The sequence below is a fragment of the Polaromonas sp. P1_F4 genome (assembly GCF_056405675.1).
Genome location: NZ_JBFUBP010000013.1, coordinates 1 through 111,265, shown reverse-complemented (window position 1 = coordinate 111,265; position 111,265 = coordinate 1). Strand labels below are relative to the sequence as shown.

The 111,265-nt window shown below is 62.3% G+C and carries 100 protein-coding genes, 1 tRNA gene and 3 pseudogenes (1 of these 104 cut by a window edge); 55 read left to right on the top strand and 49 right to left on the bottom strand.

Going from position 1 to position 111,265, the window contains the following annotated elements; translation table 11 throughout:
- From urtD to AC1DYQ_RS20905, 4 genes are all read left to right on the top strand, one after another.
- Positions 1-542: the 3' portion of an urea ABC transporter ATP-binding protein UrtD gene (gene urtD / locus AC1DYQ_RS20920; protein ID WP_477688406.1), read on the top strand. It extends 343 nt beyond the left edge of the window; only the last 542 of its 885 coding nucleotides appear in the window; its start codon lies off the left edge, out of view; its stop codon occupies positions 540-542.
- A gap of 9 nt (positions 543-551) precedes the next feature.
- Positions 552-1,244, top strand: a complete 693-nt coding sequence (urtE, locus tag AC1DYQ_RS20915) for an urea ABC transporter ATP-binding subunit UrtE (protein WP_477688405.1) — start codon at positions 552-554, stop codon at positions 1,242-1,244.
- A 156-nt stretch (positions 1,245-1,400) separates the two neighbouring features.
- Positions 1,401-2,246, top strand: coding sequence for a DUF817 domain-containing protein (locus tag AC1DYQ_RS20910; RefSeq protein WP_477688413.1), 846 nt, complete (start codon positions 1,401-1,403; stop codon positions 2,244-2,246).
- On the top strand, positions 2,233-2,682 hold the full coding sequence (locus AC1DYQ_RS20905; RefSeq protein ID WP_477688404.1) for a ribosomal maturation YjgA family protein: 450 nt from the start codon (positions 2,233-2,235) through the stop codon (positions 2,680-2,682). The genes AC1DYQ_RS20910 and AC1DYQ_RS20905 overlap by 14 nt, the downstream gene beginning before the upstream one ends.
- Here AC1DYQ_RS20905 and AC1DYQ_RS20900 read toward each other — a convergent pair.
- Positions 2,663-3,862, bottom strand: a complete 1,200-nt coding sequence (locus AC1DYQ_RS20900; protein ID WP_477688403.1) for a cation:proton antiporter — start codon at positions 3,860-3,862, stop codon at positions 2,663-2,665. The genes AC1DYQ_RS20905 and AC1DYQ_RS20900 overlap by 20 nt on opposite strands.
- Before the next feature lie 187 nt (positions 3,863-4,049).
- Between AC1DYQ_RS20900 and alaC the strand changes: the two genes are divergently transcribed.
- Complete coding sequence (gene alaC, locus AC1DYQ_RS20895) at positions 4,050-5,285, top strand: alanine transaminase (protein ID WP_477668167.1); 1,236 nt, start codon at positions 4,050-4,052, stop codon at positions 5,283-5,285.
- 72 nt (positions 5,286-5,357) lie between these two features.
- Here alaC and AC1DYQ_RS20890 read toward each other — a convergent pair whose 3' ends face one another.
- From AC1DYQ_RS20890 to AC1DYQ_RS20870, 5 genes are all read right to left on the bottom strand, one after another.
- Positions 5,358-5,705 carry a hypothetical protein gene (locus AC1DYQ_RS20890; RefSeq protein WP_457282099.1) on the bottom strand — a complete coding sequence of 116 codons (348 nt, stop codon included), beginning with the start codon at positions 5,703-5,705 and terminating at the stop codon, positions 5,358-5,360.
- Positions 5,706-6,007: 302 nt separating this feature from the next.
- Positions 6,008-6,493, bottom strand: a complete 486-nt coding sequence (locus AC1DYQ_RS20885) for a hypothetical protein (protein ID WP_477688402.1) — start codon at positions 6,491-6,493, stop codon at positions 6,008-6,010.
- A 257-nt stretch (positions 6,494-6,750) separates the two neighbouring features.
- Positions 6,751-7,581 (bottom strand): urease accessory protein UreD, encoded by an 831-nt coding sequence (locus AC1DYQ_RS20880; protein WP_477688401.1) that lies wholly within the window; start codon positions 7,579-7,581, stop codon positions 6,751-6,753.
- A gap of 196 nt (positions 7,582-7,777) precedes the next feature.
- Positions 7,778-10,393, bottom strand: coding sequence for a cyanophycin synthetase (gene cphA / locus AC1DYQ_RS20875; protein WP_477688400.1), 2,616 nt, complete (start codon positions 10,391-10,393; stop codon positions 7,778-7,780).
- On the bottom strand, positions 10,393-12,600 hold the full coding sequence (locus AC1DYQ_RS20870) for a cyanophycin synthetase (protein ID WP_477688399.1): 2,208 nt from the start codon (positions 12,598-12,600) through the stop codon (positions 10,393-10,395). The genes cphA and AC1DYQ_RS20870 overlap by 1 nt, the downstream gene beginning before the upstream one ends.
- A gap of 321 nt (positions 12,601-12,921) precedes the next feature.
- Between AC1DYQ_RS20870 and AC1DYQ_RS20865 the strand changes: the two genes are divergently transcribed.
- Both AC1DYQ_RS20865 and AC1DYQ_RS20860 read left to right on the top strand, forming a co-directional pair.
- A complete protein-coding gene (locus AC1DYQ_RS20865) occupies positions 12,922-15,264 on the top strand; it encodes a cyanophycin metabolism-associated ABC transporter (protein ID WP_477688412.1) in 2,343 nt (780 codons plus the stop codon).
- A 14-nt stretch (positions 15,265-15,278) separates the two neighbouring features.
- Positions 15,279-15,782, top strand: a complete 504-nt coding sequence (locus tag AC1DYQ_RS20860) for a cyanophycin metabolism-associated DUF1854 family protein (RefSeq protein ID WP_477688398.1) — start codon at positions 15,279-15,281, stop codon at positions 15,780-15,782.
- 638 nt (positions 15,783-16,420) lie between these two features.
- On the opposite strand, the gene AC1DYQ_RS20855 is transcribed toward AC1DYQ_RS20860, so the two are convergent.
- The 3 genes from AC1DYQ_RS20855 to AC1DYQ_RS20845 all read right to left on the bottom strand — a co-directional run bounded on the left by AC1DYQ_RS20855 (position 16,421) and on the right by AC1DYQ_RS20845 (position 19,125).
- On the bottom strand, positions 16,421-17,188 hold the full coding sequence (locus AC1DYQ_RS20855) for an ABC transporter permease (RefSeq protein WP_477688397.1): 768 nt from the start codon (positions 17,186-17,188) through the stop codon (positions 16,421-16,423).
- 2 nt (positions 17,189-17,190) lie between these two features.
- On the bottom strand, positions 17,191-18,012 hold the full coding sequence (locus AC1DYQ_RS20850; RefSeq protein ID WP_477668160.1) for an ABC transporter ATP-binding protein: 822 nt from the start codon (positions 18,010-18,012) through the stop codon (positions 17,191-17,193).
- Between the two features lie 111 nt (positions 18,013-18,123).
- Positions 18,124-19,125 carry an ABC transporter substrate-binding protein gene (locus AC1DYQ_RS20845; RefSeq protein WP_477668908.1) on the bottom strand — a complete coding sequence of 334 codons (1,002 nt, stop codon included), beginning with the start codon at positions 19,123-19,125 and terminating at the stop codon, positions 18,124-18,126.
- Between the two features lie 769 nt (positions 19,126-19,894).
- On the opposite strand from AC1DYQ_RS20845, the gene AC1DYQ_RS20840 reads away from it, so the two are divergent.
- From AC1DYQ_RS20840 to AC1DYQ_RS20830, 3 genes are read left to right on the top strand one after another with little or no spacing between them, the layout of a single operon-like run.
- Positions 19,895-20,782, top strand: coding sequence for a phosphate/phosphite/phosphonate ABC transporter substrate-binding protein (locus tag AC1DYQ_RS20840; protein WP_477688396.1), 888 nt, complete (start codon positions 19,895-19,897; stop codon positions 20,780-20,782).
- A 3-nt stretch (positions 20,783-20,785) separates the two neighbouring features.
- The gene (locus AC1DYQ_RS20835) at positions 20,786-21,871 is read left to right on the top strand and encodes a hypothetical protein (RefSeq protein ID WP_477688395.1); all 1,086 of its coding nucleotides are present in this window, start codon (positions 20,786-20,788) and stop codon (positions 21,869-21,871) included.
- Positions 21,868-22,746, top strand: coding sequence for a phosphate/phosphite/phosphonate ABC transporter substrate-binding protein (locus tag AC1DYQ_RS20830; RefSeq protein ID WP_477688394.1), 879 nt, complete (start codon positions 21,868-21,870; stop codon positions 22,744-22,746). The genes AC1DYQ_RS20835 and AC1DYQ_RS20830 overlap by 4 nt, the downstream gene beginning before the upstream one ends.
- 7 nt (positions 22,747-22,753) lie before the next feature.
- On the opposite strand, the gene AC1DYQ_RS20825 is transcribed toward AC1DYQ_RS20830, so the two are convergent.
- The 4 genes from AC1DYQ_RS20825 to AC1DYQ_RS20810 are packed head-to-tail and all read right to left on the bottom strand — an operon-like array spanning position 22,754 to position 27,415.
- Positions 22,754-24,019: a M20 family metallopeptidase gene (locus tag AC1DYQ_RS20825; protein WP_477688393.1), complete on the bottom strand. Its 1,266-nt coding sequence runs from the start codon at positions 24,017-24,019 to the stop codon at positions 22,754-22,756.
- Positions 24,016-25,791: a 2-oxo-4-hydroxy-4-carboxy-5-ureidoimidazoline decarboxylase gene (gene uraD / locus AC1DYQ_RS20820; RefSeq protein ID WP_477688392.1), complete on the bottom strand. Its 1,776-nt coding sequence runs from the start codon at positions 25,789-25,791 to the stop codon at positions 24,016-24,018. Before uraD ends, AC1DYQ_RS20825 begins: the two co-directional genes overlap by 4 nt.
- A gap of 2 nt (positions 25,792-25,793) precedes the next feature.
- Positions 25,794-26,753 (bottom strand): allantoinase PuuE, encoded by a 960-nt coding sequence (puuE, locus tag AC1DYQ_RS20815; RefSeq protein ID WP_477688391.1) that lies wholly within the window; start codon positions 26,751-26,753, stop codon positions 25,794-25,796.
- A complete protein-coding gene (locus AC1DYQ_RS20810; RefSeq protein WP_477688390.1) occupies positions 26,750-27,415 on the bottom strand; it encodes a GntR family transcriptional regulator in 666 nt (221 codons plus the stop codon). Before AC1DYQ_RS20810 ends, puuE begins: the two co-directional genes overlap by 4 nt.
- Positions 27,416-27,612: 197 nt before the next feature.
- Here AC1DYQ_RS20810 and uraH point away from each other — a divergent pair, with 197 nt between their 5' ends.
- Together uraH and AC1DYQ_RS20800 are read left to right on the top strand one after the other, a co-directional pair.
- Positions 27,613-27,966 (top strand): hydroxyisourate hydrolase, encoded by a 354-nt coding sequence (gene uraH, locus AC1DYQ_RS20805; RefSeq protein ID WP_457279822.1) that lies wholly within the window; start codon positions 27,613-27,615, stop codon positions 27,964-27,966.
- 83 nt (positions 27,967-28,049) lie between these two features.
- The gene (locus AC1DYQ_RS20800; RefSeq protein WP_477688389.1) at positions 28,050-29,099 is read left to right on the top strand and encodes a tripartite tricarboxylate transporter substrate binding protein; all 1,050 of its coding nucleotides are present in this window, start codon (positions 28,050-28,052) and stop codon (positions 29,097-29,099) included.
- Positions 29,100-29,265: 166 nt separating this feature from the next.
- Here the strand turns inward: AC1DYQ_RS20800 and AC1DYQ_RS20795 are convergent, their stop codons facing one another.
- Complete coding sequence (locus tag AC1DYQ_RS20795; protein WP_477688388.1) at positions 29,266-29,781, bottom strand: hypothetical protein; 516 nt, start codon at positions 29,779-29,781, stop codon at positions 29,266-29,268.
- A 170-nt stretch (positions 29,782-29,951) separates the two neighbouring features.
- On the opposite strand from AC1DYQ_RS20795, the gene xdhC reads away from it, so the two are divergent.
- Positions 29,952-30,788 carry a xanthine dehydrogenase accessory protein XdhC gene (xdhC, locus tag AC1DYQ_RS20790; protein WP_477688387.1) on the top strand — a complete coding sequence of 279 codons (837 nt, stop codon included), beginning with the start codon at positions 29,952-29,954 and terminating at the stop codon, positions 30,786-30,788.
- 202 nt (positions 30,789-30,990) lie between these two features.
- Positions 30,991-32,220: a urate hydroxylase PuuD gene (locus AC1DYQ_RS20785; RefSeq protein ID WP_477688386.1), complete on the top strand. Its 1,230-nt coding sequence runs from the start codon at positions 30,991-30,993 to the stop codon at positions 32,218-32,220.
- A 12-nt stretch (positions 32,221-32,232) separates the two neighbouring features.
- On the opposite strand, the gene AC1DYQ_RS20780 is transcribed toward AC1DYQ_RS20785, so the two are convergent.
- Entirely contained in the window at positions 32,233-33,168 is a 936-nt protein-coding gene (locus AC1DYQ_RS20780; RefSeq protein WP_477688385.1) for a LysR family transcriptional regulator, read from the bottom strand.
- A gap of 101 nt (positions 33,169-33,269) precedes the next feature.
- Here AC1DYQ_RS20780 and AC1DYQ_RS20775 point away from each other — a divergent pair, with 101 nt between their 5' ends.
- Together AC1DYQ_RS20775 and AC1DYQ_RS20770 are read left to right on the top strand one after the other, a co-directional pair.
- Entirely contained in the window at positions 33,270-34,358 is a 1,089-nt protein-coding gene (locus AC1DYQ_RS20775) for a tartrate dehydrogenase (protein ID WP_477688384.1), read from the top strand.
- 79 nt (positions 34,359-34,437) lie between these two features.
- A complete protein-coding gene (locus AC1DYQ_RS20770) occupies positions 34,438-35,418 on the top strand; it encodes a tripartite tricarboxylate transporter substrate binding protein (protein WP_477688383.1) in 981 nt (326 codons plus the stop codon).
- 25 nt (positions 35,419-35,443) lie between these two features.
- Here the strand turns inward: AC1DYQ_RS20770 and AC1DYQ_RS20765 are convergent, their stop codons facing one another.
- Entirely contained in the window at positions 35,444-35,779 is a 336-nt protein-coding gene (locus AC1DYQ_RS20765) for a DMT family transporter (RefSeq protein WP_457279830.1), read from the bottom strand.
- A gap of 133 nt (positions 35,780-35,912) precedes the next feature.
- Here AC1DYQ_RS20765 and AC1DYQ_RS20760 point away from each other — a divergent pair, with 133 nt between their 5' ends.
- On the top strand, positions 35,913-37,271 hold the full coding sequence (locus tag AC1DYQ_RS20760) for a glycerate kinase type-2 family protein (RefSeq protein ID WP_477688382.1): 1,359 nt from the start codon (positions 35,913-35,915) through the stop codon (positions 37,269-37,271).
- 65 nt (positions 37,272-37,336) lie between these two features.
- On the opposite strand, the gene AC1DYQ_RS20755 is transcribed toward AC1DYQ_RS20760, so the two are convergent.
- The 3 genes from AC1DYQ_RS20755 to AC1DYQ_RS20745 all read right to left on the bottom strand — a co-directional run bounded on the left by AC1DYQ_RS20755 (position 37,337) and on the right by AC1DYQ_RS20745 (position 41,256).
- A complete protein-coding gene (locus AC1DYQ_RS20755; protein ID WP_477688381.1) occupies positions 37,337-38,854 on the bottom strand; it encodes an amidase in 1,518 nt (505 codons plus the stop codon).
- A gap of 206 nt (positions 38,855-39,060) precedes the next feature.
- Positions 39,061-40,059 (bottom strand): Bug family tripartite tricarboxylate transporter substrate binding protein, encoded by a 999-nt coding sequence (locus AC1DYQ_RS20750; RefSeq protein WP_477688380.1) that lies wholly within the window; start codon positions 40,057-40,059, stop codon positions 39,061-39,063.
- A 63-nt stretch (positions 40,060-40,122) separates the two neighbouring features.
- Positions 40,123-41,256: an NAD(P)/FAD-dependent oxidoreductase gene (locus AC1DYQ_RS20745; RefSeq protein ID WP_477688379.1), complete on the bottom strand. Its 1,134-nt coding sequence runs from the start codon at positions 41,254-41,256 to the stop codon at positions 40,123-40,125.
- Between the two features lie 75 nt (positions 41,257-41,331).
- Between AC1DYQ_RS20745 and AC1DYQ_RS20740 the strand changes: the two genes are divergently transcribed.
- Positions 41,332-41,943 carry a helix-turn-helix domain-containing protein gene (locus AC1DYQ_RS20740; protein ID WP_477688378.1) on the top strand — a complete coding sequence of 204 codons (612 nt, stop codon included), beginning with the start codon at positions 41,332-41,334 and terminating at the stop codon, positions 41,941-41,943.
- Positions 41,944-42,049: 106 nt separating this feature from the next.
- On the opposite strand, the pseudogene rtcR reads toward AC1DYQ_RS20740, so the two are convergent.
- Positions 42,050-43,558: pseudogene (gene rtcR, locus AC1DYQ_RS20735) on the bottom strand (RNA repair transcriptional activator RtcR); the annotation flags it as partial.
- A 749-nt stretch (positions 43,559-44,307) separates the two neighbouring features.
- On the opposite strand from rtcR, the gene AC1DYQ_RS20730 reads away from it, so the two are divergent.
- The 7 genes from AC1DYQ_RS20730 to AC1DYQ_RS20700 all read left to right on the top strand — a co-directional run bounded on the left by AC1DYQ_RS20730 (position 44,308) and on the right by AC1DYQ_RS20700 (position 50,719).
- Entirely contained in the window at positions 44,308-45,459 is a 1,152-nt protein-coding gene (locus AC1DYQ_RS20730) for a slipin family protein (protein ID WP_477688377.1), read from the top strand.
- A gap of 8 nt (positions 45,460-45,467) precedes the next feature.
- The gene (locus tag AC1DYQ_RS20725) at positions 45,468-45,920 is read left to right on the top strand and encodes a hypothetical protein (protein ID WP_477688376.1); all 453 of its coding nucleotides are present in this window, start codon (positions 45,468-45,470) and stop codon (positions 45,918-45,920) included.
- The gene (locus tag AC1DYQ_RS20720) at positions 45,917-46,669 is read left to right on the top strand and encodes a hypothetical protein (RefSeq protein ID WP_477688375.1); all 753 of its coding nucleotides are present in this window, start codon (positions 45,917-45,919) and stop codon (positions 46,667-46,669) included. The genes AC1DYQ_RS20725 and AC1DYQ_RS20720 overlap by 4 nt, the downstream gene beginning before the upstream one ends.
- 40 nt (positions 46,670-46,709) lie before the next feature.
- Positions 46,710-47,942, top strand: coding sequence for an RtcB family protein (locus tag AC1DYQ_RS20715; RefSeq protein WP_477688374.1), 1,233 nt, complete (start codon positions 46,710-46,712; stop codon positions 47,940-47,942).
- Positions 47,929-48,570: a hypothetical protein gene (locus tag AC1DYQ_RS20710; protein ID WP_477688373.1), complete on the top strand. Its 642-nt coding sequence runs from the start codon at positions 47,929-47,931 to the stop codon at positions 48,568-48,570. Before AC1DYQ_RS20715 ends, AC1DYQ_RS20710 begins: the two co-directional genes overlap by 14 nt.
- 13 nt (positions 48,571-48,583) lie before the next feature.
- Positions 48,584-49,642 carry an RNA 3'-terminal phosphate cyclase gene (rtcA, locus tag AC1DYQ_RS20705; RefSeq protein WP_477688372.1) on the top strand — a complete coding sequence of 353 codons (1,059 nt, stop codon included), beginning with the start codon at positions 48,584-48,586 and terminating at the stop codon, positions 49,640-49,642.
- A 120-nt stretch (positions 49,643-49,762) separates the two neighbouring features.
- Positions 49,763-50,719, top strand: a complete 957-nt coding sequence (locus AC1DYQ_RS20700; RefSeq protein ID WP_477688371.1) for a hypothetical protein — start codon at positions 49,763-49,765, stop codon at positions 50,717-50,719.
- 26 nt (positions 50,720-50,745) lie between these two features.
- Here the strand turns inward: AC1DYQ_RS20700 and AC1DYQ_RS20695 are convergent, their stop codons facing one another.
- The 5 genes from AC1DYQ_RS20695 to AC1DYQ_RS20675 are packed head-to-tail and all read right to left on the bottom strand — an operon-like array spanning position 50,746 to position 54,911.
- A complete protein-coding gene (locus AC1DYQ_RS20695; RefSeq protein WP_477688370.1) occupies positions 50,746-51,372 on the bottom strand; it encodes a hypothetical protein in 627 nt (208 codons plus the stop codon).
- Positions 51,369-52,001, bottom strand: coding sequence for an SCO family protein (locus AC1DYQ_RS20690; protein WP_477688369.1), 633 nt, complete (start codon positions 51,999-52,001; stop codon positions 51,369-51,371). Before AC1DYQ_RS20690 ends, AC1DYQ_RS20695 begins: the two co-directional genes overlap by 4 nt.
- Positions 52,002-52,036: 35 nt before the next feature.
- Entirely contained in the window at positions 52,037-52,636 is a 600-nt protein-coding gene (locus AC1DYQ_RS20685) for a c-type cytochrome (RefSeq protein WP_457279843.1), read from the bottom strand.
- 18 nt (positions 52,637-52,654) lie between these two features.
- Positions 52,655-53,257, bottom strand: a complete 603-nt coding sequence (locus AC1DYQ_RS20680) for a cbb3-type cytochrome c oxidase subunit II (protein WP_457279844.1) — start codon at positions 53,255-53,257, stop codon at positions 52,655-52,657.
- Positions 53,247-54,911 (bottom strand): cbb3-type cytochrome c oxidase subunit I, encoded by a 1,665-nt coding sequence (locus AC1DYQ_RS20675; protein ID WP_477688368.1) that lies wholly within the window; start codon positions 54,909-54,911, stop codon positions 53,247-53,249. Before AC1DYQ_RS20675 ends, AC1DYQ_RS20680 begins: the two co-directional genes overlap by 11 nt.
- Before the next feature lie 385 nt (positions 54,912-55,296).
- On the opposite strand from AC1DYQ_RS20675, the gene AC1DYQ_RS20670 reads away from it, so the two are divergent.
- The gene (locus tag AC1DYQ_RS20670) at positions 55,297-56,559 is read left to right on the top strand and encodes an Nramp family divalent metal transporter (RefSeq protein WP_477688367.1); all 1,263 of its coding nucleotides are present in this window, start codon (positions 55,297-55,299) and stop codon (positions 56,557-56,559) included.
- Here AC1DYQ_RS20670 and soxR read toward each other — a convergent pair.
- A complete protein-coding gene (gene soxR / locus AC1DYQ_RS20665) occupies positions 56,556-57,032 on the bottom strand; it encodes a redox-sensitive transcriptional activator SoxR (protein WP_457279847.1) in 477 nt (158 codons plus the stop codon). The genes AC1DYQ_RS20670 and soxR overlap by 4 nt on opposite strands.
- Positions 57,033-57,134: 102 nt before the next feature.
- On the opposite strand from soxR, the gene AC1DYQ_RS20660 reads away from it, so the two are divergent.
- Positions 57,135-57,473 (top strand): antibiotic biosynthesis monooxygenase, encoded by a 339-nt coding sequence (locus AC1DYQ_RS20660; RefSeq protein WP_477688366.1) that lies wholly within the window; start codon positions 57,135-57,137, stop codon positions 57,471-57,473.
- A 172-nt stretch (positions 57,474-57,645) separates the two neighbouring features.
- Positions 57,646-57,987 (top strand): hypothetical protein, encoded by a 342-nt coding sequence (locus tag AC1DYQ_RS20655; protein WP_477668125.1) that lies wholly within the window; start codon positions 57,646-57,648, stop codon positions 57,985-57,987.
- Positions 57,988-58,049: 62 nt separating this feature from the next.
- On the opposite strand, the gene xdhB is transcribed toward AC1DYQ_RS20655, so the two are convergent.
- Positions 58,050-60,380 (bottom strand): xanthine dehydrogenase molybdopterin binding subunit, encoded by a 2,331-nt coding sequence (gene xdhB, locus AC1DYQ_RS20650; protein WP_477688411.1) that lies wholly within the window; start codon positions 60,378-60,380, stop codon positions 58,050-58,052.
- 80 nt (positions 60,381-60,460) lie between these two features.
- Positions 60,461-62,047, bottom strand: a complete 1,587-nt coding sequence (gene xdhA, locus AC1DYQ_RS20645) for a xanthine dehydrogenase small subunit (RefSeq protein ID WP_477688365.1) — start codon at positions 62,045-62,047, stop codon at positions 60,461-60,463.
- A gap of 70 nt (positions 62,048-62,117) precedes the next feature.
- Between xdhA and AC1DYQ_RS20640 the strand changes: the two genes are divergently transcribed.
- The 7 genes from AC1DYQ_RS20640 to AC1DYQ_RS20610 all read left to right on the top strand — a co-directional run bounded on the left by AC1DYQ_RS20640 (position 62,118) and on the right by AC1DYQ_RS20610 (position 70,491).
- Positions 62,118-63,050, top strand: a complete 933-nt coding sequence (locus tag AC1DYQ_RS20640; RefSeq protein WP_477688364.1) for a LysR family transcriptional regulator — start codon at positions 62,118-62,120, stop codon at positions 63,048-63,050.
- Between the two features lie 76 nt (positions 63,051-63,126).
- Entirely contained in the window at positions 63,127-64,710 is a 1,584-nt protein-coding gene (locus AC1DYQ_RS20635) for an ABC transporter ATP-binding protein (protein WP_477688363.1), read from the top strand.
- Positions 64,707-65,816 (top strand): ABC transporter permease, encoded by a 1,110-nt coding sequence (locus tag AC1DYQ_RS20630; protein ID WP_477688362.1) that lies wholly within the window; start codon positions 64,707-64,709, stop codon positions 65,814-65,816. Before AC1DYQ_RS20635 ends, AC1DYQ_RS20630 begins: the two co-directional genes overlap by 4 nt.
- Positions 65,816-66,736, top strand: coding sequence for an ABC transporter permease (locus AC1DYQ_RS20625; protein WP_477673529.1), 921 nt, complete (start codon positions 65,816-65,818; stop codon positions 66,734-66,736). The genes AC1DYQ_RS20630 and AC1DYQ_RS20625 overlap by 1 nt, the downstream gene beginning before the upstream one ends.
- A 100-nt stretch (positions 66,737-66,836) precedes the next feature.
- Positions 66,837-67,985 carry a BMP family ABC transporter substrate-binding protein gene (locus tag AC1DYQ_RS20620; RefSeq protein WP_457279855.1) on the top strand — a complete coding sequence of 383 codons (1,149 nt, stop codon included), beginning with the start codon at positions 66,837-66,839 and terminating at the stop codon, positions 67,983-67,985.
- 108 nt (positions 67,986-68,093) lie between these two features.
- Complete coding sequence (locus AC1DYQ_RS20615) at positions 68,094-69,146, top strand: adenosine deaminase (protein WP_477688361.1); 1,053 nt, start codon at positions 68,094-68,096, stop codon at positions 69,144-69,146.
- A gap of 58 nt (positions 69,147-69,204) precedes the next feature.
- Positions 69,205-70,491 (top strand): YbfB/YjiJ family MFS transporter, encoded by a 1,287-nt coding sequence (locus AC1DYQ_RS20610; protein ID WP_477688360.1) that lies wholly within the window; start codon positions 69,205-69,207, stop codon positions 70,489-70,491.
- A 12-nt stretch (positions 70,492-70,503) separates the two neighbouring features.
- On the opposite strand, the gene AC1DYQ_RS20605 is transcribed toward AC1DYQ_RS20610, so the two are convergent.
- Positions 70,504-70,908, bottom strand: a complete 405-nt coding sequence (locus tag AC1DYQ_RS20605) for a tautomerase family protein (RefSeq protein ID WP_477688359.1) — start codon at positions 70,906-70,908, stop codon at positions 70,504-70,506.
- A gap of 133 nt (positions 70,909-71,041) precedes the next feature.
- Here AC1DYQ_RS20605 and AC1DYQ_RS20600 point away from each other — a divergent pair, with 133 nt between their 5' ends.
- The 4 genes from AC1DYQ_RS20600 (at position 71,042) to guaD (ending at position 74,583) form a co-directional block, all read left to right on the top strand.
- Entirely contained in the window at positions 71,042-71,926 is an 885-nt protein-coding gene (locus AC1DYQ_RS20600; protein WP_477688358.1) for a LysR substrate-binding domain-containing protein, read from the top strand.
- A 260-nt stretch (positions 71,927-72,186) separates the two neighbouring features.
- Entirely contained in the window at positions 72,187-72,822 is a 636-nt protein-coding gene (queE, locus tag AC1DYQ_RS20595) for a 7-carboxy-7-deazaguanine synthase (RefSeq protein WP_477688410.1), read from the top strand.
- 26 nt (positions 72,823-72,848) lie between these two features.
- Entirely contained in the window at positions 72,849-73,211 is a 363-nt protein-coding gene (locus AC1DYQ_RS20590) for a 6-pyruvoyl trahydropterin synthase family protein (protein WP_477672763.1), read from the top strand.
- 88 nt (positions 73,212-73,299) lie between these two features.
- Complete coding sequence (gene guaD, locus AC1DYQ_RS20585; protein ID WP_477688357.1) at positions 73,300-74,583, top strand: guanine deaminase; 1,284 nt, start codon at positions 73,300-73,302, stop codon at positions 74,581-74,583.
- Between the two features lie 40 nt (positions 74,584-74,623).
- On the opposite strand, the gene AC1DYQ_RS20580 is transcribed toward guaD, so the two are convergent.
- Positions 74,624-76,840 (bottom strand): PAS domain-containing protein, encoded by a 2,217-nt coding sequence (locus AC1DYQ_RS20580; RefSeq protein WP_477688356.1) that lies wholly within the window; start codon positions 76,838-76,840, stop codon positions 74,624-74,626.
- A gap of 295 nt (positions 76,841-77,135) precedes the next feature.
- On the opposite strand from AC1DYQ_RS20580, the gene dcd reads away from it, so the two are divergent.
- Positions 77,136-77,708, top strand: coding sequence for a dCTP deaminase (dcd, locus tag AC1DYQ_RS20575; protein WP_457279872.1), 573 nt, complete (start codon positions 77,136-77,138; stop codon positions 77,706-77,708).
- Between the two features lie 74 nt (positions 77,709-77,782).
- Here dcd and AC1DYQ_RS20570 read toward each other — a convergent pair whose 3' ends face one another.
- Together AC1DYQ_RS20570 and AC1DYQ_RS20565 are read right to left on the bottom strand one after the other, a co-directional pair.
- Positions 77,783-78,679, bottom strand: a complete 897-nt coding sequence (locus tag AC1DYQ_RS20570; protein WP_477688355.1) for an alpha/beta hydrolase — start codon at positions 78,677-78,679, stop codon at positions 77,783-77,785.
- Positions 78,680-78,794: 115 nt separating this feature from the next.
- Positions 78,795-79,217: a universal stress protein gene (locus AC1DYQ_RS20565; protein WP_477688354.1), complete on the bottom strand. Its 423-nt coding sequence runs from the start codon at positions 79,215-79,217 to the stop codon at positions 78,795-78,797.
- Between the two features lie 193 nt (positions 79,218-79,410).
- On the opposite strand from AC1DYQ_RS20565, the gene AC1DYQ_RS20560 reads away from it, so the two are divergent.
- A complete protein-coding gene (locus tag AC1DYQ_RS20560) occupies positions 79,411-79,884 on the top strand; it encodes a hypothetical protein (RefSeq protein ID WP_477688353.1) in 474 nt (157 codons plus the stop codon).
- Between the two features lie 8 nt (positions 79,885-79,892).
- Here AC1DYQ_RS20560 and AC1DYQ_RS20555 read toward each other — a convergent pair whose 3' ends face one another.
- Positions 79,893-80,798: a delta(1)-pyrroline-2-carboxylate reductase family protein gene (locus tag AC1DYQ_RS20555; protein ID WP_477688352.1), complete on the bottom strand. Its 906-nt coding sequence runs from the start codon at positions 80,796-80,798 to the stop codon at positions 79,893-79,895.
- Between the two features lie 177 nt (positions 80,799-80,975).
- Between AC1DYQ_RS20555 and AC1DYQ_RS20550 the strand changes: the two genes are divergently transcribed.
- Positions 80,976-81,392 carry a hypothetical protein gene (locus tag AC1DYQ_RS20550; protein ID WP_477688351.1) on the top strand — a complete coding sequence of 139 codons (417 nt, stop codon included), beginning with the start codon at positions 80,976-80,978 and terminating at the stop codon, positions 81,390-81,392.
- 52 nt (positions 81,393-81,444) lie between these two features.
- Positions 81,445-81,708, top strand: coding sequence for a hypothetical protein (locus AC1DYQ_RS20545; protein ID WP_477688350.1), 264 nt, complete (start codon positions 81,445-81,447; stop codon positions 81,706-81,708).
- Here AC1DYQ_RS20545 and pcp read toward each other — a convergent pair.
- On the bottom strand, positions 81,701-82,381 hold the full coding sequence (gene pcp / locus AC1DYQ_RS20540) for a pyroglutamyl-peptidase I (RefSeq protein ID WP_477688349.1): 681 nt from the start codon (positions 82,379-82,381) through the stop codon (positions 81,701-81,703). The two genes, AC1DYQ_RS20545 and pcp, sit on opposite strands and share 8 nt — an antisense overlap.
- A gap of 148 nt (positions 82,382-82,529) precedes the next feature.
- Positions 82,530-83,252 (bottom strand): DUF4136 domain-containing protein, encoded by a 723-nt coding sequence (locus AC1DYQ_RS20535; RefSeq protein WP_477688348.1) that lies wholly within the window; start codon positions 83,250-83,252, stop codon positions 82,530-82,532.
- A 153-nt stretch (positions 83,253-83,405) separates the two neighbouring features.
- Here AC1DYQ_RS20535 and ypfJ point away from each other — a divergent pair, with 153 nt between their 5' ends.
- From ypfJ to AC1DYQ_RS20520, 3 genes are all read left to right on the top strand, one after another.
- On the top strand, positions 83,406-84,281 hold the full coding sequence (gene ypfJ / locus AC1DYQ_RS20530; RefSeq protein WP_477688347.1) for a KPN_02809 family neutral zinc metallopeptidase: 876 nt from the start codon (positions 83,406-83,408) through the stop codon (positions 84,279-84,281).
- Between the two features lie 359 nt (positions 84,282-84,640).
- On the top strand, positions 84,641-86,086 hold the full coding sequence (locus AC1DYQ_RS20525; RefSeq protein ID WP_477688346.1) for a DEAD/DEAH box helicase: 1,446 nt from the start codon (positions 84,641-84,643) through the stop codon (positions 86,084-86,086).
- 182 nt (positions 86,087-86,268) lie between these two features.
- Positions 86,269-87,189 carry a YihY/virulence factor BrkB family protein gene (locus AC1DYQ_RS20520; RefSeq protein ID WP_477688345.1) on the top strand — a complete coding sequence of 307 codons (921 nt, stop codon included), beginning with the start codon at positions 86,269-86,271 and terminating at the stop codon, positions 87,187-87,189.
- On the opposite strand, the gene AC1DYQ_RS20515 is transcribed toward AC1DYQ_RS20520, so the two are convergent.
- Positions 87,186-88,052, bottom strand: coding sequence for a symmetrical bis(5'-nucleosyl)-tetraphosphatase (locus AC1DYQ_RS20515; protein ID WP_477688344.1), 867 nt, complete (start codon positions 88,050-88,052; stop codon positions 87,186-87,188). The genes AC1DYQ_RS20520 and AC1DYQ_RS20515 overlap by 4 nt on opposite strands.
- A 23-nt stretch (positions 88,053-88,075) precedes the next feature.
- Here AC1DYQ_RS20515 and AC1DYQ_RS20510 point away from each other — a divergent pair, with 23 nt between their 5' ends.
- Both AC1DYQ_RS20510 and AC1DYQ_RS20505 read left to right on the top strand, forming a co-directional pair.
- On the top strand, positions 88,076-89,413 hold the full coding sequence (locus AC1DYQ_RS20510; protein WP_477688343.1) for a hemolysin family protein: 1,338 nt from the start codon (positions 88,076-88,078) through the stop codon (positions 89,411-89,413).
- A gap of 173 nt (positions 89,414-89,586) precedes the next feature.
- A complete protein-coding gene (locus AC1DYQ_RS20505; protein WP_477688342.1) occupies positions 89,587-90,429 on the top strand; it encodes a DUF2726 domain-containing protein in 843 nt (280 codons plus the stop codon).
- Positions 90,430-90,470: 41 nt separating this feature from the next.
- Here AC1DYQ_RS20505 and AC1DYQ_RS20500 read toward each other — a convergent pair whose 3' ends face one another.
- The gene (locus AC1DYQ_RS20500; protein WP_477688341.1) at positions 90,471-91,376 is read right to left on the bottom strand and encodes an amino acid ABC transporter substrate-binding protein; all 906 of its coding nucleotides are present in this window, start codon (positions 91,374-91,376) and stop codon (positions 90,471-90,473) included.
- 197 nt (positions 91,377-91,573) lie between these two features.
- Positions 91,574-93,664 (bottom strand): O-linked N-acetylglucosamine transferase family protein, encoded by a 2,091-nt coding sequence (locus AC1DYQ_RS20495; protein ID WP_477688340.1) that lies wholly within the window; start codon positions 93,662-93,664, stop codon positions 91,574-91,576.
- Between the two features lie 391 nt (positions 93,665-94,055).
- Here AC1DYQ_RS20495 and AC1DYQ_RS20490 point away from each other — a divergent pair, with 391 nt between their 5' ends.
- The gene (locus tag AC1DYQ_RS20490; protein WP_477688339.1) at positions 94,056-94,895 is read left to right on the top strand and encodes a lysozyme inhibitor LprI family protein; all 840 of its coding nucleotides are present in this window, start codon (positions 94,056-94,058) and stop codon (positions 94,893-94,895) included.
- Between the two features lie 173 nt (positions 94,896-95,068).
- On the opposite strand, the gene AC1DYQ_RS20485 is transcribed toward AC1DYQ_RS20490, so the two are convergent.
- From AC1DYQ_RS20485 to AC1DYQ_RS20460, 6 genes are all read right to left on the bottom strand, one after another.
- A tRNA-Thr gene (locus AC1DYQ_RS20485) sits at positions 95,069-95,144 on the bottom strand.
- A 23-nt stretch (positions 95,145-95,167) separates the two neighbouring features.
- The gene (locus tag AC1DYQ_RS20480; RefSeq protein WP_477688338.1) at positions 95,168-96,175 is read right to left on the bottom strand and encodes a class 1 fructose-bisphosphatase; all 1,008 of its coding nucleotides are present in this window, start codon (positions 96,173-96,175) and stop codon (positions 95,168-95,170) included.
- 60 nt (positions 96,176-96,235) lie between these two features.
- A complete protein-coding gene (locus AC1DYQ_RS20475) occupies positions 96,236-97,093 on the bottom strand; it encodes a tetratricopeptide repeat protein (RefSeq protein WP_477688337.1) in 858 nt (285 codons plus the stop codon).
- Positions 97,094-97,111: 18 nt separating this feature from the next.
- Positions 97,112-99,835 (bottom strand): aminopeptidase N, encoded by a 2,724-nt coding sequence (pepN, locus tag AC1DYQ_RS20470; RefSeq protein ID WP_477688336.1) that lies wholly within the window; start codon positions 99,833-99,835, stop codon positions 97,112-97,114.
- Positions 99,836-99,903: 68 nt separating this feature from the next.
- A protein-coding gene (prfB, locus tag AC1DYQ_RS20465) for a peptide chain release factor 2 (RefSeq protein ID WP_477647881.1) occupies positions 99,904-101,008 on the bottom strand; the annotation gives its coding sequence in 2 pieces (ribosomal slippage) (positions 99,904-100,926 and positions 100,928-101,008; 1,104 coding nt in all).
- Between the two features lie 74 nt (positions 101,009-101,082).
- Positions 101,083-102,018, bottom strand: coding sequence for an alpha/beta fold hydrolase (locus tag AC1DYQ_RS20460; RefSeq protein ID WP_477688335.1), 936 nt, complete (start codon positions 102,016-102,018; stop codon positions 101,083-101,085).
- 8 nt (positions 102,019-102,026) lie between these two features.
- On the opposite strand from AC1DYQ_RS20460, the gene AC1DYQ_RS20455 reads away from it, so the two are divergent.
- Entirely contained in the window at positions 102,027-103,832 is a 1,806-nt protein-coding gene (locus AC1DYQ_RS20455; protein ID WP_477688334.1) for an acetate--CoA ligase, read from the top strand.
- Positions 103,833-103,973: 141 nt separating this feature from the next.
- Here AC1DYQ_RS20455 and AC1DYQ_RS20450 read toward each other — a convergent pair whose 3' ends face one another.
- Positions 103,974-104,639: a YiaD family glycine zipper/OmpA-like lipoprotein gene (locus AC1DYQ_RS20450; RefSeq protein ID WP_477688333.1), complete on the bottom strand. Its 666-nt coding sequence runs from the start codon at positions 104,637-104,639 to the stop codon at positions 103,974-103,976.
- 272 nt (positions 104,640-104,911) lie between these two features.
- On the opposite strand from AC1DYQ_RS20450, the gene AC1DYQ_RS20445 reads away from it, so the two are divergent.
- The 3 genes from AC1DYQ_RS20445 to plsY all read left to right on the top strand — a co-directional run bounded on the left by AC1DYQ_RS20445 (position 104,912) and on the right by plsY (position 107,458).
- Positions 104,912-105,973, top strand: a complete 1,062-nt coding sequence (locus AC1DYQ_RS20445) for an aldo/keto reductase (protein ID WP_477688332.1) — start codon at positions 104,912-104,914, stop codon at positions 105,971-105,973.
- A 27-nt stretch (positions 105,974-106,000) separates the two neighbouring features.
- On the top strand, positions 106,001-106,495 hold the full coding sequence (locus tag AC1DYQ_RS20440; protein WP_477688331.1) for an aminoacyl-tRNA deacylase: 495 nt from the start codon (positions 106,001-106,003) through the stop codon (positions 106,493-106,495).
- Positions 106,496-106,819: 324 nt separating this feature from the next.
- Positions 106,820-107,458 (top strand): glycerol-3-phosphate 1-O-acyltransferase PlsY, encoded by a 639-nt coding sequence (plsY, locus tag AC1DYQ_RS20435; RefSeq protein WP_477688409.1) that lies wholly within the window; start codon positions 106,820-106,822, stop codon positions 107,456-107,458.
- Positions 107,459-107,485: 27 nt separating this feature from the next.
- On the opposite strand, the gene AC1DYQ_RS20430 is transcribed toward plsY, so the two are convergent.
- Positions 107,486-108,163, bottom strand: a complete 678-nt coding sequence (locus tag AC1DYQ_RS20430) for a retropepsin-like aspartic protease family protein (RefSeq protein WP_477688330.1) — start codon at positions 108,161-108,163, stop codon at positions 107,486-107,488.
- A gap of 7 nt (positions 108,164-108,170) precedes the next feature.
- Complete coding sequence (locus AC1DYQ_RS20425; RefSeq protein WP_477688329.1) at positions 108,171-108,656, bottom strand: YajQ family cyclic di-GMP-binding protein; 486 nt, start codon at positions 108,654-108,656, stop codon at positions 108,171-108,173.
- 45 nt (positions 108,657-108,701) lie between these two features.
- Between AC1DYQ_RS20425 and murB the strand changes: the two genes are divergently transcribed.
- Both murB and AC1DYQ_RS20415 read left to right on the top strand, forming a co-directional pair.
- Positions 108,702-109,766, top strand: coding sequence for a UDP-N-acetylmuramate dehydrogenase (murB, locus tag AC1DYQ_RS20420; protein WP_477688328.1), 1,065 nt, complete (start codon positions 108,702-108,704; stop codon positions 109,764-109,766).
- A complete protein-coding gene (locus tag AC1DYQ_RS20415; protein WP_477688327.1) occupies positions 109,766-110,623 on the top strand; it encodes a glycine-rich domain-containing protein in 858 nt (285 codons plus the stop codon). Before murB ends, AC1DYQ_RS20415 begins: the two co-directional genes overlap by 1 nt.
- Before the next feature lie 291 nt (positions 110,624-110,914).
- Here AC1DYQ_RS20415 and AC1DYQ_RS20410 read toward each other — a convergent pair.
- Together AC1DYQ_RS20410 and AC1DYQ_RS20405 are read right to left on the bottom strand one after the other, a co-directional pair.
- Positions 110,915-111,016 (bottom strand): annotated as a pseudogene (locus AC1DYQ_RS20410) (ATP-binding protein); the annotation flags it as partial.
- Between the two features lie 4 nt (positions 111,017-111,020).
- Positions 111,021-111,265 (bottom strand): annotated as a pseudogene (locus AC1DYQ_RS20405) (IS21 family transposase); the annotation flags it as partial.

Below are 111,265 nucleotides of genomic sequence, written 5' to 3'. Positions count from 1 at the left end.
CGATTGACCTGCTGCGCCACAAGGAAGCCGAAATCGCCCAGCTGGGGATAGGCCGCAAGTTCCAGAAGCCCACGGTGTTTGAGCAGCTCACCGTGTTTGAAAACCTGGAGCTCGCGCTCAAGACCAACAAGGGCGTGAAGCATTCGATGTTCTTCAAGCTCGATTCAACACAAAGCGACAGGCTGGCCGAGATCCTGGTGACGATTCACCTGGCAGACAGTGTGGGCCGTATGGCCGGCAACCTGAGCCATGGGCAAAAGCAGTGGCTGGAGATCGGCATGCTGTTGATGCAGGACCCGAAGCTGCTGCTGCTCGACGAGCCGGTGGCTGGCATGACCGATGAGGAAACGGCACGCACGGCGGAGCTGTTCTTGACGCTCAAGGGCAAGCATTCGCTGATGGTGGTGGAGCATGACATGAGCTTTATCAAGACGATTTCGGAGATCGTTACCGTGCTGTGTGATGGGTCTGTGTTGGCGCAGGGGACCTTGGACCAGGTGCAGGCGGATGAGCGGGTCATCGAAGTCTACTTGGGACGTTGAGGACACACCATGCTGAACGTCAAAAACATCAACCAGTACTACGGCGGCTCCCACATCCTGCGGGACGTGAGCCTGGACGCTCACCTGGGCAAGGTTACGGTGCTGCTGGGCCGCAACGGCGTGGGCAAGACCACGTTGCTCAAATCACTGATGGGCCTGATCCCCATCAAGACCGGCACGATTGAATTCGACGGCAAACCCATCCAGGGCAACACGCCGTATGAGCGCGCCCGCGCAGGCATCGGCTTTGTGCCGCAAGGCCGTGAAATCTTCGCGCGCCTGACGGTGGAAGAAAACCTGCGCATGGGCCTGGCCTACAAAAGCGCCAGCACGCCGATTCCTGCCGAGCTGTATGAGCTGTTTCCGGTGCTCAAGCAAATGCTGAACCGGCGCGGTGGTGACTTGTCGGGTGGGCAGCAGCAACAGCTGGCCATTGCGCGTGCACTGGCGGCCAAGCCCAAGCTGTTGATTCTTGACGAGCCCACCGAAGGCATTCAGCCCAGCATCATCAAGGACATCGGCCGCGTGATCCGCATGCTGGCCGATCGCGGTGACATGGCCATCTTGCTGGTGGAGCAGTACTACGACTTCGCGCAGGAACTGGCCGACGACTACCTGGTGATGGAGCGCGGCGAATTCATTGCGCGCGGCCAGGGCAAGGACATGGAAACCAACGGCGTGCGGCAGCTGGTGGCGATTTAAGCAGGGTACCTGTCGTCGCCTTGCGTCAAAGCCCGGTTTGTCCGGGCTTTTTTGTGCCTGCAGGCATGCCGATATTCGTATCAGTTCCGTGAACGTAGAATCGCAGCGGTCGCCGAAACAAACCGGCTAAAAACAATCAAAAAAAGGTAGATGCCGATGGCGTTGCTTGCGTTGGACAACTGGCTGATCCAGGCGAAATCTCATGCGGGTCTCTCGGGCTTTCGCCGATTTTTGGTGGAGTTTGGCTGCTTCGGCCTCAAGGAAGCCAGGGCCTGCCTCTTTGCCGGACTGTTCTTTGCAGCGGTGTTCCTTGTGCCGCGGGCAGGCGTGGCCGGTGTTCCGCGCTACGACCTCCTGCTTTTGATTGCGCTGCTGATTCAAGGCTGGATGGTGCTGGCCAAGCTGGAAACGCTGGATGAGCTGAAAGCCATCTGCCTCTTTCACGTGGTGGGGTTTGCGCTGGAGGTCTTCAAGACTTCCGGGTCCATCCAGTCCTGGAGCTACCCGGACTTTGCCTATACGAAAGTGTTTGGCGTGCCGCTGTTTTCCGGCTTCATGTATGCGGCGGTCGGCAGCTACATCATCCAGGCGTGGCAATTGTTTGACCTGCGCATCCGGCATCACCCGCCTTACTGGATGGGCGTGGTGATTGCATTGCTGATCTATGGCAACTTTTTCGCGCACCACTTTTGGGGCGACTACCGCTGGTACATCGCCGCCTGCCTGGGCGGTCTGTATGCCAGGTCCACGGTGATCTTCCGGCCCTATGACCGGGACCGGAGTATGCCCTTGCTGCTGGCCTTTTTGCTGATCGGCTTCTTTATCTGGGTGGCTGAAAACATCAGCACGTTCTTCAGCCTGTGGCACTACCCCAACCAGCTGGGCGCCTGGTCCCTTGTTCATGTGGGCAAATGGAGTTCCTGGTCACTGCTGGTGGTCATGACCTTCACCATCGTGGCCAACCTGAAGCATGTGAAGGCGCGCATCCATGTCCCCGACTGAAACGGGCGCTTCCCGCGTGAAGCTGCGCTTTGACCGCGAGGCGGCGCTCTGGGCAATCCTTGTCTTCATCATTGAAGTGCTGATCGCGACTGTGTGGTCACACCACCGCTGGCTGCGGGGTTTTGTCGGCGACGTGCTGGCTGTGGTGTGGGTGTACCTTTTGCTCAAGACCGTGATCAAGGCCAACACCCGCAACCTGGCGCTGGTGGCGTTTGCGGTGGGTTGCCTGGTGGAGCTGGCCCAGTATGTGGCCAGCGTCAACGGCTGGCACGTGCAGAACCGGGTGCTGAAGATTCTGCTGGGTTCGGTGGCTGACTGGATGGACGTGCTGGCCTATGCCTGCGGATTTCTGCTGGTTTTGGCGCTGGAGTTTCTGCTGGCCCGCTGGAAGGCTGCCAGAAGGCCGATTACGCCGGTTACTTCGAGCGAGAGATGATCTCTTTCATGCGCTGAAGCCGGGGTGCCGTCATCGGCACCGTCAGCATGGTGCTGGCAATGGCCATCAGCAGCAGGGCGGTGAAGGTCTCATTGGAGATGATTTTCTTGCTCAGCAGGATGTTGACAAAGATGATCATGATCAGGCCCTTGGTCTGCAGCAGCCAGCCGATGATGGAGCCTTCACCGGGCGCCCATTTCAGCACTTTGCCTGCGATGTAAGTGCCCATCAACTTGCCGCCGACTGAAGCCACAAGCAGCACCGCCGCGGCGATAAAAACGGCTTCTCCGCCGACGGACCAGTTGGTGCGCAGCCCCGCACTGAGGAAAAACACCGGCATCATCACCAGCAGCACGTGATGGCGCAGCAGGTCCATGTGTTCCTGGTCGAACCACTCACCGTCGATGACGGCGCCGGCCAGGAAAGCCCCGATCATGTAGTCCAGCCCGGCCCATTCCGCGCTGAAGGCGCAGATGATCAGCCAGATCAAGCCGACGTACCAGCGGTCACGCTCGGGCAGCCACACCATGAGCTTGCGGAAGGCGTAGCTCACAACGCCGAACGCCACGAGGAAACCGACCTGGGTGCCCACCCGTTTCCAGTCCATCAGGATCAGCGCCAGCACGCCCCAGATCGCGATGTCGTCGAGGCTGGCGTAGCGGATCAGCCGCTGGCCAACCGGCTGGCGCAGGATGGCCAGCTTGTCCATCAGCAGGATCAGCACGGGCAGCGCCGTCACGGCACACGCCATGCCGACACCCACCACAAACTGCCAGGGCATGCCTTGCGTGCCCAGCCACCCTGGGTACATCAGCATGCCTGCGGCCACGACGCAGCCCAACACCAGCGGTGTGCTTAGTGCCAGGCCGGCGGTGATGCCGCTTTCGCGCCGGTGTTCCCAGGTCTTTTTGAGGTCCAGCTCGATGCCGGCGATCCAGACAAACACCATGACGGCCCACCAGGCAATGCCGTTGAGCGACTGCACCACCGGCGCGCTGAAGACAAAGGCGTAGTAGTCAGGGTAGACCTTGCCCAGGATGCCCGGGCCCAGCAAAATGCCGGCGATCATCTGCACCACCACCAGTGGCGCGTAGTAGTCGGTTCCGAGAACCCGCCAGATCAGGTAGGGCACCGCGAAGATGAGCGCCATGGCGATCAAATAGGTTTCGGTGGTGGTCATTGCGGAGTCCATGGTTCCCTTTGTTTTTATGCCTTCCGGCTCCGTGCCGGCGGCCAAGCCCCGCATGGTAGACCATGGCGGTGGCGCCGGTTGTAAGCGGCCTGCCTGTCGGTTACCATGGCGTCGGCTGGCCCCATTGCCAGCCACGTCGCTCGGACGGTTCCGGGCGCTTACGTGAAAGTTTCTTATGTCCGCCTCTTCTTCAGGCAAGCGCCGCTTTGCGCGCATTGACCGGCTTCCCCCCTACGTTTTTAACATCACGGCCGAGCTGAGAATCGCGGCGCGCCGGCGTGGCGAGGACATCATCGACATGAGCATGGGCAACCCCGATGGCGCCACGCCCGCGCACATCGTGGCCAAGCTCACAGAGGTCGCGCAGCGGCCCGACACGCACGGCTATTCGGCCAGCAAGGGCATTCCGCGGCTGCGGCGCGCCATTGCGCACTGGTACCAGAGCCGTTACCAGGTGGCGATTGACCCTGACACCGAGGCCATCGTCACCATCGGTTCCAAAGAGGGTTTGGCCCACCTGATGCTGGCCACGCTGGACCGCGGCGACACCGTGCTGGTCCCGGACCCGAGCTATCCCATCCACATTTACGGCGCGGTGATCGCGGGGGCCGACATTCGCTCGGTGCCGCTGACACCCGACACGGATTTTTTTGCCGAGCTGGAAAAAGCCATTCGCGGCAGCTACCCCAAGCCCAAGATGATGGTGCTGGGGTTTCCGTCCAACCCCACCGCGCAATGCGTGGAGCTGGAGTTTTTCGAGAAGGTGATTGCACTGGCGCGCAAGCACGACATTTTTGTGGTGCACGACCTGGCCTATGCCGACATCGTGTTCGACGGCTGGAAGGCGCCGTCCATCATGCAGGTGCCGGGCGCCAAAGACATCGCGGTGGAGTTTTTTACACTCTCCAAAAGCTACAACATGGCGGGCTGGCGCGTCGGCTTCATGGTGGGAAACCCCGACCTGGTGGCGGCGCTGGCGCGCATCAAGAGCTATCACGACTACGGCACCTTCACCCCGCTGCAGGTGGCCGCGATTGCCGCGCTGGAAGGCGACCAGCAATGCGTGAGGGACATTACCGCGCAATACCAGGCGCGGCGCGACGTGCTCTACAAGGGCCTGACCGAAGCGGGCTGGCCGGTGGACTGCCCCAAGGCGTCGATGTATATCTGGGCGCGCATTCCCGAGGCTTACCGCAAGCTGGGGTCGCTGGAGTTTGCCAAGCAGCTGCTGGAGAAGGCAAAGGTGTGCGTGTCACCCGGCATCGGCTTTGGCGACCACGGTGACGACCATGTGCGCTTTGCCTTGATCGAAAACGAGGCCCGCATCCGCCAGGCGGTGCGCGGCATCAAGGCCATGTTCAAGGCGGATGGGGTGCTGAAATCCGCACAAACCGATAAGCAGGAAGGCTAAAAAAAGTGGGCCGCAAGCGGTCCACTTTGACATGACTCAAGACCGGCACCAAAGGTGTCGGCGCTGTTTTTTTCAACTGCCGGTGGCGTTGGGCGTGTCTTTTTCTGCGATACCGGCTGTGGCTGCCAGCAGTTTTTTCTCCAGTTCGGCACGCTCCGCAATCTCCCGTTCCAGCAGGTCGTTGACGTGTGCCAGCTCTTCCGCGGAGCTCTGGATTTTGTCTTCGAGTTCCGCGGTTTTTACCAGCGCCATCGCAACGTCGCCTGTTTTGACCGCGGGTGGAATTTCTTTTTCGAGGACCTTGTTGATCAGCAGCAGTTCTTGTGCGGATCTTTCCACTGTGTCCTGCACGGCATCGTTTTTTTCGAGCGCTCGCGCCAGTTGTGGCTTCTCGGGCGAGGTGTTCTGGGGTTTTTGCATGGATGCTTTCGTGGCGGGTGACGTGGCGGGTAATGGCCGGGGGAACATGGAGACGGCGTCCCGCAGTGGACGCGCGATAGTCCCCCTCATCATGCACGCGAAATCCGTTGACCGGGTGGACTTTACGGGAGGATTACCTGTGTTTGGTGGCGAATGAAATATGCGTCGCCTGGAGAAACCGGCGATATGGAAAACCTGCCCATAAAACGCACACAAAAAAGAAGTGGGCCGCAAGCGGCCCACCTTTGCTTCTGCTTCATCCGGTGAATTCATCAAACCCCGGCGGAGCGAGTGGCAACTGGTTATTGCGGCGGTGAGGCGACGGGCGCCGGGATCACCACAATGTCTGTCGAGGTCTGCGGCTGCACGCGAACGTTGGTGGCGCCCGGGGGCACTACAACGGTTTCTACCTGGCGCACGACACCGCCGCCGGCGACGCTGCCATCAGCCTTGCCGTAGCCCACGATACGGGCCTGGCAGGCGACCTGGTCTTCGCCCTTGAAGACATCGCAGCGCTTCAATGCATTGGCGGCAAACTGGCCATTGGCGTTGTCGACCTTGCCGGCGCGTTTGGCGGCGTTGGCGTTCTTGACTTCAGTGATACAGGTTGCCCGGTCTTGCTGGGTCTTGCCGTTGTTACAGGCGGCCATTTCGCTCCTGGCGTCACCCGTGGCGTCGATCCCGGTGGTGCCGGAAGCAATCTGGGCCGCGGCACCCAGGGAAAGCAGGGCGGCAGCGCCGAAACAGGCAGCAGTGCGCGCAAGGCGGAAATTCAGGGATGAGGTCATGGTCAAACTCCTTGTTCGAAACTCGATGGATATCGATAAATGGAGTCTGGGCCGCTACCTGAAACGGCCATGAAAGGAAAAGGTCCGGGTAAGCCGTGCCCTAAGCCCATTCGCCTGTAGGACAGGTCTTTCAGCGGCTGTTGAGGCCGGGGCTCGCGCGGCTAACTAAAGACTACAAAACCCGTTGAGCTGCGGGGCCGGCGTAACGAATTTTCTGAAGATGTTTTTTTGTACAGCCTGCGTGAGCAGCTGCAGGACTACATCGACCAGATGCGCGGGGTGGAGGGCGCCAGCTGCCAGAGCTGTGTGCGCCAGGCTTGCCAGACCTGCTTGAGCAAGGCCATGGCAGGTTCAACCACTGGCGACAGCACACGGACGACGACGACCTGCCCGTCGGGGCTGGTCGCACCGGCGCTGGCACTCAGCGCGTGGGCCTGCATCACCTCACGTGCGCAGTCCAGCGCCAGCTGGCGGCGATGGCGCTCGAGCTTGCTGCCGGCCACAAAAAAAAGTGAGGCGAGGCAGCGGTTGCCGGCCATGCCGAGCGGGCTGTTCATCAGCAAGGTGTCCGTGGCGTCCATGCGTGCGCGCTCGAGCCAGACGCCGGGCACTTCGATGTGCTGGCGAAAGCTGCCGCTCTCGAACGGCAGGCTGGCGGCGGGCAGGCCCAGGGCGGTGACGTCCCAGCCGATCAGTTCAGCGCCGGGCGCCAGCGTCATGGTGAGGCGGTTTTCGGCGAGACAGCCGTTGTAGCAAATGGCTTCCAGCGGCAGCCATTCCATGCGGGCGCCGGCCTGCAGGTCAAGGCGGGTGCGCTGCAGGGCGGGCTCGCCGGCGGAGCGGTAAAAGCGCGTGGCGCCGGGCGTGGTGATGAGGCCGTGTGTGCCGGGTGCTGCGCTGAAGGCCAGGTCCAGCGTGTCGCCGCCGACCAGGCCGCCGGGCGGGTGCACGATGACGTTGTGGCAAATCGCGTCACCTTCGGGGTAAAGACTTTGCAGGATGCGCAGGGGGCCGCTATGGCGAAAGTGGGCAAGGGTCTTGCCGGCCTGGTGGGTGTAGTCGAGTGCGAGGGTCGCGTTCCAGGTCATGGGGCAAGTTTACCGCGGGCAGGGTGCCTGGATTTGCTATTAATTCAGGAGCTGCTTGCGCCCGTCATGATTGGGTTGCAGCCTCTTTTTGATTGAAATTCAGGGTGCTGCGGTATTCACTGCTGGCTTGCCGGGCTGCGAAAAGCGGTGGGGCTCATCCGCGCCGCTCTCCGTTTTGCCCGGCAACCCTGACACGCTAGTGCGCGACTGTCTCTTTGGCTTCTTTCACGCGCGCGGCCAGGTGGTCCAGCGCCTCTTGCACCTGGTCGACCAGGATCAGGCAGAGGTCACCAGGTGACAGGCGCGAAAGCGCGGTGTCGATGGCCAGGAACTCACCACGGATCTCGTCGATTTTCTTGGTACGTTGCGCCTTGTGGGCGCCTTCCAGGCCCTGGCGCAGCAGACCCATGACCTCACCGTCGGCGCGGCCGCGCTGGGCGGCGTCCTGGTAGAGGATGACGTCGTCAAACGCGCCGCCCAGGATGATGGTCTGGTCGCGGATGTCGCTGTCGCGGCGGTCGCCTGCGCCGCTGATCACCACACTGCGGCGCTGGCCTGGCGTGGCCGGCATGGCGTCAACAGCCGCCACCAGGGCGCGCATGGCGTCGGGGTTGTGGCCGTAGTCGGCGATCACCGTGGCGCCTTTGTAGTCCATCACGTTGAAACGGCCGGGCGCGTTGTGCGCGTCGTTCACAAAGCTGGAAAGCCCGCGCTTGATGGTGTCCCAGTTGATGCCGGCACCCCAGGCGGCCGCGACAGCGGCCATGACGTTCTCGACCTGGAAATTGATGGTGCCGCCGCGTGTGACGGGAACGCCCTGCAGCGCGATGCGTTCGACCCAGGCGCCTTCGGCGGCGACCAGCATGGCGCCGTCGACGTACACGGTGCGCTTGCCCTGCGCGCGGTGCGTGGCCATCAGCGGGTGGTGGCGGTCGGCGGCGAAAAAGATCACCTTGCCGGGGCAGGTGGCGGCCATGTCGGCGACGATGGGGTCGGCGGCATTGAGCACTGCGTAGCCGGTGGTCGAGACGTTCTGCACGATCACGCGCTTGAGCACGGCCAGGTCTTCCACCGTGGTGATGTAGTTCAGGCCCAGGTGGTCGCCGCTGCCGATGTTGGTGACAACGGCGACTTCGCAACGGTCAAAGCCCAGGCCTTCGCGCAGCACGCCGCCGCGGGCGATCTCGAACACGGCCGCGTCGACGTCAGGGTGCATCAGCACGTTGCGCGCACTCTTGGGGCCGCTGCAGTCGCCGCTGTCGGTCTGCCGTCCGTTGATGTAGACGCCGTCGGTGTTGGTCATGCCGGTGCGCAGGCCGTCGGCGGCCAGCAGGTGGGCAATCAGGCGTGTGGTGGTGGTCTTGCCGTTGGTGCCGGTGACGGCAATCACCGGCACGCGGCCGTTATTACCGTCATTTCCGCCGGGACCGAACAACTCGTCGATCATGGCGATGCCGACGGCGCGGCCCTTGCCGTAGGAGGGCGACAGGTGCATGCGCAGGCCTGGCGCGGCATTGACTTCCACGACGCCGCCGTTTTGTGTCTCCAGCGGGCGCAGCATGCTTTCGCACACCACGTCGACGCCGCAGATGTGCAGGCCGACCATTTGCGCCGCAGCCACGGCGCGCGCGGCCACAGCCGGGTGTACGTCATCGGTCACGTCGGTCGCCGTGCCGCCGGTGCTCAGGTTGGCGTTGTTGCGCAGGATGACGCGCCGGCCCTTGGCGGGAATGGATTCGGGCGTGAGCTCCTGGGCTTCCAGGCGGGCCACGGCGATGTCGTCGAAGCGGATTTTGGTGAGCGAGGTGGCATGGCCTTCGCCGCGTTTGGGGTCCTGGTTGACGATGTCGACCAGCTCACGCACGGTGTGCAGGCCGTCGCCCACGACCTGTGGCGGCTCACGCCGCGAGGCGGCCACCAGCTTGTTGCCCACCACCAGCAGGCGGAAGTCGCTGCCGGGCAGGAATTTCTCGACCATCACTTCGCCGTATTCGGCGGCTGCCTTCCAGGCGGTGTCCAGGTGTTCGCGCGTGGTGATGTTGACAGTGACGCCCTTGCCCTGGTTGCCGTCCAGCGGTTTCACGACTGCGGGCAAACCCACTTCCAGGGCCGCGGCCCAGGCATCGTCCGTATCGGTGACCGGGCGGCCCAGCGGCACGGGAACGCCGGCCGCGCGCAGCAGTTTTTTTGTGAGGTCTTTGTCTTGCGCGATGGATTCGGCCACGGCGCTGGTGGCGTCGATTTCCGCGGCCTGGATGCGCCGCTGTTTGGAGCCCCAGCCGAACTGCACCATGCTGCCTTTGGTGAGGCGCCGGTAGGGAATGCCGCGTGCCACGGCGGCGTCGACAATCGCGCCGGTGCTGGGGCCGAGGCGCTCGTCTTCGTCGAGTTCGCGCAGTTGGGCAATCGCGACGTCCAGGTCGAAGGCGGTGTCGCGCAGGGCGGCGTGGATCAATGCTTGCGCCAGCTCGAAGGCCAGCCGGCCGACGGTTTCTTCGCTGTACTCGACCACGACCTGGTAGGTGCCCGCTTCAACAGTAGAGGCGGTATGGCTGAAAGTGAGGGGGCAACCGGCAGCCGTCTGCAGCGCCAGCGCGGCGGCTTCAAGCACATGGGCCAGTGAGACGGGGCCTGCGTGGCCGGTCTGCCGGAAGGCGCCCATCTCGGGGAACAGCGAGCGCACGCGCGGCTCAAAGCCTGGCAGACCAGTGATATTGCACTCCACCGCAGTGCAGGCAACGATGGCTTCGAGCGCCGTGTGGCGGCTCCAGAGGTTGGGCCCGCGCAGGGCCCGGATACGGGACACTTCCATTACTCGGCACTCCCGGCGGTTTTAGGGGTGGTTTCAAAGGCTTCCATGCCGGCGCCTATCAAATTGAGGGGGATGCCCAGCGCCCAGGCGGCGCCCACGGCGGCCAGCAGTCCACCCTCGGACAGCCCGCGGCGTTCGCGCCAGGCGGCAAGCTTGCCGAGGCCCGGCAAAAAAGCCTCGCTGGCACCGGTGGCCAGCACGACCTGGTCCTGGCGCAGGTAGAGCGCACGGCCGCCTTTGGCGCAATGCGCCGCAATGGCCTCGGCCTTGGGGTCGGTGCTGTAGAAAATGACTTCGCCGTCGCAGAGCTCCTGCATTTCGGCGATGCGGGGATCTGCGGCATTGAGCACGGCGGCACCGCCGGGCAGCACCACATCGACCTGCGAGCGCATGACCTTGTACATCTGGTCGGCTTCGGTGATGTCGAATTCGACCAGGCCTTCGGCGCCGCCCAGGTCGGTAACAACACCCACCTGGCATTTGTCATAGGGCAGGCCGGTGCGCAAGATGGTGTCGGCGCCGTTTTCAAACACCGCCGCCTGCACGGCGCGGTTGATCAGCAGGCGTTGGCCGGCTTCCCAGTTGGCGCAGTTGGATGCGTCCACACAGCGTTGGTCCAGGAACAACCCACCCTGGCAGGCCAGGCCGGTGTGCCGGCCCGACAGGTGCAGCAGCCAGGCCACCAGACGCGCCACGCGCTGGTTGTCGCTGGAGCCGGCAATGCCGACGATGGGAATGCGGCCGTCAGGGCTGTCGGAGTCGGTGGCAGGGAAAAGGTGGTCGCAGATGGCACGGCCCACCGGGCGCGGCGCGCCTTCGGCCGGCTTGAGGTGCATGAGGAGGCCTGGGCCGGCGTTCACTTCAACGATGGCGCCGCCTTGCTCGTGCAGCGGGCGCGAGATGTCTTGCGCCACCACATCGACCCCGGCGATGTCCAGGCCCACCACGCGGGCGGCCAGCGACACGATGTGATCAACGTCAGGGTGAACCTGGTCGGTGCAGTCGATGGCCACATTGCCGTTGCGCTGGATCAGCACCTCGCGGCCAACGGCGGGTATGGCTTCGGGGCTCAGGCCCTGGCGCTGCAGATCAAGAATGATGGCGCCGTCGCTGGCCGTGTTGATACGGCCCAGCGGGAAGTCTTCACCGACGCCGCGGCGCGGGTCGGTGTTGAGCTGTGCGTCTACCAACTGTGAGACGGTCGAGGTGCCGTCGCCGGTGACCCAGGCTGCTTCGCCGCGCGCGGCGGCGACCACACGGCCGCCGACCACCAGCAGGCGGTGTTCGTTGCCGCGCACGAAGCGCTCGACCATGACTTCGCTGCCATGGCGCGCCGCAACCTCGAACGCACCTTCCACTTCGGCCTGTGTTTTGAGGTCCAGCGACACGCCACGGCCATGGTTGCCGTCGGACGGCTTGACGACCACCGGCAGGCCGATGTCTTCGGCCGCTTCCCAGGCTTCTTCCGCTGTGGCGACGATCTGGCCTTCAGGCACCGGCACGCCGCAGGTGGCCAGCAGGCTTTTGGTGAGGTCCTTGTCGTGGGCGATGCCTTCGGCGATCGCGCTGGTGAGGTCGGTTTCGGCCGTCCAGATGCGGCGCTGGCTGGCGCCGTAACCCAGTTGCACCAGGTTGCCGTCGTTCAGCCGGATATGGGGAATGCGGCGGTCGGTGGCCGCGGCCACGATGGAGGCCGTGCTGGGGCCGAGGTAGCAGTCGTCCACCTTGGTCCGGATTTTCTCGACGGCGGACTGCACGCCGGCCTGGCCGTAGTCTGTGCCGTTGATGGCGGCCATCAGCAGGCGGTGGCCTTCGGCCAGCGCGGTGCGGGCCACCTGCTCGTCGCGGGCACGGAACACCATGCGGTAAACGCCGCGCTGGGAGGTGCTGCGCGTCTGGCCGAAGCCGGTCGGCATGTCGGAAAGGTTCAGCAGCTCGATGACCACATGCTCCAGCACATGGCCGGACCAGGTGCCTTCCAGCAGGCGCTGGATGAAGCCGCCGCGCTCGCCCACGCCGCAGTGGTGTTCGACGAGGGCCGGCAGCAGGGCGACCAGGCGGTCATTGAAGCCCGGTAACAGGTTGGAGGGGAAGTCTTCGAGGCTGCCGAGGTCCAGCCAGACTTCCAGCACGGGCCGATAGGTCCAGATGTTGGGACCGCGCAGGTAATTGATGCGCAGCAGCTTGATGTCGTCCTGTGGGCTCATTTTTCGCAAAATTGTCGGCAGGGTTAGGCCTTGGTACCCCGGGGAGCAAGGCTCGGCCCTGGCCGATGGATTTCAGTGTGAGGCCGGTCAAGGTCTCGGTGGGTCCCTGTGTCTCGTTATGTTGTTGTTTTTGTCGCGGCGATGGCCGCCAGGGGTCGATTTTGATGGTTCCGTCATTTTCAGGGGGTTGATATGGTCAAACCGGTCGCTTCAGGCCGCATTCGGCGAAAATCCCTGTTTCGGGCCTATTCGCACAACTACGAAGAACCTGCGAATACCCTGCCGCGCCAGATGCGGGACGCCAAGATTTTCCACAACACAATGCAACACAACCACCCGGCAGACGACTCCAGCCCTACCGACCCTGTTCTGGCAGGGCTTCGCTCACAACTTGCAACCCAAGAGAACGTTTTGTGCACGCTGGTGGTTGACCTGGATGACCAACTTCATTTCGCCCGGGGCCTGCTGGCCCTGACGGACCGCCGGCTGCTGGCCTGCAACCCCGAAGGCGTATGGGCCAGCTGGCCCACGGCGGACGCCGCCGGCACCGTATTGCAAGGGCTTTCACTGCGCCATTTCGACCATGCCGGCGTGGGTACGCTGGAGCTGCATGAAGCGGGCCGGCGGCTGGCCAGCTGGCGGTTTACCCTGGGTGCCAATGTGCAGGCCCTGCGCCTGGTGCGCCTGTTTGCCCAGCAGCAGGCCCCGGCGGCGGGCGATGCCACGGCACTGGCCGAGGACACAGCCCTGTGCCCCGAGTGCGACCTGCCGCTGCCGCCTGACAGCGAAGAGTGCCCGGCCTGCGCACGCGAGTTGCACACGCCGCCTTCCACCTGGGTGCTGCTGCGCCTGTGGCGGTTTGCCGATCCGTACCGCTACCAGCTACTGGCCGGTTTTTTGCTGACTTTGGCCTCCACCGCCGCCACGCTGGTGCCGCCTTACCTCACGATTCCGTTGATGGACGACATCCTGATACCGTTCCAGAACGGCCAGAAGATTGAGCCCTGGAAGGTGGGATTGCTGCTGGGTGGCCTGCTGGGCGCGGCCGTGCTGGGCTGGGCGCTGAACTGGGCGCGTACCTATTTGCTGGCACTGGTGTCCGAGCGCATAGGCGCTGACCTGCGCACCGCCACCTTCGACCACTTGCTGGAGCTCTCGCTGGACTACTTTGGCGGCAAGCGCACCGGCGACCTGATGTCGCGCATCGGCTCTGAAACTGACCGCATCTGCGTGTTTTTGTCGCTGCATGCGCTGGATTTCGCGACCGATGTGCTGATGATCGTGATGACCGCGGTGATCCTCATTTCCATCAACCCCTGGCTGGCCGTGGTGACCCTGCTGCCGCTGCCGTTTATCGGCTGGATGATCCACGTGGTGCGCGACAAGCTGCGCACCGGTTTTGAAAAAATCGACCGCGTCTGGTCGGACGTGACCAATGTGCTGGCCGATACGATTCCGGGCATTCGCGTGGTCAAGGCCTTTGCCCAGGAAAAGCGTGAGGCCCAGCGTTTTCGCGAAGTCAACCAGCACAACCTGGCGGTCAACGACAAGCTCAACAAGACCTGGTCGCTGTTCACACCCACCGTCTCATTGCTCACAGAAGTCGGCCTGCTGGTGGTCTGGGCTTTCGGTATCTGGCTGGTGTCGCGCCAGCAGATCACCGTGGGTGTGCTGACGGCCTTCATTGCCTACATCGGCCGCTTTTACGGCCGGCTTGATTCGATGAGCCGCATCGTTTCCGTCACGCAAAAAGCCGCCGCCGGCGCCAAGCGCATCTTCGACATCCTCGATCATGTCTCCAACGTGCCCGAAACGGCCAACCCGGTGAAGATTGGCGCGCTCGAAGGCCGCATCGACATGAAGAACCTCGGGTTCCGTTACGGCAACCGCTCGGTGATCCGCGGGCTCGATCTGCAGATCCGCCCCGGCGAAATGATCGGCCTGGTGGGCCATAGCGGTTCGGGAAAAAGCACGCTGGTCAACCTGATCTGCCGGTTTTACGACGTGAGCGACGGCTCCATCAGCGTGGACGGCACCGACATCCGCCGCTTCGGTGTGGCCGACTACCGCCGCAACATCGGCCTGGTGCTGCAGGAGCCGTTTCTTTTCTTCGGCACGATTGCCGAAAATATCGCCTACGGAAAGCCGGGCGCCACGCGCGCTGAAATCGTCGCGGCCGCGCGCGCTGCCCATGCGCATGAATTCATTTTGCGGCTGGCGCAGGGTTATGACTCGCTGGTGGGTGAGCGCGGCCAGGGGCTGTCGGGCGGTGAGCGCCAGCGCATCTCGATTGCGCGGGCCTTGCTGATCAACCCGCGCATCCTGATCCTTGACGAAGCGACCTCGTCGGTAGACACCGAAACGGAAAAAGAAATCCAGCGTGCCCTCGACAACCTGGTGCAGGGCCGCACCACGATTGCCATTGCCCACCGCCTTTCAACACTGCGCAAGGCCGACCGCCTGGTGGTGATGGACCGCGGCCAGGTGGTGGAAGTGGGGCCGCACGACGAATTGATGGCGAAGCAGGGAGCCTATTGGCGCCTGTATGAGGCCCAGGCGCGCCAGGTCGACAGCGAAGAGGGCGGCGAGGAAGCCGCGCAAAGCCTTATCGCGGTGGCCACCTCGCAGCTGGCCCACACCGCGCAGCACACCGGCAACCGATAAGCCAAGGACTGCACATGACCAACTCTTCTTCCCAGTTCTCTTCCTCTTTGTCCTCGTTGTCCTTTTCCCTGGAACGCACTGCGTCGGGCCGGCTGGTGTTCGTCGATGCCGGTGGCCAGCAGCATGTTGGCGTGGTGCCGGTACGGGCCTTTCCCCTGGCTGCACCCGATGAAGGCATTTCACTGGTCAACACCGAAGGGCACGAGGTGGCCTGGGTGGAAGACCTGCAGGCCTTGCCGGCGCAAGCGCGTACCCTGCTGGAGGAAGAGCTGGCCCTGCGCGATTTCGCCCCTGAAATCACACGGCTCAAAAGCGTTTCGACCTTTGCCACCCCCAGCGTGTGGACGGTAGAGACCGACAGGGGAGAGACGTCTTTTGTGCTCAAGGGTGAGGAAGACATTCGCCGCCTGGGGCGTATGGGTTTGCTGATTGCCGGCAGCCAGGGGGTGCAGTACAGCGTGAAGGATATGACGGCGCTGGACCGGGGGTCGCGGCGGTTGTTGGAACGGTTTCTTTAGGTTGGGTCTTGCTCCGGCCTTTGTGAGTTTTGCTGAGGGTAGCTGGCCGGGGGTAGCCCGGCAGCTACTCACTTTTCTTTTGCTTCGCCAAAAGAAAAGTAAGCAAAAGAAAAGGCGACCCTGCTGTCTGCGTCCCTCCGCTTCGCTGCGGGCAACCTGCGGTGCTCGGTCCAGGCGGGGTCTCGCTCGAACTCGCCTTCGGCTCAGACAATCGCGATCCCTGATCCGCCTGAACCTGTGCTCCTCGGCGCAGACAGAAGGGGTGGGGAGAAGAAATACCAACAGCCGAAGACAGAACCCCAAACACCTGAATACCAACAAGGACTCGCCATGGCGAGTCCTTGTTGGTATTCAGTCCCCGCTCCCGATTGGCCCTTGTGGATGCGCCGAGGAGCGGAGGTCCAGACGGATCAGGGCAAAAACTTGTTTGAGCCGCAGGCGAGTTGTTTTTGACCCCGGCTGGACCGAGCACCGCAGGTTGCCCGTAGCGAAGCGCAGGGACGCAGGAACCAGGGTCGCCTTTTCTTTGGTGACTTTCTTTTGGCGAAGCAAAAGAAAGTTACTTGCATGCCGGGCAACCCCCGGCCAACAGCCCTCAGCAAAGAGCGCAAAGGCCGGAGCAAGACCCGACCAATACCTTAGCCGTTCTGCGACCCCCGATGCGCCCACCCCGTAGTGTGCTTCTCCACATAACTGAAGAGCTCATACATCGCCATAGCCATCGCCCCAATCACCACCAGCCCGGCAAAAGCCAACGCCAGCCGTTGTTGCGACCCGGCACTTTGCATGAGGTAGCCAATGCCTGAATCACCCGCCGTCATTTCAGCCAGCACCGTGCCGACAAAAGCCAGCGTGATCGCAACCTTGAGCGAGGCAAAGAAGTAGGGCATGGAACGCGGCAGGCCGACCTTGACCAGCACGTCCCAGCGTTTGGCACCCAGCACGCGCAGCACGTCTTCGAGCTCGGGCTCCAGCGTGGCCAGGCCTGTGGCCATGTTCACGGTGATGGGGAAAAACGAAATCAAAAAAGCCGTGAGGATGCCGGGGCCCACGCCGATGCCGAACCAGACAATCAGGATGGGAACAATCGCGGCCTTGGGCACCGCGTTGAAAGCCACCAGCAGCGGATAGACCGCGGCATAGGCCAGCCGTGACGAGCCCACCAGAAAGCCCAGCAATACGCCGACCACGATGGACAGGCCGAAACCCACCATCGTGACCCAGAATGTTTTCCAGGCGGCCTCGGCAATCGGGCCGGCAAATTCAGCCATGGCCTGGGCAATGGTGAATGGCGCGGGAAAGATGAACTCCGGCACCGAGAAACCGGCGCACACCGCCTGCCACAGCGCCACCACGGCTGCCAGTAACACCCATGGCGCCCAGCGTTCGAGCTGTTTGTTGTTCATGTTCATACGGCGGCTCCGCCGCGCACCGCGCCGATGTGGCCGCGCAGCTCATGCACGATGTCGCTGAACTCGCGGGTGTAAGTGACTTCCAGGTCGCGCGGACGCGGCAGTTCAATCTCGCGCCGCACGACAAAGCGTCCCGGGCTTTTGCTCATCACGTACACGGTGTCGGCCAGGAACACTGACTCGCGCAAATCATGCGTGACCAGGATCACGTTGAAGCGCTGCTCGGTCCAGAGGTCGCGCAGGATGCACCAGAGCTCTTCACGCGTGAAGGCGTCGAGCGCGCCGAAGGGCTCGTCGAGGAGCAGCATTTTGGGCTCGTGGATCAGCGCGCGGCAGATGCTGGCGCGCTGCTGCATGCCCCCAGACAGCTGCCAGGGGAATTTGTCTTCATAGCCTGCCAGGCCCACCTTCTGCAGCAGCTTGCGCGCCCGTTCTTCAAACTCCTTGCGCCTGGCCTTGAACTGGCTGCGATAAGGCTCGACGATTTCAAGCGGCAGCAACACGTTGCCGACGGTGGTGCGCCAGGGCAGTAGCGATGGCGCCTGGAAGGCCATACCGGAAATCTTCAGGGGCCCCGTCACGGGCCGTCCGTCAATCAGGATGCTCCCGGCCGACGGCATCTTCAGCCCGGTGGCCAGCTTCATGAAGGTGGACTTGCCGCAACCCGACGGCCCGACGATGGCGATGAACTCGCCCTGCCGCACCTGCAGGTCTATGGCCTCAACGGAGAATTGCTTGCGCGCGAGCAGCTCGTCGTTGTAGGCGAGCCAGACGTCGCGGAAGTCAACAAAAGGGCTGTCAGCGGTGGCGAGGGGCATGTTTTAGGTAGGAAAACGGCTGCTGGCCCAATCGGGATGTGCGCAAGCAGCTATTAAAAGTGTAGCAATCCGGGCAGGCATGGCGCCAGGCACAGAGCCTGAGGCCAGGACTTATTTCTTCGGCAGCACATTGAGCTCGGCTGCCGTGGGCAGGAAGGAGCCGTTCCACACTGCGTCGGGGTTGACACGGGTCTTGGTGCCGAAAGCGTCCGACACCTGCGAGGCCATCAGCGAGAGGCGCGGCGCTTTGACTTGGCCGAAGCCTTCGGCACGTGCGTCGGGGCTGTTGACGACGGTGTCGATGGCCAGGCGCAGGCGGCGCACTTCCAGCGGCACATTGATGATGCCGTCGCGCGCTTTCACGAATTCGATGGCGGCGGCCGGGTCGGCCACCACGTCTTTCACGCCCTTGGTAAAGGCCTGCAAAAACGCCTTGATGGCGGCCGGGTTTTCCTTGATGAGTTTGGGCGAGACGATCACCACGTTGCCGTAGTGCTTCACGCCGAAGTCGGCATAGGGCAGCACCACCACGTCTTCAGCCTTCACGCCGCGCGCCTCCAGGTTGAGCAGCGAGGTGAAGGTAAAGCCGGTGATGGCGTCCACGTCGCCGCGGGCCAGCATGGTTTCGCGCAGCGGCGGGTCCATGGCTGTCCACTGGAAGCCGGTGATGTTGTTGGCCTTGGCAAAAATCGGAAAGGCGCGGCGGCCGGCATCAAACACCGGCGCGCCCATTTTTTTACCGTTCAGGTCGGCAGGCGTCTTGATGCCCGACTTCTTGAGGGCCATGACGGAGGCCGGGGTGTTGTTGTAGACCATCATCACGCCTACCGGCTTGTTGGGTGCGTCCGGGTTGTTGGCGTGAAATTCCATCACGGAGGCCATGTCGGCAAAACCCATGTCGTAGGTGCCCGAGGCGACACGGGTCACCGCCCCGCCCGAGCCATTGCCGGCGTCCACCGTCACGTCGAGCTTGTTGGCCTTGAAGTAACCCTTGGCCACCGGCGTGAGGAAGAGGGCGGACGGGCCTTCGAAGCGCCAGTCGAGCTGGAACTTGATCGGCGTGTTTTGCGCATGGGCGTTCAGGGCCGCCAGGGCGATCACCGCCCCGGTCATCCTGGCTACAAGGCTGGGAAAGGCAGATGCGGCAGGTGCACGATTTTTCATGGCGGGATTTTCTTGAAGGGGTTGCAAAAGGGGAAACCGGCAGGCCAGCAATCAGCATAAGAACGCGGTGGCCGTGAAATCGAAGCGAACCTCAAAACGATACAGCAAAAACAATGCCTGCCACGCTGCGGAGTAGAACTTTGGCATTGCCCCGGCAGTTCAGGTGTCTGGTGGGTCTTGCCGCTGGGCGATGCGGATTGGCCTAAGAGCAACACCTGCCGCGTTCAGGTGCTGTCAGTTTTCGCACACTGGGATTACTCACAGGATGCATTTTGTGATGTATCGGCATCCGTATTTTTGGATGTACGGCTGGCCTGCTTTCCGCACATTGAGCGGCCCTGGCCGGGAGGATGCCCAAAGGCAGCTATTAAAAAGGTGGCCGCTGGCACCTCCTGTTCCTGGCCGCCAGGAAGTTCTGGAGGAAGGCTGAGGCTGTTACAGCTGTTTACGTTTGAGCGGAGCAGCTGCCGGTGATTTGGGCCGGGCACCGCCGCGCCCATGCCCATGGCAGGTTTCACCTGTCAGTCCTGACAGGGCGGACGCCATGAACAGGCTTTGACTATTTTTGCGGCCCGTCCATAGAGTGTATTTGCGTAGGTGACAAGGATTAAGCCGCAAGGCCATGCAGTTCCGAAGCCTTGACAAAGCCTTGGGGCAGTAGCCGAAGTCATCCAGCAACGATGTACTGGGTTAGCGGGCTTTCCAAAACAAGGCTTTCATGAAAACACCTTCCTCGCAGCTTCGCCGTCAGATGTTGTCAATCCTGGGCCTGGGCGCCCTCGCTGGGGGTATGGGTGGGCCGGGTAACGCCTGGGCCCAGGTTTCGGCTGCTGCCGCTGCCTCTGCTGCTAAAAAACCCGCAGGTGGCGCGAACTGGCGGTTGCTGATCAATGAAGCGGTGGGGGGTGACACCAACTCATTTTTGCTGACCAACCGTTATCGCCCTGCCGCCGACTTCATCAGCACCCAGCTCAAGGGGCGGCCCATCGTCGTGGAGCCCATGGTGGATATCAAGCGCTTCATGGCGGTGGCCCAAGGCGCCAGCAAGCCGGAGTTTGTCTTTGGAAAGTCCGTCAACCAGCTGGCCAAGCTGGTGCGCGACAACGGCTACCAGCCGGTGGTGCGGCGCGCCGATCCCTACAAGGCGGCCTTCATCGTGGCCAAGGATTCGCCCATTAAAACCCTGGCGGATGCGGCTGATGCAAAAGTCATCATGCCCGACGAGTCTGCCGCCACCAGCGCGGTGGCGCTGGCGGAACTGCGGCGCCAAAAGCTTGGGCAGGTCCGCGTGACACACGTTCGCTTCCAGGAGGAAGTCGCGCAGTTTGTGAAGTCCGGAATGGGCCAGATCGGCGTGGTCAATCCCACTATTGCCAAAAAGTGGGTGGAAGACGGCGGGCGCGTGGTGGCTGAAACCCAGCCGGTGGTGAACTGGTCGGTGCTTGCCAGTCCCAGCCTGGCCGCGGACATGGTGCAGCAGCTGCGCGACGCGCTGCTGGCGACCAATTCAGAAAGCGCTGCAGTGATGGCTTCGATGGGCGTGAAGGCATGGGCCAGAGCTGAGCGGAAGGACTACCTGGATTTGTTGGACTACACGAGGGAGTAAAAAATGGCTACGTTGATTCAAACACGTCTGTTTTCACTTTCACTTTCGCCATGGCGGGCCGGACTGCTGGCCGCCACCTTGGCATTTTCCTGCGGCGTGCAAGCCCAGGAAAAAAGGGCGATCCCGCCCAACATCGCACTGGCTGCGGCCGAAATTGCCGCGGAGCTCGCCAGCAGTTGCCCGCTGGCGCCGGCCGGTGACGTCAATGCCTACACGCAGTGCCGGCAAACCCTGTTCGGCCCGAGCCAGCTGCGTGCACATGTGGCGCCCATCATGCTGTGGGGTCGGCAAAACAAAAAGGACAACGCCACCCTGCGCCAGACCAACCTGACCCAGTTCGCCCCTGACGCCTGGACCGGCATGTATGCGCCGCTCTTCATGTTCAACGGCCGGCATACCGTGGAGTGGGTGGCCGACGAGAAGATGTTCCTGGTGCGGCTTGAGGCGGCCTTTCGCAACCGCCTGCCGCCGGGCCAGTTTCCTTATCCGTTCTGGCACGACGAGGCCAAATGGTCGATGTACGAAAACGCCCGCAGCATGATGCTCTGGATCAGCCCCGAAACGGGCACCATCAAGGTGGCGCAGTTCACCGACGTGGCACCCACGCCGCTGCTGCAACCGGTGCAGACGGTGCAGCATGAAAAATACCAGGGCCCATGGCTCTGGACCGACGACAAGGGCCACACGCAACCGGCGGTGACGCTGTTCGACGGCTTGTACCGGCCGGAAAACCCGTACCTGGGCAATGTCGACAAGCGCTACCGGGACCTGGCGCTGCAGATGCGCGAGTCGCAGTGTGTGAACTGCCATGTACCCAACAACCCCGACAAGATGAGCCGCCTGGTGTTGCTGTCGACACCCGCGCATGCCGCGGCAGAGGTGGACCGGTTGATCAAGGCCGTGCGCGAGGACCGCATGCCGATGGACGAGTTCAGGTTGAGCTACGCGCTCTCGGAAGACAACAAGAAATGGCTGCTTGAGAGTGCGCTGGCATTCAAGGCAACCTTGACAGCTGCCAGGCAATGGGAAGACGAGGCAGCGAAGAAGACCGTGCAATCTGCAATTAACCCTTTGAAGGTGATCAAATGAATACTCCGTTGCTGTCACAAGTTACCGGTCGCCGCGCGGTTCTTCGCGGTGTCGTGGGCACCGCGGTTGCCGTGGCCTGGCAGGGCTTTCCCATGGTCAGCTGGAGCCAGCAGGCGGCGGGCCAGCTGGCGGGTGTAGACCGCTGGAGGCTGCTGATCAATGAGGCGGTTACGGCAGACCTCAGCATTTCGATGCTGGCCCTGCGCTACCGGGGGCTGGCCGACTACCTGGGAGGGCAAATCCGCAACAAGCAGGTGGTGGTTGATCCCGTCATCGACATCCAGAACTTCGTGCGGCAGGCGTCGTCAGAGCAAAAGCCCCTCATGGTGTTCGGAAAATCCGTCAACCAGCTGTCCAAACTGGTTCGCGATGGAGGTTACCAACCCCTGGTGCGTAGGCCCGAGCCCTACCAGGCCGCCTTTATCGTGAAGAACAGCTCGCCCATCAACAACATTGGGCAACTGAGCGGCAAGAAGATATTGATGCCCGACGAATCGTCCGCCACGGTGGCGGTCGCGCGTGCCGAGATGCGCCGCCTGAATGTGCGCGAACCCTATATTTCCTACACACGCTATCAGGATTCCGTGTCGGCACAGGTGGCGGCAGGCCTTGCCGAGGTGGGTGCGGTGAATCCGACCATCGCCAGGAAATGGCAGGAGGGCGGGGGTCGCATCATTGGTGAAACCCAGCCCGTGGTGAACTGGTCGGTGCTGGCCGCCCCCGGCGTGCCGGCGGACATGATCAGCCGCCTGCAGGATTCCCTGCTGGCCATGAACAGCCAGTCGGCCGGCATCATGTCCGAGATCGGCGTCAAGCAGTGGGTCAAGGCCGAGCGCAAGGAATACCTTGCGCTGTTGGACTATACCCACGAGTAACCTGCCATCAGCCCGGGCCGGGCTGCAGCAGATCGAGTAGCGTCCGCGCAATCACCTTGGTGGCGCGGCGCAGGTCTTCGAGTTCCAGGCGCTCATCGGCCCGCTTGGCGTGGGACTCCAGCACGGTGCGCGGCCCGGCGCCGTAAATGACGCCGGGAATGCCGGCCTCGGCGTACAGCCGCACATCGGTGTACAGCGGCGTGCCCATGGCCGGGATGGCCTGGCCGAACAGCGCTTCGCCGTGCTTCTGGATGGCCTCCACCAAGGGCTTGTTGCCCGCCAGCGGCCGCATCGAGTTGGCCAGCAGCAGGCGCTTGATGTCGACTGTGATGCCCTTGTAGCCGGCGGCCGCGTCGCCAATGACTTTGCGGATGTTGGCTTCGACCTCGGCGGGGTTCTCCTCGGGGATCATGCGGCGGTCCAGCTTGAACATCACCTTGCCGGGCACGACGTTGGTGTTGGTGCCGCCTTCGATGCGGCCCACGTTCAGGTAAGGGTGCTGGATGCCTTCAACCTTGGACGTGACCTGCTGGTACTGCGCGTTCTGCGCATAGAGCGCATTGAGGATGTGCACCGCGCCCTGCAAGGCGTCGATGCCGGTGTCGGGAATGGCGGCATGCGCCATCTTGCCGTGCACCGTGACTTCCATCTGGAGGCAGCCGTTGTGCGCGGTGACGACCTCGTAAGAAAAGCCTGCCGCGATCAACAGGTCAGGCTTGGTAAGACCTTTCTTGAGCAACCAGCCCGGGCCCATCTCGCCGCCGAATTCCTCGTCGTAGGTGAAGTGCAACTCAACGCTGCCTTTGAGTGGTGCGTCCAGTGATTCGAGCGCGCGCACCGCAAAGGTGAAGCTGGCGAAATCGCATTTGCTGACAGCTGAGGCGCGGCCGTAAATTTTGCCGCCTTCAATCTCGCCGCCATAGGGATCTTTGGTCCAGCCTTCGCCGGGCGGCACCACGTCGCCGTGGGCGTTGAGGGCAATGGTTTTGCCTTCGCCCTCTCCTTCGCCACTACCTCCGTACTTGCGGCGCACGATCAGGTTGGTGATGGACTCCATGCCGTAGCCGCGCACTTCAGCTTCGGGTACCGGGTGTTTTTCAGCGTCAAAACCAAAGGCCTTGATGAGTTCAGCCGTGCGCTCGGCATGCGGCGCGTTATTGCCCGGCGGTGTGTCGGTGGGCACGCGTATGAGCTGCTGGAGGAAAGTGGTTTCTTCGTCGAAATGGGCATCGATCCAGCTGTCAAGCCGGGCGTAATCTGTGGTGAGGGTCATTGTTGTTCAGGAGAGAGATTAGTGAGCAGATGCGCCAGGGCCTGGATCGCAAGTTCGATGTCGTCGCTGGTGGTGCTTTCCAGCGGGTTGTGGCTGATGCCGGAGTTCTGGCCCCGCACAAAAAGCATGGCCTGCGGCATCACCTTGTGCAGTTTCATCGCGTCGTGGCCGGCGCCGCTGGGCATGCGATAGAGGGGTACGCCCAGGCTTTGCACAGCGGCTTCCCAGCGCTGTTGCCAGGCAGGTGCGCTGGGGGCAGCGGCGGCGCGCTCGGTCAATTCGGTCGTGAAGTGCACACCGCGGCGCTCGCAAATGCTTTTGAGCTCGGCCAGCACGTCGGCTACCAGCGTGTCGCGCTGCGCATCGATGGGCGCGCGCAGGTCGAGCGAAAAGAGGCAGCGCCCGGGCACTACGTTGATGGAGCCGTTGGGTACCTGCAGCATGCCGACCGTGCCGACGGAATTACCGTCTTGCGCCGCGCGCCGTTCCACATACAGCAGCAGTTCGGCCGCGGCCGCTGCGGCGTCACGGCGGCGGGTCATGGGCGTGGTGCCGGCGTGGCTGGCCATGCCGGTGATCTCGCACAGGTAGCGGACATTGCCGTTGATGGAGGTCACGATGCCCAGCGGCAGGTCGAGCTCGTTGAGGACCGGGCCCTGCTCGATGTGCACCTCGATAAAGCCGAGGTAGTTGTCCGCGTCACGTTTGATCTTCGTGATGTCTTCGGGCTTGAGGCCGGCGTTGTGCATGGCCTCGCGCATGGTGATGCCGTCAGCGTCTTTCTGCTCCAGCCATTCGGGCTTGAAGTCGCCGATAAGCGCGCCCGAGCCCAAAAAGGTGGCCTTGTAGCGCTGGCCTTCTTCTTCGGCAAAGCCGACCACCTCAAAGTTGAAGGGCAGGCGCTTGTCCTGGCGGCTCAGCTCACGCACGCAGGCCATGGGCACAAAGATGCCAAGCCGGCCGTCGTACTTGCCGCCGTTGCGCACGGTGTCGTAATGGCTGCCGGTGAGCAGGGTCTTGGCGTTAGCGGCGGCGGCCTTGTAGATTCCCACCACGTTGCCGACCGCGTCGATCTTCACCTCGTCAAAGCCGCAGTCACGCATGGTGTTGCTGATGTAGGCTGCGCACGCGCGATGCGCGTCGGTGAGGTAGGTCACCGTGAGCTGGCCTTTTTCAAGGTAGCCCGGGTCGCTGTACTGCGACATCGTTTCCTGCCAGTCCCACACGTCGTTGCCCAGCGCGGGCGTGGCGGCGAACTTGTCGTTGAGCCGTAGCTCCACCACGCGGTGGATATTGCGCAAGTTTTCCTGCAGCTCGAAGTCAGGGTGGTTTTGCAGGCGCCGGGCGAAGGTCTCGATGATCTGCTGCTTGTTCAAACCGTCACCGCGCGGGCCGCGCACCGCCAGGATGAAAGGAAAGCCGAACTTCGTGTTGTAGTCGGCATTGAGCTTTTGCAAGGTGGCGAATTCTTCGGGCGTGCAGTCCGTGAGGCCGGCCTTGCCTTGCTCGTGTGTAGATTCAGCCGTGAGGGTTTTGCTGACCATGGCTTTGCCAGCCAGCTCGGGGTGCGCCTGGATGAGTTTGACCTGTGCGTCTTTGCCTGCCTCGCGGAGCACACGCGCCATGGCGTGTTTCAGGTGGGCCAGCGACTCGAAGGGGCGGGCGTCCAGCGCCTTATCTGCAATCCAGGGGGAATGCTCGTAGAGGCCGTCCAGCAGTTGCAGCGCTTCGGCGCGCGGCGCGGCGTTGATGTGTTCAAGGATTATGGCCATGTTCAGCTTTCCTGCCGGGGCATGTAAGGATGGTTGGCCTGCCAGTGCCGCGCAATATCGATGCGGCGGCAGACCCAGACGCGCTCATGCTTTTGCACGTGGTCAAGAAAACGCTGCAGCGCCACGATGCGGCCCGGCCGACCCAGCAGGCGGCAATGCATGCCGACGCTCAGCATCTTGGGCGCCGCGCCGCCTTCGGCATAGAGCGCGTCAAAGCTGTCGCGCAGGTAGATGAAAAAGTCGTCGGCCTGCGAGAAGCCTTGCGGCAGGGCAAAGCGCATGTCGTTGGTGTCCAGCGTGTAGGGCACCACCAGGCGCGGCACGACCTGGCCGTCGGTGCGTTTCACCTCGGTCCAGAAGGGCAGGTCGTCGCCGTAGTAGTCGCTGTCGTATTCGAGCCGGCCGTCATCGGCCACCAGCCGGCGCGTGTTGGGGCTGTCGCGGCCGGTGTACCAGCCCAGCGGGCGCGTGCCGGTGAGCTTTTCAATCGCATCCAGCCCCAGGCGCATGTGTTCGCGCTCGGTGGCTTCGTCGATCTGCTGGTAGTTGATCCAGCGCCAGCCGTGGCAAGCGATTTCGTGGCCGAGTTCGGTGAAAGCTGCGGCGACCTCGGGGTGGCGCTGCAGCGCCATGCCCACGCCAAAAACAGTGAGCGGCAGCTTGCGTTTTTCAAACTCGCGCAGGATACGCCACACGCCCACGCGTGAGCCGTATTCGTAGATGCCTTCCATGCTCAGGTGCCGGTCGGCGAAGCTGGGCGGATTAGCCATTTCAGACAGGAACTGTTCGGAGCCGGCGTCGCCGTGCAGCACCGAGTTTTCGCCGCCTTCTTCGTAGTTGAGGACGAACTGCACGGCGATGCGCGCCCGCCCCGGCCAGTTGGCTTGCGGCGGGTTGCGGCCGTAGCCGATCAGGTCTCTAGGGTAAGGAATAGCCCCCACGCTGTTTTCGTTTTTATTCATGACAGCGCCATTGAAATATCGTTGGTAGGCACCTTGCGGTCGAAGGCGAGGCTTTCCTCGACGTGCCGCAGGTGTTCGTTCATGAGGCGCACGGCCAGGGCTTCGTCCTTGGCGGCCAGCGCCTTGACGATTTCGGCGTGCTCGTCGTTGGAGTGTTCGGCGGCGCTGGCGGTCTGGTACATCAGGGTGATGAGGGCGCAGCGCGAGGTCAACTCGCCCAGCATTTGCGCCAATACCTCGTTGCCCATGAGTTCGGCCATGCGCACATGGAAGTCCCCCAGCAACTCGGTCCGGCCGGACACGTCGCCGAGGTCGACCGCAGATTTCTCCCGTGCGACGTGTTCTTTCAGCGCTTTGATCTTGGCAGGGGTGACTTCGCGCACAAAGGCCCGTGTCATCTCGGCTTCGAGCATGCGGCGCACGGCAAACACCTGGCGCGCTTCCATCACGGACGGCGCAGCCACGAAAGCGCCGCGGGCCGGTTCCAGGCGGATCAGGCGGTTTTGCGAGAGCTGAAAGAGCGCCTGCCGCACCAGCGTGCGCGAGACACCGAAATGGTCGGCCAGTTTTTGTTCGGCCAGCTTGGTGCCTGGGTGCAGCCTGTGCTCCACAATGGCCTTGGTCAGGGCTTCGACGATGGTGTGGGTGGTTGACGATTCCATCGGTCGATAATAGCCGGAATGCTGAAAAGTGTATACACTTTTGGTAAACCAAATCAAAACAAGAGCTGCTCAAAAACCCAGCGAAGCGGTTCTGGCCAGGCGCGTCGCCGCAGACAGTGCTATCAGCACGGCAAGGCGGCGCGACAACGCCAGGAGAGGTTTTTGAGCAGCTCCCTCAACTACTACCAAGGAATACCATGGGCTTGAGCACACATGTACTGGACACCATGCACGGCACGCCGGCAGGCGGCATGAAGGCGTCGCTCTACACCACGCATGCGGGTCAGGCGACGCTGGTGAAGCACTTCATCCTCAATGAAGATGGGCGCAATCCCGATGGACTGCTATACGACAGCGCCAATCTGAAAGCCGGCACCTACCGGCTCGTGTTCGAGGTGGCTGCCTACTTCAAGGCGCGCGGCGTGAAACTGCCCGAACCAGCTTTCCTGGACGAGGTGACGCTGGACTTCGGTGTGGCTGATCCGGGCCTGCATTACCACGTGCCCCTGCTGGTCAGCCCCTGGAGTTATTCCACCTATCGCGGCAGTTGAGCGGGCGCCAAGCCAGACCGTGTCATGGCGCCGTCATCCGGGGCGGCGACAATCAGCGGTTTGTGCAACTTTCTTTTTCCTCCATGAACGTCAAGCCAATGACCCTGAGCCGCCGCCAGGCCCTGCTGCTGTCCGCAGGCACTGCCGCCAGCCTTGTGGCTCCGGCCGTATTGGCCCAAGGCCCTTCAGCGGGTTCTGCCGGCTCACCGGCCTCGGCCGCATCCGTTCCCGCCGGCATCTATCCTGAGCGCGCCGTCAAGATCGTCGTGCCTTTTGCCCCCGGCGCCGGCACCGACGCCATGGCACGACTGATTGCGCAAAAACTCGGCGAAACCATGAATGCCACCTTTGTGGTGGACAACCGTGCGGGCGCCTCGGGCGCCATCGGCACGCAGTACGTGGCGCAGTCCCCGGCCGACGGCTACACGCTGCTGCTGGTGGCCTCACCCTTCACCACCGTGGCGGCCTCCCTGCCCAGCGCCAATTACGACCCGCTGCGCCAGTTCACGCCGGTGGGCATGATCGCCAGCGGACCGCTGGTCTGGGCCGCCAACACCAAGCTACCGGCCAACACCATGAAAGAGCTGGTCACGCTGGCCCGGCAAAAGCCCGGGGCGCTGAACTACGGTTCGGCCGGCGCGGGTGGCGTCAATCACCTGGTGCTGGAACTGCTGAAGTCGCGCACCGGCACCTTCATCACACACATTCCTTATCGCGGTGTGGCGCCCGCCACCATGGACATGATCGGCGGGCAGATCCAGCTGATCACGGGCACCATCCCGGCCCTGCTGCCTTTCATCAAAAACGGCAGCATCAAGCCACTGGCGGTGACAAGCGCGAAACGCTCAAGTGCCTTGCCCGACGTGCCCAGCATGACGGAAGCCGGCCTGGCGGGCATTGACGTTGTCAATTACTTCGCATTGATGGCACCCACCGGTACACCGCCAGCCATCGTCAATGCACTGAACGCGGCCATCAACAAGGTCGTGGCTTTGCCCGAGGTGGTGGCGCGGTTCAAGGCCGATGCCGTGGAAGCCGCACCCGGCTCGCCCGCATTGCTCGGCCACTTCATCGAAGCCGACTATCGCGCCTGGCGCAACGTCGTTAAAACCCAGAACTTAAAGATAGAGTGATGTGAACGGCTGTTGAGGCGACGTCGAAAGGCGATGCGAAGCGGGTCGTAACAAGGCCAGCATGAGCCGTGGAACCGGCTCTGCCGGGCCACAGGCGGGCGGCCCCCTCGCGGGGGCAGGGAGCTACACGCAGTGAGCGACCGTGGGGGTCCTATTCACCGTGGGGCTAGTCTTGTCCTTCGGTCAGCGTGTCGAGCTGGAATTTGCCGCTCTTGTGCCAAAGCCAGGTGTCGGTGTAGACCACCTTGCCCATGCGCGTAGGCGCCGGGAAGGGGGACGCCTGCTGGATGGTGCGTTCGATCTCCGCTATCACTTCGGGTGCATGGCGCGGTGCGCGCATCCAGTCCAGGCGGGTGACGCGGCCGACCCTGTCGATTTCCACATTCAGCACACCCACGGCATACAGCAGCGGTGGCATGCGGCCTTTGTAGATACGGTCGGAATTGAGACCGTAGATGTGCGTGGCGCCGTCTTCCCGATAGGCGCGCGGTGTGGACGCCCCCGAACTTCTGGCGGAACCTTGCGGCCCCGCGATCGGCCCGATCACCGGGGAAGAGGGTTCCGGGGCCTTCGATGTCGGTGCTGCGGGTTCCGGCGCGGTCTTGCAGGCGCTCACCACGGCTGCACCGGCTGCAGAAAGCAGGGCCACCAGCCAGAAGCGGCGCGGTGTGGAGTTGGACATGTCTTGTCTCATCGTGCTTGCCTTTGCCGGATTTTTGAAGGGCCGGCTCATTGGATTCTGTGTATACCTGCTATCACGCCCCGTAGCTGCCAAGGGCCAAGGTGGTGCTAAGGTGGCGTTCAAGGCATTTTGCCCAATATTTTGTCCACCCACCTGTCAAGTCGTCACCAATGGTTTCCAGTGTCTCCAGTCTGCAACTTGAAGACTTCCTGGCCCGCCTGGCCTCGGCGCCGGCGGTGCTGGTGGCGGTTGTAGAGACGCAAGGCTCGGTGCCGCGCGAGGCGGGAACCTGGATGGCGGTCTTTCCCGATGCGCTGGTGGGCACGATAGGCGGCGGCCACCTGGAATACGACGCCATCGCCAGGGCGCGTGCGCTGCTCGCGGGTGACGCCGCCGGGCGTCAGGCGACAACGCTGCGCGTAGCGCTGGGCCCGTCGCTGGGCCAATGCTGCGGTGGCGTGGTGGCGTTGCGCTTTGAATGCGTCAACGCGGGCGACGCACAGGCGCTGACCTTGCGGCTGGGCCAGCCCGCGCTGACGCCGGTGGCGCTGTTCGGCGGCGGCCACGTCGGTCACGCGCTGGTGCGGGTGCTCGCGCCCTTGCCGTTTTCACTCACCTGGATAGACAGCCGCGATGGCGTGTTTCCCGCCAGCGTGCCGCCGCGCGTGATGGCCGAACATTCCGATCCCGTACAAGCCGCCGTGCCTGGCCTGGCGCCGCAGTCCCGTGTGCTCATCATGAGCTTCAGCCACGCGGAAGACCTGGACATCGTGGCCGCCTGCCTGCTGCGCCAGCGCGAGAAATCCGATCTACCCTACATCGGCTTGATCGGCAGCAAAACCAAATGGGCGGCATTCCGCCACCGTCTGGAGGCTCGAGGCTTCGCCGCGGGCGAGCTGGTGCAAGTGACGTGCCCCATCGGAGTGCCCGGCATTACCGGCAAGGAGCCAGAAGTCATCGCTGTGGCGGTAGCGGCCCAGCTGTTGCAAACCATCAACGCAATTTGAGCGTAGCGCAGAAATTTTTCGGAGCCGAAGCCAAACTCTATAAACTTGGCGCGTCAGGCCGCAGCGGAGCCGGGAAGCCGGAGCTAACTTCAAGTTAGCGCCAGCTTCTTTTGTTCGCGGCCACGTTTTCTGCTTACAGCGCCCGCAGTGGTGAGCAGGTTGCACAAGGCAGCGCCCTCGCGTGCTGCATAGGTTGAGAGATATGGAAAACTACCTTCTCGACTGGGCCAACCTGCTGCTGCGCTGGGTCCATGTCATCACCGCCATCGCCTGGGTGGGTTCCTCGTTTTATTTTGTCTTTCTCGACAGCAGCCTCACGCCGCCCGAGGACGAAGACCTCAAAAATCAGGGCGTAAGCGGCGAACTCTGGGCGGTGCACGGTGGCGGTTTTTACCACCCCGTCAAATTCGCCGTCAAGCCGCCACAGCTGCCGGCCCACCTGCACTGGTTTTACTGGGAAAGCTACAGCACCTGGCTGTCGGGCTTTGCGCTGTTCACGATTTCATATCTGTGGAACGCCGGCACCTACCTCGTCGACAAATCGCTGATGAACTGGTCGCCCGGTGCGGCCGGTGCGGTGGCGCTGTCCTTCTTTGTAATTTTCTGGATGCTGTACGACGGCATCTGTCAGCTGTTCGGGCGCAAGAAAAACGGAGACGCCATCGTCGGCGCGTTGGTCGCGGTGCTGGTGTGCGCAGCCTCGTGGCTGGCCTGCCACTGGTTCGCCGGGCGCGCGGCCTTCCTGCTGGTGGGCGCCATGATGGCCACCGCCATGAGCGCCAATGTGTTCTTCTGGATCATCCCCGGCCAGCGCAAGGTCGTGGCCGCCATCAAGGCCGGCGAGCCGGTCGATGCGGTGCACGGCCAGCGCGGCAAACAGCGCAGCGTGCACAACACCTACTTCACGCTGCCGGTGCTGTTCGCCATGCTCAGCAACCACTACAGCTTTACCTGGAGCCATCCGCAAAACTGGCTGGTGCTGATCCTGATGATGCTGGCCGGCGCCGCTATCCGCCAGTTTTTTGTGCTGCGCCACGGCTACAAGCTGGGCCGCAACCGGCACCCGTTGCCGTATGCGCTGGTGGGTGTGGCTGTCATCGCCTGTGTGATCGTCTGGATGAAACCTCCTGTCGCTGTGGGCGCTATCAATTCAGTAGCTGGTGGCGCACAACCAGCGGGCGCTGCAGGCCAAAGCAGCTTTCAACAAGTGCGGGCCATCATGGCCCAGCGCTGCTACCTGTGCCACGGTGCGCAGGTGCAGATGAAAAATGTGCGGCTTGATTCGCCCGAGGCATTGAAGAGCCATGCGACGCAGGTCTACCAGCAGGCGGTGGTCACGCGGCTGATGCCCATGAACAATGCCACGGGCATCACCGAGGCCGAGCGGCAGGTGATCAGGCAGTGGTTCGATGCGGGCGCCAAAACCGAATAAGCCGGGCAAGCCTTACCAGTTGCCCGCGAGCCCTGCGGCGCGTGTGGACGGCTTGCTGAAATGCTGGGCCAGGAAATCCACAAAAGCCCTGACCCGCACCGAATGCTGGTGGCGGGCCGGGTACACCGCGTGGATGTCGGCTGCCGGTGTGCGGTAGTTCTCCAGCACTTGCACCAGCCTGCCGCTGCGCAGGTATTTGGCGATGTCCCATTCGGCGCGCATCAAAATGCCGTGGCCGTCGAGCGCCCAGTTCACCGCAATCTCGCCGTCGCTGGTGCTGAGGTTGCCGTGCACCTTGATGGCCTGCGTGTGCTTGCCGGAAGCCAGGCGCCACATGCCGTAGGCCTCGTCGCCCTGGCGTATGCCGATGCAGTTGTGTTGCGCCAGGTCGTGCGGCACCCTGGGCGTGCCGTGGCGGGCCAGATAGGCCGGTGAAGCGCAGAGCAGGCGGCGATTCGGCGCGATCAGCCGCGCAATCACGCGGGCGTCCGGCGGTTCACCGAAACGGACACAAACATCGAAGGCGTCTTCAGTCAGCGGCGGCGGGTTGACCGTGAGCTGCAACTGCACTTCCACCTCAGGATGGGCTTTCACGAAACGCGAGATCAGCGGCGCCGCATGGCTGCGGCCGAAGCCTATGGTGGCGTTCACGCGCAGCAGGCCCTTGGGCGCCGCCACGGCACTGGACACCTGCTGCTCCATGTCGTCAATGTCGGCGAGGATGCGGCGCGCGTGCGTGAGGTAAATCTCGCCTTCCTGCGTGAGGCTGGCGCGCCGCGTGGTGCGGCTCAGCAACTGCACCCCCAGCCTGACCTCCATCTGCGCGAGCCGCTTGCTGACGGCTGCCGTGCTGACGCCGAGCTCGCGCGCCGTGGCCGACAGGCTGCCGTAGCGCGCCAGCAGGCTGAAAAAAGCCATCTCCGAGGGGGCTGTATTGACCGGATTCATTCGTAACCTGTAGTTAACAGTGATCTTACTTTAAGAGGTTTTATTGCCTGTGCCAATCGCTACAGTGAGCAGATCACAACCGAGAAAACAGAGGAACCAACATGAAGACCTACAAGATCGCCTGCATCCCCGGCGACGGCATTGGCAAGGAAGTCATACCGGCCGGCCAGCAGGTGCTGCAAGCCCTGGCCGCCGCGCAAAAAAATTTCGCCTTCAGCTTCAGTGCTTTCGATTGGGGCGGCGACTACTTCCGCCGGCACGGCATGATGATGCCGGAGGATGGCCTGGACGCGCTGCGCGACAAAGACGCCATCCTGTTTGGCTCGGCCGGCGACCCGCACATCCCCGACCACATCACGCTTTGGGGTCTGCGCCTCAAAATCTGCCAGGGCTTTGACCAGTACGCCAATGTGCGGCCCACGCGCATCCTGCCCGGCATCGACGCGCCGCTCAAGCGCTGCACACCGGAGCAGCTCAATTGGGTGATCGTGCGCGAGAACTCCGAAGGCGAGTACTCAGGCGTAGGCGGGCGCGCCCACCAGGGCCACCCGATCGAAGTGGCCACCGATGTGTCGATGATGACCCGCGCCGGTGTTGAACGCATCATGCGCTTTGCCTTCAGGCTCGCCCAGTCCCGCCCGCGCAAGCTGCTGACCGTGGTCACCAAGTCCAACGCCCAGCGCCATGCCATGGTGATGTGGGACGAGATCGCGCTGCAGATCAGCCGGGAGTTTCCGGACGTGACCTGGGACAAGGAACTGGTCGACGCCTGCACCGCGCGCATGGTCAATCGCCCCGCTTCGCTCGATACCGTGGTCGCCACCAACCTCCATGCCGACATCCTGAGCGACCTGGCCGCTGCACTGGCCGGCAGCCTGGGCATTGCACCGACCGGCAATATCGACCCCGAGCGCCGCTTCCCGAGCATGTTCGAGCCGATTCACGGCTCGGCCTTCGACATCATGGGAAAAGGCCTGGCGAACCCTATTGGCACTTTCTGGAGTTGTGTCATGCTGCTGGAGCACCTGGGCGAAACCGGTGCGGCCGCGGTGTTGATGGCGGCGATTGAAAAGGCGACCGCGAACGCCGCCCTGCATACGCGCGACCTGGGCGGAAGCGCTACCACGGCGCAGGTCACCGAGGCCGTCTGTGCAGAGGTCGGCAGGCAGCGACTACTGCAGGCCGCTTGAGCCTTTCAGTGAAAGCCGGTGCAACCAGGCTACGCATGACGGCGAGTTTTCCGCTTCAGAAACATTCAGGAGACACACCATGAAAGTTGAAGTGAAAAAGTGGATAGGCATTTTCTGCATGGTCGCAGTGCCCGCCGCGATGGCGCAGACTGCCGCGCCCGCAGCGAGTGTGGTGTGCCCCGACAGGAACGTGCTGTACTGGCAGGCCTTTCCACCGGGTGGTGAGTCGGACCTGTCGGCGCGCCACCAGCAGGTCGTGCTCAAGAAAAAATGCCCGGCCGTCGACACCATCATCCAGTACAAGGCGGGCGCCGGCGGCGGCCTGATGTGGGGCCAGATGAACAGCCTGCCGGGCGACGGCCTCAATGTAGTGGGCATCAACCTGCCGCACATCGTGTTCCAGCCCATCGAGGGCGAGGTGCAGTACAAGACTGCCGACATCGTGCCGGTGTTCTGGTTTCACTACACCCCCGACGTGCTGGTGGTGCCCGAGAAAAGCCCGATCAAAACGTTTGCAGACTTCATCGCCGCAGCCAAAAAAGACCCCGGCAAGCTGAACCTGGGCGGCTCGGGGCTGAACTCCGCCAACCATGCGGCGCATGAGCGGCTCAACGCTGCCTTCGGCGTCAAGAGCACCTACGTGCCCTACAAGGGTACGGGCGACATGTCGATGGCCGTGATCGGCTCGCAGGTCGACGGTGCGATGACCTACACGCCGTTTGCCATCGGCAACAAGGGCAGGGTGCGCCCGCTGGCAGTCGCCATGGAAAAACGCCACCCGATGATGCCCGACGTGCCCACCTTCAGGGAGCTCGGTGTGGACTGGGTGGACGGCGCCTACCGCGGCATTGGCGTGCCCAAATCCACCCCGCTGGAGGCGCGCAGGCGCTTGTCCGACATGTGGGCCGTGCTGAACAACGACCCCGAGATGAAGGAACTCGCCGCCAAAAATGGCTTTGAACTCGTCAGCGTGGGCCTGGACCAGATGGACGGCTTCATGAAGGAGCGCATCCGTATCTACACCGAAGGTGCGAAGCGCCTGGGCCTGGGGAAAAAGTAGCTCCCGAGGCCGCAAGACCGGGGCCTCAGTGAAGGCTGGTGGTGTTGGAAAGAAGGTTCAACACCACCACGCCGGCAATGATGAGCGCCATCCCCACCATGCCCCAGAGGTCAATCTTCTGCTGGTGAACGAAGAAACTGGTGATGCTGATCAGCACAATGCCCAGGCCCGACCAGATTGCGTAGGTCACGCCGGTAGGGATGGACTTCATCGTCACCGTGAGGAGATACAGCGCGGTGCCATAACCCGCGATGCTGATCAACGAGGGCACCAGGCGCGTGAAACTGTCGCTGGACTTGAGTGCCGTGGTGGCAATGACTTCGGCAACGATGGCAATGCCCAGGGCCAGGTAAGCGTTCATGAGGCTCTTCTTTCTGCTTCGGTGGATGAAGGCTCATTCTAGGAAGCTGCCTTTCCGGCGAAATCCCAAACCCTCCCGCGTTGCCGGGTTACTGCCCGGTTACCACGGCACAATCCGGGGTGGAGACATTTCAATGACTGCAGCCAAGACACCTACCCCCGGCACGCCCATCCCGGACGCCGCCACCCAGCCGCGCCAGTTCCTCGAGCACCTGTACGCCGCCGCCGTTGCGCGCGCGCTGCCGCTTGAGAACACCGCACGCTACCTGCCCAAACCGCCCACCCCCGAAAGCGGCGGCCGCACCATCGTGATCGGTGCGGGTAAGGCGGGCGGTTCCATGGCGCAGGCGGTGGAGGCACTTTGGCCCGCCGACGCACCGCTTGAAGGCCTGGTCGTGACCCGCTACCACCACGTTCCGCCGCGCCCCGAGGGACTGAAACAGCGCATCGCGATTGTCGAAGCCGCGCACCCGGTGCCGGATGCGGCAGGGCTGGAAGCTGCACAGCGCATCCTGGCCATGGTGCAGGGGCTGGGCAAAAACGACCTGGTGCTGTGCCTGATCTCGGGGGGCGGCTCGGCGTTGCTGACCTTGCCGGCTGAAGGCCTGACGCTGGAAGACAAGCAGCGCATTAACAAGGCGCTGCTCAACAGTGGCGCCAATATTTCCGAGATGAACTGCGTGCGCAAACATCTCTCGCGCATCAAGGGCGGCCGCCTGGCCGCAGCCTGCGCGCCGGCGCGTGTGGTGACGCTGACCATCAGCGATGTGCCGGGAGACGATCCGTCCATCATCGCCAGCGGCCCGACGGTGCCCGACGCCACCAGTTGCGCCGAGGCGGTGGCCATCCTGCAACGCTACGGCATTGAAGTGCCGGGCGCCATCATGAGCCTGCTGGAGCAGGGCGCACTCGAAACCCCCAAGCCGGGCGACGCGGTCTTCAAAGGCCATGAGGTGCACATGATCGCCACGCCGCAGCAAAGCCTGGAGGCTGCCGCCGCAGTGGCGCGCGCAGCCGGCTTGCAGGCGCACATCCTGAGCGACGAGATGGAAGGTGAATCCCGCGAGGTCGGCAAGGTGCATGCGGCGCTGGCCCGTGCCGTGGCGCTCAAGGGGCAGCCCTTCAGCAAGCCCTGCGTGATCCTGAGCGGCGGGGAAACCACAGTGACCGTTCGCAAGCAAGCAGAAGGCACGCCGCGCGGCCGCGGAGGCCGTGCCGGCGAATTCTGTATGGGCCTGGCCCTGGCCCTGCAAGGCCAGCCGGGCGTGTATGCGCTGGCAGCAGACACCGACGGCATCGACGGTGTGGAAGACAACGCGGGTGCCTATGTAGCGCCCGACACACTGCAGTGCGCACTGGCCAAAGGCATGAAGCTGGACCAGTACCTGGACCGCAACGACGCCTACGGCTACTTCGAGCCGCTGGGTGGCCTGGTCATTCCCGGGCCCACACATACCAACGTCAATGACTTTCGGGCGCTATTGATTTTGTAGCTGCTCGCGCAGGTTCTACCTGCGCTGCGGGCCTGTTTGATACATAAAACAGGCGAAAAAAAGCCTCACACGGCTGTCAAACCACCTGTGCCGGGCGCCGCGCTGATTTCGGGCGGATGCGTGACGATGGATTTGAGTTCCGGCCGTGCCGTCTGCAAAGTTTGCAAATCGGGTTGCGGCCTGCGCAGCGTGTCGCTGGCCTCAAAGACCTGTTCCAGCGCCTGGCATGCAGCCAGCAGTTGCGTATCGGCGTGCAGCCGTCCAATCACCTGCAGTCCGAAGGGCATGCCGTGTTCGTCTTTGCCGCAGGGCAGCGCGAGCGCCGGGTTGGTGGCCAGGGTCACCACATAGGTCAGGCCCAGCCAGTGGTAGTAGTTGCGCATGGCCTGGCCGTCGATGTTGCCGGCATACAGCTCCGTCCAGGGAAAGGGCGTGACCGGCGTGACGGGCGCCAGGATGATGTCGTATTGCTCGAAAGCCTTGGCAAAGCGGCGCGAAATGCGTGTTTGTTCCAGGTGCGCCCAGGCGCGGTCCGCCAGCGTGATGGCGGCCGCGATTTCCATGTTGGCGCGTACATTCGGGCCCAGGGTTTCGGGAGCGTTGCGATAGGTGTCGGCGAATGCTGCTACAAAACTTTCTGCGCGCAGCGTGTCAAAGGCGCGGTCGGCATCGCCCAGCTCAAGGTCTATCGGCTCGCAGCTCGCTACCAGCGGCCGTACGGCTTCCACGCGCTGGCGGAACACGCGCCGGATTTCCGGGTCCACGATGCACATGCCAAAGTCTTCCGTGGTGCCCACACGCAAGGTGGAAAGGTCCACCTGCTTCAAGGGCCAGAACGTGGAGGCATCCACCGGGTAGGAAAGCGGGTCGCGTGCGTTCGCGCCAACGCTGGCGGCAAAGAGCAGCGCCGTATCGGCCACGTTGCGCCCCATCGGCCCCAGCACGGAGATGACAGACCAGCCCAGCGGCCGGGCGTCGTTGGCCACCAGTCCGGGCGAAGGCCGCAGGCCGACCACGCCGCAGAGCGAAGCCGGAATACGCAGCGAGCCGCCGGTGTCGGAGCCGGTGCAGATCGGCAGCATGCCGGCTGCCAGCGCCGCCGCCGAGCCGCCGGAAGAACCGCCCGCGTTGAGCGTGGGGTTGAACGGGTTGCCCGTCGCGCCCCACACCGGGTTGCGCGAGTTGGCGCCGGCGCCCATGTCGGGCACATTGGTCTTGGCCGTGACGATGGCGCCGGCCGCGCGCAGTTTGGCCACCAGTGCGTTGTCTTTGGCCGGCACGTTGCCGCGAAGTCCTATGTTGCCGTAGGTGGTGAGCAGGCCCGCGGTGTCCTGCAGATCCTTCACCCCCAACGGCAGTCCGTGCAAAGAGCCCAGCGGCCCGCCGCGCATCACTTGCGCTTCGGCTTCGCGTGCACCCTCGCGCGCGCGCGTGAAGTCGGTCGCGCAGATCGCATTGATGGCGGGGTTGAGGCGTTCGATGCGGTCTATGCAGGCGTCCATCAGCTCCACCGGCGATACCTCGCGGCTGGCGATCAGGCTGCGGAGTTCAACGGCGGAGATGTCTGGAAGGGTGGAGTGCATATCAATGTCTTGTGTCGAAGGAAATGGTCATGTTCCGCCGCCGGGCCGCCCCAAGGCGGAACGCGCCCCCTCGGGGGGGCAGCGAAGCACACGAAGTGGCGAGCGTGGGGGCCAGGTCTCGCCGCCGGGCCGCCCCAAGGCGGAACGCGCCCCCTCGGGGGGGGGCAGCGAAGCACACGAAGTGGCGAGCGTGGGGGCCGTCATGACTAATCTGTTTTGATCTGGGAGCGTTCGGCCAGCGCCTTCATGCGCGCGATCTCGGCCGTCACCAAGCCGGACCAGTCGGGAACCGCGGTATAGCCGGGTTCGAAGCCGGCGGCCTTGAGCTTGTCCAGTGTTTCGGTGCTGGCCATCACCGTGGCCAGGGCCTTTTCCAGCCGTGCCTTGACGGGCGCCGGCAAGCCCTTGGGCGCCACCACGGCCAGCCAGGCGTTCATGTCGACGGCCGGGTAGCCGGCCTCGGCCATGGTCGGCACATTCGGCAGCAGGGCCGAGCGCTTGTTCATGGCCACGGCCAGCACGCGGATCTTTCCGGACTTGAGTTGCTGCGATGCGGCGACCACGGTGTCGAAAGACACCGGGATTTGGCCGCCGATCAGATCGGTCATCAGGGGGCCGGAGCCTTTGTAGGGCACATGCGTCATCTTCAGGCCCGTGGCCGTATTGAACATCGCGCCGGCGAAGTTGGAGCTGGTGCCGTTTCCGAAACTGCCGTACAGGTATTTGTCCGGATTGGCCTTGGCCGCCGCCACGAACTGGTGCACGTCGGCGGCCGTGACCGACGGGTTCACCAGCATGGCCAGCGCCACTGAGCCCACCATGCCTATCGCCTCAAAGCCCTTGGCCGGGTCATAAGACAGCTTGGGTTGCAGCGCCGGGTTCAGTGTGAAGGTGGAGTTGGAGCTCACGAGCAGGGTGTAGCCATCGGGCTTGGCATTGGCCACTGCGGCGGCGCCTATGGCGGTGCCGGCGCCCGGCTTGTTTTCGACCACCACGGGCTGGCCCAGCTGATCACCCAGGGCTTTGCCAAGGATGCGCGCCAGCACGTCGGCCGCGCCGCCGGCTGGGAAGGGTGCGACCAGTGTGAGGGGCCGCTCAGGAAACTCGGCCGCATGGGCGGGCCCGCCCACGGCGGCAAGTCCACAAAAAAAGACAGCGCTGGCGGCCAGCGTGCGGCGCATTGCTTTGAAAGACATGTGTTGCATGGTAGGCCTCGTTGAAAATTTGATCAATCGGAAGGGGGTGATTCGAAGGGGCGGGCTCAAGAGTTAACGCAAACGGGCCGGTGCGAGCCTGGAGGCTTCAACGCCTTGCTGGCGCAGCTCTTCAGGCAGCGCCGCCTGGCGGATCAGCGCATCGGCCAGCGCACTTGCACCGGCCGCGCTCTGGATGCCGTAGCCGCCCTGCGCCGCGAGCCAGAAAAAACCGGGGCAGGCGTTGTCGTGGCCAATCACCATTTCCCCGTCGGGTACAAAAGAGCGCAGGCCGGCCCAGGTGCTGGAAGGGCGGCGGATCGTCAGTGTCGACACGCTTTCGATCTGGTGGATACCCATGGCAATGTCCAGCTCTTCAGGAACCACGTCGTGCGGAACCGTCGGGTCCGCATTGGCGGGTGAGCCCAGCAGCTGCCCGGCATCGGGCTTGAAGTAATAGCTTTCGTCCACACCCACCACGGCGGGCCAGTGTGAGGCGTCCATGCCCTCGGGCGCCTTGAAGGTAAAGGCGCTGCGCCGGTGCGGCACCAGGCCGATGGGCTGCGCGCCAAACATGGCGGCCAGCTCGTCAGCCCAGGCGCCTGCGGCATTCACCACGGTTTTGGCGCGCAGCGTCTCGCCGTCGCTGAATTGCAGGGCCCAGCGCTGTCCGTCATGCGTGGCCTGTGTCAGTGTGGCGGCGGTTCGCAGCTCTCCGTCGGTACCGGCCTTCTGGCGAAAGCCGCGCAGAAAGCCCTGATGCAGTGCATGCACATCCATGTCCTGCGCACCTGCGTCGTACAGCGCGCCGTGCACCACATCGGGCCGCAAGCAGGGCACATGGGCCAGCGTGGTGCCGGCGTCCAGCGTCACCAGGCCGGGGCAGCTTGCGGACAGTTCCTGGCGGGTGTGCGCCAGTTCTTCTTCCTGGCCGTGCGTGGCAAGGTAAAGCACGCCCCGGGGCTGTATCAGCGCCGGGTGAAACCCTTCCGGCGGCCGTTCGTAAAACCCGCGGCTGGCACGCGTCAGCGCCCGCACCATGGGCGGGCCATAGGTTTCCATGAACATGGCTGCTGACCGGCCGGTGGAGTGAAACCCCGGCTGGGATTCACGTTCGACGAGCGCAACGCTGCGTTGCCCGGCCAGGCGCCAGGCCAAAGATGCGCCCGCAATGCCGGCGCCGAAGATCAGGATGTCAAATTCTCTCATTTGAGAATTCTCACATGCGAGAATCGTGCCTGTCCAGCCCATTTACCGGGATTTTTCGAAAAAAGGGAAAACACCATGCCTGCACGCCCCGCCCGCAACCCTGCCGCCGCCCCCGAGGCGGACCGGGTGCGGCTCGGTCTGAGCCTGCGCGGGCACCGCAAGGTGCGGCGGCTGACGCTCAAGGACCTGTCCGGCCGTTCCGGCGTCGCGCTGTCCACGCTGTCCAAGATGGAGCTGGGCCAGATTTCGGTCAGCTATGAAAAGCTGGCCGCCGTGGCGCGGGCGCTGTCGCTGGACGTGGGGCAACTGCTGGACGCGCGGGCCGCGGCGCCTCCGCCGGGCGCGGCGACGCCCGTGGTGGTGTGGTCCGAAGCAGGCGGTGCGCCGGCCTACAGCTCGGGCAACTATGACTACGGCGCGCTGGCCGCGGGTTTTCCGGGCAAGCGCATGACGCCGATGCACGGCCGCATTGTGGCGCGCAGCCGCAGCCAGTTCCCCGATTTCATCCGCCACGCAGGGCAGGAGTTCGTGATTGTGCTGTCGGGCCGCGTGCGCATCGAGTTCGAGACCGGTGAAGTCATCGAAGTGGGGCGCCATGAGTCGGCCTATTTCGACAGCGGCGTGGGCCACATCTACCTTTCGCTGGGGCGCAGCGATGCGCAGGTGCTGGTGGTGATGAGCGAATAGGGCCGCGTGGCCTTGTATCTTGGGTTTGTGCCCAGGTTCAGATCGACAGCATCTCCCAGGTCAGGTCAAATTTCAGCAGATATTTGCGCAACCGGTCCGCATCGTTCACCACGCTGCGCTGGGTACGTGAGACATTGAAGAGCGCCCGCCCGGCGTCGCTGAGGGAGGCGCTTTTGCGGCAGACCTCAATCACGGCTTGAAGCTGCAGCTGTTCAAAATAGTCAAGTGTGTCCGCGGCGTCTCCCATTAATTCGGTGAGTGAGGCAGCGCCGCCGCTGGCTTCCTGTTCGGTGGCCTGCCATTGCCAGCGTAGCCGCGCGATCTCGGCCTCCACCAGGCTCGCGCCGATGCGGCCGTTGTCGCCCAACGTGGCAAGGCGGGTGATGGATGCGCTCAAGTCGCGAAAATTGCCGGCCCAGATGGCCTCGCCCGATTGTGCAAATCGCAGGTAGGCTGCGCGGGCTTCGGCGGTCATGCGGGTTTTCCTGCCCAGATCTTCGGATGCGAGCATGAGCTGGTGGTCCATGTTGGGCTCGATATCTTCCCGGCGCTGGCTGAGGCCGGGCAGGGTGTAAGTCCACAGATTGATACGCGCAAAAAGGTCCTCGCGGAAGCGCCCGCGGGCCACTTCCAGACGCAAGTCCTTGTTGGTGCCGGCGATCAGCTGGAAGCTGCTTTCGACTTCTTTGTCGGCGCCTACGGGCAGGAAGCGCTTTTCTTCCACGGCCTTGAGCAGCATGGCCTGCTCGTCCAGGCCCAGCTCGCCAATCTCGTCAAGAAACAGCACGCCCTTGTCGGCGGTGCGCAGCAGGCCGGGACGGTCATTCGTCGCCCCGGTGAACGCCCCTTTCTTGTGGCCGAACAGCGTGGAGCCCGCACCGTCGCCGTGCAGCGTCGCGCAGTTCACGTCGACAAAGCTGCCGCTGACCTGGTGGCGTGACTTTTTGAGCTCGAAGATGCGCCGCGCCAACATCGACTTGCCCGCGCCGGTCGGTCCGGTCAGCAGGATGGGCGCCTTGCTCTGGACGGCGATGTGTTCGATTTCCTCGATCAACTTGTTGAAGCGGGGGTTGCGTGTGGCGATGCCGCTTTTGAGAAAGGACACCGCGTCTTGCTGCGCCACCGCAAGCCGCGTGTTGATCGCGTCATAGCGCGAGAGGTCCAGGTCAATCAGTTCATAACTGCCCACACCCTGGCCTTGCCGGCCCCTGGGCGGCGCCGTCTGCAACAGAACGCCGGGAATGAAGCGCGCCTCGACCAGCAGGAACAGGCAGATCTGCGCTACATGGGTGCCGGTGGTGATGTGCGCCCAGTACTCTTCGCGCTCGGTGTCGAAGGCGTAGGCGCGCATCCAGTCATACAGCGCGCCATAGACCTCGCCGAAATCCCAGGGGTTGGCCAGATTCATCTCGACCAGGCGAACCTCGGTGCCGGGCGAGAGCTGAATCACGTCATCGCGCACGCGTTCGGCCAGCGCCTTGTTGCGCACGTCGTGCATCAACTCCAGCCTGTCGACGATCAGGTCCTCATGCTGTGCGATCGACACCGTCGGTCGCCATTTCTCCCAACGCGAAGCACTCAGGCCTGAATCCAGTTGGGTACCCAGGAAACCCATCACCACTTTTTTCTTCATATTTCTAATGTACTAGCTTTAAAGCTAAGTATGGCGAAATTTAAAGAAGGAAAGTTGACCTGTTAACTGCTCTATAGAGGGAAAATAATTAATGAAATCAACAATCTTTTAAGCGCGACCAGCGAGCCGCGCAAGCCTGGCACGTTGCCTGCAATAAAGAAGGTGTCAGATGAGAAAGTTGTTCGCTCACAAGCAGGGGTTTCCGGGAAACCGGGCCCCGCTGGTGCAGGAAGGCCCGGGTTGCCCTAGGTCTCCTGTATGCCGCGGCAACGAATGCGCTGGCACCAAGGCATGTGGTCAAGGGGCGGCTCAGGTAGAGGAGCCGCCCCGACAGGTTCGATTCCTGATGCCTAAATTCTGTAGCTCAGAAGGTAGAGCACCGTGTTTTTAACGCGACTGTCGCGGGTTCGAATCCCGCCTAACGCTGACGTAAAAAATCAGCTTACTTGGAAGTTAGTAGAACGTGCCGCGAGTGGGAAAAGTGGATGCAGGCTGCAACGGGAAACCGCGGCAGTGTGCAGGGCCAGCACCCACCGGCAACAGTTGCCAGTGCGAAGGTACTGCGACACCGGACAGTGAAGACGCCGGACGTGACATCGAGAGATCTCATGGCCAGGCCCCTCACCTGAAAGTGCCTGCACCCCGAGTCCGCGGCTGTTGCTGATGCGGACTATGTTTTTGTTGAATGAAAAAGAACAACGAAGAAAACGAAAAAGAAAACGGAGAAGAAAATGTTTGGAATAAAGCAATACAAGATCAAGAAAAACGAACGCGGCCTGTTGCTGCGCAACGGCGATTTCGAGCGCGTGCTGCAGCCCGGTAAACACTGGGTGTATGCCGGCGCCGACCAGGTCCGGGTGGAAACGTTCGCCATGGAGCAGGCGGCTTTCACGCACGGCCTTGCTGACTACTTCATGGCCAAAGAGCCGGCGGTGGTGGCGCAAGAGTTTGTGCTGGCTGCGCTGTCGGATTCGCAGGCAGGCCTGCGCTATGAGAACGGCTTGCTGGTCGAAGTGCTGGCGCCCGCAACCCGCAAGCTCTACTGGAAGGGCCTGAACGACATCCGTATCGACGTGGTCGATATCGACCAGGGCGTGGCGAACAGCGAAAAGCTGCCCGCCGGCCTCGTGGCCACACTGGGCCAAACGCAATTGCGCCAGCGCCCGGTGAAGGGCCTGGAGGGCGTGCTGCTGGTGCAGGTGCCCGACTTTCACGCCGGTGTGCTGACGCTGGACGGCAAGGTGACCGGGTTGCTCGGCGCCGGTGCGTATGGCTTCTGGCGCTACGGCCGCAAGGTCGAAGTCGAATGCATTGACCTGCGTTCGCAGGCGCTGGAAGTCAGCGGGCAGGAAATCCTCACCCGCGACAAGGTGAGCCTGCGCCTGAACCTGTCGGCTACCTGGCGTTATGACGATCTGCTGAAGGCCTTTGCCCAGTGGGGCAAGCCGTCCGAACAGATCTACCGCGAACTGCAACTGGGCCTGCGCGCGGCCGTAGGGACCCGCACGCTCGACGAGCTGCTGGAGAACAAGGCCGCGCTGGACGAGATCATTGCCGGGCACACCCGTGAACGGCTGGCGGGCGCCGGCCTGAAGCTGGAAAGCCTGGGTGTGAAAGACATCATCCTGCCCGGTGAGATGAAAACCATCTTGTCGCAAGTTGTGGAGGCCGAGAAGGCGGCCCAGGCCAACGCGATTCGCCGTCGTGAAGAAACCGCGGCAACGCGCTCGCTGCTGAACACGGCCAAGATCATGGAGGACAACCCGATTGTCCTGCGCATGAAGGAGCTGGAGACGCTGGAGCGTGTGGCTGAGCGTATCGACAAGATCTCCGTGTTCGGCGGTCTTGACCAGGTGCTCAACGGGCTGGTGAAGCTGCGTTGAGTATTGATATGCAAGTGTTCGCAACTGACACGCAGTTGGCACATTTCATTGCGCTCTTCCGACGCGTAGCCCCGACGTATGCCGAGCGGTGGGTCACGCTATTGCAGGGAAAGCCGGCGAAATGGCGGAAGATTCAACCGTGGCGCGTATGGCCCTGTGATGTGTACGAGAGCCAACCGCCGTGTATGGGGTGGGCTGCGATGGTGGACAAGGCCATAACGCTGGCACAGGTGCGTGGGGTACGTGAAGCGCATGTGCTTGCTTGTGGTCATAGCAGCGAGAGTGTCGAAACATTGGCGCTTTCGCTGCTCCAGGCACGCCTGTGCTCGCGCGAGCGCGGCTCTGAAGGTACCTTGCTGGAGGGTTTTGTATCTCTGATACCGGGTCAACTGGCCCTGGTGACCAATCATGAAGGCGGATGTTGGTTGGTGGATTACACAGCACCACAGATGCGGGAATGACGATCATGAAAAAACAAAAGTTGACACCCAGACAGAAACGGCAGGCGAGGACCTCCGCCGTATTGACCGCGGAGACCGTTGGCCTGGACCCCGTGCTGTACGCGGCGGCTTTGCGCTATCTTTTTGACCGGCCTGTACCTTCGGCAAACGAGCAAGAGTGGTACTGGAATATCGATGAGCCCGAGTTTGCCGCCACACCACTGGAGTGGACGCGCATCCAGACCGTGCTGTTTGCCAATGCGGGTGCCGACCTGGTTCCGTATTGCAACCAACAAGTGGGCATGGGCCTTAACCATGTGATGAGCAACAACGCGGGAAATATTCCACATATGGCAAACGACCCTTCGGTACCTCTGGCCGACGCCATGCAGATGATGTGGGCCTTTCCTTCCTTGTGGAGGGACTGCATAGGACCGCGACTGGACCCTGCAGAGGCAACGGAAGATGCCAGCGGCGTCACTCGCCTGGACTTTGTGTGCCATATGTGGTTTGACGTGTGGCCGACTTTTTGGAATACAAAACACATTCCGGAGTGGCGCGACGCTGTGTGGCATGTGCTGTGCGAAATGCTGGATATGCCCTTTCGCGAAGTACAAAGATCCGCATTGCACGGAATTGGCCATACGGTGCATGACCTACAACGCAAGGAAGCTATCGACCAGCGCATTGCGCGCTTTATCACTACCGTGCCTAACGACGCCGAACTGGTGAACTACGCCCGTGCCGCCGCGGACGGTATGGTGCAATGAATTCAGAATAACGAACAAAAATCGAGAAAGAAGAAAAACGATGAACTACCAACAACACGAAGTTCCCGGCGGTGTGCCGGTAAAGATGTGGACTAACGGCGTGCCGGTGGAAGCGCAGGCACTCAAGCAGCTGGAGAATTCCGCACGACTGCCCATCGTGTTCAAGCACGTGGCCGTGATGCCCGACGTGCACTACGGTCTGGGCGCAACCATCGGCAGCGTGATCCCGACCTTCAAGGCGATCATTCCGGCGGCCGTCGGTGTGGATATCGGCTGCGGCATGATGGCCTGCAAGACCACGCTGCGCGCCGAAGACCTGCCTGACAACCTCGGTCCGCTACGCTCGGAGATCGAAAAAGCCGTGCCGCACGGCTCCGCGCCCAAGACGTATCGCCGCAACGGCTCGGTGCGCGAAGTCGGCGCCTGGACGAACCCGCCCAGCGCGGCCGATGCCGCCTGGGGCCAGCTGGTCGATGAGTTCGAGGCAATCTGCCTGGACTACCCGCGCCTGAAAAACACCAATAACCACCGTCACATGGGAACCCTGGGCGGCGGCAACCACTTCGTGGAGGTGTGCCTCGACGAAGGCGGCGGGGTCTGGATCATGCTGCACAGCGGTTCGCGCGGGGTGGGTAACGCCATCGGTACGCACTTCATTGAGCTCGCGAAGAAAGACGCCGAGCTGCACCAGCGCAACCTGCCGGACAAGGACCTGGCCTACCTTGAAGAAGGTTCGCAGTACTTCGGCGACTATGTGCGCGGCGTAGGCTGGGCGCAGAAGTTCGCGCGCCTGAACCGCGAGGTGATGATGCAGGCCGCCATCGGCGCGCTGCGCAAGGTGATCAGCAAGCCGTTTGAGACGCACCTGGAGGCGGTGAACTGCCACCACAACTATGTGCAGAAAGAAACGCACTTTGGGCAGGAAGTGTTTGTGACCCGCAAGGGCGCCGTGAGCGCCAAGGCGGGAGAGCTCGGGATCATTCCCGGCAGCATGGGCGCCAAGAGCTTCATCGTGCGCGGCAAGGGCAACCCTGACAGCTTCATGAGTTGCAGCCACGGAGCGGGTCGCACCATGAGCCGCACCCAGGCCAAGAAGCAGTTCACGGTGGACGACCAGATCAAGGCCACCGAAGGTGTTGAGTGCCGCAAGGACGCCGACGTGATCGACGAGATTCCGATGGCCTACAAGGACATCGATGCCGTGATGCTGGCGCAGAGCGACCTGGTGGAAGTGGTTTACACGCTCAAGCAGGTGGTTTGTGTCAAAGGATGAGGGAGGGGGTCAAAAGGACAAGGCTCTGCAGGCATTGTCCGGTCCTGCCCTGACGGCGCTTCGGGAAAAACTTGCCGAAGCTGGTTGCGTATTTGATTTTGCTGTTTACACGCTGGAGAAAGGCATTGATCCTTCTGCGGCGCTGCATCGGTGCGCGCTGGAGCTGCTGTTCGCGGACGTACGGGAGCAATGGTTGGTAAACCACCAGGAGGCCATCAAAAAATTTCCGCAATTTAGTGCGTCGAATTTTCATCAGCTCGACTACGACTGTGCCGCTGCGAGTCCGGAAATTTTGCCGGTGGAAAAAGTACGGGACCTCTTTTCCTGCGCGGCGCATCCAGCCGGTGCGCCTTGTTTGTTTTTGAGTTTTAGTGACCCACCCTACGGTTTCATGAAAGATGCTGACGCGAAGGCGCTGTTTGATCAGTGGTGTCAAATTTTAGGTTTGATCCCGGGCCATCTTCCTGAGGTGATCGACTGGGTTGGTGATCCTGATCTTGAACCATCGCGCAGCGAATGGAGTAACTATTTTGAAGCGGGAAAAGAGTGGTGGGGCATTTGGTGCCTGACGGTGTGGAACCCTGTGACCCGGACATTGGGTGTGCTGGCCGCCAGCACGAGTGACTAATGAAAGAAGAAAAATGATTGAACTCGACGGCTCGCAAGGCGAGGGTGGCGGACAGATTTTGCGCACCGCGCTGGCCCTCAGCTTGGTGACGGGCAAGCCGTTTCGCATGAACAACATCCGTGCGAAGCGGCCCAAGCCCGGCTTGATGCGCCAGCACCTGGCTTGCGTGAACGCGGCTGTGGCTGTGGGCGGCGGTGTGGACCAGACTTCTGCCGTCAATGCTACCGGCCAGGCCGTGCAGATTGGCGAAACCACGTTGCTGTTCACGCCCGGTGAGGTGTGCGCGGGCGACTACGAGTTTGCGGTCGGCTCGGCGGGCAGCTGCATGCTGGTGCTGCAAACCGTGCTGTGGCCGCTGCTCCAGGCCAAGGCGGCTTCGACGCTGCTGCTCAGCGGCGGCACGCACAACCCAATGGCGCCGTCGTGTTCCTTTCTGACCGCGCTGGCGCCTTATTTCGCCGGCAGCGGCGAGGCGCTGTTTGACATTGAACTGCGCCGCCACGGTTTCTACCCGGCGGGAGGCGGGGAGGCGCGCGTGCGCCTGAACCCGCCCGCGCAGGGCTTTTCGGCCATTCACCTCATGGAGCGCGGCGCGTTGCTGGAGGCTTATGCCGAATGCCTGCACGCTGGCCTGCCCAGAGGCGTGGCTGAGCGTGAGCTGGACGTGCTGCGCAAGGGGCTGGGTTGGGAAGAAGGCTGCCTGCGCGACCGCGGGCTGCGCAGTAACGAAGGGCCAGGCAATGCGCTACTGGCTGTCCTGCGCTATGAGCACATCACCGAGGTCTTTGCGGCCTATGGCGAAAAGAGCGTGAGTGCCGAGCAGGTTGCCCGCCGTGTGCTGCAGGAAGTGAAGGATTACCAGGCACACGAGGCGCCGGTAGGCCCGCACCTGGCGGACCAGCTGATGATTCCCCTGGCACTGGCGGGCCTGCAGGGACGGATGGGTCGCTATTGGGCGACGGAGCTGACCGAGCACACCCGCACCAATGCGCGGACCATCGAAGCCTTCCTGCCTGTGAAGTTCTCATGCGAGCCATGCGGTGGCGGAACGGTGATTTCGCTGCAGATGTGATGAATGGCCGGGTCATTCCTGGCCGATGCATGCCAGTATGGAAAGCTGCGGGACGTTGCTGGTGTTGAGTCCGGGACCAGAGAAGCCTTACAGTATGGGCTGGTCGCATGAGGAACCCGCATGTCCAACGGCAAAAATACACTACCATCCGGCGCCCTCGATAGAGCCCAGGTCGAGAACGCGATCGAAAAGGTCAACCGGCAGATCAAGATTCTGCGGGCCTTCAAAATATCGGTGACGCAAACCGGCTGGGATTCGAGCGTGGAGTCCCTGCAAAAGAAAGTCAACACCACCCTGGCCGACAGCTTTGGGGTGGGCACGCCCGAATACCGGCAGTTTGCCGTCGCGATACAGGATTTTCTGCTGGACAAGACTTTCGGCGACCGCTTCACGGAAGACGAACGCCAGCAAAAAGTCAGGCAAGGGATCGATCTGGCCATCATGCGTGTGAATGCGGCCAAGAAGCTGCTGAGCGACTACCTCAATGGCACTGCGGCGCCGATAGTTGAGCCGGTTGCGGAGGCGAAACCAGTGCCGCCGCCCCCACCAGCACCAGCACCGGAGCCGGAGCCGGAGCCGGAACCGGAACCGGAACCGGAGCAGATCTCCACACCTTCACCTTCCATTCCACCGAGGATGCCCATGTCCAAGACCGATCTCCCTTCCTCTTCCACCACCGCGCCGCAAGCCGTGTCCGGTACCCGCGTGGCTATCCTGGGCCTGGGCGGTGATGCCGTAGGCGATGCGTGCGAGTTCGTGGAGCAGCTGGGCCTGGAGGCGGCAATCCTCGACGCCGTCTCCATTGATCAGCTGGAGGGGCTGCGCAATGTGGCATTTTTGCTGCTCCTGCCGGGCAACAAGTCCGATGCGCCCGCGGCCATGCTGGCCATTGGATTCATGCTGGCCGCACTTGGCCGCAACCGCATAGCCTGCCTGCTGTCCGAAGACGACGCCTTGCCGGATGTCCTGAAGGGCGCCACAAGCATTTCGATCGACGAGGCAGGCCTGTGGCGGCTGCTGCTGGCACGTGAAATGAAGCGGGCAGGCGTGGAGGTGGATCTGAACCTTGCCATGTGAGTGGCGCCCCGGCGACATGAGTGGTGTCAGCGTGCCGTGGGTTTCGTTGCTGCATCGTCAGGCAGCATGGCAGCGTCTCTTTGCATCAAAGCACGGACCAGCCAGGCGAACCATGCACCGGCAATCGCCGCTGCAATCCAGACCAGCATCTGCCCCAGCCGGGCCTGGTCGTCCAGCAGGTAGGCGTTGCAGACCCGTACCGGCGAAGTTTCATACAGGTTGCCCACGACCGCCATCATCGGCAGCACATTGCCCAGAAAGAAACCCTGCACCAGCAGGCCCGCCGCTTGCCAGGACAGGCGCCCGGCGGCGCCGCAGGCCAGCAGGGCCAGGCATTTCAGGATTTCGATGCGGCCGTCCACCAGCGCCAGGTCCAGTACGCGGGGGATCATCAGGATCGCGAGCATCATCGCGGCAGCGAACAAACCGCTGATGCCGTGGGCATTCCACAGCCCCAGGCGTGCCAGCCAGCGTCCCGGCAGTGCTGCGGCGAGCAGATAGCCGGCGAGCGCCAGCAGGGGATACTGCACCAGCATATGAAGTGTCATGCTGGCTTCCAGCCCATGCCGCAGGCCGGGCAAGGCCAGCAGGCAAAGCAGGGCGACAGCCATAACCGCCAGGGTGCCGCGCGAGGGAGGCGCCAGCCTCTTCATGGCGGAGCCGCCTGCGCAAGGTGCTGCGCATAGTCGAGCGCGAGCTGCTGTTCCGCGTAGTCAAAAATGCGAACCAGCCGGCCTTTCTGGTCGATGACCAGCAGCGCCGCGTTGTGTTCAAAATCGCCGCGGCCATCAGGAACCACCACGACCTGGAAATCGGCCAGCAGGCGCTGGGTGTCCCGCGGGTCCTGCACACGCACAAAGCGCCATAGCGCCGGGTCGGCGCTCAATCGCGCTGCATAGGCCTGCAGCACGGCGGGGCTGTCGTGACGCCCATCGAAGCTGATTGACAGTAGCTTGACCCTGCCGCCGCGCTCCTGCCTCGCCTGCAATATCTGCTGCATTTGCTGGAAGCTGCTGCCCATCGCCAGGCAGACGGTCTGGCAACGTGTATAGACGAAATCCACCAGCGTGACGGACTGTCCGTCGGCGAGCCGCTGCGACAGTGCCTGAGGGGCGATGCCGGGCCCATCGACGTTGACTGCGGGGGTTGCGACAGGTCGCAGCGCAACTTCGAGCCGACGGGCGCCCTCGGCGGTCCAGACCTGAAAGTCGTGCGTCAGCCACGCGGCAGCGGCATAACCTGCCAGGGCCAGCATGACGCTGAGCAACGCGGTGCGAAGCATCAGGGCTGGCCCATCACGCTAGCTGCCCCTTCAGCTCAGGAGCTTTTGGCCGCCAGCGCCTTGAGCTCGGCAGCGCCGTTGAACGGTGTGGTGCGCGTGCCGGCCTTGCGTTCGGCTTCAAACAGCTCGGGCTTGACGGCCCCCGCCTTGTTGGACCATTCGGCGCGGACGTAGCTCGCCACCGCGGCCAGTTCGGCATCGCTGAGCTGCGCGAACGCCGGCATGGCGCCCTTGAAGGTGTTGCCCATGACGGTGATCTCGCCCGTGACGCCGTGCAGCAGGATGTTGGCCACGGTGCGCTCGTCGCCGGTGACCCATTCGGAGCCGTCCAGCGGTGGAAACACGCCGGGCAGCCCTTTGCCGGTGGCCTGGTGGCAGGCCACGCAGTTGGCGGTGAACAGCTGTTTGCCGTTGGCCGCAGCGCCTGGTGCGGGGCCCGAGAGGTCCGCCAGAGTGCGCTTGTCACCCAGGTCGGCGCGGCCGAAGGAGCCGGACAGCACGATGTAGCCCGCGCCCCACAGCACCAGGGCCAATGCCCCGACCAGGAAGATCAGCGGGATGGGCTGGCTTTTTTCGGAAGGCTCGGCCTGTTCCCGCTCCTGGGCCCGGCTTTCAGATGTCTTGTCGTTCAACATGGGATGACCTTGTGTGGCTCAGGGCTTGGGGGCGGGTGGCAGCACCGGGTAGGTGTGGTTCAGGCCCTGCAGGTACTTGACCAAGTCCAGCGCCTGCGGCGAAGGCACGACCACCTGGCCGATGTTCGGCCCGTAGGCGGGTGGCAGGGCCAGCGGCTGCTCGCCCTCGCTTTCAGCGTCTTTGGCGTCTTTCACCGTGAAGAGGTAAGGGTAGGACGGCATGATGGAGCCGGGCACATAGGCGCGCGGCTGGTACAGGTGGCCCAGGTGCCAGTCCTTGCTCGGCTGGCGCGCCCCGATGTTGAAGAGGTCCGGCCCGGTGCGCATGCTGCCCAGCAAATGCGGCCTGTCATAGAAATAATCGCCCGGCACCGAGGCCCGGCCCCAGCCGCGCTCCGCGTCGGGGCCGAAGTTCCGGTCACGCGGCTGCTGGCTGTGGCAATAAACGCAGCCATTGGCAATGTAGACCTCGCGCCCGCGGAGTTGGGCGCTGGTGTAGTTTTTCAGCTCCGGCGGCGGCTTGATGTCGCGTACCTGCATGTAGGGCATCACCACCAGGGCCGCCGTGGCGATGCCCAGGGCCACCATGGCGCCCGATGCCAGCTTGACTTCATTTTCCATGAGCGGCTCCCATTTCAACGCTGCGTGCGTCGTTGGGCCAGAAGAGGGCGGCGCCCGCGCGGCCCGGCCCGAAACGAAGCGCCATGGCCAGGAAATGGCCGACGAACACCAGATGGCTGAGTACCATCAGGCCGCCGCCCACGGATCGCCATTTCAGGTAGGGCAGGGTCAGCTCGACGGAAGCCATGAAGGGCTGGGCGGCATCCAGCATCGCCACACCTTGAAGCCAGCCGCCGATGGTGAGCCCGACAAAATATATCGTCACCCCGACGGCCGCCAGCCAGAAATGCAGGGTGATCAGTTTCGGGTACGGCCACTCCCAGTTCAGCACCCGGGGCATCATGAAATAGATGGCGCCGAACAGCACCATGGTGACGAAGGCATAGGCGCCCAGGTGCGCATGGGCCACCGTGAAATGGGTGAAGTGGGTGATCTGGTTGACGCTGCGCAGCGCCTCCAGCGAGCCCTGCAGCGACGAGGCCAGGTACATCAGCCCGCCGAACATCATGAAGCGCAGCGTCGGCGAATAACGCGCCAGGTGCATGCGCCCCTGCAGCGTGGCGCCCATGTTGATGCTGAAGGCGATCACCGGAATCACCATCATGACGCTCTGCACGATCGACAGCGTGATGAGCCAGCCGGGCACCGGGCCGCCGATGAGGTGGTGGCCGCCGACCTGCCCGTAGAAAAATGCCAGCGTCCAGAAGCCCAGCAGCGAGAGGTTGTAGGAGCGTATCGGCCGGCCGATGATTTTGGGCAAGAAGTAATAGATGGCGCCTACGCTCACGGGCGTGAACCACAGGCCCAGCACGTTGTGCCCGTACCACCAGTTGGTGGTGGCCTGTTGCACGCCGGTATGCACGCCGGGCATCTTGCCGACCAGGAAGAGCAGGGCAATCCACAGCAGCGCCGCCGTCATGTACCAGACGCTGACATACAGGTGCGAGACCTTGCGGTTGACCAGCGTGAACAGCACCGGCAGGATGACAAGGGCAAAGCCGGCGAACATGAAGATCGCGATCTGCCACGGAATTTCCAGGTATTCCATGCCGTCGTTCCAGCCGGTCGCGATGGCGCCTATGCCGCCGGCGATGCCCATGTTGATGAGCGCCCCGCCCAGCATGACCCAGATGGCGCCGTAGAGCCGGGTGCGCAGCAGCCGCGGTAGCAGCCACACGATCATTCCCAGCGCGGCATTGGTGATCCAGCCGTAGAGCACACCGGTCAGGTGCACGGTGCGTATCCGGCCGAAGGTCAGCCAGGCATAGTCGGTGAGCCAGTCGGGCTCATGCAGCTTGATGGACGACACCAGCCCCGCCATCGAGCCCACGATGAGCCACAGGCAGGCAAAGGTGATGAACATGAACACCGGAAACGCGGTGGAGCGGTCGGACGTGATGCGGTCCAGCAGCTCGGCGGCATCGGCGGCGTGCGTCTTGATGCCGCCTTCCTTCACGGCCTTCTGCATCGACGCCTGCGCCACGTCCTGTAGCGCGGGGTCGTCGACCTGGCCGATCTCGCCGTGCGCGAAGATGACGGAAGCCGCGACAGGGTTTTCTTGCAGTAGCCCTTTGCGCAGCGACCAGATAAAGACAAAGAGTCCGATGATGGACAACAGGAAGGCACCCAGAAGGCTGAGGGCGGCGCTGTCCATCATGCAGCTCCCGCAGGCAACGCGCGCGGCATCGCCGGGTTCTCATTGCCCGCGCTCCGGGTTTCCAGAAAAAGCGTTGCCGGCCGTCTGGAGGGTTGCGTCGGTCCGCCGCTTGTGCATGGTGCAACTGTCATGATTTCTCCGGTGTGAAAACCCCGCAGACGCCATCTGCTGCCTGGCGCCGGGCGGGTGGGGCCGCGAGAACTTGCCGCAGGTGTTCCATACTACGCCTTTGATGGCTGCCGGCCTGGACGCCAGGCTGTATTCCAGTCATCTGCTACTGTTTTTATAGCTGCTTGCGCTCGCCTGCATTGGTCTGTAGCCTGAATCGATATGTTGATATGGCTTAAGCCAGGCCTCATCAAGCCGTGTTAGCCTCGCGGCCATGTTGAACCGCATCCCCTCTTTCCTGCGCCATGTCGGCCCAGGTGTAGTCACCGGCGCTGCCGATGACGACCCTTCCGGTATCGCCACCTACACGCAGGCGGGGGCGCAGTTCGGCACCGGGCTGCTGTGGACGGTGTTTTTGTCACTGCCCTTCATGATCGCCATCCAGCTGGTCAGCGCCCGCATAGGTCGCGTCACCGGCAAGGGTGTGGCGGCCAACCTGCGCGAGCACACGCCGCGCGCCTTCCTGATGAGCATGGTGTTTTTGCTGGTCATTGCCAACACCATCAACATCGCCGCCGACATTGCCGCCATGGGCGAGGCGCTGCAGCTGGCTGTGGGCGGCGGCGACCACTTTCATGCGGTGGCCTTCGGCATCATCACCGTGCTGCTGCAGGTGTTTGTGCCTTACCGCAAGCTCGCACCCATTTTGAAATGGCTCACGCTCTTTCTCTTTGCCTATGTGATCGCCGTGTTCCTGGTGCAGGTGCAGTGGGCCCAGGTGCTGCATGACCTGGTCGTTCCCAAACTGCAATGGACCTCGGGCTACTGGATGATGATCGTCGCGCTGCTGGGCACCACGATTTCGCCTTACCTGTTTTTCTGGCAGGCCTCGCAGGAGGTCGAAGAGCTGCGCTTGAAGGGCGGGGTACTGGGCGCCGAAAAGAAGATCCGCCGCGACCTGCGCCGCGTCAAGCGCGACACCTACATCGGCATGTTTTTCTCTAATGCCATCGCCTTTTTCATCATGGTGCTGGGCGGTGCGGTGCTGTATGCGGCCGGTATCCATGATGTGACATCAGCCGCGCAGGCGGCGCAGGCTTTGCGGCCGCTGGCCGGCGATTTTGCCTTTGCGCTGTTTGCCGGCGGCATCATCGCCACCGGTTTGCTGGCCGTGCCGGTGCTGGCCTCATCGGCCGCCTATGCGGTGGCCGAAGCCTTCGGCTGGCCCGAGGGTCTGGAGCGCCACTGGTACGAGGCCAAGCGCTTTTACGCCATCATCGTCGTCGCCACCGTGGTGGGCACCGGCATGGACTTCACCAGCATCGACCCGATGAAGGCGCTGTACTGGAGCGCCGTGATCAACGGCGTGGTGGCCGTGCCCATCATGGCGGGTCTGATGCTGCTGGCCAGCCGGAAATCGGTAATGGGCAATTTCACCTCCGGTTTCAAGACCACGTGGTTTGGCTGGGGCGGTGTGGTCGTGATGGGGTTTGCGGTGGCGATGATGCTGCTGGATCTGATCCGCCCCTTGTTCTAGGCTTCCCGGCGACGAACCCACAAACGCTGCGGCCCCGCGCCCTGCCCGGCGAGCTGGTCATAAGGGTTGCGCAGCCGGCATTTGTCAATCGACAGGCAGCCGCAGCCTATGCAGTCGTCCAGCGTGTCGCGCAGTTTCTTGAGCTGGGCCATGCGTTCATCGAGGTCGGCGCGCCAGGCTGCCGACAGTCGGGCCCAGTCCGCGCGGCTGGGGGCCGCCTTCGCGGGCAGGGTGGCCAAGGCTGCCTCGATGTCGGCCAGCGCAATGCCCACCCGCTGCGCCACACGCACAAAAGCCACGCGACGCAGCATCTCGCGTGCGTAGCGACGCTGGTTGCCTTCGGTGCGGGTGCTGCTGATCAGCCCTTTTTTCTCATAAAAGTGCAGGGTGGACACCGCCACGCCGCTGCGGCGTGCCATGTCGCCGACCGAGAGTGTGGGAAAGATGCCGGCCTGTTCCAGTTCCGTGCCCATGGATTTCCTTGAAAAAAATGCTTGACCTAAACTTTACTTGAGGTTTAAGACTCCTCATTTTTCAGGCCAATCCGGCCCGCTTATTTCAAAGGAGTTGTTTTCATGTCCAGCGATTTATCAAGCCCCGCTTCCGCCTCCGTGTTCCGCGTCGACAAATTCGTCGTGCCCTCGCAATCGATCTCCGCTTTTGTCGAGCGCATTCACCAAGTCCAGCGCATGCTGGGCGAGCAGCCGGGCTGCCTGCAAAAACATGTGCTGACCCAGACCGGCGACAGCAGCGAGTTCGATGTGGTGACCGTGGTCGAGTGGGCCAATGCCGATGCGGTGGCCGCCGCCCAGACCGTCATGCAACAGCAGCTTGTCAGCGAGGGCTTTGACATCCAGGCGTTCAGGAAGAAGCTGGGCGTGCGCGGCGACTCGGGGATGTACCGGGAGGCTTGAGCGTCAGGCCGGGTTCTGCCGTAAATGGAATACTGCGGCAACCTGGAGATCGAGGGCCGGTAGGCCTGTGAACGCCGCTATCGGGTATCGCGCTTACCGCGTACCCCTGTTAATCTCCGATAGGATGGCTGTTGTCGCCATCAGCGCGACTACAAATATCGGGGCCATAAGCATGCAGAACGAAAACAGCCAACCGTCGGAAGAAGAGGGCCCACCGGCCATCGCCCTTGTCTTTGCCGGCTTTCTCCTGATCGTCCTGGAGATATTTATGTTGGCATCAGGCGTGGCCGGGTGCTGGGGCGGGTGCAGCCTCGACGTCATCCCCAAAATTGTTTTTCTGTTTTTCCTTGCTGGAGCAGGGCTATGGATGACCTATCTGGTTTTCTCGGCGGGCAGCATCGTTGCCATGCTATTTATCATTCCCACGAGTCTGGTATCGGGCGGCAGCATGTTGCTGGTCCTCTGGTTGTTCGCTGCCTCGGCAATCAGCCTGGTTGTGAAGGTCTTCAGCTAGGCGCGATGCAGGCGGCCGGGAAGGGTCAGGCTCTCTGCACCCGCCCCAATCCGACCTGCCGATTACCGGCGCCCAAGAGCGCTCAGCACATTCTCAGCCGTCGCCGGAGCGGTCAGCACCACGCGTTCATCCCCGGCCTTCACCGCGCCCACCGCATCGCGCAAAGCCTCATACACACTGATCGCCAGCATCAGCGGCGGCTCGCCCACGGCCTTGCTGCCGAAGACGTTGTCTTCGCGATTCGGTTCGGGCCACAAATCGATCTTGAAATGCTCGGGCACGTCGCCTGTCGCCGGAATCTTGTAGGTGCTGGGCGCGTGCGTGGTCAAGAGGCCCTTGTCGTTCCACACCAGTTGCTCGGTGGTGAGCCAGCCCATGCCCTGCACAAAGCCGCCTTCGATCTGGCCGATGTCGATGGCCGGGTTGATGCTGGTGCCCACGTCATGCAGGATGTCGACTTTCAGCATGCGGCTTTCGCCCGTCAGGGTGTCGATGGCGACTTCGGTGCAGGCCGCGCCATAAGCGAAGTAGTAGAACGGCCGGCCGGTCAGTGTGGCCTTGTCGTAGTGGATTTTGGGTGTGCGGTAAAAGCCGTCGCTCCAGAGCTGGATGCGGTTGGCATAGGCCAGCTTCACGACTTCGGTGAAAGGCCGCGCGCCTGCGGGTGTGACAACCTCGCCCCCTTCAAACTGCACCGCGCCCGCGCCGCACCGGTCCAGGCCGGCCACAAATTGCGCCAGGTTGTCGCGCACATTGCGGGCGGCGTATTGCGCGGCGCGCGCGTTCAGGTCGGTGCCGGCTGAGGCCGCGGTGGCTGACGCGTTCGGAATCTTGCTGGTGTCGCTGGCGGTGGCCAGCACCTGGTCGAACGGCACGCCCAGTTCATCGGCCACGATCTGGGCGACCTTGGTGTTCAGTCCCTGGCCCATTTCGGTGCCGCCGTGGTTCACTTGTACGCTGCCGTCGGTGTACACATGCACCAGCGCCCCGGCCTGGTTGAAGAGGGTGGCGGTAAACGAAATGCCGAACTTCACGGGTGTGATGGCGATGCCGCGCTTGATGACCGGGCTTTGAGTGTTCCAGGCAGAAATTTTCTGACGGCGTTGTGAATAAAGCGCGGACAGCGCCAGCTTTGATAGCAGCGGCTCAAGGATGTTGTCCTCGACCTTCATCTGGTAGTGGGTGACGTCACGCTCGCCGATGCCGTAGAGGTTGCGTTTGCGAACCTCCAGTGGGTCCAGGCCCAGCGCGCGCGCGATGTCGCCCATGATGGCTTCAATCACGATCATGCCCTGCGGACCGCCAAAGCCGCGGAAGGCGGTGTTGCTTTGCGTGTTGGTCTTGCAGCGGTAGGACGCTATCTCCACGTCCTCCAGAAAGTAAGCGTTGTCGGCGTGGAAAACCGCGCGGTCGGCCACCGGGCCCGACAGGTCGGCGCTGAAGCCGCAGTTCACCGCCATCATGAGCTTGAGGCCGCTGAGCCGGCCGGTCTCGTCAAAACCCACGTCGTATTCATATGCAAACGGGTGGCGTTTTCCGGTGACCATGAAGTCGTCGTCGCGGTCCAGCCGCAGCTTGACGGGGCAATGCAGTTTGTGGGCAGCGATGGCGGCCCAGACGGCCATCTGGCCTGACTGCGTTTCCTTGCCGCCAAAGCCGCCGCCCATGCGCCGGCATTCAACGCGCACTGCGTGGTTGGCAATGCCCAGTGCGTGCGACACCCAATGCTGGATTTCGCCGGGGTGCTGGGTGCTCGAATACACCAGCCATTGCTGCTGCTCCTGCGGCACAACGTAGGCAACCTGGCCTTCGAGGTAAAAGTGCTCCTGGCCGCCGACTTCGAGTGTGCCGTGCAGCGTGTGCGGAGCTTTTTTGTGTGCAGCTGCCGCATCGCCGCGTTTGACGAAGACCGGCGGCAATACATAACTCTCAGCTTTGAGTGCATCACGCACGGTCAACAATGCAGGCAGGGGTTCGATGTTGCACACCACCTTGCGCGCGGCGCGGCGGGCCTGCATGACGGTGTCGGCCACCACCACGCCGATCACCTGGCCGATGTGTTGCACCGTGCTCTGCGCAAATACCGGTTCGTCGTGCGAGAAATTGCCCAGCACCGGGTCGCCCGGAATGTCGCGCGCCAGGATCACATCGCGCACGCCCGGCATGGCCAGCGCCGCAGTGGTGTCGACGCCCAGCAGCTTTCCGTGTGCCACGGTCGACAAAATGGGCGCGGCATGCAGCGTGCCGCGCACCTCGGGAATGTCGTCGACATAGGTGGCGGCGCCGGCGACTTGCGCGCGAGCGCTTTCATGGGGCGTCGAGCGGCCCGCCGCCTGCGTGCCTGCAGGTTTTTTGGCCAGCGACGTTTTTTCCGCCAGGTCCGCAGCGGGCATATCACCAGCGCGGGCGTTGGCTGCGCGTACGTCCGGGTCGGCCACCGCATCGCGGCTGACGGAGATGTCTTTCGCGGCGTTCATGCGGCTTCCTCCAGCCGGAAGCTCGCCAGGTTGATCTGCTGCAGTCCCTGGCTTTCAAGCCAGTAACGCTGGAGCAGGTTGCCCAGCACCTGACTGCGGTAGGCCGCAGAGGCGCGCATGTCCGAGATGGGCGAGAACTCGGCGCGTAACGTAGCGATGGCGTGCTGCACAGTGGTCTGCGTCCAGGGTTTCTCCGTCAGCGCCGCCTCGGTCTGGATGGCACGCACCGGCGTGGCGGCCACACCGCCCGCACCGATGGAAGCAGTGACAACGGTGTTGTCTTCAATCCGCAGATTGATTGCCAGGCAGACGGCGGAAATGTCGTCGTCGTAGCGTTTCGAGATTTTGTAAACCTTCATGGCCTCCCGGGGCTGCGCCTTGGGCACCTTGATCCAGGCAAGCACTTCGTCGGGCGCCATCACGTTCTTGCGGTAGCCGGTGTAAAGCGCTTCCAGCGGCATTTCGCGGTGGCCGCGCACGCTCATCAGGACGATGTTGGCCCCCAGCGCAATCAGCAAGGGCATGGAGTCGCCAATCGGCGAGCCGTTCGCGATGTTGCCGCCCAGCGTGCCGGAATTGCGTACCGGCAGCCCGGCAAAGCGGGCCGCGAAGTTGTGCAACTGCGGCCGGTCTTTGACCAGCGCCGCATAGGCGTCGGCCAGTGTCACGGCAGCGCCGATGGCGATGTGATGCGGGTAGTCTTCAATGCGGCGCAGCTCCCGCACTTTGGTGACATCCAGCACTTCGCCAAACTGCATATGCTGCTTGGTCACCCACAATCCCACGTCGGTGCAGCCGGCGACCAGCTGGGCGTCGGGGTGGGTGGCGCGGGCCTGCAGCAAGGCTGCCAGTGTTTGTGGAGATGTGTAAGCCAAATCGGCCTGCAGCCCAATAGGGACGGGCGCAAGCAGCTCCAGTTTTTGTAGCAAACCGGCTTCGTCGATCCGGACGGGAGGCAGGCTGCCCATGGCCTGTGCGGCCTCCAGGATGGGCCGGTAGCCGGTGCAGCGGCAGAGGTTGCCCGAAAGTTCTTCCTGCGCGAGCTCCCGCGTGACAGGCTCGCCCTTGCAGATGTGGTTTTGGTACATGCCGAACAGGCTCATCACAAAGCCGGGGGTGCAGAAGCCGCATTGGGAGCCGTGCTTGTCGACCATGGCCTGCTGGGCAGGATGTAGCTCTGGTTCAACCCCTTCCCCCTCGCCAGCAGGGGCCGCGGAACCGGCTTTGCCGGGCCGCAGGCGCAGCGCCCCCTCGGGGGGCAGCGCATTACACGAAGCCGAAGGCGAAGTGAAAAGCGTGGGGGCAATATCTTCCACGGTCCAGACGGCCAATCCGTCAATGGAATGCGCCAGGCGAATGCAGCTGTTAATGGCGCGGTATTCGAGCTTGCCGCCGGCCGCCTCGCCCAGCACCACGGTGCAGGCGCCGCAGTCGCCTTCGCCGCAGCCCTCCTTGGTGCCGGTGCAGGCCAGGTCCTCGCGCAGCAGCTCCAGCAGGGTGCGGCTGGGTGGTACATTGCTGACGGAAACAACTTCACCCCGCCTGACGAAGCGGATGGGTCTGGAAAAAGATGGGACAGCCATGCTTCAGGTTAAAACAGTCGCGCCGCGGCCGGCATACAAAAGTGCATATCAACCGCATGGGTGAAAAGGTATGAAAGACCAGGCGCTTTTCGACAAGATAGACCTCCATCTCATCAGGGTCTTGAATACCGTGCTTACCGAACGCAGCGTATCACGCGCCGCCCTCCGCCTGGGCATGTACCAGCCCGCCGTCAGCGCGGCGCTCAAGCGCCTGCGCACGCTGGCGGGTGACCCTATCCTGGTGCGGTCCGGCTCCGGCATGGTGCCTACGGATGCGGGCCTGCGCATGATCGAGCCCTCGGCCAGCATTTTGCGCGCGGCCGGCATGCTGTTCAGTGACGCGCGGGGGTTTGATCCGGCCACCGCCGAGACCACCTTTCGCCTGGCGGCGAGCGACTACCTGGACCCGTCTTTCCTGCCGCAACTGGTGGCACAGATCAAATCCCAGGCGCCGCTCTGCCATATTGAAATCCACCCGCTGTCCGCTGAATCCGACTACCGCATGCACCTGGCGCAAGGCCAGGCCGACATCGTCATAGGCAACTGGGCCGCACCGCCCGACGACCTGCACATGGCGCGGCTTTTCGGCGACGAAGTGGTGTGCCTGGTCGCCAAAGACCACCCGGCGGTGCGCCGCGGCTGGGATGCCACGACCTGGCTGGAAGCCGAACACATCGCCCCCACCGCCACGCACCCCGGCGCCAAGGGTGTGATCGACGAGCATCTCGACACCCTGGGCATGGTGCGCAACATCACGGTGCGCTGCCCGCACTTCAGCCTTATGCCGTCCATGGTGGCATCAAGCTTGCTGGTGATGACCACCGGGCGCCAGTACTGCGAACGCTTTGCCAGCCTGCTGCCGGTGAAAATACTGCCCACCCCGATCGCCTTTCCCCGCATGATGTATTACCAGCTCTGGCACGAACGCACGCACGCCTCCAACTCGGCCCGCTGGCTGCGCGAACGTGTCAAGTCCGTGGCCTCAACGCTACGAAAAGAATAGCTGCTTGCGCCCGTCCTGTATGGGCTGCAGCCAGAATTACCTATAAATCGAAGACAAAACCGGATATCCAGAGACAATGACCGCAGCCCCGCCCCAGACTGACAGCCCGCCCGGCCAGCCGCCGCGGCTGCAGCTTTCCGGCATCACCAAAAGCTACCCGGGCGTGGTGGCCAACAGTGGCATTTCGCTGACGGTGCAGCCCGGTGAGATCCACGCCGTGCTCGGTGAAAACGGCGCGGGCAAATCCACCCTGATGAAGATCATCTACGGCTCGGTCAAGCCCGACGCCGGCAGCGTGGAGATGGACGGCAAGCCGGTGGTTGTGCACAACCCGCACGAGGCGCGGGCGCTGGGCATCAGCATGGTGTTCCAGCACTTCAGCCTGTTCGACACGCTGACGGTGGCCGAAAACGTCTGGCTGGGGCTGGACAAACACCTCACGCTGACCGAGGTCTCGCAGCGCATCATGCAGACAACGCAGGCCTATGGCCTGCAACTGGACCCGACGCGCCCCGTGCACACCCTGAGCGTCGGCGAGCGCCAGCGGGTGGAGATTGTCAGGGCGCTGCTCACGCATCCGCGGCTGCTGATTCTGGACGAACCCACGTCGGTGTTGACGCCCCAGGCGGTCGAAAACCTCTTTGTCACGCTGAGGACACTGGCCGCGCAAGGCTGCAGCATTTTGTACATCAGCCACAAGCTGCATGAAATCCGTGCACTGTGCACCGCCTGCACGGTGCTGCGCGGCGGAAAGGTTTCCGGTTTCTGCGATCCGCGCCAGGAGTCCAATGCCTCGCTGAGCCGTCTGATGATTGGTGCCGAGCCGCCCGCGCTGGAGCACCGCGAAGTGCGCGCCGGCGCCGTGGTGCTCGACGTGAAGCGGCTCGACGTGCAAAAAGAGGACCAGTTCGGTGTCGACCTGCACCAGGTCGCGCTGCAGGTGCGGGCCGGGGAAGTTGTGGGCATTGCCGGTGTATCGGGCAACGGCCAGAAAGAATTGCTTTATGCGCTGTCCGGCGAAGACACCCGCGCCGACAGCGATGCAATCACCGTCAAGGGGCGGCTGGTGGGCAAGCTCGGACCAGGCGGGCGGCGCGCGCTGGGCCTGCATTTTGTGCCTGAGGAGCGCCTGGGTCGCGGTGCCGTGCCATCGCTTTCGCTGGCGCGCAACCTCTTGCTCACGCGCAAGGAAGCTGTGGGCAAAGGCGGCTGGCTCGACCGTGGCGCGCTGAAGGCACAGGCCGCCCGCATCATTGCCGACTACAAGGTGAAGTCCGGCGGGCCGCAGGCGGTGGCCAAGTCCCTTTCGGGCGGCAACCTGCAGAAATTCATCATGGGCCGCGAGATTGACGCGCGGCCTGAGCTGCTGATCGTTTCGCAGCCGACCTGGGGTGTTGACGTGGGCGCGGCCACGCAGATACGCGGCGAACTGCTCAAGCTGCGCGATGCCGGCTGTGCGGTGCTGGTGGTGAGCGAAGAACTCGAGGAACTGTTTGACATCTGCGACCGGCTGTACGTGATGGCCAAGGGCCAGCTCTCGCCTTCGCTGCCTCGCGCCGACGCCACGGTGGAACTGGTGGGGCAGTGGATGAGCGGGCTCTGGGCGCCCGGCACACACCCAACAGAAACAACACACACCACGGCGGAGGCCTCGGCATGAAGCTCGAAATCCGTCCCCAGCCGTCCTCCTTCTGGAGCTATGCCTCCCCGGTGCTGGCCCTGCTGATTACCGTGCTGATCGGCGTAGCGCTCTTCGTGGCACTGGGCAAAGACCCGGTCAAGGGCCTGCAGGTGTTTTTCTGGGAGCCCATCAAGTCGCCGTATGCCGTCGGCGAACTGCTGGTCAAGGCCACGCCGCTGCTCATCATTGCGCTGGGGCTGGCGGTGTGTTTTCGCTCCAACGTCTGGAACATCGGCGCCGAAGGCCAGTTCGTCATGGGCGCGATCGCCGCAGGCGGCGTGGCGCTGCTGGCTGAAAAAACCACCGGTCCCTGGATCGTTCCGGCCATCCTGCTGGCAGGCCTGGCGGGCGGCATGGTGTGGGCCGGCATCACCGCCTTGCTGCGCGACCGTTTCAACGCCAATGAAATCCTGGTCAGCCTGATGCTGGTCTATGTGGCCGACATGGTGCTCAATTACCTCGTCTTCGGCCCCTGGAAAGACCCCAACGGCTACAACTTTCCGCAGACCAAAACCTTCGAGGCTGTGACGCAGATCCCGCGGCTCATGCAGGGTTCGCGCGTGAACATCGGCATTGTGCTCGCATTGCTGGGCGTGGCGGGGCTGTGGCTGTTCATGTTCCGCACGCACGCGGGTTTCCGGCATGAGGTCAGCGGCCTCGCACCGGCGGCGGCGCGCTATGGCGGCTTCTCGTCGCGCCGCGCCTTGTGGCTGGCGCTGCTGACATCGGGCGCCGCGGCGGGCCTGGCAGGCGCGCTGGAGGTGGCCGGCCCCATCGGCCAGCTCACGCCGTACGTGCCGGCGGGCTACGGCTTCGCCGCCATCATCGTGGCCTTTGTCGGGCGGCTGCATCCGGTCGGTGTGGTGTTCTCGGCCATCCTGATGAGCATGTTCTATATAGGGGGTGAGCTTGCGCAGTCGCGCCTGGGCCTGCCCAAATCCATCACCGGCGTGTTCCAGGGCTTGCTGCTCTTCAGCCTGCTGGCCTGTGACACGCTGATCGCATACCGCCTCAAGCTGGCCAGGCCCGTTGCCCTTCCTGTAACCATGCCTTCTTCAACCGACGCCGTGAAAGGAGCCCACTGATGGACTCCACCGCATTGCTCATCGCGGCCACACTGAGCGCCGGCACCGTGCTGGCCATCGCGGCCCTGGGCCTGCTGATCAACGAGAAGGCAGGCATCGTCAACCTGGGCGCCGAAGGCATGATGCTGTGCGCCGCCATTGCCGGCTTTGCCACCGTGGTGCACACCGGCAACAGCTGGCTGGGCTTTGCGGCCGGCATGGCGGCGGGCGCATTCCTGGCCGCGGTTTTCGGTGTGCTGGTGATCTGGCTCAACACCAATCAGTACGCCACAGGCCTGGCGCTCAGCCTGTTCGGCGCGGGTTTTTCGGCCTTTGCCGGCATCAAATACGTGCAAGAGAAACTGCCCGAACAGTCGCAGTACCCGATTCCCTTCCTGGCCGATATTCCGCTCGTGGGCCCGGCGCTGTTCCGCCAGCACCCCATGGTTTACATCGCGATGGCGCTGACGGCCGGGTTGATCTGGTTTTTGTACCGCACGCGCGCTGGCCTGGTGTTGCGCTCGGTGGGTGAAAGCCCCGAGTCGGCGCATGCGCTGGGCTACCCGGTGCGGCGCATCCGGCTGGCGGCCGTGGTGGCCGGCGGTGCGCTGTGCGGGCTGGCGGGCGCCTATGTGTCGGTGGTCTACACGCCGCTGTGGGTGGAGGGCATGATCGCCGGCAAGGGCTGGATCGCGCTGGCGCTCACCACCTTTGCCACCTGGCGCCCGGCACGGGTTTTGCTGGGTGCTTACCTGTTCGGTGGCGTGACCATGCTGCAGTTTCACCTGCAAAGCCTGGGCGTCAATATGCCCACGCAGTTCCTGAGCATGCTGCCCTACCTGTCCACCATCGTGGTGCTGGTCCTGATCTCGCGCAACCCGTTGTGGATTCGCGTCAACATGCCCAGCTCCATCGGCAAGCCTTTTTACCCGGGGGCCTGATGGTGTATTGCCGGCCGATCCGCCGCATAATTGCTTTTTTTCGCCTTTCCGTTCCACTTTTTATTTCAATGTCATTTCCTAAAAACGAAAGCGAGTTCACATGACTGACCTGCAAAAACGTTCCCTGCTCAAGCTGGCGGCCCTGTCGGCCGTGGCGGGGGCAGCCCTGATGGGCTGCGGCAAGAAGGAAGAGCCGGCAGCGGCGCCTGCCGCACCAGCGGCGGCAGCGCCCGCCAAGGTCGAGCCCCTGAAAATCGCTTTTGCCTATGTCGGCCCTGTGGGCGACGGCGGCTGGACCTTCGCGCACGACAACGGCCGCAAGGCCGTGGAGAAAGCCTATGGCGACAAGGTAGTCACCAGCTTTGTCGAAAAAGTACCCGAGTCAGCCGACGCCGAGCGTGTGATCCGCGACATGGCAGCCCAGGGCAACAAGCTGATCTTCGGCACCACCTTCGGCTACATGGAGCCCATGCTCAAGGTAGCAGGCGACACCAAAGACGTGAAGTTCGAGCACGCCACCGGCTACAAGCAGGCCGCCAACATGCGCACCTATGACAGCCGCACTTACGAAGGCGCCTACATGGCCGGCGTGATTGCGGGCAAGATGAGCAAGACCGGCACGCTGGGCGTGGTCGGCTCGGTGCCGATTCCTGAGGTGGTGCGCAACATCAACAGCTTCACGCTGGGCGCGCAGTCGGTCAATCCCAAGGTCAAGACCAAGGTGGTTTGGGTCAATGAGTGGTTCAACCCGCCCAAGGAAACCGAAGCCGCCACGGCGCTCATCAACGGCGGTGCAGACGTGCTGTTCCAGAACACTGATTCGTCCGCCGTGCTGCAGACCGCCGAAAAAATGGGCAAACGCGCCTTCGGCTGGGATTCGGACATGACCGCTTACGGCCCCAAGGCCCACCTGGCATCGGCCATCATCAACTGGGGCCCGTATTACGTGAAGTCCGTGGGTGAGGCCCTTGAAGGCAAGTGGACCGGCAATACGGCTGCGTGGTGGGGCGTCAAGGAAGGCGCGATTGACATCGTGTCGATTGCCGCCGACGTGCCGGACGACACCAAAAAGCGCATTGACGAAGTCAAGGCAGGCCTGAAGGACGGCAGCTTCTCGATCTGGAAAGGCCCGATCACCGACAACACCGGCAAGGAATTGCTGGCCAAGGATGTGGTGGCGGACGACAAATTTCTCGGCGGCCTGAAGACGTATGTCAAGGGTGTCGAAGGCAAGGTTCCCGGCAACTGAGGATAATGGACGCAGCGCCGTGCCTGGGGCAACAGTTCCCGGGCCGGAGCGCTCGCAACGTAGTTTCAAAGCTGCCTTCGGGCAGCTTTTTTTGTTTCTGGAGTTGAAATGACGCCCGCACCATTCAATGTAAAACCCGTGTCCGCGGACCGCCTGCCTGAGCTGCTCAAAAGCATGCCCAAAGCCGAGCTGCATATGCACATCGAGGGCTCGCTTGAGCCCGAACTGATCTTTGCACTGGCCCGCCGCAACGGCGTGAGCATTCCCTACGCCAGCGTTGAAGAATTGCGCAGCGCGTATGCCTTCACCAACCTGCAGAGCTTTCTCGACATCTACTACGCAGGTGCCAGCGTGCTCATCACCGAGCAGGATTTTTACGATATGGCCTATGCCTACTTGCGCAAAGCTGCCGCTGACAACGTGGTGCACACCGAAATGTTCTTCGACCCGCAAACGCACACGGCACGTGGTGTCAGCATGGAAACGGTCGTCAACGGCCTGCACCGCGCCTGCGTGGATGCACAGGCCGGGCTGGGCGTCAGCGCCTCGCTGATCCTGTGCTTTCTGCGCCACCTCAGCGAGGAGGACGCGTTTAAAACGCTGGAGCAGGCCTTGCCGTTCCGCGACAAATTCATCGGTATTGGGCTTGATTCGGGCGAGGTGGGCAACCCGCCTGAAAAATTCGCCCGTGTGTTTGCGCGCTGCCGCGAGCTGGGCTTTCACCTGGTGGCCCACGCCGGGGAGGAAGGCCCGCCCGAATACGTCTGGACGGCGCTTGACGTGCTCAAGGTCGAGCGCGTGGACCACGGTGTGCGCTCCAGCCGCGATGCGTCGCTAATGCAACGTCTGGCGAAAGACCGCATTCCGCTGACCGTGTGCCCACTCTCCAACCTCAAACTCTGCGTATTCCCGGACCTTGCCAGCCACAACCTGCGCGAGCTGCTCGATGCCGGGCTGGTGGCCACCGTCAATTCAGACGACCCAGCCTATTTCGGCGGCTACATGAACGAAAACTTCACGCAGACTTTTGCCGCCACGGGACTGAATGCGCAGCATGCCTATGCGCTGGCGCGCAACAGCTTTGAGGCAAGTTTCATCGAAGCCTCGGCAAAGTCCCGCTATATCGACCGCCTCCATCAGGCCTTCGAGACATTTCAATAAGCCCATCGGCGCGTTGCCCCAAGGCACGGCCTGAATTCAACATGACGGAGAACTGCGTATGGCGTTGACGCCAAAAGAAGGGCAAACCCCGGGCGCCCACAATCCCTGGCCCATCGCGCTGGCGGGGCTGGTGGCGCTGGCAGTGGCCATGGGCCTCGGGCGCTTTGCCTTCACGCCGCTGCTTCCCATGATGCTCAACGACGGCGTGGTCGATTTGCCGACGGCCAGTTGGCTGGCCAGCGCCAACTACTTCGGCTACATGCTGGGTGCGATTCTTTGCACGCTGCAGCCCTGGCTGTGGGCGCGCTTCAAGTGGTTGCCGCACCTGGCGTATTCGTCCCTGGTGCGCGCCGGTCTGGTTGCCACAGGCGTGCTGACGCTGGCCATGGGCTGGCATTTTCCGGCTGCATGGCCGCTGCTGCGCTTTGCCGCGGGCGTGACCAGCGCGGTGGTGTTTGTGTTTACTTCGGGCTGGTGCCTCTCGCAGCTGGCCAAGCGTGGCGTGCCCGCGATGGGCGGCATCATCTACGTCGGGCCGGGCGCCGGCATTTTGGTGAGTGGCCTGTTTGCCACTGGCATGGTCGCCTGGCACTGGACGGCCGCCACGGGCTGGATGATTTTCGGCGTGCTGGCGTTTGCGCTGACAGCCTCGGTGTGGCATGTCTTGCGCGGCGGCGATGAACGCCTGATTGCACTGGCGCCGCGCGCTGCTGCCCGGCCGGGTGATGCGCCGCAGCACCACGGCAATGCCGAGATGACCCTGCTCACGCTGGCCTATGGCCTGGCCGGTTTTGGCTACATCATTACCGCCACTTTTTTGCCGGTGATCGCGCGTGCGGCCTTGCCGGGATCGGCCTGGCTGGACATGTTCTGGCCCATCTTCGGCCTGGGCGTCATGGTGGGTGCGCTGCTGGCCACACGCCTGCCGCCGGGCAAAGATTTCCGCCTGTTGCTGGCCGGCTGCTACTTTTTGCAGGCGCTGGGTATTGCCGCCAGCCTCTGGAGCCCCAGCCTCGCGGGCTTTGCCATCGGTAGCCTGATGCTGGGCATACCGTTTACCGCCATCACTTTTTTTGCGATGCAGGAAGTGCGCCGCCTGAAGCCCGCCACAGCCGCCAGTTTCATGGGCCTTCTGACAGCCACCTACGGTGTCGGCCAGATCCTCGGCCCGCCGCTGGTGGCCGTGCTGCTGCGGCGCACACCCAACGCGGGTGCGGGTTTCACGATGTCGCTGGAAATTGCGGCGGCCTCGCTGCTGGTGGGCGCTGTGGTGTATGGGTGGATGGCGAAGGCTTATCCGGTACTGCCTGCGTTGACGGCTGGCGGCGTAGCGGCGCAGAAGTAAGCGCTTCGCTCATCAGTCAGGACCGGGCTGTTGCACCAGCGCCATGGCAAACTTGCCGCCGCCCACCGACCAGTCCGAATAGTCGTTTTCATGCATGAAGATGAAAACGTCATCGGCGGCAACACCGGCGTTGGTCTTTAAATTGCGCGCGATGGCCGCATAGAGTGCTCGCTTCATCGCGTCGCTGCGGCCGCGCCGCATCGTGATCTCGACGACCACCGGCTGCTCTGAACGTGCCATGCCGTTGAAGCTTCGGTTGAAGAAAAAGTGCTGCGCATCGTAGCTGCTGACCGAATTAAAAAGCTCGTCTTCAGGCATGCCAATGCTGTCGACCAGCGCCTGGTGAATCCCGTCGACGATGCTTTGCCGTTGCTCGGGGCTGGTGCTGTGGTGGACGCTGGTGCGGACAAAAGGCATGTGATTTTTCCTCAATTTAAATAGACAACGATGAATTGAATTTTTCACCGAGCTAGCGCGAATTCTGGCAATCAATGACCGTCAGGAAAAGCGATTTGTTCGCAAGTCATATGTGCCATAAACTCACATAATGATGAAGCGTCATCTCCCACCCTTGAATGCCCTGCGTGCCTTTGAAGCCGCTGCCCGGCTGGGCCGCATGACGGCTGCGGCCGAGGAGCTGTCGGTGACCCCCGGCGCCATCAGCCGGCAGGTGCGCCAGCTGGAGCAGTCCCTGGGCGTGCCGCTCTTCGAGGGCGCCAAAAACAAGCCACAACTGACCGCTGCCGGCGCTGCGCTGTGGCCGGCACTTGCCGCTGCGCTGGATCAGATGGAAGCCGCCGTGCGTGAAGTGCGCAGCAGCGAGGCCGGAACACTGGACGTTTCCTGCTTCAGCACCTTCACCGTCAAGTGGCTGATTCCGCGTCTCTATGACTTCAATGCGCGCCATCCCGATATCGACGTCCGGCTCAGCGCCGCCGAGCGTGTGACCGGTGTGGACCGTGACCGTTACGACCTCGTCATCACGGTAGACGGGCGGGGCAGCGAAAAATCGGCCACCTTGCTGCCGCTGTTTGTGGAGCGCCTGGGGCCTGTCATGGCGCCTGCGCTCGCCGGTCAGTCGAATGTGCACAAAGCGATCGACCTGGCCCGCTTGCCGCTGCTGCACACCCGAACGCGGCGGGATGCCTGGCAGATGTGGTGCGAGTCGCGCGGCCTTGCCCTTCCTATTCGGGACGGTCCTGAGTTTGAGCACTATTACTTCACGCTGGAGGCGGCAGTGGCTGGCCTGGGCGTTTGCATTGCGCCCTGGCACCTGGTGATGGACGATATCCGCGCGGGACGGCTGGTGGCGCCGCTGGGCTTTGAGGAAAGCAGCTACCAGTACGTGGCCAGGCGCCGGGCCCGGGCGAATGTGCGGCTGGACAAATTCTGCGATTGGCTGGAAAAACAGGCACACGAAGCTCCCGCGCCCTGAAGCCGCTATTGGCCGGTAAATCCCCCGAAATCCCGCTATTGGCCGCTGGCCGTTAAAATCAGGGCTTGCGTGCTGCCTCGGCGCGCCGGCATTTGCTTTGTTTCCGGGGCCATGTAGAGGACTACCATGTATAAAAACCTCGCGACCCCCGGTCTTTCGGCTTGTGTGGGCGCCTGTTTTATTTCTCCCGCTCAATGTCTCCCTTTGCCCTGGCAATTGCCTGTGGCGCGCTGCGGCTATGGCGCTGCGAAAGCCGCGCCATGAGCTACCAGGTCAAGGAAATTTTCTACACGCTGCAGGGCGAAGGCGCCAATGCCGGGCGGCCTGCGGTGTTCTGCCGTTTTGCGGGCTGCAACCTGTGGACGGGCCGCGAGCAGGACCGTGCTACGGCCGTCTGCCAGTTTTGCGACACTGACTTTGTAGGTACCAACGGCACATTGGGCGGCAAGTTCGCTGATGCCGATGCGCTGGCGCAAAAAATTGAAGCGCAGTGGCCGGCGGGCGACAGTGCGCACCGCTTTGTGGTGATGACAGGCGGCGAGCCCTTGCTGCAGGTTGACGCGGAACTGATTGCCGCGCTGCACGCCCGTGGTTTCCAGATTGCAGTGGAAACCAACGGCACCATCGCCGCGCCGGAAGGCATCGACTGGATCTGCGTGAGTCCCAAGGCCGGGGCACCCTGGGTGCAGCGCGCGGGCCAGGAGCTCAAGGTGGTGTGGCCGCAGAGCAGTTTTGACCTGGCAGAACTTGAAGCCGCCGACTTCACCCACCGTTACCTGCAGCCTATGGACAACCCGCAGCGGCAGCAGAACACCGAAACCTGCATCCAGCTGTGCATGGCACGCCCGGCCTGGCGCCTCAGCCTGCAGACCCACAAGATCACGGGCATCCGATGAGCACAACAAAAACCACGGCAGCCCCCATGCGCTGCGAAATCAGCCAGACTTTTTACTTTGATGCAGCCCACACGCTCAAGCGTGTCATCGAAGCCGACAGCAGCAAGCGAGTGCACGGCCACACCTACAACGCCGAAGTTTTCCTCGCCGGCGTGCCTGACCCGGTCACCGGCATGGTGATGGACCTGGGCCTGGTGCGGCGCGAGATCGAGGTGCTGCGCGAGGAACTGGACCACCACCTGCTCGACGACGTGAAAGATCTGGGCCCGCCCACGCTGGAAAACCTGTGCCAGTTCATCTTCCGCAAGCTGGACGCACGCCTGCCGGGCTTGACTTCGGTACGGGTCTGGCGCGCCTCGCTGGGCGACGGCTGCCGTGTGAGCCGCTGAACCCGGCTGTCCGGCTGGCAACAAGCCCAATAGGCCTTATCGGGTTTTGAATATTCAGCCCGCCGGTGACTGGGTTAATCTTGCAGCCATGAAAGCCTATCGCGCCGCCCTCCTGTACTTTGCCGCGCCTGCGCAGGCCGTTTATGAGGCTGATGGCCTGCTGGTGACCGGGCCCGATGCCGAAGGCCGCCAGGTGGTGCAAGCCGTCGGCAGCTACCACGCGCTGGTTTCCGGGTTTGCCGAGGTGCCCACCGAACACCTGCCGGGCCGCCTCATCGCGCCGGGTTTTGTCGACATGCACGTTCACTATCCGCAGCTGGACGTGATCGGCTCGCCTGCCGAAGGGCTGCTGCCCTGGCTTGAAAACTATACCTTTCCAGAAGAAAAACGCTTCGCAAGCCAGGATCACTGTGCGCAAGCAGCTACGTTTTTCATAGCAGAACTGCTTCGCAACGGGGTCACCACGGCGCTGGCTTTCGCGACCTCGCATGTGGAATCCGTCAACGCGCTGTTTGCCGAGGCACAGAAAAACCAGCTGCGCCTCATGACCGGTAAATGCCTCATGGACCAGAACGCTCCTGACGGCGTGCGCGACGAAACGGTGCAAAGCCTGAGGGATACCGAAGCGCTGATCCAGCGCTGGCATGGCGTGGACCGGCTGGGCTACGCCATCACGCCGCGTTTTGTGCCCAGTTGCAGCGAAGCGCAATTGCGCGGCGCCGGCGAGCTGGCCGCGAAATACCCGGACGTGTGGATCCAGTCGCACGTGGCTGAGAACAAGGACGAGATCGCCTGGGTGTGCCAGCTCTATCCAAAGGCGCGCAGCTACCTTGGCGTTTACGAACAGTTCGGACTGCTGCGCCCGCGGGCCGTATACGCGCATTGCATCCACATCGACGACGAAGACCGCGCCCTGATGCGAAGCACCGGCACGGCGGCGGCCGTGAGCCCGACCAGCAACCTGTTTCTGGGCAGCGGTTTTTTTGACTACGAGGGTGCAGACCGCATCGGTTTCCCCTATGGCCTGGCCAGCGACGTGGGTGGAGGCACCTCGTTCAGCCCTTTCCACACCATGCTGGCGGCTTACTACGTGGGAAGGGAAGGGCAGACCAAAACCGGCCTGTCGCTCAAGCCGCCGCACCTGTGGTGGCAGCACACGGCGGGTGCGGCGCGTGCACTGGGCCTGGAGGGTATCGTCGGTAACCTGCAGCCCGGTTGCGAAGCCGATTTTGTTGTGCTCAACCTCCAGGCCACCCCGCTGCTGGCGCGAAAGACGGCGCAAGCCGCCAGCCTGGACGAGTTGTTGTTCGCGCTGATTGTGTTGGGTGATGACCGGTTGGTTGAGAAAACGGTCATTTCTCAGGCCATTTAGTGCACCGGTATCTCGTGAGGGCGGCGCAGTACCAACCAGTTCAATGAACCTGCGCGGTAGCGACGGGAACCTCCAGGATGAACGATGCGCCTTTTCCAGGCCCGTCGCTGTGGACGTGCAAGCTGCCGCCCATTTCCTGCGCGGCCAGAACGCAGCTGTGCAGACCAAAGCCATGCCCGTTTTTGCGGGTGGTGAAGCCGTGGGAGAAAACGCGCGTCAGGTTCTCCGGTGCAATGCCTTCCCCGTTGTCTGTCACCGTGATGCGCAGCATGGGCCCTTCCAGCAAAACGGCATTGAGCGTAATGAACGGGCGCTTGTCGGTAATCGTGCCAAAAGCCTGCTTGGCGTTGCTGATCAGGTTCACCAGCACCTGCAACACGCGTTGCCGATCCAGCAAAAGGGTGGGCAACGTTGCGTATTTTTTTTCAACATCCACTTTGTGGCGTGTCAGTGCATCCGCATTCATGCGCAGCGCGTCGTCCAGCAACTCATCCACCTTGGCGGATTCGACGACACGCGGGGTGCCTGCGTATGATTGCTGGGTCGCGATGACCTGTTTGATGTGGTCCACACTGCTGCAAAGTGCGTCGAGTTCTTTCGCGATGGATTCATGCTCTGCCTCCAGTGTCCGCGCCAACTCGCGCAGATAGGCGGGTAACAGCTTGCCCTTGCTGTCCCGCGTCAAAAACTCCCCCAAATCTCCGGTATGAGCGTCCATCAAACCCACAGAGCGGGCGAGCCCCTTGAGCTTGGACGTCCGCAACTGGCTGCCAATCAATTCGGCCGACACGTTGACGCTGTTGAGAACGTTTCCCACGTTGTGCAACACGTTGGTTGCGATCTCTGCCATGCCCGCCAGGCGCGCCGTGGTGAGCAGCTGGGCTTGAACCTCTTCAATTTTTCGTTCCGCTTCCTTCAATTCGGATATGTTTTTCGAAGTTCCGAAGGTTCCGATCAGTGTGCCGTTCCTGTCTCTCCAGGGGCCTTTGGTGGTGAGGTACCAGACGACACGCCCGTCAGGATGAACGGTTTTTTCGCTCTTTTCGAGGATGGGTTTCCCCGTCCGGATAATCTCTTCTTCGTCGTGGCTAAATTCACTCGCCCTGTCCTGGCCGTAAATGTCTGCATCGGTTTTACCAATCACATATTTTTCAAACTCCTCCACACTGGCCAAATGCGGTGGAAGTGCCTCCTCACCCGTGTCCGGATGTGCTGCGCGATAGCGGCTGATCGATAGCCGCAGGAGGTTGTGAACCTCCGAGCGGCTGACTTTTACCAAACGTGATTTCAGATCCTTGAAGAAGATGGAATCTGGTGAGCTCTCCATGAGCGTAGCCAGCAAATCATGGTGGTGCGCCAGCGCTGCTTCAGTCTGCTTCAGGGCAGTAATGTCCTTGGAAATACCGAAGGTACCAATGATGGCTCCGGCGTTGTTGCGCAGCGGCATCTTTGTACTCAGCTTCCAGGATTCACCGCGCCCGTCTTTCCAGGTTTCCTTCTCCACTTTGCCGATGATCGGCTGACCTGTGCGCAGGATTTCCTGTTCATCCTCGTAGGCGGGGCGCGCATGCTCTTCGGAAAAAAAATCGTGATCCGTCTTGCCCACCAGCTCCTCCGGTGATGCCCCAAACTGTAGCGCCTGTGCCTTGCTGCATTTGAGAAAGCGGGACTGCGCATCCTTGAAATAAATGTGATCGGGAGCGTTGTCCAGAAGCGTGCGCAACAAATCCTGCTCGTTGATCTGGGAGGCAGCCGCCGGGTTTCCCTTCTCCGTGGCATCCGCCTCTGGGTGCCCGCCTGGATGAGACCCGGCGAGTTGTTGCAAATGCCACTTCTCTGCCAGGGAATACGCCAATTGGATGACTTCTACAGTATCAAGCGGCGTCTTGAGCACCACCCACCTGCTATTCATGGCTCCCATGGCTGCGAACAGTGCATCAGAAGAAAGATCCAGCCGCTCTGCGCACACCACTATCTGGACTCCCGGATCAAGCGCCCATATTTGAGGTGCTATTTCAAGCGCATTTCCTCCCGCAGTACCAGAAACACCGATAAATGCCAGGACGTAGGGACGCGAAGCCAGAAGCGACTGTTGTACCAGGGCCAGCGCCTCGCGTGCGTTGTGGGCACCATCCAGTTCGAATTTCCCTTGCACATTCTCATCTTCAACAAGCATGTTGTGGAAGGCATCGTGAACGCCGGGACTGCCGTCCAAGACAAGAATACGGTCCTTGTTCTGGGTAGAACTTGTTTTCATAGTGGGGCGCCTCGCATGAACCGGCTTCAGATATGGGACAACGGCACTTCAGCTTGCACCTGTGCCTGTCGTAGGGGCAACGTTACGCGGAATGTGATGTCTTGACCAGCGGCACTTTCCCCGTCCATGCGTCCCTAGCGTTTTATCGGATTGTGGGGCAGCGATAGCCCTCAGCCCGTGCCTTTGCCGACGGGCCCTCTGGTGAGGAAGGGCCGGCTGTCTCCGGATTGGCGGTTAGTGGGGATTGCACTCCAGCCCCAACTTACAATCACAGCCACAACAGGAGCCCCATCCCATGAGCATCAAGAGCGATAAATGGATACGCCGCATGTCCGAGCAGCACGGCATGATCGAACCTTTTGAACCCGGCCAGATCCGCCAGCGGGACGGCCAGAAAATCATCAGCTATGGCACCAGCAGCTACGGCTACGACATTCGCTGCGCGCCTGAATTCAAGGTTTTCACCAACATCCACAGCACGGTGGTGGATCCGAAGAATTTCGACGAAAAAAGTTTTGTCGACTTCCATGGTGACAGCTGCATCATCCCGCCCAACAGCTTTGCGCTGGCCCGCACCATGGAGTACTTCCGCATCCCGCGCAATGTGCTGACCATCTGCCTGGGCAAAAGCACCTATGCGCGCTGCGGCATCATTGTCAACGTCACCCCGTTCGAGCCCGAATGGGAAGGTTATGTAACGCTGGAGTTCTCCAATACCACGCCGCTGCCCGCCAAGATTTACGCGGGTGAGGGCTGCGCGCAGGTGCTGTTCTTCGAGAGCGACAAGGACGATGTCTGCGAGGTCAGCTACAAGGACCGCGGCGGCAAGTACCAGGGGCAGGTTGGGGTGACCTTGCCGAAGGCGTAACGGACATCTACGCGCCTGATTTGGACGGACGCCTGCAAAGGGCGTCCGTTTTTTTGCTTCTGCCCTCTACAGCATCAGGGCTTGGCGACCTGGGGGCGGCTGGCAAAGCCGCTCATGTACTTGATGGCGTCGCCAATGGTGTCGCGCCACACCGGCCATTCATGATCGCCATCGACGACGCGGTACTCCACCAGCTTGGGCTGGTATTCAAACAATTTCTGGAACAGGCCGGCCGAGTGGTAGGCAATGGAAAAGGTGTCATGGTCGCCGCTGTTGATGTACAGGGGCACCACGATTTTTTTGCTTTTGTAGGCTTCCCAGCTGGCGGTGTAGTTCAGGCGGTCCCACGAGGCCTGGTCAAATTTGCCGCCTGCCTGGAACGGCGCCACCTGCATGGCCGAAGAGTGGCCCGGGGGTGTTGGTGAATAGATCGCCGGGCTCAACGCCGCGGCGGAAACAAACAGCTCGGGGTACTTGAAAACGGCGTTCACCGTGCCGAAACCGCCGGCGGACAGCCCGGCAATCATGCGGCCTTCACGTGCGGTGATGGTCCTGAAATTGGTGTCGATGTGCGGAATGAGCTCCTTGATGAGCGCGGTCTCGGCCTTGTCCTTGTTGCCGTCCACCCACCAGGTGGAGCCGCCGCCCGGCATCACGATGATGGCCGGCTGGACGCGGCCTTCCCGGACCAGCGTGTCCATGGTCGCCTGGACCTGTCCTTTGACCAGCCAGTCATTGTGGTCGCCGCCGTTGCCGTGCAGCAGAAACAGCACCGGGTAGCGCAGCCGGCCGCTCTCGTAGCCGTCGGGCAGGTAAACGGTGTAGCGGTAGTCTGCGCTCAAGGCCTTTGAGTTCACGGACCTGACGGTGACCTCGCTGGCAAACGACAGTGGTGCGCCAGCCGCAACAAGCGCCAGTAAAAACCAGCCCAGCAGTTTTCGAATCGATTTGAGCCCCATGCCTGTCTCCATCTTGATCTCCTTGTTGTGTGATGGTGAGTATCCGGCAAATCGCGGACGCATGAACCCGCGCTTTCGCGGCGGCGCCAGCGGATGCCGGGCGGGGACACAGCCGCAGTGAAGCCTGCTACTTGACCAGCAGCACCGGAATGTCGCACTCGGCAACCACGCGCTGGGCCACGCTGCCGATCAGCGCGCGGCTGAGCAGGCCCTGGCCGTGTGTGCCCATCACGATAAGGTGCACTTTTTCTCGCTTGGCGGCACGCAGTATTTCGGCGGTGGGCGAGCCGACCACGGCGAGGGTTTTAAACGCCATCTTGTGGCGCTGCAGGAAACGCTCGATCGGCGCCAGCACCTTTTGCGATTCTTCGGCGTGGTAGGCGGTGACGTTGGCCGAACCCAGCATGGTCTTGACGCGCCCCGGCACGGGAGCCTGCACATTGATCACCACCACTTCGCCTTCGGCACCGGCGAGTTCATCGTGGTTGACCAGAAAAGCCAGGGCCTTTTTGGTGTATTTGCTGCCATCGGCGGCGAACAGAATCTTCATGGGTGGTTCTCCTGTGTGAAACGAACCAGCGTAACACCCGGGCTGCACCTTGTGTTTTTTCGCGGCTGCCATGAGGGCGAAAAGGCAATGGCCATAAGAGCCAGAAGCCTCTTCATATGGTGCTGAAACATCATGTTACATTTACTGCGGTGCCAAGGTACTGAACAACTAACTATCACTAAGGGAGACTTGAATGTCCGTTCGCTTGTATTCCATCGTTTTCGCTTGTGTGGCCATGACAGGTTGCGCATCTATCACTAATGACACCACCACGCCGGTTCGTTTTGAGGCCTTCAATGCGGCCGGCGTTGAAGTCAAGGACGTGGAGTGCACGCTGGAAAACGACTACGGTCAGCAACTCATCAAGACGCCCGTCACGGCCAACGTGCGCCGCTCGTCCAAAGACCTGCATGTCACATGCACCAAAGCCGGTGAAACCGACGGCCGCGGCGTGGCGATTTCCCGCGCCAATGCGGGCATGGCCGGCAATATCATCTTCGGCGGCGGCATAGGCGCCATCATTGACCACAACAAGGGCACCGCCTACACCTACCCTCAGTGGGTTCAGGTCGTCATGGGCAAGTTGTTGACTTTTGACCGCAAGGCCGACGTTGAGGGTCAGCCCAACAAGGGCGCGGAATTGCCGGCGCCGGTCGCCACCAAGTAAGCGGCTTTTCAGGCCAATGCGGCGCGTGCCGCGGCCAAGTCCCAGCCCGCCCAGCCGCAGCTTTTAAACAGCACCGGCCCGGCGGGCTTTTTGGTGTCCTGGCGGATCACATCGGCCAGTGTGGCGAAGCGGGCCACGTCCAGTCCGGCCTGCAGCAGGTCCCCTGCCTCGTGGATGGCATCAGCCGTGTCGATAAACACCGAACCCTTCGCCGCGAAGTATTGGCATAGCGCGACGCTCAGTTCCATCATGGCCGGGGTGAAAGCCCCAACGGCGCTGATGAAGCCGTCAGGCCGGGGCAGCGCGCTGAGGACTACGGCGGCAGCCGGCGTGCAGGTAACGGCCAGCGGGCAGTCGGCCAGCGCAGCATCGGCGTCGTGCACCACGCGGGCGTTCAGGCCCAGCGCCTCTGCATGCTGCACCAGGGCCTGGGCGCTGGCGTAGCTGCGCGAAGCGATGCGAAATTCGTGCACGCCCAGGCCTTCGGCATAAGCCTCCAGGTGCGCAAGTCCCTGGACACCGGCACCGACGATGAGCATGGGGCCGTGCGTGTTGGGTGCCAGCCGCTGCGCGGCCAGCAGCGAGACGGCTGCCGTGCGCCGGGCGGTGACGGTGGGCCCGTCGAGCATCAGCCGGCGACTGCCGGTGGCCACGTCAAACACCACAACGTCGCCCTGGATAGTGGGTCGGCCGGTGCCGGCATTGCCAGGCGTGAAGGTGATCAGTTTGGTGATCGCGGTGCGGTCGTCCAGCGCCGGCATCACAAACAGGCTGCCGCCCCCAGGCAGGGGCTGCACCACGCGCGGCGGCACCTGGACGGAACTGTCCTTGAGCAGGTGCGTCAGCTCGCTGACCAGCAATGGGTAAGGCAGGCGGGCGGCGGTCTGGGCGGGGTTGAGCAGGGTGGGCGTCATGGGGCGATGGTAAAGCGAGGAAGGAAGTGGAAGGGCGAGACGAGAGGGTGTCGGTGCGCCGCGTTACGTCGCGTAAAAAAATGAAAGGTTTTTATCCTACATATTCCCGGGAAAAGTGCTGGATGGAAACCGCAAACGCTTCCCTAGGATGAAAACAGGTTCACAGGGAGGCCTGCCATGTTTTCTGACCAGTTGCAAAAATTCGACAAAATGCCTTACAAGACGCTGCTCTGGGTAGCGGCTGGACTGGTGTTTGTTTGCCAGCTGGCAGCCTTCGCGTTTGTGGCGGACGGGCAAGTTACCAAAGCCAGGATCCGCGACTATCAGCGCCAGGCTGAAGTGCAGGCGATTGCGCAGTGCATCGAAAACACCGCCGGTGCCGCCCGCCAGGGTTGTATCCAGCAGGCCCGCGTCGCGGCCGCCTCAGCCTTGCCGCCCGTCATCACCAGCGCGCAAAAGGGTCAGGCTGTGGCCGATTCATCGGGGGAATCCAGCGGTGTGATGGCCAGCAACGCAGCAGGCGCCACTGTCAGCAGCATGCTGCCAATGCAGCCTGCACAGGGCTTTATGCCGGCGTCCTTCGCCATCCGCTGATTCAGCAATCATCGGAAGGTTTTCCGGCCGGTGCGGTTAGCATGTGGCCACGATGGATTTGTCACGCCTGTTGCGTCTTTACCAGCCGCGAAACCCCCTGTTCTGGCTGATGCTCGTGCTCAACGGGCTGTCTCCTTTGCTGGCCTGGGTGGTGCACAACCGTCCCTTGAATGCCTGGGCCACGGTGCTGGTCACCTGTTTTGCGCTGGGTAACGCCGTGGTTGGCACATTCCTGCTGTGGCGCCTGCTGCGCGATGAGCCTGCCGTGCCCACGCAGAATGCCGGCGCGCAAGACGCTAACCCTGACGCTAACTGACGGCCCCGGCGCCTTTGATGAGGTCGTGCGGTGTGGCCAGCGCCGCCGCTATGGCCGACCGCAACCCGCGCACGATCTCACCGAGCGGCAAGCTGGGCGCGCCCTGTTCGGGCACATAGGGCACATGGATAAAGCCGCCGCGCGTGCGCCTGAAGCCGCGCTTTGTGGCCAGGGCATGCATGAGCGCATAAAACACGTGGTTGCAGACAAAGGTGCCCGCAGTCTGCGATACCTCGGCAGCCACGCCCGCCTCCTGCAGCGCCTGCAGCATGGCCTTGATGGGCAGGCTGCTGAAATAGGCCGCAGGCCCGCCCGCCACTACCGGCGTGTCGACGGGCTGGCCGCCGATATTGTCGGGAATACGGGCATCGTTGACGTTGATGGCAATGCGCTCCAGCGAAATCGCGCTGCGCCCGCCCGCCTGGCCGACGCAGATCACCAGTACCGGCTTATGCAGCGCGAGCAGCCGGATGAGTTCTGCGATGGAGGCCTGAAACACGGTGGGCAATTGCGCCGCCACCAGGAGGTGGCCGCCTATGCGCTTGCCACCCAGTGCCTGCACCGCCAGCCAGCTGGGGTTGAGGGGCAGGCTGCTGTGTCCGGTGTCGCCGAAGGGGTCGAAGCCGGTGAGCAGGACACGGGGGAGCGAAGAAGCAGAAAGGGCTGTGCGCATGCCGCCATTGTGAAGGACGGCAGTGTTTTGGCTACCCCAACCATCCGGACATTTCCGCGCTGGTTGCCGCGCCCCGGAAAAGGTACCAGCCTTCCGGGGTGGGGTGAAACGGGAGACCGGGCCCCACTCGATTGCTCGGCGGTTGAGCTTACTTTTTGATCACCGCGCCGGTTTCGCTGTCGAACTTCACGACGCGCACCTGGCCGTTCTGACCGGGGAAGTTGTCAAACACCGCGCGAACCAGGTAAGGCACGACCAGCGGAAGGTCGCCGCTGCCGCCTTCGTACACGGCGCGCGACTCGAACACCGTGCGCGGCGGCTTGCCGGGGGGCGTGCCCTGGGTGTCAAGTAACCGCACGCGCAGGCTGTTGGTGTAAATCGTCATGTTGAGTGGCCTGTCGCCGACATAGCGCGGCCCGAAAGGGTCGGGCACCCAGCCTCCCGCGTATACGCGGCCCGCGGCGTCGCGGTAAGGCGGCAGGAAGACAAAGTTGTCCTGGTAAACCGGCTGCAGAAAGGTTTTCTCTTCGCTGCGGCTGCTGGCCGCCACGTCGACATGCAGGCGCCCGGTCTGCCCTTCCGGCGCGCGTTTGAGGCCGCGTTTTTCCAGTTCGGCCTGCACATAGCCCTCATAGGTGGCTTGTTCCAGCTGCCGTGTCGAGTCCACCGGCGTGATGTAGCTGAAGGTAGCGCCTGCCGTATCGACCGGCCACTGGTTGAAGCTGGTCACGCGGGTGGTGATGGGGCTGGCGCAGGCCGTCAGCAGCGCGGCCAGCAGCACCGCAAGCGCCAGGCGTAGCGGGAAAAACATGGAAATGGCGCCGTCCTGGGTGCCGGGGCCCGCGGGCGTTGGATGGGCAAAAGTAGTCATGACGAATGGATACACCAAGGTTCAATTTTGTTCCACGGCGGGGGGCCGCTCAAGTAAAGTCGGCGCATGCGCTGACAGCGGACCGGGCTTTGGGGCAGGTGCCGCAGCGGGCCGGAAAGGCCAGTATGCACGGATGACAGACAGGGAGACACCATGAAGTGGGAAGGCAATCGCGAATCCGACAACGTTGAAGACCGGCGCGACGGCGGTGGCGGGGGAGGTGGCTTCGGCTTTGGGGGCCGCAGCGTCGGCATCGGCACCATCGTGGTGGCGCTGGTGGGCGGCTGGATTTTCGGCATCAACCCGATGACCATCCTGAGCCTGCTCAGCGGCGGCGGATCCCCTGCACAGGTACAACAGGGCCCGGCCCCCAAGCCGCCGGCCGATGACCGTATGGCGAAATTCGTTTCTACCGTGCTGGCGGACACTGAAGATGTCTGGACCGACGTGTTTGCCAAGGGCGGCGGCACTTACCAGAAGCCGCGGCTGGTGCTCTTTCGTGGCGCCACACAAACGGCCTGCGGCCAGGGCCAGGCCGCCATGGGGCCGTTTTACTGTCCGGGCGACCAGAAGGTCTACATCGACCTGGGCTTTTACGAAACCCTCCGTAGCCGGTTGGGAGCACCCGGCGACTTCGCCCAGGCCTATGTGATCGCGCATGAGGTGGGCCATCATGTGCAGAACCTGCTGGGCATCAGTGGCAAGATGGACCAGATGCGTGGCCGCGTCAGCAAGGCCGAATACAACGCCCTGAGCGTTCGCCTTGAGCTCCAGGCCGACTGTTTTGCCGGCGTCTGGGCGCACAACGCACAGAACGCGCGCCAGATACTGGAGCAGGGCGACGTGGAGGAGGCCATGAACGCGGCCGCCAAAATCGGCGACGATGCCCTGCAGCGGGCCGGTGGCGGCGCGGTGGTGCCGGAAAGCTTCACCCACGGCACCAGCGCCCAGCGCCAGCGCTGGTTCGACACCGGCCTGAAAACCGGCAGCATGAAGGCCTGCGACACCTTTAGTGCCCGCAGTATTTAGCCGGCAGTCAACAATTTAGAGTGAAATCGGGCCGTAGCCCTTTACTGACGTGCGCGAGCAGCTATAAAATAAATAGCAATAAAGGGGCATTGCCCCAGTGGCTGCCCTGGCCCAAATGGCCCTGAAAGCGCAGTGGGCCGGCAAAACCGGCATCGGGGCCCAAAGTGCGACAATAGACGGCTGAGGAAGCGCTGCAAAAGCCCCACCATGGTCGGAGACCGTGCCACGCCGGGCGGCCTGCCGCGCTCCCTTTCTTGCCAATGGTGCAGCGGTGCCGTTGGCTGCCAGCGCGCCGGTTCGCGACTTCCGGTTCGTACACCCTTCGCAAGACAACCCGCAGAGTACCGCCGAGCCTTTTTATGACATCCTCTTTTTCCAATCTTTCGCTGGCAGAACCGCTGGCCCGTGCCGTGGCCGAAATGGGCTACGAAACCATGACCCCCATCCAGGAACAGGCCATCCCGGTCGTCCTGCAGGGTAAAGACGTCATGGGCGCTGCGCAAACCGGCACCGGCAAGACCGCAGCCTTCGCCTTGCCCCTGTTGCAGCGCATGATGAAGCACGAAAACGCCTCGACGTCGCCTGCCCGCCACCCGGTGCGCGCACTGGTGTTGCTGCCCACGCGTGAACTCGCCGTGCAGGTCGCCGAGCAGGTCAAGCTGTATGCCAAATACACCAACCTGAACAGCGCCGTTGTTTTCGGCGGCATGGACATGAAGCCGCAGACGGCCGAACTCAAAAAAGGCGTCGAAGTGCTGGTGGCCACGCCGGGCCGGCTGCTCGACCATATCGAAGCCAAGAACGCTGTACTCAACCAGGTCGAATATGTGGTGCTCGACGAGGCCGACCGCATGCTGGACATCGGCTTTTTGCCCGACCTGCAGCGCATCCTGAGCTACCTGCCCCAGCAGCGCATCACCTTGCTGTTTTCGGCCACTTTTTCGCCTGAAATCAAACGCCTGGCCTCCAGCTACCTGCAGGATCCGGTCACGATTGAAGTGGCGCGCTCCAACGCCACGGCTTCTACCGTCGAGCAGCATTTCTACAGCGTGGGCGCCGACGACAAGCGCCGAGCCCTGCACCAGATCCTGAAACAGCGCGGCATGAAGCAGGCTTTTGTGTTCGTCAACAGCAAGCTCGGTTGCGCACGGCTGGCGCGTTCCCTGGAACGTGAAGGCCTCAAGACCACGGCGCTGCACGGCGACAAGAGCCAGGACGAGCGCCTGAAGGCGCTGGAAGCCTTCAAGAAGGGCGAAGTCGACCTGCTGGTGTGTACCGACGTGGCGGCGCGCGGCCTGGACATCAAGGATGTGCCCGCGGTGTTCAACTTCGATGTGCCCTTCAATGCCGAAGATTACGTGCACCGCATCGGTCGTACCGGCCGGGCTGGCGCATCGGGCCTGGCTGTGAGTTTTGTTGCCAGCAGCGACCAGCGCCTGGTGGCTGATATTGAAAAACTGATCAAGACCAAGATCGAACTGGAACCCATCGAGTTCGAGGAAGACCAGCCCCGCATCAGCGAGCAGGGCCGTATCAATGACGGCCGCCGCATGTACCGCGAAGGTGAAGAAGGCGGCCATGCGCGTGAAGCGCGCCAACCGCGGGAGCGGCGCGAATACACGCCGCATCGCCAGCCGGCGGCGCCGCGTGACCCGTTCTTCGACCAGCCCTACGAACCAACCGCTGCGCCCGATGCCACGCCCGCCTGGGAAGCCGCCGCCAAGGCCGCCCCCGCGCGCAGCAGTGTGTCGGCCAATATCAAGCCGAAGAAAAAAGTCGCAGCGCTGTTCAAGACAGCCGGTTAAGACAACCGGCTAAGACAATCGGTTAAGGCGCACCGGTCCAGCACCGGTTCATTGCGGGACGCTGAGCAGCGCCCCTACCCGATTTCCGCTACCCAATCTCCATACGCCCGTCGGTTCACGCCTACGGTGCGGGGAGCTGCTGTCCGGTTGGGTCTTTGCTGCGGGTTTCCTAAGCTTTCGGGATGATGGAGAAACCCGATTCGCATGTTCAGGCCCCGCCAGCCTTCGCGCATTTTTCCCTTCAGAAGATTTTCAGGCATCTTTACCGGCCCCTGTGGCAAGCCATCGACCACTGGATTGATGCAGGCGGCATGCGCATGAGCGCGGCCATGTCGTTCTACGGCATCCTCAGCCTGGCGCCGTTGTTGGTGCTGATGGTCGCAGTGCTCGGCTGGTGGCTGGACCGCCGGTATATCGAAACCAGCCTGGTGGATCAAATCCGTAGCGTCATCGGTGCGCAGGGCGCGCAGGTGGTGCAACAGGCACTTTCAAGTGCCCAAGCGCCTTCAGAGGGCATCACGGCTTCGCTGTTTGCTTTTGCGCTGCTGTTGTCGGGTGCGACCGGCGTCTTTGCCGAACTGCAGGATGCATTTGAGCGCCTGTGGCGGCAAGGCAGTGGTGAGCTGCCGCAGCAGAAATGGTGGCACAGCGCTTCTTTGCGGCTGCGAGGTGTGGCCTACATCCTGGCCTTCGGTTTTCTCTTGCTGGTTTCGCTGGCGATCTCGACTTTTCTGAGTCTTCTCTCAGGCTGGGCAGGCGGCTATTTGCCGATTGAGAAAATCGCCTGGGTCCTCAATGAGGTCGTGTCTTTCTGCTTTTGCGTGGTGCTCTTTGTGGCACTCATGAAAATGAGCGTGGGCCCCAAGCCCGCTTTACGCTATCTGGTGATGGGTTCCGCCGCGGGGGCCATCCTGTTTGCGGTCGGCAAGCACCTGATGGCTTTTTATCTTTCGACCGCTGCGATTGTGTCGGCCTATGGCGCGGCGGGCTCACTGGTGGTGATCCTGATGTGGATCTATTTTTCGTCGGCTGTGCTGTTGCTGTCAGCCAGCGTGGCCCGGGCCTGGGCGGACGAGGCAAGTGCCGCGCGGCAACCGGTTTAAGCCGACTTGCCGGCCTTGCCGGGTTTTTGCGCTTCTTCGCATTGCACACTGACCAGTTCAAACTCGCCGGGCGCCGCTCCTAATCTGGCTGCCGTGAGGCAGCCGCCCCACACGCAGCCGGTGTCGAGTGGCAAGGTGTTGTTGCGCAGGGCGGGTGTGCTGTTCTTGCCGCTGGCCAGTGTGGACCAATGGCCAAACGCCACCGGTGTGCCGAGTGTCGCGCGGCCCGGGACATCAAACCAGGGCAGGTGGCCCGCGGGCGCGCTGCCGGGGCCGTCGGTACTGCTGAAGTCCATCACGCCTTCGGGTGTGCAAAAACGCAGGCGCGTGAGCGCGTTCACGATGACCCGCAGCCTGTCGGCGCCCTGCAGGCTGTCGCTCCAGTGATCAGGCGTGTTGCCGTACATGGCCTGCAGAAAGTCCTTGAGATGGCCGCCGCGCAGCACCTGCTCCACCTCTGAGCCCAGCGCCACGGTTTGCGCCGCATTCCATTGCGGCAGCACGCCCGCATGCACCATCAGCCAGCCGTGGCGATGGATGGCCATGGCGCGGTGGCGCAGCCAGTCGAGCAGCGTCTGGCTGTCCTTGGCCTCGAGGATGTCCTGTACGGTGTCGCTGCGGCCCGGCTTGCGCACGCCTTGCCACACAGCCAGCAGGTGCAGGTCGTGGTTACCGAGCAGGCATTGCGCAGCGTCGCCCAATGCCGAGAGGCTGCGCAGCACCTGAAGGGAGCCGGGGCCGCGGTTGACCAGGTCGCCAAGGATGTAGAGGGTGTCGCGGCTCGGGGAGAAGTCGACCTTGTCCAGCAATCGCTGAAAAGGTGCGTGGCAACCCTGCAGGTCGCCGATACAGTAAAGTGACATGTGTTTATTTTGCGCCAGGCCCCATGGACTTTTTCCTGATTGCTTTTCTGACCTTGCTCAACGGTGTGTTTGCCATGTCGGAGATGGCGCTGGCTTCGAGCCGCAAAGCCCGGCTCTCGGCCATGGGCGAATCCGGCGACAAGGGGGCGCAGGCGGCGCTGGGACTGCTGGACAACCCTACGCAGTTTCTTTCGTCGGTGCAGGTCGGCATCACCTCCATCGGCATGCTCAACGGCATTATTGGCGAGGCGGCCTTCAGCAGCGGCCTGGCGGCGTGGATTCAGACCTTCGGCGTGCGGCCGCGCGTCTCCGAGATCACCGCTACCGCGCTGGTAGTGACCGTCATCACCTTCATCACCATCGTCTTTGGCGAGCTGGTGCCCAAACGCATTGGGCAGCTCTACCCGGAAACCGTTGCACGTCTGGTTTCAAGGCCCATGATGTGGGTGGCGACGGGCTTCAAACCCTTCGTCAGGCTGTTGTCCATCAGCACGCAGGCGGTACTCAAGCTGCTGCGGATCGACAACAGCGCCGGCCGGGCCGTCACCGAAGAAGAAATCGCGGCCAGCCTGGAGGAGGGCGTGGACGCCGGCCTGATTGAGGAGCATGAACACCAGATGGTGCAGAACGTGTTTCTGCTGGATGACCGCCTGCTCACTTCACTGATGCTGCCGCGTTCCGACATCGAGTGGCTCGATGCTTCCGACACCATTGCCCAGGCCATCGACAAGGCGGGCGCCACTGGCCACTCGTGGTATCCCGTGTGCCGCGGCAGTCTTGATGACGTGGTGGGCGTGGTCAATGTGGCCAAGCTGCTCGCGCTGCGCGGCCAGATCCAGCCCGCCGCTTCCGGCCAGAGCTCGGGCGCGGTACCCTCGGTGACCGACCGCATAGGCGCTTATGCAGTGCCGGCGGTCTTCGTGCCGGAAACGCTCACGGGCATGGAGTTGCTGGAGCAGTTCCGGGCCCGTTCCACCCGCATTGTGTTTGTAGTCGATGAATACGGGGTTGTGCAGGGCCTCATGACCCCCATGGACATGCTGGAAGCCATTACCGGTGAGTTGCAGCCCGGCGCGCAGATGGACGCATGGGCCACCGAAAGGGAGGACGGCAGCTGGCTCATTGACGGTGTCATGCCTGTCTCTGAACTCAAAGCCCGTCTGGATATCAGGGAGCTGCCCGAGGAAGGCCGGGGCCGCTATAACACGGTGGCCGGCCTGCTTCAAAGCGTTTCGGGGCGGTTGCTGAAAACGGCCGAGCGGGTGGAATGCGCGGGCTGGCGCTTCGAAGTCCTTGACCTGGATGGCAAGCGGATCGACAAGATCCTGGCCAGCCCTATCCCGGTGGAACCCGATATGTAAGTATTTGTGTCTCCTGGTGGGGTGCCCGGGTTGTATCGGTGGAACATATATGTGAAAAAAGGCCGCTTTTAGGTAGATTGGATTCAACATGAGTCGCCTTCACAACACCTTCATACGTAAATAGTTGTAACTTGGCGGTGCTGTGTTTAAACTGAAAAAAAGTTAAGGCACTCATGTTTGATGTTTTTGTGTTGGCGCTCACTGCGACAGCGGTGTCTGCAATGGCGACGGGAGCAGCGTGCCACCATGGTTGGCTGGCGCGTTCCGCGCGCAAAAAAAGGCGCCTTCCCTCGCAATGGCACTTGCAGCCGAGGCCTTTGTTGCTGGAGTCCGAACAGGACGTATGGCATTGGCTTCAGCGGGCCTTTTTTGACCACCATGTCCTGATCAAAGTCCCTGTCATCCGCTTCGTCTCCCCACGGACCGAAGCCGAGGGGCAGCGTTCCTTTGAATTGCTCAAAACCGTTTACTGCACTTTCACTGTATGCGCCGCGGATGGCACCGTCATTGGTTGCCTGGATGTTCCCGGGCCCCGTGGGCTCAAGGCCAGCAACCGTGACCTCAAGCGCAAGCTGTTCGAGGAATGCGGGATTGCCTACGCCGTCGTGCGTGCGAGCAACCTTCCCACTCTGGAAGATGTTCGCGCGGCGTTCCTCGGGGAAATCGACCTGACCGACGACGAACCCGCCGTGCTCGGAGAGCCTCCCCTGGCCTTACCTGTCGAGGTGGATGCCGACGCCGATGCCATGGCCACCGTGCCCGATACCATGCGCGCTGCCAACGGAACCCTCCTGGAAGAGGCGCCAAAAGTCGCCAGCATGGACATCGCGGCGGCCCGAAGCAGCCTGCAAGCCAAGCTGGAACGCAACCGCAGGATACGGTTCACAAATTTCGACCCGCTCAGCACCGGTTCCGGCATTGTTCATGACAACGCCGACCACAATTTTGCTGTGCAGTGGGAAGACTCTTTCATCACACCGGAAGAGCCGGATACGCCGAACGGCACCAACGCCTGAGCGTTTAAAGCCGCAGCGCTGTTGCGGTCTTCAGGCTTTACTCAATTTGCTTTCGCGGTGTCAAACAATGCCTTCGTTTCCGCCGGCATCACGGTTGTCAGCGGTTTGCCGCCCGGTTTCAGGGGCTTTAAAAACCATTGTTCATACCAGCCTTGCGCTGCACCGCTGCGCATGGATTCCTTGATAGAGGCGTTCACCAGGTCACCCATGACTGCATCCCCCTTGCGGTAGGCAATGGCAATAGGCTCTACCGACAGGCGTTCGGGCAGGATCAGGTAGTCGCCTGCATTGGGCAGGCTCGCCAATTGCGCGGCGAGCGCTACACCGTCGCGGGCGTACCCTGCCACCCAGCCCAGTTGCAACTGTCCGAGGGCGGCATCCGCGTTGACTGCTTTGGCGTGCTGCCACTTCAATGAATGCTGCTGCGCGTAGAGATCCAGTGCGGGAACCACGGTGGTTCCGGCAATGCCCACAATGCTTTTGCCTTGCAGTTGGTCGAGCGCACTGAGTTTGTCCTTGGTGCGCACCGCCACCTGGATGGCTTCGATAAAAATCGGTGTCGAGAAATCCATCCGCGCCCGGCGCTCCGGTGTGTCGGTCACGTTCTCGCACAGCAAATCCACACTGCCTTCAGACAGCAAGCGTGTACGGGCGTCCACATACGTTTCGATATACCGTACCGGCAGGTTCGGCTTGCCGGCAGCCTGGCGGAGCCGTTCGATGATGGGTTTGCAGAATTCGATGCTATAGCCCAGAGGCTTTTCCGCCGTCTGGTGAAACGAGAAGGGCGCGGAGTTTGCGCGGTAGCCCACATTGATCTGCCCGCGGCTCTTGATTTTCTCCAGTGTGGCCTGCGCTTGGGCCCACTGCGGTACGGCAATCGCCGCTATGGCCAGGACGGCCGGAAACAGCCGTTGTCGAAAAGGACGAAGCGGAATTATCCCCATACGAATCCCCCTGTTGCTGGGTTTGATTCTTATGGAAAAGGGCCAGGTTCGCAAACAATGCGGGGGGATGACTTTCCCGGTACGACCAAGGTACTCATTGTGTTGCAATCATCGGCGGCTATGAATAAAAAAAGCCCAGGATCGCACCCACTGTTGATTTCCAGGGTGCCTTCAGTCCGGCAATGACCGCTGCAGAACTATTGCTGAACGTAAATGCATGCAGGCGGCAGGTCGCTCTGATAGCGCTCATACATTGCCGTGTAAGCAGCCTCGATGTGACTGACGAACAAAGGCGTGTCAAACAGCGGTGTTGTCAGCCTGTTTCGAGCCAGTTTTTCCTTGATCTGTGCCAGGCGCCGGGGGACGGTCGCCAGCTCAATCGCTGAGGTCTCATAGTCCGTCATGTTCGAGGTAATCAGCTCGGTCAAGCCAACCGTATGCAGCAGGCTTGCGGCCACCCGGCTGGCGAAAGATTCGCCCATGCACGTCAATACGGGCAGTCCCGTCAACAGGGCATCATTGGCTGTTGTGTGTGCGTTGTAAGGCAGCGTATCCAAAAACAGGTCGGCCAGGCGATGCCTTGCAAGGTGGTCGGCGGAGGATACTCGCTTTGCAAAAATCAGCCGTTCCGAGGCAATGCCTCTTTGCAGCGCTTCTTCAGTCAAATTGGCGGTGGCTTTTGGGTTGTCCTCAAGAAGCCAGAGGACGCTTCCTTCCACGGCCTTCAATATTCGCATCCAGCAATCGAAAACTTCAGGCGTAATCTTGAAATTGTTGTTGAAGCAGCAGAAGACGAAACCGTTTGAGGGCAGGCCAGCTTCCCCGCGGCTCAGTGCCTTGTCTGTAATAAAACGCTTGCTGTCGTTTGGCTGATAGCTATTGGGAAGGTAGACGATCTTTTCGCTGTAATGCTGTTGGCTGGACTCGGGGATGACTGTTTTATCTGCAATCAGATAGTCCATGAAATCGGCGCCCATCGTACCCGGATAGGCGAGATAGTTCACCTGAACAGGCGCAGCTCTCAGGCTAAAGATATCCGGCCGGCTTCCCAGTGTGAAACCACTCAGGTCGATGGCAATATCTATTTCCAGGTCCATTGAAAGTTGTACGACGGCTTTATCGGATTGGAGCCGTACATCAAAAAACTTGTCAAAAACTGCCGAAACCCTGTTCCTCATCGCGTCCTTCTTGTCCGGACCAAATGAGAAGGCGTACAGCTCAAACCTGGATCGATTGTGTCTCTCAAACAACTCAGCCATTAAATGCATGGTTGCATGGTCGTGAAAGTCAGCGGAAAAGTATCCAACCCGGATTTTTTCGTGCCGCTGGCGTTTGGGGATGGAGCTGACGGTGGCTGAGTTTGGGCATCTATCTTTGACCCATATTGCGGCCACTTGCACCTGCAACGCCAAGTCCGTTGTGAGCCCCAGGATTTCGAACGGCATTGCCACCTTCTTCCCATGCTCGATTTCCTGGAAAATTTTTGGCAGATCGGAGGCAAGTGAATGCCAGTCGCAAACTTTCATTTTTGCGTGCAATAGCGAGCCAAACACGAATTCGACATTCGCATCCAGCTCCATGCTCCGCTTGTAACAGTCGGCGGCTGCATCATGCCGTTTCATCTCATTGAGGGTGATTCCCAAATTGATCCACACGTCGGGCAGATTTGGCGCAAGCGCAATCGCTTTGGCATATGAGGATTCGGCTGCCTCATGCTGCTTCAGTCCGTTCAACGCGACGCCCAGGTTGAGCCAGGCCTCGGCTGAATCTGGCGCCAGTTCGGTCGCCTTGCGGCAGGCCGCTTCGGCGGCTTCGTAATTCTTCTGGTCGCTCAATAAACCACCAAGATTGACATAGGCTGGTACCAGATCCGGATTCAATGCAATTGCGGTCCTGACGGACGCTTCGGCATCTTCCAGGCGTCTTTGTTTGCTCCGAAGTTTGCCCATGTTGGAGTGAGCAAACGCATAGTCAGGAGCCACTGCCAGTGCTTGATTCAGACATTGTTCCGCTTCTGCGTATGCGCCCAACTCTGTTAGCCGCAGGCCGATGCTGTTTTGCGCGTCCGCCGAATTGAGTGTCCGAATCCGGGCCTTTTCAAAGGCGGCTACCGCCTCAGATCTCTTGCCCATCCCTCCGAATGCGGTTCCCAGGTGATACCAGGCCTCTGGCAGGTCAGGGGCCAGTTGAAGACTGCGTTGGCACCACTCAGCAGCGACGGTGTATTCACCGCGGGCGTTGGCCGTGCCGGCATTGCTGATGTAGTGGGAAAGAAGCTGTTCCAGCATTTTGATTTTTTGGTTTCCGGGAGGCTATATCTTCGCATGCCCTTCACGCGCAAACAGGCGCGACTGAGGCCAAGGCTGGGGCTAATCCCCTTTTTTGGACGTTCACGCAATTGCCAGACGAGGGCGTCCTTACCTCACTATTGAACAAGACGGGTGTGCAACTTAGGGGCGCTGTAGTCGAGTCGGACTTTCAATTGGTTCCGAAGAGATGCTTTCATATATCTAACAGGAGCCTTTAAGCTGTCAATTTTTAAGGGCAGCTCAGTGCGGAAATTCGACACCCACGGGGGGATATCCAAAAATGGTGCTGATCACATCCCTTGTATATGCCTGAAACCCCGGACAATAGAGTCACACAGGACATCGATTTAATCCAACGTTAGTTCTCACCATGAAGTTCACTGCAGTTCTCGCACTTCTCTTGCTCACAACGACCTATTCTTTGGGCAACGACAGAGCTATCCGAGCTATGGCACAGGGGCAAAAAGGCTATACAGAAAAAGAGATTCATGAAGAAATCTCAAAAGGCTGCGATGGCACTGGAGACATGGCTCTTTGCGCTTGGTATGGCTACTACACGAAGGACGTCGCTCTGAACGATACCTATCGGCTATTGATGCGACGCTTGGTGAGTACCGACTTGAAAAATGCTCTGCGCAAATCGCAGAAGGCATGGCTTGAGTTCCGCGACTCGGATTGCATGTTCTCCACGGGGGACTGGGAAGGAGGAAGCTTCCGCCGTGTAGCGATCGCCATGTGTTGGCAAGAGATGACGGATAGGCGCGAGAAAGAGCTTGCTGAAATCTTGAAGTGCAAGGAAGGAACTTGCTTCGAGCTACAAGACACCAAGTCTGCGGAGCCCGACCCCCGACCTGCTCTTGATAAAGCCATTCGAGATGGAATTATTCGTAAAGCAACGGCAGAAGATGTAAGAAAATTTCGGGATGCATACATTGACAAAAACTACACCAGGAAAAACCTCCTGGTGCCAGTGACAGAAGATGCTCTTTCTGTAGCCGAAACGGACTTATCGCGTGCCTATGTGGTGCTTGACAAGTTCACTTACCCTTCTGGTTTGGTAAACGAATATAGAGCAACCTTCTTTGTTCCCATAGGCGTTCCTGAGCCCAGCGGTGACATCGGTCATTCAGCGTTTTACGATTTTGGAACCCTCACTGTAGTGTGTACCGCTGCGAGAGCTGCTGCGAGAACAGGTTTTGTGTCTTGCTGATGAGAGGGCAGCAGAAATCAACAAGGTTTGGGTTGAGTCGGCGGTAAATGCTTGCCTACCGAAAAGAAAAAGCCTCCACAAAGGAGGCATTTTTAATGCGGAAAATCGACTGTCACCAGAAGTGACCTCAGCGATCACCGGTAAGTGACCACTATCGCTATTTCCGCCTGAATTGGTGCCGGAGAGATGAATCGAACACCCGACCTTCTCATTACGAATGAGCTGCTCTACCGACTGAGCTACACCGGCTTTTTATGAAATACAGCCTTCAATTATAGCCCGGAGTGGTAGGAGGTCACCCGTTCGACCTCATTTTTGGAGCCGAGGATCACGCTGACCCGTTCGTGCAGCTTGGTGGGCTGCAGGTCCAGGATGCGCTGTTTGCCGTTGGTGGCGGCGCCACCGGCCTGCTCGATGAGCCAGCTCATGGGGTTGGCTTCGTACATCAGGCGCAGTTTTCCTGCCTTTTCGGGCTCGCGTTTGTCCCAGGGGTAGAGGAAGATGCCGCCGCGGCACAGAATGCGGTGCACGTCGGCCACCATGGCGGCGATCCAGCGCATGTTGAAGTCCTTGCCGCGCGGACCGTCCTTGCCGGCCAGCAGCTCGTCCACGTAGCGCTTGACCGGGGCGTCCCAGTGGCGCATGTTGCTCATGTTGATGGCGAACTCTTTGGTGTCGGCCGGGATCTGCACGTTTTCCTCGATCAGCACAAAGGAGCCCTGCTCACGGTCCAGCGTGAACATGGCGACGCCGTCACCGACGGTCAGCACCAGGGTGGTCTGCGGGCCGTAGATGCAGTAACCCGCCGCTACCTGCTTGTGGCCGGCCTGCAGGAAGTCGCCTTCATCCACACCGCGATCGCCCTCGGGCATTTTCAGCACGCTGAAAATGGTGCCAATGCTGACGTTGATGTCGATGTTGCTGGAGCCGTCGAGCGGGTCGAACAGCAGCAGGTATTCACCTTGGGGGTAGCGATTCGGCACCACGTAAATGCCTTCCATTTCCTCGCTGGCCATGCCGGCCAGGTGGCCGCCCCATTCATTGGCCTCAATCAGCACTTCGTTGGCAATGATGTCCAGCTTCTTCTGGATCTCTCCCTGCACGTTCTCGCTTTCGGCGCTGCCCATGCCGCTGCCGAGCGCACCCTTGTTGACGGCCTGGCTGATGCTCTTGCAGGCGCGGGCGACCACTTCGAGCAGCAGGCGAAGCTGCGAGGGAATGTGACCGTCGATGCGCTGCTGCTCGATCAGGTAGCGGGTCAGGGAGATTTTTTGGGACATAGGGGGCTCCGTTCGATTGAGGGATAGTTCGTTTGGACAGCGTATGGCTGGGCGGGGCGCTTAGCCAGGCTCGCCTTGCTGTTCGCGTTCTTCAAATTCGGCAAGCGTGGTCAGGGCGTCGTCCAGCAGGTCCTCGTCGTCCTTCGCACGGGCAATGTCCACGCGTTGCTGAAAGAGGGCGCGCGCTTCGGCGGGCTGGTCCGTTTCGTGCGCGAGCACGCCGAGCTGGAACAAGGTGTCCAGCACGATGTCGGTGTCCTGCAAGGCCTGGCCCAGCGCCAGGCGCTGTTGCAGCCAGGCCTGCGCCTGCGCATGCTCGCCGAGCTCGTAGGTATTTTGCGCCAGGTTGTTGATGAGGCCGGAGAGGCGCTTGTCCGTGCCGGAGCCGAAGGCGCTTTGTGCATCTGCCAGCAGTTGCCGGTTGTGTGCCAGCGCCTCGGCGAAGCGGCCGGCCTCGTGCAGGGCATAGCCGATCTCTTCGCGGATGCCCAGCTTCTGGTCGGCGCCCAGCGTGGCGCCTTCGTGCGCGGCCCAGTGAGCCGACTGCTGAAGGTGCTCGACGGCGGTGTCATATTCCTCGACTTCCAGGGCCGACTCGCCGATGGCGTAATGCTGTTCGTAGCGCTCGGTGGGCGTGAGGCTGCCCTTGGCAGCGCGGATGGCCAGGGCGCGCAGGCCTAGGGGCAGGCCCTCGGCATCCAGCTGGCGTTTGCGGAACACCACGAACTGCAACCACAGCAAGTCAGTCAGCTCGACGGAGTCGGCGCCCAGGGCCTCGGCCAGAGGCTCAAGCGCGGCCAGGTCGGCTGACATGCGCGAACCGCTGAACATGCCGCTGGCGTCGTACACGGTGTCGCGCAGCGGGTTGAACTTCTTCGCAAACCGCTGTGCGGGGGTATTGAATGTGAAGAATGCCATGGCGGGTGCCGTACGCGTTCAGTCGGCCAGTGCGCGAGAGACGACTTCGTGTGTGTCTTTGCTCAAATCAGTCTTGGCTGCAACGCGCGCGATCGCCTCGCGCGCCGCGCTGCGGTAGGGCTCGGCCAGCTTGCTCCAGCGGTCCAGCGCGCGCGCCAGGCGGGCGGCCACTTGCGGATTGATGGTGTCGAGCTCCATCACGCGGTCGCTCCAGAACACATAACCCGCGGCGTCCGCGCGGTGGAAGGCGGCCGGGTTACCCTGGCAGTAGGTGCTGACCACGCTGCGCGCGCGGTTGGGGTTGCGCAGGCTGAAGTCGGCATGCTTCATGAGTTGCTTCACGGCTGGCAGGATGTTGCCGTTCCGATCCGGCGCGCCGGCCTGCAGACCAAACCATTTGTCGATGACCAGGGCTTCGTCCTTGAACATGGCGTGGAACAGCGGCAACGCCTCGGCGGCCAGGGCATGGCCGCTGGAGACCAGCGCGGCCAGCGCGTTGAAGCGGTCGGTCATGTTGCCGGCGTCCTTGAAGCGCTGCAGGGTCTTGCCCGGCCAGACGGTATCGCCAGAGGCCTGGGCCGCCAGGCACAGATGCGTGAGTGCCATTCCCGCGAGCGCGCGGCGGCCCGAGGAGGCCGGGTCAGGCGTGTAAGCGCCGGTATCGTGGTTGGCCTCGTACACGGCTTGCCAGTCGGCTGCCAGGGCTGTGGCCAGCTGCAGGCGCATGGCTTCGCGCACTGCATGAATGCGCTGCGGGTCCACCACATCCAGCTGCTCGGCCAGGTAGGTTTCAGACGGCAGGGTCAGCACCAGTTCTTTAAATGCAGAGTCCAGCGCGGGGTGGCGCAGCACCTGGCGCATCGCATCCAGATAAGCATCGTCGAGCACCGCAACCGTTACGGAGCCTGCGCCACCAGCTATTGATTTGATAGCGCGGTTGACCGCCAGGCGTTGTCCGGCTTCCCAGCGGTTGAAGGGGTCGCTGTCATGCGCCAGCAGGTGCAGCAGCTGGGCATCGGTGTAGTCAAACTCCAGCACCACCGGGGCGGTGAAGCCGCGCAGGATGGAGGGCACCGGCTCGGCATCGATGTTGACGAAAGTCAGCGTCTCGCTGGCCTGCGTCAGCACTACGGTACGGGTGCGGGCAGGGGCCTGGCTCTCACCGGCCAGCTGCAGCGGCAAGTCCTGGCCGTCTGCGCCCAGCAGGCCCAGGCCGACCGGTATGACAAACGGTTCCTTCACGGCTTGCCCTGCCGTGGGCATGCAGCTTTGCGACAGCATGAGGGTGTAGGTGCGCGCCGCCGCGTCATAAGCACCCTGGGCGTGCACACGCGGCGTGCCGGCCTGGCTGTACCAGCGCTTGAACTGCGGCAGGAGGCGCGCCAGGTCCGACATCGGGTTGGCGTCGGCAATCGCCTGCGCGAAGTCGTCGCAGGTCACGGCGTGGCCGTCGTGGCGCTCAAAGTAGAGCGTCATGCCGCGGGCAAAGCCCTCACGGCCCACCAGTGTCTGCATCATGCGGACGACTTCGGCGCCCTTTTCATAAATGGTGACGGTGTAGAAGTTGCTGATCTCGACATAGCTGTCGGGTCGCACCGGGTGGGCCATGGGGCCGGCATCTTCGGGGAACTGCGCGGTGCGCAGCACGCGCACGTCTTCGATGCGTTTGACGGCGCGGGCTGAGGCCTCGCCGCACAGGTCTTGTGAAAACTCCTGGTCGCGGAACACCGTGAGGCCTTCCTTCAGGCTGAGCTGGAACCAGTCGCGGCAGGTGACGCGATTGCCCGTCCAGTTGTGGAAGTACTCGTGGCCGACCACGCTTTCAATATTGGAGAAATCAACGTCGGTGGCGGTGGCCTGGTTGGCCAGCACGTACTTGGTGTTGAAGATGTTCAGGCCCTTGTTTTCCATCGCGCCCATGTTGAAGTCGCTGGTGGCGACGATCATGAAGCGCTCCAGGTCCAGCGGCAGGCCGAAGCGAGCCTCGTCCCAGGCGACCGAATGCATCAGCGAAGTCATGGCGTGCTCGGTCTTGTCCAGGTCGCCGGGGCGCACATAAACCTGCAGCGTGTGCTGCTTGCCGGCACGCGAGGTGATGCGCTGCTCGCGACTGACCAACTGGCCAGCCACCAGGGCAAAGAGGTAGCTCGGTTTCTTGTGCGGGTCTACCCACTTGGCAAAATGCCGCGCGCCGTTGGGGCCGGGCTCCAGCGGGCCCTGGCTGACCAGGTTGCCGTTGGACAGCAGCACCGGGTACTGCACCTTGTCGGCGCGCAGGGTCACGGTGTAGCTGGCCATCACATCCGGGCGATCCAGGAAATAGGTGATGCGCCTGAAACCTTCGGCCTCGCACTGCGTGAAGAAGGAGTTGTTGCTGACGTACAGGCCCATCAGCTTGGTGTTTTTGGCGGGGCAGGTGGTGGTGAAAATTTCCAGCTCGAAGGGCTCGGTGCCTTCTGGCAGGTTTTCCAGCACCAGCTGGTTGCCTTCCATCTTGAATGAGGTGCCCTGGCCGTTCACCAGAACGCGGGAGAGATTGAGCTCTTCGCCGTCCAGCTTCAGGGCTTGTGCCGGCACGTCCGGGTTGCGGCGCAGGCTCATCTTGTTGAGCACGCGCGTTTTCTGCGGGTCCAGGTCAAAGCACAGATCGACCGTGTCGATCCAGTAGGCGGGCGCGACGTAGTCGGCGCGGTTGATGACCACCGCGGCGCCGGGGCTCGCTCCGTCAAGCATATGCAGCATGGTTAATTCCTGAAAATCAAAATTTCACAACTTCCGGAGCGCGTCGAAAGGCACACGCTCACACGCCCTCACACACCTTGTTTGAGTGAGGCTTCAATAAACACGTCCAGGTCGCCGTCCAGCACTTTCTGCGTGGCCGAGACTTCCACATTGGTGCGCAGGTCCTTGATGCGGCTGTTGTCCAGCACATAGCTGCGGATCTGGTGGCCCCAACCCACATCGGTTTTGGTGTCTTCGAGTTTTTGCTGCGCTTCCTGTTGCTTGCGCAATTCGAAGTCATACAGCCGCGAACGCAGGCGCTTCCAGGCCACGTCGCGGTTGCTGTGCTGGCTGCGGCCGTCCTGGCACTGCACCACAATGCCGGTCGGAATGTGCGTCAGGCGCACGGCCGAGTCGGTCTTGTTGATGTGCTGGCCGCCGGCGCCGCTGGCGCGGAAGGTGTCGGTGCGTACGTCTGAAGGGTTGATCTCGATCTCGATGGAGTCATCGATCTCGGGGTAGACAAACACCGAAGCGAACGAGGTGTGGCGCCCGCCGGACGAATCGAACGGCGACTTGCGCACCAGGCGGTGTACGCCGGTTTCGGTGCGCAGCAGGCCGAAAGCGTATTCGCCCTCGATCTTGATGGTCGCACCCTTGATACCGGCCGTGTCGCCGGGCGACTCGTCCTCAACGGTGGTTTTGAAACCCTTGCGTTCGGCGTACTTGAGGTACTGGCGCAGCAGCATGCTGGCCCAGTCGCAGGCTTCGGTGCCGCCCGCGCCGGCCTGGATGTCCAGGAAGCAGGGCAGGGGGTCGGCCGGGTTGTTGAACATCCGGCGGAATTCCATCTTTTCGACTTCCGCAGCCACCTTGGCGGCTTCGCCTTCAATCGTCTGCATGCCGGCGTCGTCGCCCTCGGCCTTGGACATCTCGAAGAGCTCGGTGTTGTCGGCCAGCTCGGCGCTCAGGCGGTCGATCACATGGACCACGTCTTCCAGCGATTTCTTTTCCCTGCCGAGTTCCTGCGCGCGTTTGGGGTTGTCCCAGACCTTCGGGTCTTCCAGTGCGGCGTTGACTTCGTTCAGCTTTCGTTCTTTGGCAGGGTAGTCAAAGATACCCCCGAAGTTCATTGACCCGGTTGCTGAGGTCCACGAGCTGGTTGCTGATGAGGTTGATGCGTTCTGCGTCCATGATTTTTTTGTCCTGAAATGGGTGATCGCCGCATTGGCGGCTGAACCCGCTATTTTCTCATGATGCGGTGCCTTTCAGTCCAGAAAGCCCTCAATCAGTGTTGCCAGCTGTTCCGGCTGGTCGTGGTGCAGCATGTGGCCGGCATCCTGGATCACGGCGACACGGGCTTCGCGCACCTGTTTGAGCCGCTCGTGGTACTCGGCCAGGGAGTATTTGCCCTGCCACCAGGTGGCCAGTGAATCGTCGGACGCCTCGACGGCCAGCACCGGCGCGCTGATGCAGCGGTAGACCTCGAGGGCTTCATCGACGCGGTAGAGCTGCGCGCTGGTGATCTTGTGGGCAGCTTCTCCCAGAATCTCCCATTTCCCTTCGGCATTTTTCCGGGACCAATGGCTGGCCAGCCAGCCGGCCTTGTCGGCGGACAGGCGCGGGTTGGTTCTCATCAGGCGGCGCGCCACACCGGCCACGTCGGCATAGGCTTTGAGTTCCAGCTCGCCCCGATGCAGGCTTTTGAGTTCATTCATCCATTGGGCATAGCGCCCGGGAGCCTGCCCAGCCTGGCTGGACGGCAGGCCAAAGCCTTCCAGATTGACCAGCCTGCGGATGCGCGCCGGCCGCACGCCCGCGTACAGCATGGCGACATTGCCGCCCATGCTGTGGCCTACCAGGTCAACGGGTTTGTCGCCTGCGTAATGGTCAAGCAGAAAATCCAGGTCCGCCAGGTAATCGGGAAACCAATAATTGTCAGCAGGGTTGCCTGCGGGGCCGGAGCCGGTCAACCCGAAACCGCGCCAGTCGGGCGCGATGATGGTCCGGCCGCTGACGAAGGCATCCGACAGCGCATCAACCATGAACTGGTAGGAGGCCGCCACATCCATCCAGCCGTGCACCAGAACCAGCGGCGGCAATGAGGGGCTCGCGCCTGCTGCGCTTTCCCAGAGCCACACGTGGTAACTCAAGCCACGTATAGGGACAAACTCGCTGCGTGATGATCGTTTTTCTTTGTACATTGGTTCCCATGATAAAGAGACACGAGTTGACGCGCAGTCAAAACAGGGACAAGCCGGCCGGTCCCAAATCCCCCGCCGTCGGGCAAGCCGACCAGTACGCAGCGCTGCACGCCGGCTTCCGCTGGCAGGTTGACGAGCACTTCAACATCGCCGAAGTGTGTTGCAGCCGCTGGGCCAGGGGTGAAGGTGCAACGGCGGGCGCTACTAAAAGAATAGCTGTTCGCGCTCACCAGCCGGGCGCTGCAGCCGTTTCTTATACCTATTCGGAACTGCAGGGCGCTGCCGATGCCTTGAGCCACGTGCTGGCCGGCCTGGGCGTTCAGCGCGGCGACCGCGTTGCCATCGTGATGCCGCAACGTTTTGAAACCGCTGTGGCTTATATGGCGGTGTTCCAGATGGGGGCGGTCGCCATGCCGCTGTCCATGCTGTTCGGCCCTGACGCGCTCGAATATCGTCTGCAGGACAGCGATGCGGTGCTGGCTATTTGCGACGAAAGTTCGATTGACAGCCTGAATGCCATCCGCGGCAACTGTCCGGCGTTGCGCACGGTGGTGGCAGCAGGTACGGCGCAGGGCAAAGGTGACGTGGACTACGAGACTGCGTTAGCGACACATAGGAGCGCCTTCACCGCCGTCAAGACCAAGGCCGACGAAGGCGCGATCCTGATCTACACCAGCGGTACCACCGGCCCACCCAAGGGCGCGCTGCTGCCGCACCGTGCCTTGGTCGGCAACCTGCCTGGATTCATCTGTAGCCAGAACTGGTTTGGCTTTGATGCCCGGACGAATAAAAAATCCGACGCGGTTTTCTGGTCGCCTGCCGACTGGGCGTGGACTGGCGGTTTGATGGACGCCTTGCTGCCCAGCCTGTACTTCGGCCGGCCCATCGTTGCCTTCAATGGCCGCTTTAGCCCCGAGCTGGCCTTCAGCCTGATGGCGGAGCAGGGGGTCACGCACACCTTTCTGTTCCCGACGGCCCTCAAGGCCATGATGAAGGCCTACCCCCGGCCCAGACAGCATTTCAAACTGAAACTGCAAGCCATGATGAGTGCCGGCGAAGCCGTGGGCGATGCCGTGTTTGCGTACTGCCAGGAGCAGCTGGGCGTCACCGTCAATGAAATGTTCGGGCAGACCGAAATCAACTATGTGGTGGGCAACTGCAGCCGCTTCTGGCCCGCCCGGCCGGGCAGCATGGGCAAAGGCTACCCGGGCCACCGCGTGGCGGTGATTGATGACGAAGGCAAGGAATGCGCGGTGGGCGTGCCGGGCGATGTGTCGGTCAACCGCTACGACATCCACGGCGACCCCGACCCGATTTTCTTTCTCGGCTACTGGAAGAAAGAAGAGTCCACCCGCGGCAAGTTCACCGGCGACTGGTGCCGCACCGGCGACCTGGCAAGGCGCGATGCCGACGGCTACCTCTGGTACGAAGGCCGCGCCGACGATGTCTTCAAGGCCGCCGGCTACCGCATCGGCCCCGGCGAGATCGAGAACTGCCTGGTCAAGCACGCAGCCGTCGCCAACGCCGCCGTGGTGCCCAAGCCCGACCGCGAGCGCGGCGCAGTCGTGAAAGCCTATGTGGTGCTTGCTCCTGATTTGATAGCTGCTCGCGCCCGTCACCCGGGCGGTACAGCCCGATTTGATGATGAGTTGACGCTGCAGCTGCAAGCCCACGTCAAGACCATGCTGGCGCCGTACGAGTACCCGAAAGAGATTGAGTTCATTGATGCGCTACCGATGACGACCACTGGCAAGGTGCAAAGGCGTGTGCTGCGGTTGCAGGAAGAAGAACGTTTCAAAGCATCAAAAGCGTAGCAGCGAACCGCCATAAAAAAAGCACCCGAAGGTGCTTTTTTTGTTCCAGCGGGCGACGCGGAACTGGCTTTGCCAGGCCGCAGGCGCCGTCCCCTGCAAGGGGAGAACGCACTACACGAAGTGAGTGCGGACAGGGGTGTGTCAACGTCCAGCGACTTGCTCAGCCACATAGATTTCAACGCGGCGGTTCTTGTCACGGCCCTGCTGTGAGTTGTTGTCGGCAACCGGCTCGCGCGAACCGCGGCCGTCCGTCACGATGCGGGTACGCGCCACACCGCGGCTGACCAGGTAATCGCGGGCCGAATCGGCACGGTCAATGGACAGCGGGTTGTTGATGGCGTCAGAGCCGGTGTTGTCAGTGTGGCCGATGATGGTCACGGTCGTCACCGGGTTCTGGTTCAGGCTGGTGGCGAACTGGTTCAGGATGGGGGCGAAGTTCGGCTTGATGGCGGAACGGCCCACGTCAAAAGAAACGTCGCTCGGGATGTCGAGCTTCAGGCGGTTGTCGGTGGTCTGGCTGACGGCCACACCGGTACCGACGGTCGCTTTTTCCATGGCGGCTTTCTGGTCCTGCATTTTCTTGGACCAGATATAACCACCGCCGGCGCCTACAGCGCCGCCCAGAACAGCACCGGTGGCGGCGCCTTTGGATCCGCCGGTCGCTGCACCCAGCACGGCCCCTGCCACAGCGCCAATACCGGCGCCCTTGGCGGTGCCCTGTTGTGTTTCGCTCATGTTGGCGCAGCCGGAGAGGGTCAACGCAGCCAGCGCCGCACAGGTAATGGATGTGATGGTCAGTTTGTTCATGAAATGCTCCTCGGAAAGTGAATGTAGTTAATCTAGATATCGGAGTGAAGGAGAGCGGTTGTCGGTCTCACTTCAATCAGCAGCGCATTAAAGCGCGGGTGTGTGAATACTAGGCATGCAAAAAGTGAGCAGTTGTAAGACAAGGGCGCGAGATAGGCGCGCCTGCACGCCGTTTACGGAGACCTTAAACTAGCCGTTTTGTCAATTCCGTGAATTCCGTCACAGCGTTTTTGCTGTCGTACGGCCTCTTCAATCTCACATGTGGCTCCTCCATGAATAAAGTTCAACTCGGCTCCAGCGACCTTCACGTGACCCCCATTTGCCTGGGCACCATGACATTCGGCGAGCAGGTGGATGAGCCCACGTCCCATGCCATCCTGGACCGCTCACTGGAGCGCGGCGTCAACTTTCTCGACACCGCCGAAATGTATTCGGTGCCGGCGCGCGCCGAGACCTGCGGTTCGACCGAAACCATCATCGGCAACTGGTTCGCGAAAAATCCTTCCGCACGCAACAAGCTGGTGCTTGCTACCAAGGTAGCCGGACCTTCGCGCGGCATGCCCTGGGTGCGTGAAGGCAGCGGCATGACGGCCCAAGACATTCTGGCTTCGTGCGATGCCAGCCTGAAGCGGCTGAAGACCGATGTCATCGACCTCTACCAGATTCATTGGCCTGAACGCCACGTGCCGGCGTTTGGCGCGCTGTATTACAACCCTGCGCAAGAGCGCTCGGCCACGTCGATCCATGAGCAGCTCGAGGCACTCGGCGCTTTGGTGAAAGCCGGAAAGGTGCGTTTTATCGGGCTTTCCAACGAAACCCCGTATGGCGTGCACGAGTTTGTGCGCCTGGCCGAGCAGCATGGCCTGCCGCGTGTGGCGACGGTGCAGAACCCATACTGCCTCGTCAACCGCACGGTGGAAAACGGCCTGGACGAAACCATGCACCGCCTGGGTGTCTCGTTGCTGGCCTATTCGCCCCTGGGCTTCGGCTTGCTCACAGGCAAATACGACCAGTCCGGCACTGAAGGCCCGGCCGCGCCCAAAGATGCACGCATCGCAAAATTCGAGTCGGTGCGCAAACAACGCTGGGGCCGCCCCGAGGCACTGGCCGCCGCCCGGCGCTACAACGCGCTGGCGCGTGACAACAAGCTGACCCCGACCCAGCTGGCGCTGGCGTTCTGCTACACCAAGTGGCATGTGGCCAGCACCATCATCGGCGTGACGACGGTCGCGCAACTGGACGAAGACCTGGATGCCTGGGGCACCAAGCTCACGCCGGAAGTACTTGCCGAAATCGACAAAATCCGATGGGAAACGCGCGACCCAGCCTTGTAAGCTGCGGTCTGCTGCGCACGTTGCGTCATGGCAAAAAAAGATCACGTCAGCGAAACCCAGGCTACCGCCTTGCTTAAGGCCAGCAAGGTCGCCTTCACTGAGCACCCCTACGAATACCTTGAGCACGGCGGAGCGCAGCATAGCGCCGAGGTGCTTGGCTTCGATCCTTTCACTGTCGTCAAAACATTGGTCATGCAGGACCAGGATGCCAAACCGTTGCTGGTGCTGATGCACGGCAACCGCAAGGTCTCGACCAAAAACCTGGCGCGCCAGATCGGCGCCAAATCGGTCGAACCCTGCAAGCCCGAAGTCGCCAACCGCCACAGCGGCTACCTGGTCGGCGGCACATCGCCTTTCGGCACGCGCAGGGCAATGCCGGTGTATATCGAGGAAAGCATCCTGGCCCTGCCCAAAATCGCCATCAACGGCGGGCGGCGGGGCTACCTGATTGGTATTGACCCGCAGGTTTGTGTCACCTTGCTGGGTGCAAAATCAGTCAACTGCGCCTTAGAACCTGTTTAATGTCTTTTTGGAGATCGCATTGGCGTGCAATCGGGATGAGTGGATGCTTCGGATGCGCCGCATGGGCTGGAGCCCATGCAAGCTGCCGGGGCGTCCAATCGCCCGATTTCACGCCAACCCTTCGGGCAAGTGCCTTTTCGGGCGATCTGCGGCGTTGCGGCGCTTGCCCATAGCTGGGCTATGGGCTGCACACCGCGCCTTGCATCCCATCCCGAAAAGGTACTTGTGCGACTCCAAAAAGACATTAAACAGGTTCTCAGTATGGACAACGCAACGGGCCACGGCTGAAATGCCGGTGGCCACCACATAACAAGGGAGATGAATTTGGACTACGTGTATTCAGCCGGCGCGACCTTGCTGGCCTACCTGATCGGCTCGCTGTCGTTTGCCGTCATCGTCAGCCGGGTGATGGGTTTGAGCGACCCCCGCAGCTACGGCAGCAAGAACCCCGGTGCCACCAACGTGCTGCGTTCCGGCAGCAAAGCTGCGGCGGCAATCACGTTACTGCTGGACGGCCTCAAGGGTTGGGTGCCGGTGGTGCTTGTCAAATGGTTTGGCGGTGACTATGGCCTCGGCGAAGGAACAATGGCTGCCGTGGGGCTGGCGGCTTTTCTGGGCCATCTTTACCCGGTGTTTTTCCAGTTCAAGGGCGGCAAGGGTGTGGCGACTGCAGCGGGGGTGTTGCTGGGCGTCAGCTGGGTATTGGGTGTTGCCACGCTGGCAACCTGGCTGATCGTGGCCTTTTTCTCGCGCTATTCCTCACTGGCATCACTGGTGGCGGCCGTTTTTTCGCCGCTGTATTACCTGTTTGGCGACCGGGCCGCCTGGTATGTCGACAAGAGTCTGCTGGCCATGATGGTCGTGGTCAGTGCGCTCCTGATCTATCGCCACCGCGAGAACATCAACAAGCTGATCAAGGGAACGGAGTCGAAGCTCGGTGGTTCAAAACAGGCCGCCAAGTAGGCGAGGGCCGTAACACGCTGCGGCAGGCTAGTAACGCTTGTCCAGCGTCATCAGGTTGTTGTCGCGCTTCATCTGAAAACGCGATAAAAAGCTGTTGCCCAACAGCAGAAAAGGCATGGGTTGCGGTGTCACCACGGCATCGACATCAAAGACTTCGACATCGCCCACGCGCACCGAGTTGAGCTTGATGCGGTAGCCCGGTGTAACACCGTTGGCTGTCGACATGCGCACCGGCTGGCCCTCTTTATAGTTGATGCCAGCGCGTTCGGCGTCAGCGACACTCATGGCAACGTTCGTGGCGCCGGTGTCAACCATGAACTGCACGGCCTTCCCGTTGATCTGCCCGGCCGTCATGAAGTGGCCGCCACCGCTTTCGCTGATGGTGATTCGCGTCCCCCGTCCGGCCGAGGCAGTGTTGCCACCTGAGTTCACCGGGGCATCGCCCACCCGCAAGGTGTGGCGCTTGCCGCCCTGCTCAATGACCGCCTGGTCGCTGGTGGTGGAAATAATCTTCACGCCCTGGTGTGTTTCACCGGGCGCGACACTCTTGGGTGAACCGCCGTTGACCACCAGCAGGGCCTTGGTGCCCATCATGCCGGCCAGAGCCACTGACTGGCCTTCGTTCTGTGCCCGGGCGGCACCGTGCAGCAGCAAAGACGCGGACAGCAAAAATGCTGCTTGGGTGAGGGCAGGCAGAAGGTTCATGGCAATCCTAATCGCGACGGTTGTCAAAACTCAGCGGAAAGTCCTTCATCTCCGACAGGATCAGCGCCATGGCGGCCTGCAGGTCGTCGCGCTTGGCGCCCGTGACGCGGACTTTTTCTTCCTGGATGGCGGCCTGCACCTTGAGTTTGCTGGTCTTGATGGCGGCCTGGATCTTCTTGGCGGTTTCGGTGTCGATGCCATTGCGGACCTTGTTGGTCTGCTTGACCTTGTCGCCGCCGATTTTTTCGATCTTGCCGGTGTCCAGAAAGCGCACGTCAACGCCTGCCTTGGCGAGCTTGGAGCGCAGGATGTCATTGATCTGGTCGATCTGGAAGTCGCCGTCGCCGACGAGAATGATGTCCTTGTCCTTCAACTCGATCGATGCGGAAGTGCCCTTGAAGTCAAAGCGATTGCCGACTTCCTTGCCGGTGTTTTCCACGGCGTTTTTGACCTTGACCAGATCGGCTTCAAGAACGGTGTCGAAAGAGGGCATGGTGCAAGTCTTTTTTTCGGGGGTTGGAGTGAGACAATCACCCGGATGTTAGTCGAGAAAAACGTTCCACTCCAGCATTCCAACACCTTTGGCATCGTCGCCAAGGCGCTCAGCCTGGTGCGGGTGACAAAGGAGGCCGATATTGCCGCGTCTTTGCAGGACCCGGCCCTGAAGGCCTCCCCCAAGTTTGTGCTGGGCGGCGGAAGCAATATCGTGCTGACCGGGGACGTCAAGCCGCTGGTGCTCAAGGTCGAAATCATGGGTAAACGGCTGCTTAGGGAAGACGCCAAGGCCTGGATTATTGAGGCCGGCGCCGGTGAAAACTGGCACGACCTTGTCACCTGGACGCTGCAAAACGGCTACCCGGGCCTGGAAAACCTGGCATTAATTCCCGGAACGGTCGGCGCCTCACCGGTGCAGAACATCGGCGCCTATGGCGTGGAGCTGCAAGACCGCTTTGAGTCGCTCGACGCCATCGATTTGACGACCGGCCAGTCATTTACCCTGAATGCCGCGCAATGCGCGTTTGGCTACCGTGATTCGGTGTTCAAACACAGCAGTTCGGCGCCGGAGTCAGCTACCCATGGTTTTGGGCTGGAGGGCAAGGCGTTTATCACGCGGGTGCGCTTTTCCCTTCCCAAGGCGTGGAAGCCGGTGCTGGGCTATGCCGACATCGACAAAAAAATGGCGCAGTCCGGCATTCAGGCGCCCGACGCACAGCAAATTTACGACTGGATCTGCGAAATCCGCAAAGCCAAGCTGCCTGATCCGCAGGTGATCGGCAACGCCGGCAGCTTTTTCAAGAACCCGACTGTCTCACCCGAGCAATGCGCCGACATCATCCAGAGGGAGCCCAAAATCGTTCACTACCACCTCGCCGACGGCACGGTCAAGCTGGCCGCCGGATGGCTCATTGACGCCTGCGGCTGGAAGGGCAAGACCATCGGCAATGCCGGTGTCTATGAAAAACAGGCACTGGTGCTGGTTAACCGCGGCGGCACGGCCGACCCGGTCACGGGCGGCGAGGTCATGACGCTGGCCAAGGCCATCCAGACCAGTGTGTACGAACGCTTTGGCATCCTGCTGGAGCCTGAACCGGTGGTGGTCTGATGGCAACCGCCGGTAAGGTCTACACCGGGCCCGACATCGCGCTCTGGCGCCGCCTGGTGCTGCGCCATGCGCGGCAGCTTGCGGTCGTGCTGATCGTTCTCTGGGTGGTGCTGATGATGGCTGGCGAGGCCGGCTGGCGCAAACCGACGGGGCTGGCAACCGGAATATTCGGGCTGGTCGCCGCCATGGTGGTGCTGGCTGTGTGGGCAACACGTGAACGCGAACGCCTGGTGCGCGAGGCGCCGCTGCCGCAGTTCCTCAAGCGCAAGCTGCGCGACACCTACCCGCACCTGAGCGCAAAAGACACCGAGCTGGTCGAGCGCGGGCTTCGGCAGTTCTTCCTGGCCTGCGTGCGCAGCAAGGGCAAGTTTGTGGCCATGCCGTCGCGCGTGGTCGACAGCATGTGGCACGAATTCATCCTGCACACGCGCGCCTACCGCGAGTGGTGCGACCTCGTTCTGGGCCGTTTCATGGACCATGTGCCGGCCGAAGTGCTGGGCCGCCGCGCTTCCAGCAACGACGGCCTGCGGCGCGCCTGGTACTGGGCCTGCCGCGACGAAGCCATCAAGCCGCGCTCGCCCAGCCGCCTGCCGCTGCTCTTTGCCCTGGACGCGAAGCTGGCGATTCCCAACGGCTTTCATTACCTGCCCGATTGCAGCCAGCCTCAGCGCGACGACGGAACAGGCGGTTCAGCGGGCGCTTATTGCGGCGAAAGCTTTTCCGACGGCAGCTACAGCGGCGATGCGGATGGGTTTGGCGGCTCCGACAGCAGTAGCAGTAACTCCAGTGACGCAGGCAGTGATGGCGGTAGCGACGGTGGTGGATGCGGCGGCGGTTGCGGCGGGGGTGGCGACTAATGTTTGGCAGAGGGAGGAGAGGCCACCGAAAAAGCCGCCCGAAGGCGGCTTTTTGACGTCTGCTATGTTTTTAGTAGCTGCTCGCGCTTGTTAGACGGGGGCTTCGAGCACTTTTGATACAAAAAATGAGGGTTTTGAAGCCTTCAGAGCAGTTTCTAAAGCTTGTGAGCGCCCTTTGCCCCCTAGCGGTTGGCCAAGGGCCTAAAAAGAGAGATTATGTTGAATTGCACTGAAGTCTGACCCGAGTTTTCCATCGAATCTTGACCCACACTCTTTGTGAGCAGAAGGTGCTCACGATGTGGATAAGTTCTTGATCTTCTCCTTTTTGGGCTGAGTCTTTGCAGAGCTGTTTTTGAACCGATAGCTGTCGTTTCCAGTCTCAAGGATATGACATTGTGTGGATCTGCCTCAAAGTGCGCCGCTGTTTCCGCGATTTTGTTGCCTCGATTACCAGCCAGGTGGCCAGCTTCTCGGCGTAGGGATCGAGCTTGCTTGAGCTGACCCGTCTTGGGTACTTAGGCTCGCTCTCCTCTGATCGCAGGTGCTTCTTCACGGTGTTGCGAGCCAGGCCTGTACGCCTTGAGATCTCGCGGATGGACATCTGATCCCGCAATGCCCAACGTCTGATGACATTCAATGTCG

Excerpts from the sequence above, each read along its gene's own strand:
- AC1DYQ_RS20770 (WP_477688383.1), top strand. The coding sequence starts at position 34,438 with ATGAAAGTTGAAGTGAAAAAGTGGATAGGCATTTTCTGCATGGTCGCA.
- murB (WP_477688328.1), top strand. The coding sequence starts at position 108,702 with ATGTTAGTCGAGAAAAACGTTCCACTCCAGCATTCCAACACCTTTGGC.
- AC1DYQ_RS20535 (WP_477688348.1), bottom strand. The coding sequence starts at position 83,252 with ATGACTACTTTTGCCCATCCAACGCCCGCGGGCCCCGGCACCCAGGAC.
- AC1DYQ_RS20775 (WP_477688384.1), top strand. The coding sequence starts at position 33,270 with ATGAAGACCTACAAGATCGCCTGCATCCCCGGCGACGGCATTGGCAAG.
- AC1DYQ_RS20505 (WP_477688342.1), top strand. The coding sequence starts at position 89,587 with ATGTTTGATGTTTTTGTGTTGGCGCTCACTGCGACAGCGGTGTCTGCA.
- AC1DYQ_RS20880 (WP_477688401.1), bottom strand. The coding sequence starts at position 7,581 with ATGACCTGGAACGCGACCCTCGCACTCGACTACACCCACCAGGCCGGC.
- ypfJ (WP_477688347.1), top strand. The coding sequence starts at position 83,406 with ATGAAGTGGGAAGGCAATCGCGAATCCGACAACGTTGAAGACCGGCGC.
- AC1DYQ_RS20590 (WP_477672763.1), top strand. The coding sequence starts at position 72,849 with ATGCGCTGCGAAATCAGCCAGACTTTTTACTTTGATGCAGCCCACACG.
- AC1DYQ_RS20745 (WP_477688379.1), bottom strand. The coding sequence starts at position 41,256 with ATGAGAGAATTTGACATCCTGATCTTCGGCGCCGGCATTGCGGGCGCA.
- AC1DYQ_RS20460 (WP_477688335.1), bottom strand. The coding sequence starts at position 102,018 with ATGTACAAAGAAAAACGATCATCACGCAGCGAGTTTGTCCCTATACGT.
- rtcA (WP_477688372.1), top strand. The coding sequence starts at position 48,584 with ATGATTGAACTCGACGGCTCGCAAGGCGAGGGTGGCGGACAGATTTTG.
- uraD (WP_477688392.1), bottom strand. The coding sequence starts at position 25,791 with ATGGCCATAATCCTTGAACACATCAACGCCGCGCCGCGCGCCGAAGCG.
- AC1DYQ_RS20715 (WP_477688374.1), top strand. The coding sequence starts at position 46,710 with ATGAACTACCAACAACACGAAGTTCCCGGCGGTGTGCCGGTAAAGATG.
- AC1DYQ_RS20660 (WP_477688366.1), top strand. The coding sequence starts at position 57,135 with ATGTCCAGCGATTTATCAAGCCCCGCTTCCGCCTCCGTGTTCCGCGTC.
- AC1DYQ_RS20675 (WP_477688368.1), bottom strand. The coding sequence starts at position 54,911 with ATGGACAGCGCCGCCCTCAGCCTTCTGGGTGCCTTCCTGTTGTCCATC.
- AC1DYQ_RS20830 (WP_477688394.1), top strand. The coding sequence starts at position 21,868 with ATGAATACTCCGTTGCTGTCACAAGTTACCGGTCGCCGCGCGGTTCTT.
- AC1DYQ_RS20730 (WP_477688377.1), top strand. The coding sequence starts at position 44,308 with ATGTTTGGAATAAAGCAATACAAGATCAAGAAAAACGAACGCGGCCTG.
- AC1DYQ_RS20550 (WP_477688351.1), top strand. The coding sequence starts at position 80,976 with ATGTTTTCTGACCAGTTGCAAAAATTCGACAAAATGCCTTACAAGACG.
- AC1DYQ_RS20795 (WP_477688388.1), bottom strand. The coding sequence starts at position 29,781 with ATGTCCAACTCCACACCGCGCCGCTTCTGGCTGGTGGCCCTGCTTTCT.
- AC1DYQ_RS20765 (WP_457279830.1), bottom strand. The coding sequence starts at position 35,779 with ATGAACGCTTACCTGGCCCTGGGCATTGCCATCGTTGCCGAAGTCATT.
- queE (WP_477688410.1), top strand. The coding sequence starts at position 72,187 with ATGAGCTACCAGGTCAAGGAAATTTTCTACACGCTGCAGGGCGAAGGC.
- AC1DYQ_RS20885 (WP_477688402.1), bottom strand. The coding sequence starts at position 6,493 with ATGACCTCATCCCTGAATTTCCGCCTTGCGCGCACTGCTGCCTGTTTC.
- AC1DYQ_RS20615 (WP_477688361.1), top strand. The coding sequence starts at position 68,094 with ATGACGCCCGCACCATTCAATGTAAAACCCGTGTCCGCGGACCGCCTG.
- AC1DYQ_RS20430 (WP_477688330.1), bottom strand. The coding sequence starts at position 108,163 with ATGAACCTTCTGCCTGCCCTCACCCAAGCAGCATTTTTGCTGTCCGCG.
- AC1DYQ_RS20500 (WP_477688341.1), bottom strand. The coding sequence starts at position 91,376 with ATGGGGATAATTCCGCTTCGTCCTTTTCGACAACGGCTGTTTCCGGCC.
- urtE (WP_477688405.1), top strand. The coding sequence starts at position 552 with ATGCTGAACGTCAAAAACATCAACCAGTACTACGGCGGCTCCCACATC.
- AC1DYQ_RS20695 (WP_477688370.1), bottom strand. The coding sequence starts at position 51,372 with ATGAAGAGGCTGGCGCCTCCCTCGCGCGGCACCCTGGCGGTTATGGCT.
- AC1DYQ_RS20845 (WP_477668908.1), bottom strand. The coding sequence starts at position 19,125 with ATGACCGGGGCGGTGATCGCCCTGGCGGCCCTGAACGCCCATGCGCAA.
- AC1DYQ_RS20900 (WP_477688403.1), bottom strand. The coding sequence starts at position 3,862 with ATGACCACCACCGAAACCTATTTGATCGCCATGGCGCTCATCTTCGCG.
- AC1DYQ_RS20605 (WP_477688359.1), bottom strand. The coding sequence starts at position 70,908 with ATGCCTTTTGTCCGCACCAGCGTCCACCACAGCACCAGCCCCGAGCAA.
- AC1DYQ_RS20630 (WP_477688362.1), top strand. The coding sequence starts at position 64,707 with ATGAAGCTCGAAATCCGTCCCCAGCCGTCCTCCTTCTGGAGCTATGCC.
- AC1DYQ_RS20440 (WP_477688331.1), top strand. The coding sequence starts at position 106,001 with ATGGCAAAAAAAGATCACGTCAGCGAAACCCAGGCTACCGCCTTGCTT.
- pcp (WP_477688349.1), bottom strand. The coding sequence starts at position 82,381 with ATGCGCACAGCCCTTTCTGCTTCTTCGCTCCCCCGTGTCCTGCTCACC.
- AC1DYQ_RS20835 (WP_477688395.1), top strand. The coding sequence starts at position 20,786 with ATGGCTACGTTGATTCAAACACGTCTGTTTTCACTTTCACTTTCGCCA.
- AC1DYQ_RS20520 (WP_477688345.1), top strand. The coding sequence starts at position 86,269 with ATGATGGAGAAACCCGATTCGCATGTTCAGGCCCCGCCAGCCTTCGCG.
- AC1DYQ_RS20905 (WP_477688404.1), top strand. The coding sequence starts at position 2,233 with ATGTCCCCGACTGAAACGGGCGCTTCCCGCGTGAAGCTGCGCTTTGAC.
- AC1DYQ_RS20555 (WP_477688352.1), bottom strand. The coding sequence starts at position 80,798 with ATGACGCCCACCCTGCTCAACCCCGCCCAGACCGCCGCCCGCCTGCCT.
- AC1DYQ_RS20515 (WP_477688344.1), bottom strand. The coding sequence starts at position 88,052 with ATGTCACTTTACTGTATCGGCGACCTGCAGGGTTGCCACGCACCTTTT.
- AC1DYQ_RS20510 (WP_477688343.1), top strand. The coding sequence starts at position 88,076 with ATGGACTTTTTCCTGATTGCTTTTCTGACCTTGCTCAACGGTGTGTTT.
- dcd (WP_457279872.1), top strand. The coding sequence starts at position 77,136 with ATGAGCATCAAGAGCGATAAATGGATACGCCGCATGTCCGAGCAGCAC.
- AC1DYQ_RS20450 (WP_477688333.1), bottom strand. The coding sequence starts at position 104,639 with ATGAACAAACTGACCATCACATCCATTACCTGTGCGGCGCTGGCTGCG.
- AC1DYQ_RS20480 (WP_477688338.1), bottom strand. The coding sequence starts at position 96,175 with ATGTCCCAAAAAATCTCCCTGACCCGCTACCTGATCGAGCAGCAGCGC.
- AC1DYQ_RS20625 (WP_477673529.1), top strand. The coding sequence starts at position 65,816 with ATGGACTCCACCGCATTGCTCATCGCGGCCACACTGAGCGCCGGCACC.
- AC1DYQ_RS20740 (WP_477688378.1), top strand. The coding sequence starts at position 41,332 with ATGCCTGCACGCCCCGCCCGCAACCCTGCCGCCGCCCCCGAGGCGGAC.
- AC1DYQ_RS20755 (WP_477688381.1), bottom strand. The coding sequence starts at position 38,854 with ATGCACTCCACCCTTCCAGACATCTCCGCCGTTGAACTCCGCAGCCTG.
- AC1DYQ_RS20840 (WP_477688396.1), top strand. The coding sequence starts at position 19,895 with ATGAAAACACCTTCCTCGCAGCTTCGCCGTCAGATGTTGTCAATCCTG.
- xdhC (WP_477688387.1), top strand. The coding sequence starts at position 29,952 with ATGGTTTCCAGTGTCTCCAGTCTGCAACTTGAAGACTTCCTGGCCCGC.
- AC1DYQ_RS20600 (WP_477688358.1), top strand. The coding sequence starts at position 71,042 with ATGAAGCGTCATCTCCCACCCTTGAATGCCCTGCGTGCCTTTGAAGCC.
- guaD (WP_477688357.1), top strand. The coding sequence starts at position 73,300 with ATGAAAGCCTATCGCGCCGCCCTCCTGTACTTTGCCGCGCCTGCGCAG.
- cphA (WP_477688400.1), bottom strand. The coding sequence starts at position 10,393 with ATGGAAGTGTCCCGTATCCGGGCCCTGCGCGGGCCCAACCTCTGGAGC.
- AC1DYQ_RS20855 (WP_477688397.1), bottom strand. The coding sequence starts at position 17,188 with ATGAACAACAAACAGCTCGAACGCTGGGCGCCATGGGTGTTACTGGCA.
- AC1DYQ_RS20545 (WP_477688350.1), top strand. The coding sequence starts at position 81,445 with ATGGATTTGTCACGCCTGTTGCGTCTTTACCAGCCGCGAAACCCCCTG.
- soxR (WP_457279847.1), bottom strand. The coding sequence starts at position 57,032 with ATGGGCACGGAACTGGAACAGGCCGGCATCTTTCCCACACTCTCGGTC.
- xdhB (WP_477688411.1), bottom strand. The coding sequence starts at position 60,380 with ATGCCCGCTGCGGACCTGGCGGAAAAAACGTCGCTGGCCAAAAAACCT.
- AC1DYQ_RS20825 (WP_477688393.1), bottom strand. The coding sequence starts at position 24,019 with ATGACCCTCACCACAGATTACGCCCGGCTTGACAGCTGGATCGATGCC.
- AC1DYQ_RS20700 (WP_477688371.1), top strand. The coding sequence starts at position 49,763 with ATGTCCAACGGCAAAAATACACTACCATCCGGCGCCCTCGATAGAGCC.
- AC1DYQ_RS20680 (WP_457279844.1), bottom strand. The coding sequence starts at position 53,257 with ATGGAAAATGAAGTCAAGCTGGCATCGGGCGCCATGGTGGCCCTGGGC.
- AC1DYQ_RS20425 (WP_477688329.1), bottom strand. The coding sequence starts at position 108,656 with ATGCCCTCTTTCGACACCGTTCTTGAAGCCGATCTGGTCAAGGTCAAA.
- puuE (WP_477688391.1), bottom strand. The coding sequence starts at position 26,753 with ATGAATAAAAACGAAAACAGCGTGGGGGCTATTCCTTACCCTAGAGAC.
- AC1DYQ_RS20720 (WP_477688375.1), top strand. The coding sequence starts at position 45,917 with ATGACGATCATGAAAAAACAAAAGTTGACACCCAGACAGAAACGGCAG.
- AC1DYQ_RS20620 (WP_457279855.1), top strand. The coding sequence starts at position 66,837 with ATGACTGACCTGCAAAAACGTTCCCTGCTCAAGCTGGCGGCCCTGTCG.
- AC1DYQ_RS20725 (WP_477688376.1), top strand. The coding sequence starts at position 45,468 with ATGCAAGTGTTCGCAACTGACACGCAGTTGGCACATTTCATTGCGCTC.
- AC1DYQ_RS20455 (WP_477688334.1), top strand. The coding sequence starts at position 102,027 with ATGATAAAGAGACACGAGTTGACGCGCAGTCAAAACAGGGACAAGCCG.
- AC1DYQ_RS20580 (WP_477688356.1), bottom strand. The coding sequence starts at position 76,840 with ATGAAAACAAGTTCTACCCAGAACAAGGACCGTATTCTTGTCTTGGAC.
- AC1DYQ_RS20865 (WP_477688412.1), top strand. The coding sequence starts at position 12,922 with ATGCAACACAACCACCCGGCAGACGACTCCAGCCCTACCGACCCTGTT.
- AC1DYQ_RS20490 (WP_477688339.1), top strand. The coding sequence starts at position 94,056 with ATGAAGTTCACTGCAGTTCTCGCACTTCTCTTGCTCACAACGACCTAT.
- AC1DYQ_RS20570 (WP_477688355.1), bottom strand. The coding sequence starts at position 78,679 with ATGGAGACAGGCATGGGGCTCAAATCGATTCGAAAACTGCTGGGCTGG.
- pepN (WP_477688336.1), bottom strand. The coding sequence starts at position 99,835 with ATGCTGCATATGCTTGACGGAGCGAGCCCCGGCGCCGCGGTGGTCATC.
- AC1DYQ_RS20800 (WP_477688389.1), top strand. The coding sequence starts at position 28,050 with ATGAACGTCAAGCCAATGACCCTGAGCCGCCGCCAGGCCCTGCTGCTG.
- AC1DYQ_RS20445 (WP_477688332.1), top strand. The coding sequence starts at position 104,912 with ATGAATAAAGTTCAACTCGGCTCCAGCGACCTTCACGTGACCCCCATT.
- AC1DYQ_RS20525 (WP_477688346.1), top strand. The coding sequence starts at position 84,641 with ATGACATCCTCTTTTTCCAATCTTTCGCTGGCAGAACCGCTGGCCCGT.
- AC1DYQ_RS20475 (WP_477688337.1), bottom strand. The coding sequence starts at position 97,093 with ATGGCATTCTTCACATTCAATACCCCCGCACAGCGGTTTGCGAAGAAG.
- AC1DYQ_RS20610 (WP_477688360.1), top strand. The coding sequence starts at position 69,205 with ATGGCGTTGACGCCAAAAGAAGGGCAAACCCCGGGCGCCCACAATCCC.
- AC1DYQ_RS20415 (WP_477688327.1), top strand. The coding sequence starts at position 109,766 with ATGGCAACCGCCGGTAAGGTCTACACCGGGCCCGACATCGCGCTCTGG.
- AC1DYQ_RS20685 (WP_457279843.1), bottom strand. The coding sequence starts at position 52,636 with ATGTTGAACGACAAGACATCTGAAAGCCGGGCCCAGGAGCGGGAACAG.
- AC1DYQ_RS20860 (WP_477688398.1), top strand. The coding sequence starts at position 15,279 with ATGACCAACTCTTCTTCCCAGTTCTCTTCCTCTTTGTCCTCGTTGTCC.
- AC1DYQ_RS20640 (WP_477688364.1), top strand. The coding sequence starts at position 62,118 with ATGAAAGACCAGGCGCTTTTCGACAAGATAGACCTCCATCTCATCAGG.
- uraH (WP_457279822.1), top strand. The coding sequence starts at position 27,613 with ATGGGCTTGAGCACACATGTACTGGACACCATGCACGGCACGCCGGCA.
- AC1DYQ_RS20810 (WP_477688390.1), bottom strand. The coding sequence starts at position 27,415 with ATGGAATCGTCAACCACCCACACCATCGTCGAAGCCCTGACCAAGGCC.
- AC1DYQ_RS20565 (WP_477688354.1), bottom strand. The coding sequence starts at position 79,217 with ATGAAGATTCTGTTCGCCGCCGATGGCAGCAAATACACCAAAAAGGCC.
- AC1DYQ_RS20690 (WP_477688369.1), bottom strand. The coding sequence starts at position 52,001 with ATGCTTCGCACCGCGTTGCTCAGCGTCATGCTGGCCCTGGCAGGTTAT.
- AC1DYQ_RS20910 (WP_477688413.1), top strand. The coding sequence starts at position 1,401 with ATGGCGTTGCTTGCGTTGGACAACTGGCTGATCCAGGCGAAATCTCAT.
- AC1DYQ_RS20670 (WP_477688367.1), top strand. The coding sequence starts at position 55,297 with ATGTTGAACCGCATCCCCTCTTTCCTGCGCCATGTCGGCCCAGGTGTA.
- AC1DYQ_RS20750 (WP_477688380.1), bottom strand. The coding sequence starts at position 40,059 with ATGCAACACATGTCTTTCAAAGCAATGCGCCGCACGCTGGCCGCCAGC.
- xdhA (WP_477688365.1), bottom strand. The coding sequence starts at position 62,047 with ATGGCTGTCCCATCTTTTTCCAGACCCATCCGCTTCGTCAGGCGGGGT.
- alaC (WP_477668167.1), top strand. The coding sequence starts at position 4,050 with ATGTCCGCCTCTTCTTCAGGCAAGCGCCGCTTTGCGCGCATTGACCGG.
- AC1DYQ_RS20495 (WP_477688340.1), bottom strand. The coding sequence starts at position 93,664 with ATGCTGGAACAGCTTCTTTCCCACTACATCAGCAATGCCGGCACGGCC.
- AC1DYQ_RS20780 (WP_477688385.1), bottom strand. The coding sequence starts at position 33,168 with ATGAATCCGGTCAATACAGCCCCCTCGGAGATGGCTTTTTTCAGCCTG.
- AC1DYQ_RS20785 (WP_477688386.1), top strand. The coding sequence starts at position 30,991 with ATGGAAAACTACCTTCTCGACTGGGCCAACCTGCTGCTGCGCTGGGTC.
- AC1DYQ_RS20890 (WP_457282099.1), bottom strand. The coding sequence starts at position 5,705 with ATGCAAAAACCCCAGAACACCTCGCCCGAGAAGCCACAACTGGCGCGA.
- AC1DYQ_RS20850 (WP_477668160.1), bottom strand. The coding sequence starts at position 18,012 with ATGCCCCTCGCCACCGCTGACAGCCCTTTTGTTGACTTCCGCGACGTC.
- AC1DYQ_RS20635 (WP_477688363.1), top strand. The coding sequence starts at position 63,127 with ATGACCGCAGCCCCGCCCCAGACTGACAGCCCGCCCGGCCAGCCGCCG.
- AC1DYQ_RS20870 (WP_477688399.1), bottom strand. The coding sequence starts at position 12,600 with ATGAGCCCACAGGACGACATCAAGCTGCTGCGCATCAATTACCTGCGC.
- AC1DYQ_RS20560 (WP_477688353.1), top strand. The coding sequence starts at position 79,411 with ATGTCCGTTCGCTTGTATTCCATCGTTTTCGCTTGTGTGGCCATGACA.
- AC1DYQ_RS20760 (WP_477688382.1), top strand. The coding sequence starts at position 35,913 with ATGACTGCAGCCAAGACACCTACCCCCGGCACGCCCATCCCGGACGCC.
- AC1DYQ_RS20655 (WP_477668125.1), top strand. The coding sequence starts at position 57,646 with ATGCAGAACGAAAACAGCCAACCGTCGGAAGAAGAGGGCCCACCGGCC.